The sequence below is a fragment of the Pseudomonas sp. AE27 genome (genome assembly GCF_037113495.1).
Taxonomy (GTDB): Bacteria; Pseudomonadota; Gammaproteobacteria; order Pseudomonadales; family Pseudomonadaceae; genus Aquipseudomonas; species Aquipseudomonas palmensis.
In genome coordinates this window covers 1141734-1255093 of sequence record NZ_CP146966.1, presented here as the reverse complement: position 1 = coordinate 1255093, position 113360 = coordinate 1141734, and the positions used below count along the sequence as shown (strand labels likewise).

At 64.3% G+C, this 113360-nt stretch carries 106 protein-coding genes and 1 tRNA gene (1 of these 107 only partly in view); 71 read left to right on the top strand and 36 right to left on the bottom strand.

The window, feature by feature from the left end; translation table 11 throughout:
• The 9 genes in view from V9K84_RS05925 to V9K84_RS05885 are tightly spaced (at most 38 nt apart) and all read right to left on the bottom strand, a layout consistent with a single transcriptional unit that may run on beyond the window.
• A protein-coding gene (locus V9K84_RS05925; protein WP_058541174.1) for a fumarylacetoacetate hydrolase family protein crosses the window boundary here: on the bottom strand, positions 1-755 show its 5' portion. The gene continues 28 nt to the left of window position 1, outside the view; 755 of the gene's 783 nt are visible here — the first part of the coding sequence; it begins with the start codon at positions 753-755; its stop codon lies beyond the left edge, outside the window.
• Between the two features lie 29 nt (positions 756-784).
• Complete coding sequence (locus V9K84_RS05920) at positions 785-1756, bottom strand: nitronate monooxygenase (protein WP_043861080.1); 972 nt, start codon at positions 1754-1756, stop codon at positions 785-787.
• 31 nt (positions 1757-1787) lie between these two features.
• Positions 1788-2600, bottom strand: coding sequence for a 3-(cis-5,6-dihydroxycyclohexa-1,3-dien-1-yl)propanoate dehydrogenase (gene hcaB, locus V9K84_RS05915; protein WP_088515454.1), 813 nt, complete (start codon positions 2598-2600; stop codon positions 1788-1790).
• Between the two features lie 10 nt (positions 2601-2610).
• On the bottom strand, positions 2611-3141 hold the full coding sequence (locus V9K84_RS05910) for a 3-phenylpropionate/cinnamic acid dioxygenase subunit beta (protein WP_043861078.1): 531 nt from the start codon (positions 3139-3141) through the stop codon (positions 2611-2613).
• 10 nt (positions 3142-3151) lie between these two features.
• Positions 3152-4501 carry an SRPBCC family protein gene (locus V9K84_RS05905; RefSeq protein WP_043861077.1) on the bottom strand — a complete coding sequence of 450 codons (1350 nt, stop codon included), beginning with the start codon at positions 4499-4501 and terminating at the stop codon, positions 3152-3154.
• A 38-nt stretch (positions 4502-4539) separates the two neighbouring features.
• Complete coding sequence (locus tag V9K84_RS05900) at positions 4540-4893, bottom strand: non-heme iron oxygenase ferredoxin subunit (protein WP_043861076.1); 354 nt, start codon at positions 4891-4893, stop codon at positions 4540-4542.
• On the bottom strand, positions 4890-5741 hold the full coding sequence (locus V9K84_RS05895) for a protocatechuate 3,4-dioxygenase (protein ID WP_058541176.1): 852 nt from the start codon (positions 5739-5741) through the stop codon (positions 4890-4892). Before V9K84_RS05895 ends, V9K84_RS05900 begins: the two co-directional genes overlap by 4 nt.
• Positions 5742-5745: 4 nt before the next feature.
• Positions 5746-6042 (bottom strand): extradiol ring-cleavage dioxygenase, encoded by a 297-nt coding sequence (locus V9K84_RS05890; protein ID WP_043861074.1) that lies wholly within the window; start codon positions 6040-6042, stop codon positions 5746-5748.
• Positions 6043-6048: 6 nt separating this feature from the next.
• Positions 6049-6864, bottom strand: coding sequence for an alpha/beta hydrolase (locus tag V9K84_RS05885; RefSeq protein WP_088515455.1), 816 nt, complete (start codon positions 6862-6864; stop codon positions 6049-6051).
• Between the two features lie 294 nt (positions 6865-7158).
• On the opposite strand from V9K84_RS05885, the gene V9K84_RS05880 reads away from it, so the two are divergent.
• The 7 genes from V9K84_RS05880 (at position 7159) to V9K84_RS05850 (ending at position 15526) form a co-directional block, all read left to right on the top strand.
• Positions 7159-7740, top strand: coding sequence for a TetR/AcrR family transcriptional regulator (locus V9K84_RS05880; RefSeq protein ID WP_043861072.1), 582 nt, complete (start codon positions 7159-7161; stop codon positions 7738-7740).
• A 447-nt stretch (positions 7741-8187) separates the two neighbouring features.
• Positions 8188-9225: a branched-chain amino acid ABC transporter permease gene (locus tag V9K84_RS05875; protein WP_043861071.1), complete on the top strand. Its 1038-nt coding sequence runs from the start codon at positions 8188-8190 to the stop codon at positions 9223-9225.
• Positions 9225-10991 (top strand): branched-chain amino acid ABC transporter ATP-binding protein/permease, encoded by a 1767-nt coding sequence (locus tag V9K84_RS05870; protein ID WP_052504234.1) that lies wholly within the window; start codon positions 9225-9227, stop codon positions 10989-10991. Before V9K84_RS05875 ends, V9K84_RS05870 begins: the two co-directional genes overlap by 1 nt.
• Before the next feature lie 5 nt (positions 10992-10996).
• A complete protein-coding gene (locus V9K84_RS05865; RefSeq protein ID WP_229589366.1) occupies positions 10997-11755 on the top strand; it encodes an ABC transporter ATP-binding protein in 759 nt (252 codons plus the stop codon).
• A 48-nt stretch (positions 11756-11803) separates the two neighbouring features.
• Positions 11804-12940 (top strand): ABC transporter substrate-binding protein, encoded by a 1137-nt coding sequence (locus V9K84_RS05860; protein ID WP_043861069.1) that lies wholly within the window; start codon positions 11804-11806, stop codon positions 12938-12940.
• A gap of 32 nt (positions 12941-12972) precedes the next feature.
• Entirely contained in the window at positions 12973-14253 is a 1281-nt protein-coding gene (locus V9K84_RS05855; protein WP_054916110.1) for an OprD family porin, read from the top strand.
• A 337-nt stretch (positions 14254-14590) separates the two neighbouring features.
• Positions 14591-15526 (top strand): transposase, encoded by a 936-nt coding sequence (locus V9K84_RS05850; RefSeq protein WP_088513811.1) that lies wholly within the window; start codon positions 14591-14593, stop codon positions 15524-15526.
• Positions 15527-15711: 185 nt separating this feature from the next.
• On the opposite strand, the gene V9K84_RS05845 is transcribed toward V9K84_RS05850, so the two are convergent.
• A complete protein-coding gene (locus tag V9K84_RS05845; protein ID WP_088515456.1) occupies positions 15712-17349 on the bottom strand; it encodes a methyl-accepting chemotaxis protein in 1638 nt (545 codons plus the stop codon).
• Positions 17350-17494: 145 nt separating this feature from the next.
• Positions 17495-18382, bottom strand: a complete 888-nt coding sequence (locus tag V9K84_RS05840; RefSeq protein ID WP_054916111.1) for an SDR family oxidoreductase — start codon at positions 18380-18382, stop codon at positions 17495-17497.
• A 113-nt stretch (positions 18383-18495) separates the two neighbouring features.
• On the opposite strand from V9K84_RS05840, the gene V9K84_RS05835 reads away from it, so the two are divergent.
• The 16 genes from V9K84_RS05835 to V9K84_RS05760 all read left to right on the top strand — a co-directional run bounded on the left by V9K84_RS05835 (position 18496) and on the right by V9K84_RS05760 (position 34871).
• A complete protein-coding gene (locus V9K84_RS05835) occupies positions 18496-19473 on the top strand; it encodes a LysR family transcriptional regulator (RefSeq protein WP_088515457.1) in 978 nt (325 codons plus the stop codon).
• Between the two features lie 42 nt (positions 19474-19515).
• Positions 19516-20220 carry a GntR family transcriptional regulator gene (locus V9K84_RS05830; protein ID WP_043861088.1) on the top strand — a complete coding sequence of 235 codons (705 nt, stop codon included), beginning with the start codon at positions 19516-19518 and terminating at the stop codon, positions 20218-20220.
• 152 nt (positions 20221-20372) lie between these two features.
• On the top strand, positions 20373-21305 hold the full coding sequence (locus tag V9K84_RS05825) for a 4-hydroxyproline epimerase (protein WP_054916112.1): 933 nt from the start codon (positions 20373-20375) through the stop codon (positions 21303-21305).
• Positions 21302-22417: an FAD-dependent oxidoreductase gene (locus V9K84_RS05820; protein WP_088515458.1), complete on the top strand. Its 1116-nt coding sequence runs from the start codon at positions 21302-21304 to the stop codon at positions 22415-22417. The genes V9K84_RS05825 and V9K84_RS05820 overlap by 4 nt, the downstream gene beginning before the upstream one ends.
• Positions 22410-22646 (top strand): 2Fe-2S iron-sulfur cluster-binding protein, encoded by a 237-nt coding sequence (locus V9K84_RS05815; RefSeq protein WP_088515459.1) that lies wholly within the window; start codon positions 22410-22412, stop codon positions 22644-22646. The genes V9K84_RS05820 and V9K84_RS05815 overlap by 8 nt, the downstream gene beginning before the upstream one ends.
• Complete coding sequence (locus tag V9K84_RS05810; RefSeq protein ID WP_043861062.1) at positions 22643-23899, top strand: FAD/NAD(P)-binding oxidoreductase; 1257 nt, start codon at positions 22643-22645, stop codon at positions 23897-23899. Before V9K84_RS05815 ends, V9K84_RS05810 begins: the two co-directional genes overlap by 4 nt.
• Before the next feature lie 74 nt (positions 23900-23973).
• Positions 23974-24723 carry an AraC family transcriptional regulator gene (locus V9K84_RS05805; protein ID WP_088515460.1) on the top strand — a complete coding sequence of 250 codons (750 nt, stop codon included), beginning with the start codon at positions 23974-23976 and terminating at the stop codon, positions 24721-24723.
• A gap of 248 nt (positions 24724-24971) precedes the next feature.
• The gene (locus V9K84_RS05800) at positions 24972-25790 is read left to right on the top strand and encodes a transporter substrate-binding domain-containing protein (protein ID WP_043861060.1); all 819 of its coding nucleotides are present in this window, start codon (positions 24972-24974) and stop codon (positions 25788-25790) included.
• A 10-nt stretch (positions 25791-25800) separates the two neighbouring features.
• The gene (locus tag V9K84_RS05795; RefSeq protein ID WP_088515461.1) at positions 25801-27582 is read left to right on the top strand and encodes an aconitase family protein; all 1782 of its coding nucleotides are present in this window, start codon (positions 25801-25803) and stop codon (positions 27580-27582) included.
• Positions 27575-28240 (top strand): amino acid ABC transporter permease, encoded by a 666-nt coding sequence (locus V9K84_RS05790; RefSeq protein WP_043861058.1) that lies wholly within the window; start codon positions 27575-27577, stop codon positions 28238-28240. Before V9K84_RS05795 ends, V9K84_RS05790 begins: the two co-directional genes overlap by 8 nt.
• A 10-nt stretch (positions 28241-28250) precedes the next feature.
• A complete protein-coding gene (locus V9K84_RS05785) occupies positions 28251-28901 on the top strand; it encodes an amino acid ABC transporter permease (RefSeq protein WP_043861057.1) in 651 nt (216 codons plus the stop codon).
• The gene (locus tag V9K84_RS05780) at positions 28894-29616 is read left to right on the top strand and encodes an amino acid ABC transporter ATP-binding protein (protein WP_054916116.1); all 723 of its coding nucleotides are present in this window, start codon (positions 28894-28896) and stop codon (positions 29614-29616) included. The genes V9K84_RS05785 and V9K84_RS05780 overlap by 8 nt, the downstream gene beginning before the upstream one ends.
• A 103-nt stretch (positions 29617-29719) precedes the next feature.
• Positions 29720-30748 (top strand): proline racemase family protein, encoded by a 1029-nt coding sequence (locus V9K84_RS05775; protein WP_078480792.1) that lies wholly within the window; start codon positions 29720-29722, stop codon positions 30746-30748.
• 124 nt (positions 30749-30872) lie between these two features.
• Positions 30873-31790, top strand: a complete 918-nt coding sequence (locus V9K84_RS05770; RefSeq protein ID WP_043861054.1) for a dihydrodipicolinate synthase family protein — start codon at positions 30873-30875, stop codon at positions 31788-31790.
• A gap of 81 nt (positions 31791-31871) precedes the next feature.
• On the top strand, positions 31872-33263 hold the full coding sequence (gene abaF, locus V9K84_RS05765; protein ID WP_054916119.1) for a fosfomycin efflux MFS transporter AbaF: 1392 nt from the start codon (positions 31872-31874) through the stop codon (positions 33261-33263).
• A 27-nt stretch (positions 33264-33290) separates the two neighbouring features.
• Positions 33291-34871, top strand: coding sequence for an aldehyde dehydrogenase (NADP(+)) (locus V9K84_RS05760; protein WP_088515462.1), 1581 nt, complete (start codon positions 33291-33293; stop codon positions 34869-34871).
• A gap of 185 nt (positions 34872-35056) precedes the next feature.
• Here the strand turns inward: V9K84_RS05760 and V9K84_RS05755 are convergent, their stop codons facing one another.
• From V9K84_RS05755 to V9K84_RS05735, 5 genes are all read right to left on the bottom strand, one after another.
• Positions 35057-35992 (bottom strand): transposase, encoded by a 936-nt coding sequence (locus tag V9K84_RS05755; RefSeq protein ID WP_088513811.1) that lies wholly within the window; start codon positions 35990-35992, stop codon positions 35057-35059.
• A gap of 236 nt (positions 35993-36228) precedes the next feature.
• Positions 36229-37236 carry an Ldh family oxidoreductase gene (locus V9K84_RS05750; protein ID WP_088515138.1) on the bottom strand — a complete coding sequence of 336 codons (1008 nt, stop codon included), beginning with the start codon at positions 37234-37236 and terminating at the stop codon, positions 36229-36231.
• A gap of 218 nt (positions 37237-37454) precedes the next feature.
• Positions 37455-39290 carry an NAD(P)/FAD-dependent oxidoreductase gene (locus tag V9K84_RS05745; RefSeq protein ID WP_088515139.1) on the bottom strand — a complete coding sequence of 612 codons (1836 nt, stop codon included), beginning with the start codon at positions 39288-39290 and terminating at the stop codon, positions 37455-37457.
• A gap of 149 nt (positions 39291-39439) precedes the next feature.
• Positions 39440-41512, bottom strand: a complete 2073-nt coding sequence (locus V9K84_RS05740) for a PQQ-dependent dehydrogenase, methanol/ethanol family (protein ID WP_058541185.1) — start codon at positions 41510-41512, stop codon at positions 39440-39442.
• A 34-nt stretch (positions 41513-41546) separates the two neighbouring features.
• Complete coding sequence (locus V9K84_RS05735; RefSeq protein ID WP_052504233.1) at positions 41547-42470, bottom strand: transporter; 924 nt, start codon at positions 42468-42470, stop codon at positions 41547-41549.
• Between the two features lie 358 nt (positions 42471-42828).
• On the opposite strand from V9K84_RS05735, the gene V9K84_RS05730 reads away from it, so the two are divergent.
• Positions 42829-44319, top strand: coding sequence for an aldehyde dehydrogenase family protein (locus V9K84_RS05730; protein WP_043861048.1), 1491 nt, complete (start codon positions 42829-42831; stop codon positions 44317-44319).
• A 78-nt stretch (positions 44320-44397) separates the two neighbouring features.
• Here the strand turns inward: V9K84_RS05730 and V9K84_RS05725 are convergent, their stop codons facing one another.
• Positions 44398-44703, bottom strand: coding sequence for an NIPSNAP family protein (locus tag V9K84_RS05725; RefSeq protein WP_043861047.1), 306 nt, complete (start codon positions 44701-44703; stop codon positions 44398-44400).
• A gap of 117 nt (positions 44704-44820) precedes the next feature.
• Positions 44821-45198 carry an SH3 domain-containing protein gene (locus V9K84_RS05720; RefSeq protein WP_088515140.1) on the bottom strand — a complete coding sequence of 126 codons (378 nt, stop codon included), beginning with the start codon at positions 45196-45198 and terminating at the stop codon, positions 44821-44823.
• Positions 45199-45294: 96 nt separating this feature from the next.
• On the opposite strand from V9K84_RS05720, the gene V9K84_RS05715 reads away from it, so the two are divergent.
• Complete coding sequence (locus V9K84_RS05715) at positions 45295-45609, top strand: hypothetical protein (protein ID WP_043861086.1); 315 nt, start codon at positions 45295-45297, stop codon at positions 45607-45609.
• Positions 45610-45719: 110 nt separating this feature from the next.
• Here the strand turns inward: V9K84_RS05715 and V9K84_RS05710 are convergent, their stop codons facing one another.
• On the bottom strand, positions 45720-46187 hold the full coding sequence (locus tag V9K84_RS05710; RefSeq protein ID WP_043861044.1) for a YbaK/EbsC family protein: 468 nt from the start codon (positions 46185-46187) through the stop codon (positions 45720-45722).
• Between the two features lie 76 nt (positions 46188-46263).
• Entirely contained in the window at positions 46264-48042 is a 1779-nt protein-coding gene (ggt, locus tag V9K84_RS05705; protein ID WP_088515246.1) for a gamma-glutamyltransferase, read from the bottom strand.
• A gap of 234 nt (positions 48043-48276) precedes the next feature.
• On the opposite strand from ggt, the gene V9K84_RS05700 reads away from it, so the two are divergent.
• Positions 48277-49464 (top strand): MFS transporter, encoded by a 1188-nt coding sequence (locus V9K84_RS05700; RefSeq protein ID WP_178075074.1) that lies wholly within the window; start codon positions 48277-48279, stop codon positions 49462-49464.
• 27 nt (positions 49465-49491) lie between these two features.
• Here the strand turns inward: V9K84_RS05700 and V9K84_RS05695 are convergent, their stop codons facing one another.
• Positions 49492-49779 carry a DUF3077 domain-containing protein gene (locus tag V9K84_RS05695; RefSeq protein ID WP_168186849.1) on the bottom strand — a complete coding sequence of 96 codons (288 nt, stop codon included), beginning with the start codon at positions 49777-49779 and terminating at the stop codon, positions 49492-49494.
• Positions 49780-49934: 155 nt separating this feature from the next.
• Between V9K84_RS05695 and V9K84_RS05690 the strand changes: the two genes are divergently transcribed.
• Together V9K84_RS05690 and V9K84_RS05685 are read left to right on the top strand one after the other, a co-directional pair.
• Positions 49935-50381: a helix-turn-helix transcriptional regulator gene (locus tag V9K84_RS05690; protein ID WP_168186850.1), complete on the top strand. Its 447-nt coding sequence runs from the start codon at positions 49935-49937 to the stop codon at positions 50379-50381.
• 103 nt (positions 50382-50484) lie between these two features.
• The gene (locus V9K84_RS05685) at positions 50485-50949 is read left to right on the top strand and encodes a hypothetical protein (protein WP_238596440.1); all 465 of its coding nucleotides are present in this window, start codon (positions 50485-50487) and stop codon (positions 50947-50949) included.
• 86 nt (positions 50950-51035) lie between these two features.
• On the opposite strand, the gene V9K84_RS05680 is transcribed toward V9K84_RS05685, so the two are convergent.
• A complete protein-coding gene (locus V9K84_RS05680; protein WP_088515143.1) occupies positions 51036-51218 on the bottom strand; it encodes a hypothetical protein in 183 nt (60 codons plus the stop codon).
• A gap of 335 nt (positions 51219-51553) precedes the next feature.
• Here V9K84_RS05680 and V9K84_RS05675 point away from each other — a divergent pair, with 335 nt between their 5' ends.
• The 3 genes from V9K84_RS05675 to V9K84_RS05665 all read left to right on the top strand — a co-directional run bounded on the left by V9K84_RS05675 (position 51554) and on the right by V9K84_RS05665 (position 54192).
• On the top strand, positions 51554-52537 hold the full coding sequence (locus tag V9K84_RS05675) for a DUF1852 domain-containing protein (protein WP_088515144.1): 984 nt from the start codon (positions 51554-51556) through the stop codon (positions 52535-52537).
• Positions 52538-52565: 28 nt separating this feature from the next.
• Positions 52566-53597, top strand: a complete 1032-nt coding sequence (locus V9K84_RS05670) for a methionine synthase (protein WP_088515145.1) — start codon at positions 52566-52568, stop codon at positions 53595-53597.
• An 85-nt stretch (positions 53598-53682) separates the two neighbouring features.
• The gene (locus V9K84_RS05665; RefSeq protein ID WP_088515146.1) at positions 53683-54192 is read left to right on the top strand and encodes a flavin reductase family protein; all 510 of its coding nucleotides are present in this window, start codon (positions 53683-53685) and stop codon (positions 54190-54192) included.
• A gap of 21 nt (positions 54193-54213) precedes the next feature.
• On the opposite strand, the gene V9K84_RS05660 is transcribed toward V9K84_RS05665, so the two are convergent.
• Genes V9K84_RS05660 through V9K84_RS05650 form a run of 3 tightly spaced genes read right to left on the bottom strand, consistent with a single transcriptional unit; the run spans position 54214 to position 57686 of the window.
• Positions 54214-55533 carry an aminotransferase class III-fold pyridoxal phosphate-dependent enzyme gene (locus tag V9K84_RS05660; RefSeq protein ID WP_088515147.1) on the bottom strand — a complete coding sequence of 440 codons (1320 nt, stop codon included), beginning with the start codon at positions 55531-55533 and terminating at the stop codon, positions 54214-54216.
• Complete coding sequence (locus V9K84_RS05655; RefSeq protein ID WP_088515148.1) at positions 55530-56597, bottom strand: phosphotransferase; 1068 nt, start codon at positions 56595-56597, stop codon at positions 55530-55532. Before V9K84_RS05655 ends, V9K84_RS05660 begins: the two co-directional genes overlap by 4 nt.
• A 57-nt stretch (positions 56598-56654) precedes the next feature.
• Positions 56655-57686: an ABC transporter substrate-binding protein gene (locus V9K84_RS05650; protein ID WP_043861036.1), complete on the bottom strand. Its 1032-nt coding sequence runs from the start codon at positions 57684-57686 to the stop codon at positions 56655-56657.
• A gap of 185 nt (positions 57687-57871) precedes the next feature.
• On the opposite strand from V9K84_RS05650, the gene V9K84_RS05645 reads away from it, so the two are divergent.
• From V9K84_RS05645 to V9K84_RS05630, 4 genes are all read left to right on the top strand, one after another.
• The gene (locus tag V9K84_RS05645; protein WP_043861035.1) at positions 57872-58606 is read left to right on the top strand and encodes an SDR family oxidoreductase; all 735 of its coding nucleotides are present in this window, start codon (positions 57872-57874) and stop codon (positions 58604-58606) included.
• A 67-nt stretch (positions 58607-58673) separates the two neighbouring features.
• Positions 58674-59342, top strand: a complete 669-nt coding sequence (locus V9K84_RS05640; protein ID WP_088515149.1) for a GntR family transcriptional regulator — start codon at positions 58674-58676, stop codon at positions 59340-59342.
• Between the two features lie 206 nt (positions 59343-59548).
• Positions 59549-59827, top strand: coding sequence for a hypothetical protein (locus V9K84_RS05635; protein WP_143516652.1), 279 nt, complete (start codon positions 59549-59551; stop codon positions 59825-59827).
• 299 nt (positions 59828-60126) lie between these two features.
• Positions 60127-60426, top strand: a complete 300-nt coding sequence (locus tag V9K84_RS05630) for a hypothetical protein (RefSeq protein ID WP_043861032.1) — start codon at positions 60127-60129, stop codon at positions 60424-60426.
• Positions 60427-61043: 617 nt separating this feature from the next.
• Here the strand turns inward: V9K84_RS05630 and V9K84_RS05625 are convergent.
• Positions 61044-61131: transfer RNA gene (locus V9K84_RS05625), tRNA-Ser, on the bottom strand.
• Between the two features lie 121 nt (positions 61132-61252).
• On the opposite strand from V9K84_RS05625, the gene V9K84_RS05620 reads away from it, so the two are divergent.
• From V9K84_RS05620 to V9K84_RS05585, 8 genes are all read left to right on the top strand, one after another.
• Entirely contained in the window at positions 61253-61924 is a 672-nt protein-coding gene (locus tag V9K84_RS05620; protein ID WP_043860836.1) for a Bax inhibitor-1/YccA family protein, read from the top strand.
• Between the two features lie 216 nt (positions 61925-62140).
• Positions 62141-63511 carry a uracil-xanthine permease family protein gene (locus tag V9K84_RS05615; RefSeq protein WP_043860837.1) on the top strand — a complete coding sequence of 457 codons (1371 nt, stop codon included), beginning with the start codon at positions 62141-62143 and terminating at the stop codon, positions 63509-63511.
• Between the two features lie 93 nt (positions 63512-63604).
• Entirely contained in the window at positions 63605-63997 is a 393-nt protein-coding gene (gene tusD, locus V9K84_RS05610) for a sulfurtransferase complex subunit TusD (protein WP_043860838.1), read from the top strand.
• The gene (tusC, locus tag V9K84_RS05605) at positions 63998-64357 is read left to right on the top strand and encodes a sulfurtransferase complex subunit TusC (RefSeq protein WP_043860839.1); all 360 of its coding nucleotides are present in this window, start codon (positions 63998-64000) and stop codon (positions 64355-64357) included.
• Positions 64357-64653, top strand: coding sequence for a sulfurtransferase complex subunit TusB (gene tusB, locus V9K84_RS05600; RefSeq protein ID WP_043860840.1), 297 nt, complete (start codon positions 64357-64359; stop codon positions 64651-64653). Before tusC ends, tusB begins: the two co-directional genes overlap by 1 nt.
• Complete coding sequence (locus tag V9K84_RS05595; protein ID WP_043860841.1) at positions 64650-64985, top strand: TusE/DsrC/DsvC family sulfur relay protein; 336 nt, start codon at positions 64650-64652, stop codon at positions 64983-64985. Before tusB ends, V9K84_RS05595 begins: the two co-directional genes overlap by 4 nt.
• Entirely contained in the window at positions 64982-65977 is a 996-nt protein-coding gene (locus V9K84_RS05590) for a glycosyl transferase family protein (protein WP_088515150.1), read from the top strand. Before V9K84_RS05595 ends, V9K84_RS05590 begins: the two co-directional genes overlap by 4 nt.
• A 108-nt stretch (positions 65978-66085) precedes the next feature.
• Positions 66086-67054, top strand: a complete 969-nt coding sequence (locus V9K84_RS05585) for a glutathione S-transferase family protein (RefSeq protein ID WP_088515151.1) — start codon at positions 66086-66088, stop codon at positions 67052-67054.
• A 92-nt stretch (positions 67055-67146) separates the two neighbouring features.
• Here V9K84_RS05585 and cysG read toward each other — a convergent pair whose 3' ends face one another.
• The 6 genes from cysG to ftsK form a co-directional block, all read right to left on the bottom strand.
• Positions 67147-68532 carry a siroheme synthase CysG gene (cysG, locus tag V9K84_RS05580; RefSeq protein WP_043860844.1) on the bottom strand — a complete coding sequence of 462 codons (1386 nt, stop codon included), beginning with the start codon at positions 68530-68532 and terminating at the stop codon, positions 67147-67149.
• Positions 68533-69813 (bottom strand): serine--tRNA ligase, encoded by a 1281-nt coding sequence (gene serS / locus V9K84_RS05575; protein WP_043860845.1) that lies wholly within the window; start codon positions 69811-69813, stop codon positions 68533-68535.
• Between the two features lie 17 nt (positions 69814-69830).
• Positions 69831-70205, bottom strand: a complete 375-nt coding sequence (gene crcB, locus V9K84_RS05570; RefSeq protein ID WP_043860846.1) for a fluoride efflux transporter CrcB — start codon at positions 70203-70205, stop codon at positions 69831-69833.
• Positions 70202-71527 carry a replication-associated recombination protein A gene (locus V9K84_RS05565; protein ID WP_043860847.1) on the bottom strand — a complete coding sequence of 442 codons (1326 nt, stop codon included), beginning with the start codon at positions 71525-71527 and terminating at the stop codon, positions 70202-70204. The genes crcB and V9K84_RS05565 overlap by 4 nt, the downstream gene beginning before the upstream one ends.
• Positions 71528-71546: 19 nt before the next feature.
• A complete protein-coding gene (lolA, locus tag V9K84_RS05560) occupies positions 71547-72170 on the bottom strand; it encodes an outer membrane lipoprotein chaperone LolA (RefSeq protein WP_043860848.1) in 624 nt (207 codons plus the stop codon).
• Positions 72171-72235: 65 nt separating this feature from the next.
• Positions 72236-74641 carry a DNA translocase FtsK gene (gene ftsK, locus V9K84_RS05555; protein WP_088515152.1) on the bottom strand — a complete coding sequence of 802 codons (2406 nt, stop codon included), beginning with the start codon at positions 74639-74641 and terminating at the stop codon, positions 72236-72238.
• A gap of 341 nt (positions 74642-74982) precedes the next feature.
• On the opposite strand from ftsK, the gene aat reads away from it, so the two are divergent.
• The 3 genes from aat (at position 74983) to infA (ending at position 76763) form a co-directional block, all read left to right on the top strand.
• Positions 74983-75660, top strand: a complete 678-nt coding sequence (gene aat / locus V9K84_RS05550; RefSeq protein ID WP_088515153.1) for a leucyl/phenylalanyl-tRNA--protein transferase — start codon at positions 74983-74985, stop codon at positions 75658-75660.
• A gap of 75 nt (positions 75661-75735) precedes the next feature.
• Entirely contained in the window at positions 75736-76443 is a 708-nt protein-coding gene (locus V9K84_RS05545; protein WP_043860851.1) for an arginyltransferase, read from the top strand.
• Between the two features lie 101 nt (positions 76444-76544).
• Positions 76545-76763 carry a translation initiation factor IF-1 gene (gene infA / locus V9K84_RS05540; protein WP_002553999.1) on the top strand — a complete coding sequence of 73 codons (219 nt, stop codon included), beginning with the start codon at positions 76545-76547 and terminating at the stop codon, positions 76761-76763.
• A 130-nt stretch (positions 76764-76893) separates the two neighbouring features.
• Here the strand turns inward: infA and clpA are convergent, their stop codons facing one another.
• Positions 76894-79164, bottom strand: coding sequence for an ATP-dependent Clp protease ATP-binding subunit ClpA (gene clpA / locus V9K84_RS05535; RefSeq protein ID WP_043860852.1), 2271 nt, complete (start codon positions 79162-79164; stop codon positions 76894-76896).
• 30 nt (positions 79165-79194) lie between these two features.
• A complete protein-coding gene (gene clpS, locus V9K84_RS05530; protein ID WP_043860853.1) occupies positions 79195-79557 on the bottom strand; it encodes an ATP-dependent Clp protease adapter ClpS in 363 nt (120 codons plus the stop codon).
• 228 nt (positions 79558-79785) lie between these two features.
• Here clpS and cspD point away from each other — a divergent pair, with 228 nt between their 5' ends.
• Entirely contained in the window at positions 79786-80040 is a 255-nt protein-coding gene (gene cspD, locus V9K84_RS05525; protein WP_058541364.1) for a cold shock domain-containing protein CspD, read from the top strand.
• A gap of 61 nt (positions 80041-80101) precedes the next feature.
• On the opposite strand, the gene icd is transcribed toward cspD, so the two are convergent.
• Positions 80102-81358 (bottom strand): NADP-dependent isocitrate dehydrogenase, encoded by a 1257-nt coding sequence (gene icd, locus V9K84_RS05520; RefSeq protein ID WP_043860855.1) that lies wholly within the window; start codon positions 81356-81358, stop codon positions 80102-80104.
• 418 nt (positions 81359-81776) lie between these two features.
• On the opposite strand from icd, the gene V9K84_RS05515 reads away from it, so the two are divergent.
• The 23 genes from V9K84_RS05515 (at position 81777) to V9K84_RS05405 (ending at position 110792) form a co-directional block, all read left to right on the top strand.
• Entirely contained in the window at positions 81777-84002 is a 2226-nt protein-coding gene (locus V9K84_RS05515; RefSeq protein ID WP_338794266.1) for an NADP-dependent isocitrate dehydrogenase, read from the top strand.
• Positions 84003-84164: 162 nt separating this feature from the next.
• Positions 84165-84605, top strand: coding sequence for an NUDIX hydrolase (locus tag V9K84_RS05510; protein WP_088515154.1), 441 nt, complete (start codon positions 84165-84167; stop codon positions 84603-84605).
• Positions 84606-84678: 73 nt separating this feature from the next.
• The gene (mnmA, locus tag V9K84_RS05505; protein ID WP_058541215.1) at positions 84679-85800 is read left to right on the top strand and encodes a tRNA 2-thiouridine(34) synthase MnmA; all 1122 of its coding nucleotides are present in this window, start codon (positions 84679-84681) and stop codon (positions 85798-85800) included.
• A complete protein-coding gene (hflD, locus tag V9K84_RS05500; RefSeq protein WP_043860859.1) occupies positions 85800-86420 on the top strand; it encodes a high frequency lysogenization protein HflD in 621 nt (206 codons plus the stop codon). The genes mnmA and hflD overlap by 1 nt, the downstream gene beginning before the upstream one ends.
• A gap of 135 nt (positions 86421-86555) precedes the next feature.
• Complete coding sequence (purB, locus tag V9K84_RS05495) at positions 86556-87926, top strand: adenylosuccinate lyase (protein WP_043860860.1); 1371 nt, start codon at positions 86556-86558, stop codon at positions 87924-87926.
• Between the two features lie 80 nt (positions 87927-88006).
• Positions 88007-89173 carry a cupin domain-containing protein gene (locus tag V9K84_RS05490; protein ID WP_043860861.1) on the top strand — a complete coding sequence of 389 codons (1167 nt, stop codon included), beginning with the start codon at positions 88007-88009 and terminating at the stop codon, positions 89171-89173.
• Entirely contained in the window at positions 89166-89591 is a 426-nt protein-coding gene (locus tag V9K84_RS05485; protein ID WP_043860862.1) for a GNAT family N-acetyltransferase, read from the top strand. Before V9K84_RS05490 ends, V9K84_RS05485 begins: the two co-directional genes overlap by 8 nt.
• A gap of 125 nt (positions 89592-89716) precedes the next feature.
• Entirely contained in the window at positions 89717-90451 is a 735-nt protein-coding gene (locus V9K84_RS05480) for a secretin N-terminal domain-containing protein (protein ID WP_231390883.1), read from the top strand.
• 522 nt (positions 90452-90973) lie between these two features.
• A complete protein-coding gene (aceA, locus tag V9K84_RS05475; protein ID WP_338794250.1) occupies positions 90974-92299 on the top strand; it encodes an isocitrate lyase in 1326 nt (441 codons plus the stop codon).
• 627 nt (positions 92300-92926) lie between these two features.
• On the top strand, positions 92927-93340 hold the full coding sequence (locus tag V9K84_RS05470) for an NADH-quinone oxidoreductase subunit A (protein WP_010220397.1): 414 nt from the start codon (positions 92927-92929) through the stop codon (positions 93338-93340).
• A 10-nt stretch (positions 93341-93350) separates the two neighbouring features.
• Complete coding sequence (locus V9K84_RS05465; protein WP_043860865.1) at positions 93351-94028, top strand: NADH-quinone oxidoreductase subunit B; 678 nt, start codon at positions 93351-93353, stop codon at positions 94026-94028.
• A gap of 77 nt (positions 94029-94105) precedes the next feature.
• On the top strand, positions 94106-95887 hold the full coding sequence (gene nuoC / locus V9K84_RS05460; protein WP_043860866.1) for an NADH-quinone oxidoreductase subunit C/D: 1782 nt from the start codon (positions 94106-94108) through the stop codon (positions 95885-95887).
• 2 nt (positions 95888-95889) lie between these two features.
• Positions 95890-96387 carry an NADH-quinone oxidoreductase subunit NuoE gene (gene nuoE / locus V9K84_RS05455; RefSeq protein WP_043860867.1) on the top strand — a complete coding sequence of 166 codons (498 nt, stop codon included), beginning with the start codon at positions 95890-95892 and terminating at the stop codon, positions 96385-96387.
• Positions 96384-97739, top strand: coding sequence for an NADH-quinone oxidoreductase subunit NuoF (gene nuoF / locus V9K84_RS05450; RefSeq protein WP_088515155.1), 1356 nt, complete (start codon positions 96384-96386; stop codon positions 97737-97739). Before nuoE ends, nuoF begins: the two co-directional genes overlap by 4 nt.
• A gap of 128 nt (positions 97740-97867) precedes the next feature.
• Entirely contained in the window at positions 97868-100582 is a 2715-nt protein-coding gene (gene nuoG / locus V9K84_RS05445) for an NADH-quinone oxidoreductase subunit NuoG (protein ID WP_043860869.1), read from the top strand.
• Entirely contained in the window at positions 100579-101586 is a 1008-nt protein-coding gene (gene nuoH / locus V9K84_RS05440) for an NADH-quinone oxidoreductase subunit NuoH (protein ID WP_054915105.1), read from the top strand. The genes nuoG and nuoH overlap by 4 nt, the downstream gene beginning before the upstream one ends.
• Before the next feature lie 11 nt (positions 101587-101597).
• Positions 101598-102146: an NADH-quinone oxidoreductase subunit NuoI gene (nuoI, locus tag V9K84_RS05435; protein WP_009400993.1), complete on the top strand. Its 549-nt coding sequence runs from the start codon at positions 101598-101600 to the stop codon at positions 102144-102146.
• A 9-nt stretch (positions 102147-102155) separates the two neighbouring features.
• Positions 102156-102656 carry an NADH-quinone oxidoreductase subunit J gene (gene nuoJ / locus V9K84_RS05430; RefSeq protein WP_043860871.1) on the top strand — a complete coding sequence of 167 codons (501 nt, stop codon included), beginning with the start codon at positions 102156-102158 and terminating at the stop codon, positions 102654-102656.
• A 3-nt stretch (positions 102657-102659) separates the two neighbouring features.
• Entirely contained in the window at positions 102660-102968 is a 309-nt protein-coding gene (gene nuoK, locus V9K84_RS05425) for an NADH-quinone oxidoreductase subunit NuoK (RefSeq protein ID WP_010220409.1), read from the top strand.
• On the top strand, positions 102965-104818 hold the full coding sequence (nuoL, locus tag V9K84_RS05420) for an NADH-quinone oxidoreductase subunit L (protein ID WP_088515156.1): 1854 nt from the start codon (positions 102965-102967) through the stop codon (positions 104816-104818). Before nuoK ends, nuoL begins: the two co-directional genes overlap by 4 nt.
• 39 nt (positions 104819-104857) lie before the next feature.
• Positions 104858-106390 (top strand): NADH-quinone oxidoreductase subunit M, encoded by a 1533-nt coding sequence (gene nuoM / locus V9K84_RS05415; RefSeq protein WP_088515157.1) that lies wholly within the window; start codon positions 104858-104860, stop codon positions 106388-106390.
• 7 nt (positions 106391-106397) lie between these two features.
• Positions 106398-107867 carry an NADH-quinone oxidoreductase subunit NuoN gene (nuoN, locus tag V9K84_RS05410; RefSeq protein WP_043860874.1) on the top strand — a complete coding sequence of 490 codons (1470 nt, stop codon included), beginning with the start codon at positions 106398-106400 and terminating at the stop codon, positions 107865-107867.
• Between the two features lie 831 nt (positions 107868-108698).
• Complete coding sequence (locus V9K84_RS05405; protein WP_338794232.1) at positions 108699-110792, top strand: TonB-dependent receptor; 2094 nt, start codon at positions 108699-108701, stop codon at positions 110790-110792.
• A gap of 17 nt (positions 110793-110809) precedes the next feature.
• On the opposite strand, the gene V9K84_RS05400 is transcribed toward V9K84_RS05405, so the two are convergent.
• Positions 110810-111871 (bottom strand): AI-2E family transporter, encoded by a 1062-nt coding sequence (locus V9K84_RS05400; RefSeq protein ID WP_088515159.1) that lies wholly within the window; start codon positions 111869-111871, stop codon positions 110810-110812.
• A gap of 120 nt (positions 111872-111991) precedes the next feature.
• On the opposite strand from V9K84_RS05400, the gene yegQ reads away from it, so the two are divergent.
• On the top strand, positions 111992-113311 hold the full coding sequence (gene yegQ / locus V9K84_RS05395) for a tRNA 5-hydroxyuridine modification protein YegQ (protein ID WP_043860877.1): 1320 nt from the start codon (positions 111992-111994) through the stop codon (positions 113309-113311).
• Positions 113312-113360: the final 49 nt, after the last annotated feature.

Sequence of the window (113360 nt, the reverse complement as noted above, 5' to 3'; positions counted from 1 at the left end):
AGGCGGGTCAGGCGCAGGCGCAGGCTGTCGCCCGCCACCACCGGCACCATCGGCCCCAGCGCGCCGGACAGCAGCACGTCACCGGCCTGCAGCGGGCGCCCGGCCAGGGCCATGGTGCGCGCCAGCCACAGGCAGGCATCCAGCGGGTTGCCCATGCACGCGGCGCCCACGCCGATGGCGGCCTGGGCACCGTTCTTCTCCAGCAGCATGCCTTCCAGGGCCAGGTCCAGGCCGTGCAGGCTGACCGGGGTCTTGCCCAGCACGTAGAGGCCCGAGGAGGCGTTGTCGGCCACGGTGTCGACCAGGGTGATCTTCCAGTCCTCGATGGCCGAGTCGACGATCTCCAGCGCCGGCAGCACATGGTCGACCGCGCGCAGCAGCTCGCCCAGGGTGGTGTCGGGGTCGGGCAGGTCGCGCCCCAGCACGAAGGCGATCTCGCCCTCGGCCTTGGGCTGGATCAGCCGCGTGCTGTCGATGGCCTGGCCATCGTGGCATTCCATGTCGGCGAACAGCATGCCGAAGTCGGGCTGGTCGACGCCCAGTTGCTGCTGCACCGCCAGCGAGGTGAGGCCGACCTTGCGCCCGCTCAGGCGCCGGCCGGCGGCCAGCGCGGCCTGGGTGGCGAGTTCCTGCACGGCGTAGGCGTCGTGCAGCGACTGGATGTCGAAACGCTCGGAAATGCGCCCGCACGGGGTGCGGGTCGAGCGGGCCTGGGCCAGCGCTGCGGCGGCGGCCTGAAGGTTGGGGTGGGTCATGGGGTTGCTCCTGAACGGGTCCGGTTGGCTTACAACGCGCGCGCGCGACTCTGGCGATAGCCCTGGTGCAGTTCGTCGACCAGCTCGGCCACGCTGCAGGTGCGGGTGATCTGGCCCACGCCCTGCCCCGCCGACCACACGTGTTTCCACGCCTTGTTGGCGGTGGCGATGTCGCCGGAGAAGTCGATGCTGGGGCGGGTTTCGCTGCGCGGGTCGATGCCGGCCTTGTCCAGCGACGGCTGCATCCAGTTGGCCAGCACACCGCTGACCGCCTTGGTGGTGGTCACCTGGTCCAGCGAGCACTCCACCAGCATGTCGCGGTAGGCGTCCTCGACCAGGCTTTCGTGGGTGGCGATCAGGCGCGTGCCCACCAGCGAGAAGTCGCAGCCCAGCACCTGCGCGGCATGGATGTCGCGCCCGTTGGAGATCGCCCCGGCCAGGCCCAGCGGGCCGTCCCAGAACTCGCGCACTTCGGCGACGAAGGCGAACGGGTTGTAGTTGCCTGTATGCCCGCCGGCGCCGTTGCACACCAGCACCAGGCCATCGACGCCGGCGGCCACGGCCTTGCGTGCCAGGGCCGGGCTGATCACGTCGGCGATCACCACCCCGCCATAGGCGTGCACGGTGTCGAGCACGCGCTTGGGGCTGCCCAGGGCGGTGGAAACGATCGGCGGCTGGTAACGGCGCACCAGCTCAAGCTCGGCCTCGAAGCGGTCGTAGGTGCTGTGCACGATCATGTTGAGCATCCACGGCGCCCACTGCTCGCCACGCTGCTGCGCGGCGTCACGCTCGCCGACGATCTGTTCCAGCCATTGCTGCAGTTGCTCGACGGTGCGCGCATTGGGCGCCGGCAGGCTGCCGACGATGCCGGCCTGGCAGCTGGCGGCGAGCAGGCGCGGGCCCGACACCAGGAACATCGGCGCGGCCAGCACCGGCAGGTCGAGCCCGGCGAACAGGTTCAGGAGTTGCTGTTGCGGTGCACTCAGGCTTGTTGTTGTCATCACGCATCTCTCTTGTTCTGGTTATCAAGGCTCAGGCCTTGCGCGACCGCGTGGGGCCGGCGCTGCGAATCTCCCAGCCGCCATCGCTGTGGATGATGTTGGCGGTGGTCAACCCGGCATTCTCGCGCGAGGCCAGCAGCACGTAGTGCCCGGTGTGGTCCTCGGGCTCGGCAATCCGTTGCAGGGGCACAGCCTGCGCGACACCGGCCTCGAACCCGGGGATCTGGTTGAGCGGTACGCTGCGGCTGTTCAGGCCATCCAGGCTTTTCATCGGCGTGTTGGTCGCCCCCGGCGCCACGCCGTTGACCCGGATGTCCGGCGCCAGCTCGTAGGCCAGCTGGCGGATCATGCCCACCAGCGCATGCTTGGCGGTGACGTACAGAATGCCACCACCGCCGGCATAAAAGGCACTGTTGGACAAGGTAAAGATCATGCTGCCACGGGTTTGGCGCAGCGCCTCGATCGACGCCTGCGCGCCGAGCAGGTAGCCCTGCACGTTGGTGGCGAAGAGTTTCTGGAACGCACCCTCGAAATCCGGCGGGGCGATGCGGTCCAGGCGGGTGAAATAGTCGAACACCGCGGCGTTGCCGACGAAGGTGTCGAGCCTGCCGAACGCCTCCAGGGTGGCGGCCACGGCGCGCTGGTTATCCTGATAGCGCGCCACGTCGCCCTGCACGGTGATCACCGCATCGCCCAGCTCGGCAGCCAGCGCCGCCAGTTGCGCCGCGTCGCGGCCCATTACCGCGACCCTGGCGCCTTCGGCCACGTAGCGGCGCACGATGGCGCTGCCGATGCCGCCGGTACCGCCGGTGACCAGTGCCACCTGCCCTTTCAACCAAGCCATGTGCAGGCCCTCATAGGAACGTGTTGATGTTCTTGCACAGCAACATCGCGTTGGGGATCAGAATCTTGCGCTTGAGCAGCTTGAGGCCCTCGGCCTCCAGGCGCAGCACGTCCTCGCGCCGCCCGGCCAGCTGGGCGTGTTCATCCAGGCCGCGGCTGCGCACGTTGACGAAGCACGAGTACGCCAGGTACTCGCCCGGCTCGGCGCCGGCGTACACCTCGATGTTGCTGACCAGGTGCACGTTGCGCGTGGGCGGGTTCTCGGCCCAGGCCGAGGGCTGCTTGAAGCGCGCCACGCGGCGCTTGAGCTCGCGCATGCCGTCATCGAAGAAGGCCATGTGCTCCAGGCGGTAGGGCCCGGACTTGTCTTCGCGGCGACGGTTCTCGATGCCGGGCATCCAGTAGTGGATGGCTTCGCTCAGGCTCAGCAGCCATTGGTCCCAGCACTCGTTGTCGAGCAGGCGCGCCTCGCGCAGCAGAAACTGTTCGACCCGGCGGGCCTCGTCGATGGACACCGGGGTGTCCTGCAGTTGGTGTGTCATCTCGCCCCCCTCAGCGCAGCGTGCCGTTGCGGTCTGGTACGTCGGCCCAGGTCGGTGCCTGCAGCAGGTCTTTCCAGCGCTGGTAGAACGCCCGCGCGTTGCATTCGTTGAGCTGGCCCTTGAACACGTTGCCCGGCAGCTCGCTGTCGTCCAGGCGGGTGTGCATGCCCAGGCCCACGTACAAGTCCTGGTAGCGCGTGACCACGCCCCGGCTGGTCTTGGTGCAGTACTCCCAGTTCTCGCCGTCGTCCATCTCGAACACGCCGGTGGGCGAGAAGGTCATCATCGCGCCACGGCGCCATTTGTCCTTGATGTCCTGCGGGGCGTTCTTGTTGACGATGACCCAGGTGAACAGCTCGATCTTGTGCGGGCCACGCGGCTGCCAGATGCGCACGGTGTTCTGCCCCGGCAGGAACGAGAAGTTGGGGAACACGGTGAACGAGGAGATCGCGCCGATCAGCTTCGAGCGGAACTCGCCCAGGCGCTCGGCGACCTTGGGGCGCAGCACATGCAGGTACTTGTTGATGTCCTTTTCGCCCAGGGTGGCGGCGTTGCCGACCACGTCGGTGGCGAACTCGTAGCCGTGGCCGTTCCAGTTCACCGAGTAGGATTCGGGCAGTTCGCCGACATTGGCCACCGGGCCGCCGAGCATGGCCTTGGCCGCCGAGTCGTGGGTCCAGCCGCCGTGCAGGATGTCGCCGACGAAGTTTTCGGCGGCGATCTTCCAGTTGCACTCGATGGTGGAGCGGATGCAGCCGCCCAGGAACTCGCTGCCGCCCTCGTCCATGTCGAGCATCACGTCCATGTACCAGGTCATCGGCCCGAGGTACTCCTCCAGAGTCGGCGCATCGCTGGCAAAGGTGGCGAACACCAGGCCCTTGTAGCTGGCCACGCGGGCTTCGCGCAGGCCATGCCTGGACTTGTCGAACTGGCTTTCTTCGTAGCACTTGGATTCGTGCATGCCCATCAGGCGCCCGCCATCGGCGCCGAACGACCAGCCGTGGTAGTTGCAGATGAAGCCGCGGGCGTTGCCGGCCTCGGCAAAGCACACCTTGTTGCCGCGGTGCGGGCAGGCATTGAGGAACACCTTGATCGAGGCGTCCTTCTGGCGTACCACCAGCACTTCGTCTTCACCCATCGAGGTGGTCAGGTAGTCGCCGGACCTGGGCAGCTGGGATTCGTGGGCGACGAACAGCCAGCAGCGCGCGAAGATCTTCTCCAGCTCCTGCTCGTAGATCGCCTCGTCCCAGAACACCTTGCCCGACAGGCGCCCCTCCTGCATGTCACAGAGGCGGTCGAGGTTGCCCAGGGCGGGCGTGCTTTCGAGGGTTCTGAGCGGTATGTGCTTGTTGTTATCCATGGTTCAGACTCACAGGTATGCGGTTGGACGGCGCCCGGTCAGACCGGGCTGTCGGCGTCGGCCAGCGCCTCGTCGGCTTCCAGGGCCGTGTCGGCATACACCTCGCGGTCGGTGACGATGACCTTGTAGGTGCGCAGGTGCCGTTCGCAGGGGAAGGTCACGGCCTTGCCGCTGGGGATATGGAACTGGCCCCAGTGCACCGGGCAGGTGATCAGGTCGTCTTCCATGTCGCCTTCGGCCAGCGAGGCGGTGGCGTGGGTGCACATGTCGGTGGTGGCGTAGAAGGTGCCGCCCAGGTTGTAGACGCACAGGGCATCGCCATCGCCGTTGGCGACCTTCTTCAGTTCGCCCGGCGCCAGCTCGTCACGCTGGCAAAGCAGTACGCGGCTCATGCCGGCTCCTCGTTGTTGAGTTGCACAAAGCCCAGGCCGGTGACCCAGGCGGGCACGGCTTCATAGGCGATCACTTCACCGCGCGGACGCTCCAGGGCGGCCATGGCGCAGGCGAAGTTGCGGATTTCCATCGCGCCGTTGCCGGCCCGACGCAGGATGTCTTCGTCGCGGTAGGCGCACAGTGCCTGCAGGTCGCCGTTGACCCCGTGGGCAAGGATTTCGCGGTCGAAGTCCTCGGCCACCTGGCCCATCTCGACGGTGCCTACCCAGTGGCTGATGCCGCCGCTGCCGATGATCACCACGCGCTCGTCGGCGTCGAATGCCTCGACTGCCGCGCGCAGTTGCCGGCCCAGGTCGGCCGAGCGCTCCAGCGAGATGTACGGGTCGACGCCGCACGCCAGGTACACCGGGATGCTCGGCAGCTCACGGCCCAGCAGGGCCTCGGCCGGCTTGACCACCAGCTGGTGCGGGATCGAGAACGAATGGTCGACGGTGAAGCTGCGCGCCACGGTCCAGTCCACGCCCTGCCCTTCACCGTGATGGACGATGTGCTCGGCCAGCGCCTGGTGGTTGCGCACCACGCCCCGGTCCAGGCCCGGCAGGCGGTCGATGGGGCCGTCCACGTCGCCGGTGCCGATCACGTAGCGCGGCAGGCAATGGGGGCCGAACAGGATGTAGTGATCGCAGCCGACGATGATCACCGCCGTGGGCTGCAAGGCGGCCAGGCGCTCGGCGCATTGGGCATAGGCGCCCCATACGGCATCGCGTTGTGCGGCCGGTGGCGCATCGGGCGCCACGAACATCACCGGGTCATGCGGCATCCAGAAGCCGCCCACTATCTTGCCCATCGGTTCACCCCTTGAGCGCGGCGGAAAACCCCGCGCCTTGTTCATCGGTACAGCCCAGGCGCTGCTTGTAGACGCGCATGCTGCGTTGCGGCGAAAGCTCCTGCCAGAAGCCCATGGTCAGCATCGGGTTGACCCCGGCCGCCTGCAGGCCGGCCACGTCGAAGTCGAGGATCATCTGCGCCTCGTCGGGGGCCAGGGCAAAGCGCTGCACGAAGCCTGCGGCGTCTTCACGAAAGCGCTGCTTGGCCGCGCGCTCCACGCACAGCTGCCACAGCACCCGCTCCATCACGTTTCTGCTCATGCCGGACTACTCGCCGAGAAAGTCGCGAACCAGCGCGGCAAAGCGCCGTGGCTGCTCGCTCTGGACCCAGTGACCGCAGCGCCCGAACAGGTGCAGGTCGGCGTCGGCAATGCTGTTGGCGATCAGCAGCCCGCACTCCGGCGGCACCACACAGTCTTCGCGACCGTGTACCACCAGCGTCGGCGCCACGATCTTGGCCAGCGCGGCGGCGGGGAAGCCCTTGACCATCGTCTGGCCTTCGGCGGCGGGCTGCGGGATCAGCTTGCGCAAGGCGGCCTGGGCACCGGGCCGGGCACTGGCCTCGTAGCGGGCCTGCACCATGGCGTCGGTGATCAGCGCCTTGTCGTAGGGGAACAGCTCCATCAGCTGGCGCATGTTGGCCAGCGACGGCTCGTATTCCCAGGCACCGCGCAGGCCGGGGGTCTGCACGAACTCGCCGGCCGGGGTGCCGAGCAGCACCAGCTTGTTGACGCGCTCGGGGGCGAACACCGCCAGGCCGATGGCCAGGGCGCCGCCGAACGAGTTGCCGATGAAGGAGGCCTTCTGGATATCCAGGGCATCCATGATGCCGATCAGGTGGCTGACCCACAGCTTGATGTCGTACCGGGCGTCATCCTTGAACTCGGTGAAACCGAAGCCGGCGATGTCCGGCACGATCACCCGCCAGCGGTCGGCGAACACCGGCACGCTGGCGGCCCAGTTGGCCCAACCCGAAACACCCGGGCCCGAGCCGTGCAGCAGGAACAGCGGCTCGCCCTGGCCGGCCTCGTGGTAGTGGGTGTGGTGCCCTGCTGCGAGCAGAGTCTTTGCAGTTGCGCTCATGTCGGCCTCCGGTTTTTATTCTTAACATACAGTTGTGTATCTGCATGCTATTTACCGCTTTGACCTGAGTCAATGAAAAAACATGACTATTTTCAAATAATGAGCAGCCATACCTACACCTATGTACTGTCATGTATGGCAGGATGCGGACACCCGGCACTGGCCTTGTGGCCAATGCCGGCAATAGCTTCGCCGTTGCGGCGGGCGTTAGAATGACGGTTTGCTGCCAAGGCCAAGCGTCGAACCCTGCGCTGCCCTGGCGCTTATCCAGCTTGTTGGACAAGGCCCTACACAATGTCATCACGCACCAACCTCACGCGGGAAGATTGGATTCATGCGGCACAGGAAGTGCTTGTCACCAGCGGCGTCGACGCCGTGCGCGTCGACACCCTGGCCAAGGAACTGAAGATCACCCGTGGCAGTTTCTACTACCACTTCAAAAGCCGCGGCGAACTGCTCGAAGGCATCCTGGGCAACTGGCGCGCACGCGCCACCGAGGATGTGATCCTCAACCTGCGCACGGCCCACAGCTCGCCGCTGCAGCAGTTGCAGCGCCTGCTGGAGCTGCCTTCCCACGGCCAGACCGCCAAGGACGCCGCCTCGATCGAACTGGGCATCCGCGGCTGGGCGCGGCGCGACAAGCAGGCACGCCAGGCCATCGACGAGGTGGACAGCCATCGCCTGAACTACATCGAGGGGCTGCTGATTCAGGCCGGCGTGCCCAGCGACGAAGCCCAGGACCGCGCCTACCTGATCTACGCCTACCAGATCAGCCTGTCGCTGCTGCACAGCGAAGACACCCCGCAACAACGCCTGGCGCGCAGCCAGCGCATGGCCGGCATCCTCCTCCCCGCGTGCAGCCACGCCCCGGCCTGAGCGCCTGTGCCGACCCGCTCGGCACATTGCAAATACACAAATGTATCTTTGTATATCCAATACCCGCCATCCAGCGGGTATTGGCACGCTCGTCTTGAAAAATATTTATTCAATAAATTCAAATAGATAATCGAATAAATCGGCGAATGCAGGCGCGCCGCTGCGGCGCCTGTTGACAAGCCGCCCACCTTCCCGCGTAGTCTATACATACACATGCACATGTGTATTTAAACGCCTTGCATGTTGCCCTGCCCCGGGCAGGGGCGCACCACAATAAGAATAGAAAACGAGTACTTCACTATGCACGCGCCTGCACGCTCTCGCCGGGTCCCGCCCTGCGCGCCCGACCCGTCACGCCCCCGGTACGGCACCGCCGCACCGACGCCGACCGCCCTCTGCGACCGGCATCCCACCTCCCCCTTGCCCACTGCTCGCTGAGGCCTGCCCATGGATTTCTCGATACTGGCGTTTCTTGCCCAGGACGGCCTGACCACGGGCGCGATCTACGCACTGGTGGCGCTGGCCCTGGTGCTGGTGTTCTCGGTGACGCGCACCATCCTGGTGTGCCAGGGCGACTTCGTCACCTACAGCGCCCTGACCCTGGCCACCCTGCAGCTGGGCCTGATGCCCGGCACCGTGTGGCTGCTGCTGGGCTGCTCGCTGGCCGCCTGCGCACTGGACTGCACCGACGCCGCACGGCGCCGTCAATGGCGCCGGCTGCCGGGCCTGCTGGCGCGCTACCTGAGCCTGCCGCTGCTGTTGTGGGCGGTGCTGGGCAACCTCGACCTGGCGAGCCTGCCGGCGCTGCTGCAGATTCTGCTGACCCTGGCCCTGGTCACGCCGCTGGGGCCGTTGCTGTACCGCCTGGTGTACCAGCGGGTGGCCGAGACCTCGGTGCTGTTGCTGTTGATCGTGTCGGTGGCGGTGCATATCGCGCTGGTGGGCGTGAGCCTGCTGATGTTCGGCGCCGAGGGCGTGCGCACCGAAGCCCTGGCCGAGTCGGTATTCATGCTCGGCGAGCTGCCGGTGGGCCTGCAGAGCCTGCTGGTGATCGGCAGCGCGCTGCTGCTGATCGGCCTGCTGTATGCCTTCTTCGGCCACAGCCTGTACGGCAAGGCGCTGCGTGCCACTGCGCTCAACCGTACCGGCGCGCAGCTGGTGGGCATCCCCACCCAGTTGGCCGGCAAGGCCGCGTTCGGCCTGGCCGCGCTGATCGGCGCGATCTCCGGGGTACTGATCGGCCCGCTGACCACGCTGTATTACGACTCGGGCTTTCTGATCAGCCTCAAGGGCTTTGTGGCGGCGATCTTCGGCGGCCTGGCCAGTTACCCGATAGCCGCGGCCAGTGCGTTCTTCGTCGGCGTGCTGGAGAGCTTCGCCAACTTCGGCGCCTCGGCCTACAAGGAGGTCATCGTGTTCACCGTGGTGATCCCGGTGCTGCTGTGGCTGTCGCTGAAAAACCCGCACCTGGAGGAGCAACACTGATGGCCCTGCGACTGATCCCCCTGTTGGCCCTGCTGCTGGTGGCGGGCCTGGCGCCGCTGGTGCTGCCCGCGTTTCACGTGACCCTGCTCAACTACATCGGCCTGTACAGCCTGGTGGCCCTGGGCCTGGTGCTGCTGACCGGCATCGGCGGCATGACCTCGTTCGGCCAGGCCGCATTCGTGGGCATTGGCGCCTACGCCAGCGCGGTGCTCACCACCCAGTACGGCCTGTCGCCGTGGCTGGGCCTGCTGGCGGGGCTGGCGATCACCCTGGTGGTGGCCACCAGCCTGGGCCTGCTGACCCTGCGCCTGGCCGGGCACTACCTGCCCATCGGCACCCTGGCCTGGGGCCTGGCGCTGTTCTACCTGTTCGGCAACCTGCCGGGCCTGGGCGGCTTCGGCGGCCTGCAGAACCTGCCGAACATCGAGCTGCTGGGCTGGCAAATCAGCGGCTCGGCCGATTTCGCCGTGCTGATCGGGTTGTTGCTGGCGGCCAGCCTGTGGCTGCTCGACAACCTGCTGCACAGCCGCCAGGGCCGTGCCATCCGCACCCTCAAGGAATCGGCCGGGATGGCCGAGGCGATGGGCATCGATACCGCACGCAGCCGCCTGCAGGTGTTCATCATCGCCGCCCTGCTCGCGGCCCTGTCGGGCTGGCTGTACGCGCACCTGCAGCGGGTGGTCAATCCCACGCCGTTCTCGGTGGTGATGGGCATCGAGTACCTGTTCATGATCGTGCTGGGCGGCGTCGCCAGCCTGTGGGGCGCGCTGCTGGGCGCAGCGTTGCTGACCCTGATCAAGCAGGTGCTGCAGGACGTGCTGCCGCAGCTGTTCGGGCATGCCGACAACGTCGAGATGATCTTCTTCGGCGTGCTGGTGATTCTGGTGCTGCAGTACGCCCGCGGCGGCCTGCTGCCGGTGCTGCGCAGTGTGCTGCCGGCCAGCCGCCCGCGCACCCTGGCGCTGGATGACGCGCCGGCCCTGCCCCGGCGCAGCATGCCGGCGGCCGGCAAGCCGCTGATGGTGGCCCAGGGGCTGCTCAAGCAGTTCGGCGGGCTGGTGGCCAACAAGAACATGGGCCTGTCGGTGAATGCCGCCGAGGTGACCGCGCTGATCGGCCCCAACGGCGCCGGCAAGTCGACCCTGTTCAACCTGTTGTCGGGGGTGCTGACGCCCAATGCCGGGCAGATCACCTTCAACGGCCAGCGCATCGAAGGCCTGTCGCCGCGCGCCATTGCCCACCTGGGCGTGAGCCGCACCTTCCAGCACGTGCGCCTGCTGGGCGAGATGAGCGTGCTGGAGAACGTCGCCCTCGGCGCCCATGCCCGGGGCAAGGCCGGGCTGCTGCGCTCGATGCTGCACCTGGAGCGCAAGGAAGAAGCCGCCCTGCTCGCCGAGGCCACGCGTCAGATCCAGCGGGTGGGCCTGGGCGAATACCTGCACACCCCGGCCGGCAGCCTGCCGCTGGGCCAGCAGCGCATCGTCGAGATCGCCCGCGCGCTGTGCAGCGACCCGTTGCTGTTGCTGCTCGACGAACCCGCCGCCGGCCTGCGCCATGGCGAGAAACAGGCGCTGGCGCAACTGCTCGAGCAGTTGCGTGGCGAGGGCCTGGGCGTGCTGCTGGTGGAGCACGACATGGAGTTCGTGATGGGCCTGGCCGACCACATCGTGGTGATGGAATTCGGCCAGCCCCTGGCCAGCGGCACCCCGCTGCAGATCCAGCAGAACCCTGCGGTGCTGGCCGCCTACCTCGGAGGTGTCGAATGAGTCGCCTGCTGGATGTGCGCAACCTGTCGATCAACCACGGCAAGGTCGAGGCGGTACGCAACCTCGACCTGCACCTGGAGGAAGGCCAGATCGTCAGCCTGATCGGCCCCAATGGCGCCGGCAAGACCACCCTGATGGCGGCGCTGATCGGCCTGCTGCCCTGCCAGGGCCAGGTGACCTACGCCGGCCAGGCGTTGCTGGGCCACCACGACGTGGCCCAGCGCATCGACCAGGGCATGGTGCTGGTGCCCGAGAGCCGCGAGCTGTTCGGCCTTATGAGCGTGGAGGACAACCTGCGCCTGGGCGCCTTCAGCCGCCACCGGCGCGGTTTTCGCGACCATCAGCAGACCCTCGACGAGGTGTTCGGGCTGTTCCCGCGCCTGCTCGAACGGCGCCAGCAGGCCGCCTGCACGCTCTCGGGCGGCGAGCGCCAGATGCTCGCCATCGGCCGCGCGCTGATGGCCAAACCGCGCCTGCTGATGCTCGACGAACCGAGCCTGGGCCTGGCGCCGCGGGTGATCGGCGAGATCTTCACCATCTTCGACACCCTGCGCCAGAGCGGCGTGTCGATCCTGCTGGTGGAGCAGAACGCCCGCGCTGCGCTGAAGATTTCCGACTACGGCTACGTGCTGGAGGTCGGCGAGATCGTGCTTGAAGGCGACGCCCAGGCGTTGGCCAGCAACCCCCGGGTGGTCGAAAGCTACCTGGGCCGCGCACCCGCGCCCACCGCCACCACGGAGGTGATCAGCGCTACCGGCACGTAGCGCCCCGCAGCACTTGCCACACCCATAAAAACAATATCAGGAGCTTGCATGAAACCTATTCTTCCCTTGCTGTTGCTGGCCACGCTGTCGACCGCTGCACAGGCCGACATGACCGTCGGCGTGATTCTCTCCACCACCGGCCCGGGGGCCTCGCTGGGCATCCCCGAGCGCAATACCGTGGCGCTGCTGCCCAGGGAGATTGCCGGGCAGGCCGTCAAATACGTGGTACTGGACGATGCCAGCGACAGTACCGCCGCGGCCAAGAACGCGCGCAAGCTGGTCAGCGAGCACAAGGTCGACCTGCTGATCGGCTCGACCACCGTGCCCACCTCGGCAGCAGTCGCGCAGATCGCCAAGGAGAGCCAGACCGCGCAGATCGCCCTGGCGCCGTTCAGCCCCGCCAGCGGCGAGCAGAGCTGGATCTTCACCATCGCCCAGACCAACACCCTGATGGCCCAGGCGCTGATCGAGCACATGCAGCAGAACGGTGTGAAGACCCTCGCCTACATCGGCTACAACGATGTGTGGGGCGAAGACTGGCACAAGGTGCTCAGCGAAATGGCGCCGGCGGCAGGCATCACGCTGGTGCGCGACGAGCGCTTCAACCGCACCGACTCGTCGGTCAGCGGCCAGGCGCTGAAGGTGATGAGCAGCAAGCCCGACGCGGTGCTGATCGGCGCCACCGGCACCCCGGCGGCGCTGCCGCATACCGAGCTGCGCCGGCTGGGCTACAAGGGCACCGTGTACCACACCCACGGCGCGGCCAACAGCGCGTTCCTGCGCATCGGCGACAAGGCGCTCAACGGTGCGATACTGCCGGTGGGCCCGGTGGTGGTGTGGGACAAGCTGCCCGCCAGCCACCCCTCCAAGGCCATCGCCAGCCAGTACGCGCAGGATTACCAGGCCAAGTACGGCGACAACAGCCTGTCGCCGTTCGGCGCCTACCTGTACGACGCCATGCTGCTGGTGCAGGCGGCCACCCCGGCGGCGCTCAAGGGTGCCGAGCCCGGCACCGCGCAATTTCGCCAGCAACTGCGCGACCAGCTGGAGCAGACCCGCGACGTGGTCGGCACCCATGGCGTGTACAACCTCAGCGCCACCGACCATTTCGGCCATGACCAGCGCGCGCGTGCACTGGTGAGCGTGCAGGACCAGCAATGGGTCCTGCTGCATGCCCCTGAATAAACCCCCACAACAATAATAAAAAAGGCAGATCCATGAGCACTCTGAAACGGGTCAACACCACCCTCGCCCTCGGCACCCTGTGCGGGCTCAGCCCGGCACTGCTGGCCCAGGGTTTCATCGAAGACAGCAAGGCCACCCTGACCGCGCGCAACTACTACTTCGACCGTGACTACAAGGGCGAATCGGCGCAGTCGGCGACACGCGAATGGGCCCAGGGTTTCATCCTGCGCTTCACTTCCGGCTACACCCCGGGCACCGTCGGCTTCGGCCTGGATGCCCAGGCCATGCTGGGCCTGAAACTGGACTCCAGCCCCGCGCGCACCGGCACCGGGCTGCTGCCGTTCGACCCCAGGGACCGCGACCCGCGCGACGATTATTCGGAGCTGGGCCTGACCGGCAAGGTCAAGGTCTCCAGGACCGAACTGCAGGCTGGCACCCTGGCACCGTTTTCGCCGATCCTGTTCGCCAGCCCCACGCGCCTGCTGCCGCAGACCTTTCGCGGGGTGCAGTTCAAGTCCCAGGACATCGACAACCTGACCCTCAGCGGCGGGCGCCTGGACCGCATGAACCAGCGCGATTCCACCAACTACCAGAAGATCACCGTCGCCGCGCCCAACCGGCGCTTCAATGGTGCAGCCGAGTCGGACAGCTTTACCTATGGCGGCGGCGACTATCAGTGGTCCGAGCAGCTGGTGCTCAAGTACTACCATGCGCAGCTGGAGGACATCTATCGCCAGGACTACGTCGGCTTCGTCGACAACCGTGCGGTGGCGAACGGGCGCCTGAAGACCGATGTGCGTTACCACATCAGCGGCGAGGACGGCCCGGCCAGGGCCGGCAAGGTCGACAACCGTACCTTCGGCGTGATGAGCACCTACAGCCTGGGCGCACACAGCCTGGGGCTGGGCTACATGCAATTGAGCGGCGATACGGCGATGCCGTACATCGCCGGGTCCGAGCCGATGGTGGTGAGCGAGGGCGCATTGAGCAGCGAGTTCCTCAACCCCAAGGAGCGTACCTGGCAGGTGCGCTATGACTACGACTTCGTCGCCCTGGGCGTACCGGGGCTCAAGGGCATGCTGCGTTACCTGGACGGCAGCCGCATCGAATTGCCGAATGCGCTGGGCGGCAGCGGGCGCAGCGAGAGCGAGAAGGACATCGAGTTGTCGTATGTGGTGCAGAGCGGCACGTTCAAGAACGTTGCATTGCGGTTGCGCCATGCGTGGTACCGCAATGACTTTGCCTCGACTGCGGCGTTCAGGGATGACAACGAGCTGCGGGTGAACGTGGATTACACCGTGGCGCTTTGGTAACGCGCTGGCATCGTGTGTAGATGAACAAACGCCCCGGCTTGCCGGGGCGTTTTGCATTCCAGGGTGGCCATGACAGTCCGATTGTCTTGCAGTGCCTGGTCAGGCCTCTCGCGGGTCAAGCCCGCTTGTGTCTTGAGGAGGGGTTAGAATCTGAAGTGAGAGCGGTGAATGGCAAGCTGATAGCCCGAGGTGCCCTGAGCACGCGTGGGAGCACAAGCTGCCATTCACCGTTCTACTTTGGCGAGAGCCCGAACAGTTGGATGAGGGCCAAATCTCGAATCACAAGCGTGGGCCAAGCCAAAGTACTCTCACACCTTGAGTCTAAGAGGGTTTGGCCATGTCTTCCTCTGTCGGTATCGATGTTTCCAGTGCCACGCTCGCCGTTCACATCCGCCCCGAGGATATTAGTTTCAATGTTTCCAATGACTTGAGTGGATTTAAGCAGCTCGTCGAAAAACTTGGCGAGTACCAGGTTTCAGCCATTTTGCTTGAAGCAACCGGCGGTTATGAATGCAGTGCCCTTCGGGCACTGCAAGGTGCTGGTTTCCCGGCCTTCCGAATCAACCCCAATCGCGCCCGGGATTTCGCCAAGTCCATGGGCAAGCGTGCCAAGACCGACCCTATCGATGCAGCTGTGCTTGCCCATTTCGCCGAGGTGCTGCCGCCTCAACGTTGCGTAGCGATGACCCCTGAGCGAGCTTTGCTACGTGAACTGCTGATCCAGCGGGATCGTTTCGTCCAGCAACGTGACGATGACAAGCGCCGACTGAAGCAAGCGCAAACGGCATGTGTTTTGGCGAGTCTGGAGCGCCATATCAACTATTTGAAGGCCGAGATCAAAGCGCTTGAGCAAGAAATTGCCAAGCAGGCGGAGGAACTGCATGACGACCGCGTAGCGCAGCTCATGCAGGTCAAAGGTATCGGCCTGGTCACAGCCGCCAAACTGGTGGCCTTGCTACCGGAACTGGGTCAGGTGAGTCGCCAGGAGATCGCGGCTCTAGTGGGTGTCGCGCCGTTTAACGAAGATAGTGGCAAACACTCTGGCAAACGTTCGATCTGGGGAGGGCGGACACGAATCAGGCGGGCGCTGTACATGGCGTGCTGGGTCGTCATCCGGCACAACAAGGACTTCACTGAGCGTTATACCGCTATGAGGGCCCAGGGAAAGCTAGCGAAGGTAGCGGTAGTGGCATGCATGAGAGTCCTGATCGTCCGTTTGAATGCGATGCTCAAGGCCGGTACGCCGTGGCAGGAGCAGATCGCTCAACCGTAGGAGCCAGCTTTGCTGGCGATGCCCGGCTACGCCGGGCCAGGGGCGCTAAGCACCCCATCGACGGCAGAGCCGGCTCCTACAAAAAGACAGTTGCTCCCACAGGGTCTTGCGGTGCGTCCAAAATGCTGGCGTGGCGGGTGAGATCCTGTGGGAGCGGGCTTGACCCGCGAAGGGGCCCTCACAATTTACCCCGTAACCACCTGCCCTACCTGCTCCTCCAGCTGCTGCGCCAACGCCCTCAGCTCATCACACGACTGGCGCGTATGCTCGATGGTGCGCGCGCTCACCGTCGAGGCGTCGTGGATGCGCGTGACGCTGCGGTTGATACCGTCTGCCGTGGCCGCCTGCTGCTCCGCCGCACTGGCAATCTGCAAGGTCATCTGGCTCACCGTGGACGCCGACGCATCGATCAACGCCAGCGCCTGCCCGGCCCGCGCCGAGGCGGCCACCGGCTGCTGCGCCGACTCGACGTTGGCGCCGATCTGCGCCGCCGCCTGGCTGGCACCGGCCTGCACGCGGTTGATGATCTGCTGGATCTCCAGCGTCGACTGCTGCGTACGCCGCGCCAACGTGCGCACCTCGTCCGCCACCACCGCAAAGCCACGCCCATGCTCACCCGCGCGCGCCGCCTCGATGGCAGCATTCAACGCCAGCAGGTTGGTCTGCTCGGCAATCGCGGTGATCACGTCCAGTACGCGCCCGACACTGCCCGAGTCGGTGGCCAGTTGGTCGACCACGCTGCGGCTGTGCTCCAGCGCCTCGGCCAGCGCACCAATCGCCTCACCGGCATCGCGCACCGTGGCGCTGCCGGCCGTGGCCTGTTGCTCGGCATCGCGGGTGGCGCTGGCGGCGACGCTGGCATTGTGCGCCACGTCCTGCACGGTGCTGACCATCTCGCTCATGGCCGTGACCACGCTGTCGGTCTCCAGTTGCTGGGCCTGCATGCTGCGCTGCGCCGCCTCGGTGATCTGCCCCAGGCTGTCGCTGGTGCTGGAGATGCGCTGGCTGGCCTTGGCCATGCTGCGGGTGACGCGGTGCGCAGCCTCCACCAGGCGGTTGAAGCTGTGCGCCACCTGAGTCAGCTCGTCGAAGCCGTCGGTGGGCAGGCGCAAGGTCAGGTCGGTGTGGCCATCGGTGGCGCGGGCCAGCGCCTGCACGGTGTGGTTGAGCGGCCGGGTGATGCTGCGAATCAGCAGCCAGGCGCACAGCGCCATGCCGAGCAACGCCACCAGCACCAGCAACGCCGGCATGCGCAGCACCGTGTTCACTTCGTGGCGCACGTCCTGCGGGTGGATGCCGCTGGCCAGCACCCAGCCCCAGGGCTTGAACAGCACCACCTCGGACACCTTGAATTCCGGCGCCTGCCCGGCTGCCCGCGGGAACCAGTACTCGACCGTGCCGCGCCCCTGGGCCACGGCCCGGTCGATCATTTCACGGGCGAACGGCTTGCCGTTGACGTCCTTGAAATCGGCCTGCGACTTGCCCACCAGGGCGGGTGCCTTGGGGTGCATGAGCATGCGGTGCTGCAGGTCGAGAATCAGCAGGTAGTTGTCGCCCAGGTAGCGAATGCGGCTGACCATTTCTGCCGCCTGGCGCTGCGCCTCGGCGCGGCTCAGGTGGCCTTCCTCGGCCTGCTTCTCATAATGCGCCAGCAGGGTGGATGCGGTGTCCAGCGCAGTGCCGACACCGGCCATCTTCTCCTGCAGCAGGCTGCGTTGCAGGGTCAGCCCCAGCCAGCCACTGAGCAACACGACAAACAGGGTGATACCGATCACCAGCACGGTGATGCGGGTGCTGATACGCAGATGTCTCAACCCGATCATAGGGGGCAATACCTCATTTTATTGTTATGCACGACGGCGCAAGGCGCACCGCGCACAAACATACACTATTGTATTTTAAAATGAAGATTGACCCGCCTCTAATATGGCATTTACCTCTTACAAAAAGATTCAGATATGTATTCGATCAGTAGGCGAATGCAGCCCGGTGCTTGCGCACGAAATCCACCCAGCGCACCGGCTCGCGGCCGGTGATGGCCTGGAAGTTGTCGAACACCTGGTCGACCCCGGGGATGGTGCCGGCGGCCATGCGCGTGAAGTTGTCGTGCACGCAGCTCATGTAGGCCATCTCGGCGCCGGCGGCGCGCATGTTTTCGAGAAACACGTCGGGTGATTGCGCGTCATAGCGAAACGGCTGGCCGAGTACCTCGCTCATCACCTGTGCCACCTCGTCGTAGGACTTCACGTCGTAGCCCAGGCGGTAGGTCTGCCCGGCATGGCGCTGCGGGTGCAGCAGGGCCTGCGCCGCCACCCGCGCCACGTCTTCGCCGTCGACCCAGCTGAACCGCGTGTGGCCGGTGTACTGTTCGATCACGCCGTTGCGCACGGCCTGGGTGCCGTCGTAGCTGAGCAGGTTCTGCATGAAGCACTCCGGGCGCAGGTGGGTGAAGCTGAAGCCGCACCATTGCACATAGCGCTCCACGAACTGGTGCCAGGCCCAGTGGCCGATGGTGGCGTCGTCGTCTCCACAGGCCCCCAGGTGTACCACGTGCTGCACCCCGGCGTGGCGTGCGCGGTCGAGAAAGGCCTTGCTCTGGCGCAGCATGTCGACGCTGTAGCCGGTCACCAGCAGCACCCGGTCGACGCCCTGCAGGGCCGGCGCCAGGGTGTGCTCGTGGTCGAAGTCCATGATCACCGTGCGGATGCCACGGGCCTCGAAGGGCTGCGCCTTGGCCGGCGAACGCACGGCGGCCACCAGTTCGATGGTGTCGTCGCCTTGCAGAAAGCGCAGGGTGTCGCCGCCGATCTGGCCGGTGGCGCCGGTGATGAGGACGGTGGGCTTGGTGTCGTGCATGGTCGCAACCTGTTGTGCAGTAGAGGTCGAATCAGGCTACTTGGGAACAAACGGCGTATTGGCGATATGTTTTACCGGGTAAAGTGACTGCAATTCATCAATGGGGTGGGCACATGTATTCTTCGGAACGCCTCAAGGGCATCGACGTGTTCGTCTGCGTGGCCGACCTGGGCAGCTTCAAGGCCGCGGCCGAGCGCCTTAACCTGACCGGCTCGGCGGTCAGCAAGAGCGTCGCGCGGCTCGAGGCGCGGCTGCACACGCGCCTGTTGGCACGCACAACACGGCGCGTGGCGCTGACCGAAGCCGGGGCGGCGTTCTATCGCACCTGCACCGGCGTGCTGGCCGAGCTGGAAGAGGCGGAGCTGGCGCTAAGCACCCAAGACGCCGAGCCACGCGGCCGGGTACGCATCGACCTGCCGGCGGCCTTCGGGCGCCTGCACGGGCTGCCGGCGATTCTGGCCTGCGTGCGCGAGCATGCACTGCTGATGCCGCACGTGACCTTCTCCGACCGCTTCGTGGACCCGGTCGAGGCCGGCATCGACCTGTTCGTGCGCATCGGCGGGCCGCAAAGCTGGCCGGCGGCGGTGGGGCACCATTACCTGGGCTCGCAGCGCGTGGTGTTCTGCGCCGCCCCCGCGTACCTGGAGCGCCATGGCGAGCCCGGCAACGAGCTCGAACTGGAACGCCACAGCTGCATCGTGTACGGGCTCAATGACGGCATGGTCGGCCCGTGGCACTTCCCTACCGCCCGCCCCGGGCATACCGAACGTCGGATCATGCCGGCACGCATGGCGGTGGGCGATGCCGAGGGCCAGGTGGCCGCGGTGCTGGCCGGGCATGGCATCGCACAGCTGCCGACCTGGCTGATTCGTCGTCAGCTGGAAGACGGCAGCCTGGTGCAGGTGCTGGCGCCGCTGGCCACCGACGGCCTGCCGATTCACCTGGCGTGGCTCAAGAGCCGGCAGGCGCAGCCCAAGGTCGCGACGCTGCTGACGCACCTGCGCCAGTGCCTGTCGGGGGACGGTTTCGAGCCGCCGTCGCCGTCATCGTGTGGCAACGCGTCGCGCTCCCGGGCGAACGTTTCCAGATAATTCGTATACCATATCCCTAAATCCCCTCGAATGATTGCCACCGTGAACCTACCCAAACTCAACGCGCCGGACCTGGGCAACACGCCCTCCACGTCCGAGATCATCACCCGGCACCTGCGAGATGCCATCGTGGCCGGGCACTTCGACGAAGACGAGCCGATTCGCCAGGACGACATCGCGCGTCAGTTCAACGTCAGCAAGATCCCGGTGCGCGAGGCGCTCAAGCGGCTTGAGGCCGAGGGGTTGGTGATGTTCCAGCGCAATCGTGGGGCGATGGTCACGCGCTTGTCGGACTTCGAGTTGGCGCAGATGTTCGAGGTACGCATGTTGCTGGAGGACAAGGTGTTGCGCCTGGCCATCCCGAACATGACCGAGGCCACGTTCGAACAGGCCGAGCGCATCTGCCAGGAGTTCATTGGCGAGAACGACGTGGGGCGCTGGGCGCAGTTGAACTGGGAGTTGCATGCGTGCCTGTACGAGCCGGCGCAGCGACCGTTTCTGGTGAGCATGATCCGTTCGGTGAACGACAAGCTGGAGCGGTACCTGCGCATGCAGATGAGCCTGTCGGCGGGCAAGGAGCGTGCCGACCACGAACACCGCGAGATCCTCGATGCATGCCGGGCGGGTGATGTGGAACGCGCGGTGGGCTTGCTGGATGAGCACATTGCGGGGGTGTGCGAGACCTTGCTGGAGCACTTGCCGATGGCCAAGCCCCACCCCAGTCTGGAGCCGGGCCAACAGGGCTGACCACTCAAATCCCCCAGGCCATGGCGCGTTGCAACAGTTCGGACATGTCATGGCCCTATGCCGATTTCGTCATCCACACCGCGCAATTCCATCAAGACGCCACCCCTCACCAACCGCCACCCTTGCGTCCATACCCCCAACGGACGCGCCCCATGAAACGCATCACCGTGATCGACTCCCACACCGGCGGCGAACCCACGCGCCTGGTCACCGCAGGCTTCCCCGACCTGGGCCACGGCAGCATGGCCGAACGCAGGCAACAGCTGGCCGAACACCACGATCAGTGGCGCGCCGCCTGCATGCTCGAACCCCGCGGCAATGATGTGCTGGTGGGCGCACTGCTCTGCGAACCGGTCGACCCCAGCGCCTGCGCCGGGGTGATCTTCTTCAACAACACCGGCTACCTGGGCATGTGCGGCCACGGCACCATCGGCCTGGTGATCTCGCTGGCCCACCTGGGCAGGATCGGCCCCGGCACCCACACCCTCGAAACCCCCGTGGGCAACGTGCAAGCCACCCTGCACGACGACCACTCGGTCAGCGTGCGCAATGTACCCGCCTACCGCTATCGCCACGCCGTCAGCGTGCAGGTGCCCGGCATCGGCGAAGTGACCGGCGATATCGCCTGGGGCGGCAACTGGTTCTTCCTGGTGGCCGAGCACGGCCTGCGTATCAGCGGCGACAACCTCGACGCGCTCACCGCCTACACCGTGGCCGTGCAGCAGGCCCTGGAAGATCAGGGCCTGCGCGGCGAGGACGGCGGCCTGATCGATCACGTCGAGCTGTTCGCCGACGACCCCGACGCCGACAGCCGCAACTTCGTGCTGTGCCCCGGCAAGGCCTATGACCGCTCGCCCTGCGGCACCGGCACCAGCGCCAAGCTGGCGTGCCTGGCCGCCGACGGCAAGCTGCAACCGGGCCAGATCTGGCGCCAGGCCAGCGTGATCGGCAGCCAGTTCGAAGGCTCGTTCGAAACCGCCGGCGATCGCATCGTGCCGACCATTCGCGGCCGCGCGCATATCAGCGCCGAAGCCACGCTGATCATCGAGCAGGACGACCCGTTCGCCTGGGGCATCCGCCTGTGACCCAGGGCCTGGCCGCCGATGTGATCGTGGTGGGCGCCGGCATCATCGGCGCGGCCTGCGCCCAGGCCCTGGCCCGGCGCGGCCTCGACGTGCTGGTGCTGGATGCCGGGCTGCCCGGCGCCACCGCCGCCGGCATGGGCCACCTGCTGGTGCTGGACGACAACCCCGCCGAACTGGCCCTGAGCCAATACTCGCTGCAACGCTGGCGCGACATTGCGCGCAACCTGCCCGAAGGCTGCGCCTACCGCAGCAACGGCACCCTGTGGCTGGCCGCCAACGCTGAAGAAATGGCCGTGGCCGAGCACAAGCATGCCAACCTGCGCGCCCATGGGGTGATCTGCCAGCTGGTCGGCGCACCTCGATTGCGCGAACGCGAACCGCTGCTGCGCGAAGGGCTGGAGGGCGGCCTGCTGATCGAGGACGACGGCATTCTGTATGCCCCGGCCACCGCACGCTGGATGCTCGACCAGCCGCGCATTCGCCAGCGCCAGGCACGGGTCGCCGAGGTGGATGGCGCCCGCGTGCGCCTGGACGACGGCCAGTGGCTGGCCGCCACGGCCGTGGTGCTGGCCAACGGTATCCAGGCCACCGAACTGTGCCCCGAACTGCCGATACAACCCAAGAAGGGCCACCTGCTGATCACCGACCGCTACCCCGTCCAGGTCACCCACACCCTGGTGGAACTGGGCTACGTGACCAGTGCGCACAACGCCAGCGGCCCGTCGGCCGCGTGCAATATCCAGCCGCGCCCTACCGGCCAGCTGTTCATCGGTGCCTCACGCCAGTTCGGCACCACCGACCCGCAGGTGGAAGGCTGGATGCTTGCCAGGATGCTCAAGCGCGCCACCGAATACGTGCCGGCGCTGGCCCAGCTCAATGCGATTCGCGCCTGGACCGGCTTTCGCGCCGCCAGCCCCGACGGCCTGCCGCTGGTGGGCCAGCACCCGCAACGCCCCGGCCTGTGGCTGGCGGTGGGGCATGAAGGGCTGGGCGTGACCACGGCCCCGGCCACCGCCGACCTGCTGGTGGCGCAACTGTTCGACGAACACCCGCCCCTGGCCGCACAGGCCTACCTGCCACAGCGTTTTCTCGGAGAACCGACCCATGCCTGAACTGACCCTGGACGGACGTGCCCTGCGCGTGGCCGAAGGCACCAGCGTGGCCGCTGCACTGGCCCTGGCTGGCGACGGCTGCACGCGTACCTCGGTGAGCGGCCAGCGCCGCGCACCGCTGTGCGGCATGGGCATCTGCCAGGAATGCCGGGTGAGCATCGACGGCCGGCGCCGCCTGGCCTGCCAGACCCTGTGCCGCGACGGCATGCAGGTGGAGACCCACGCATGAGCGCCCATGCCGACGTACTGATCATCGGCGCCGGCCCGGCCGGCCTCAATGCCGCACTGGCCGCTGCCCCCAGCGGTGCACGCATCGTGCTGCTGGACGACAACCCCTGGCCCGGCGGGCAGATCTGGCGCGACGGCCCGCAGGCCAGCGTGCCGACGCAGGCACAGCGCCTGCGCGAGCACGTGGGCGCCTTGAACAATGTGCAGCACCACCCGCAGACCCGCGTGATCGCCGCCACCGGCCCGCGCCAGTTGCTGGTGGAAGACGCCGAGCGCGGCTGGGTGATCGACTACGACACGCTGATACTGTGCACCGGCGCACGCGAACTGCTGCTGCCCTTCCCCGGCTGGACCCTGCCCGGCGTGACCGGTGCCGGTGGCCTGCAGGCACTGATCAAGGGCGGCCTGCCGGTACGCGACCAGCGCGTGGTGATCGCCGGCAGCGGCCCGCTGCTGCTAGCCAGCGCTGCCACGGCGCGGCACAACGGCGCGCAGGTGGTAGGCGTCGCCGAACAGGCAACCCGCGGCGCGGTGGCGGGTTTTGCCGCACAACTGCCGCGCTGGCCAAACAAGCTGCTGCAAGCGTTCGGCCTGTTCGACCGCCACTACCGCACCGACAGCCATGTGGTGGAGGCACTCGGCACCGAGCGCCTCGAAGGCGTGCGCCTGCGCCAGCACGGCAAGCTGGTCGAGCTGGCCTGCGAGCGCCTGGCCTGCGGCTTCGGCCTGATTCCCAACAGCCAGCTCGGCCAGGCCCTGGGCTGCACACTCCACGGCCAGGCGCTGGCCGTGGATGCGTGGCAGGCCACCAGTGCGCCGGGCCTGTTCGCGGCGGGGGAATGCACTGGTTTTGGGGGCAGCGAACTGGCGCTGGTGGAAGGCACCATTGCCGGGCTGGCGGCCGTGGGCGACCGCCAGGGCGCCGCCCGCCACTGGCCGCAGCGAGCGCGCTGGCAGGGCTTCGCCAAGGCGCTCAACCACGCCTTCGCCCTTGCCCCGCAGCTCAAGCAACTGGCCCGCCCCGACACCCTGGTATGCCGCTGCGAGGACGTGCCCTACAGCAAGCTCGCCGGCCAGCGTGACTGGCGCGAGGCCAAGCTGAGCAGCCGCTGCGGCATGGGCGCCTGCCAGGGCCGGGTGTGCGGCGCCGCAGCGCAGCACCTGTTCGGCTGGCAGCCCTCGGCGCCGCGCCCGCCGTTCAGCCCGGCGCGCATCGAGACCCTGCTGTGCCTGGACGACACCCCGCCCGCATGAAACGCAGCCCGGGGCTTTCGAGGCGGGCGCCGGATCTCTATGATCCCGAAGGTGCCCACCAGACCGTCAGCGCCATGTACGTATCGCTCAACAGCTTCCAGCCCTGCGACCTGCCCAGCCTGCTGAGCAGCCTGCAGCCGATCGCGCCGCTGCTCGATACGCTGAGCGACGTGGTGTTCTTCATCAAGGACACCCAGGCCCGCTACGCCTTCGTCAACCACACCCTGGCGCGGCGCTGCGGCTTCAGGCACAGCCACGAGCTGCTGGGGCTGACCGCCGACAGCGTGTTCCCCGAGCGCTTCGGCCCGCTGTACACCGCGCAGGACCGCCGCGTGCTCGACAGCGGCCGCGAGCTGGCCGACCAGCTCGAACTGCACCTGTACTTCGGCAACCAGCCGGTGTGGTGCCTGACCCACAAGCTGGCACTGTTCGACACCCAGGGCCAGATCGTCGGCCTGGCCGGCATCTCCCGCGACCTGCAGGCGCCCCAGGCCAGCCACCCCGGCTTCGATCGCCTGGCGGCGGTGGATGCGCACATTCGCGAGCACTTCGCACGGCCCGTGAGCCTGGCCGAGCTGACCGCGATTGCCGGGTTGTCTGCCGCGCAGTTGGAGCGCAACTGCAAGCGCGTGTTCCAGCTCACCCCGCGCCAGATGATCCACAAGGCGCGCCTTGAAGAAGCCTCGCGACTGCTGCACCACAGCGACCTGCCGATCACCGAGATCGCCCTGCGCTGCGGCTACACCGACCACAGCGCGTTCAGCCGCCAGTTCCGCGCCCTCACCAGCCTGTCGCCAAGCCAGTACCGCGATACCCGTCGCTAGACGCGGTGTGTTCCTTTAGGGTGCGCCGCCGCACCCACTGCTCCCATATGTAACACCGCCGGCACCGGGCAGCGTTTCCTGCGCACCGCCCGCCTGCCCTGCCGGATTCAACGCAAGTCCTCTGGCTCAAGGGCCGCACAGCAATTGCATCGCCCGGGCAAAAACAGGCACGCGCATTGCTATAAAAATATCGTATACGAAATTCACAATACGCCCGCTACCAGCACCTTCCGACAAACGAGGCTTCCATGAAAAACCCCGCTTTTGTTGTAGCTCTCAGCGCTGTGCTCAGTACCTCCTTCATCGCCACCGCCCAGGCCGACAAGCTCGATGACATCATCGGCTCCGGCAAGCTGCGCTGCGCCGTGACCCTGGACTTCCCGCCCATGGGCTTTCGCGACGACGCCAACAAGCCGGCCGGCTTCGACGTCGACTACTGCAACGACCTGGCGAAGGTCCTCGGGGTAGATGCCGAGATCGTCGAGACGCCGTTCCCGGACCGTATCCCGGCGCTGGTCTCGGGGCGGGCCGACGTGATCGTGGCGTCCACCTCCGACACCCTGGAGCGGGCCAAGACGGTCGGCCTCACGGTGCCCTACTTTGCCTTCCAGATGGTCGTGCTGACCCGCGACAACACCGGCATCAACAGCTTCGACGACATCAAGGGCAAGGCCCTGGGCAACACCAGCGGCACCTATGAAGCCATCGCACTGGAGAAGGACGTGAAGCAGTGGGGCAGCGGCAGTTTCCGCGCCTACCAGTCGCAGAACGACACCATCCTGGCCGTGGCCCAGGGGCACATCGATGCCACCGTGGTGACCAACACCGTGGCCGCCGCCACGCTCAAGTCGGGCAAGTACAAGAACCTGAAGATCGCCGGCAACGCACCCTACGTGATCGACTACGTGTCGCTGGGGGCCAAGCGCAACGAGTACGGCCTGCTCAACTACCTCAACCTGTTCGTCAACCAGCAGGTACGTAGCGGCCGCTACAACGAGCTGTTCGTCAAATGGGTAGGCACCGATATCCCGCCGACCGACCTGACCGTGCCGAAGGTCTACTACTGAGGTGCCCGGCATGCCCAGCCCTTCCACTGCCCTGAACGGGCGTAGCCTGGTCGATGGCGCGGCCAGTGGCGAGTTGCTGTTCGCCGACATCGGCCTGAGTTTCTGGGGCGGTGTCGACGCCTTCAGCGGCGAGGTCATCGACCGCCATCACCCGCTCAGCGGCGCACACCTGGCCGGCCGCGTGCTGGCCATTCCCAGCGGGCGCGGCTCGTGTACCGGCAGCAGTGTGATGATGGAGCTGATCAGCAACGGCCATGCACCGGCGGCACTGGTGCTGGCCGAGCCGGATGAGATCCTGACCCTGGGCGTGCTGGTGGCGCAGTTGCTGTTCGGGCGCTCGCTGCCGGTGCTGTGCATCGGCCAGCAGGCCTTTGCCGCCCTGCGCGGCAAGGCCTTCGCGCAGGTGCAGGGCGAGCGCCTGGTGCTGTTCGACCAGGCCCCCGCCGAGGCGCTGCCGGCAGCCCCGGCCAGCCCGCCGGCGGCGACGCGCCCGACCACCCTCACCCTTACCGACCACGACCAGGCCTTGCTCGCGGGCGACCTGGGCAAGGCCGCGCAGGTGGCGATGCAGATCGTGCTGCGCATGGCCGAGCTGCAGGGCGCACACAGCCTGGTGGACATCAGCCAGGCGCATATCGACGGCTGCATCTACACCGGCCCCGCCAGCCTGCGCTTTGCGCAGCAGCTGGTGCAGTGGGGCGCCAGGGTGCGGGTGCCGACCACCCTCAATTCGATTTCCGTGGACCAGCGCCGCTGGCGCGAACTGGGTATCGACGCGGCGCTGGGCGAACCTGCCAGTGCGCTGGGCGATGCCTACATGGCGATGGGCGCGCAGATGAGCTTTACCTGCGCCCCCTACCTGCTAGACAGCGCGCCGAAGCTCGGCGAGCAGATCGTGTGGGCCGAGTCCAACGCCGTGGTGTACGCCAACAGCGTGCTCGGCGCGCGTACCCTGAAGTACCCCGACTACCTGGATATCTGCATCGCCCTGACCGGCCGCGCGCCGCTGATCGGCTGCCACCTGGAGGCCCAGCGCAAGGCGCGGGTGCAGATCGACCTGCCGGCGCTGACCCACCTGGACGATGCGTTCTACCCGCTGCTGGGCTATCACATCGGCGCCATGGTCGGCAGCCAGATCCCGCTGGTGACAGGGCTGGAGCGTTTTGCCCCCACCCACGACGACCTCAAGGCCTTCGGCGCCGCGTTCGCCACCACCTCGGCGGCGCCGCTGTTCCATATCGCCGGGGTCACACCCGAAGCGCTGGACCCGGCCCAGGCGGTCAGCGCGGGCGAGGTGCTGCCGGTAAAACGCATTGCCCTGGCCGACCTGCTGGTGAGCTGGCGCGAGCTGAACAGTGCCCGTGACAGCCAGGTGGACCTGGTGTCGCTGGGCAACCCGCACTTCTCCCTGGGCGAGTTCGCGCACCTGGCACAGCTGTGCCGCGGGCGCACACGCAACCCGGCGGTCAGCCTGGTGATCACCTGCGGCCGTGCGGTGCTGGAGCAGGCCCGTGACGCCGGCCACCTTGCCCCGATCGAAGCCTTCGGCGCGGTGCTGGTGACCGACACCTGCTGGTGCATGCTCGGCGAGCCGGTGATCCCGCCCGCCGCCCGCACACTGATGACCAACTCGGGCAAATACGCCCACTACGCCCCCGGGCTGGCGGGCCGTGCGGTGCATTTCGCCAGCCTTGGCGAGTGCGTCGAGGCCGCCTGCACCGGCAGCGCCAGCGGTCGCCTGCCGGCCTGGCTGCAACCGGCCGCCCCACAGGAGAGCCCCGCGCATGTTTGACTACACCTTCCAATGGCGCTCGGCCCTGCGCGCCCTGCCCGACATGCTGGCCGGCGCCTGGGTCACCTTCGAGACCGCCGCGCTGTCGATGATCTTCGGCGTGCTGATCGCCCTGGCCTTGACCGTGATGCGTGAAGCGCAGCAGCCGGTGTTGCGCGGCATCGGCAATGCCTGGGTATCGATTGCGCGCAACACCCCTTCGCTGTTCCAGATCTACATCCTGTACTTCGGGCTTGGCTCGCTGGGGCTGCACGTGAGTTCGTGGTTCGCGCTGCTGGCCGGCATCACCTTCAACAACGCCGGGTACCTGGCGGAGAACTTTCGCGGCGGGCTCAAGGCAGTGCCGACCACGCAGATGCGCGCGGCACGCTCGCTGGGCATGAGCGCGTTCCAGGCCTACCGCATGATCATCGTGCCGCAGTTGCTGCGGGTGGTGTTCTACCCCTTGAGCAACCAGATGGTGTGGGCGGTGCTGATGACCTCGCTGGGGGTGATCGTGGGGCTCAACAACGACCTCACCGGCGTGACCCAGGACTACAACGTCAAGACCTTCCGCACCTTCGAGTACTTCGCCATTGCAGCGGTGCTGTATTACCTGATCGCCAAGCTGATCGTCGCGGTGGCCCGGCTGATGGCCTGGCGGCTGTTCCGTTACTGAGGAGCTGTCCATGTTTTCTACAAGCTTTACCTGGAACGACATGCTGTTCCTGCTCGACGGGGCCTGGGTCACCCTGCAGCTGACCTTCTGGTCGATCATGCTGGGCTCGGTGGCCGGGCTGGTGTTCGGCCTGCTGCGTGCGCTGCTGCCACGCGCCAGCCTGCCGCTGGCCTGGGTGCTGGATGTGTTTCGCAGCGTGCCGCTGCTGATCCAGTTCGTGCTGTTCAACTCGTTCAAGAGCATCGTGGGCCTGAACATCAGCGCCTTCAGCGTGGGCTGCATCGTGCTGGGGGTGTACGCCGCGGCGTACTTCACCGAGATCGTGCGCAGCGGTGTGCTGGCGGTGCCGCCCAGCGTGCGCCGGGCCAGCCGTTCGCTGGGCCTGAGCTACCTGCAGGACCTGCGCTGGATCGTGCTGCCGATGGCCTCGCGGGTGGCCTTTCCGGGCTGGCTGAACCTGGTGCTGAGCGTGATGAAGGACACCGCGCTGGTGATGTGGATCGGCATCGTCGAATTGCTGCGCGCCTCCCAGACCATCGTCACACGGATTCAGGAACCCCTGCTGGTGCTGTGCATCGCGGGCCTCATCTATTACGTCATGAGCCTGGTGGTCGCACGCCTGGGCGCCCGACTGGAAAGAAGGTGGCAAGAAAATGATTGAGATCGACAACGTACACAAATCCTTCGGCGACCTGGAAGTGGTCAAGGGCGTGAGCCTGACGGTGAACAAGGGCGAGGTGGTGTCGATCATCGGCGGTTCGGGCTCGGGCAAGTCGACCCTGCTGATGTGCATCAACGGCCTGGAGCCGATCCAGAAGGGCAGCATTCGCGTGGACGGCATCGAGGTGCACAACCGCGCCACCGACCTCAACCGCCTGCGCCAGAAGATCGGCATCGTGTTCCAGCAGTGGAATGCCTTCCCGCACCTGACGGTGCTGGAGAACGTGATGCTGGCGCCGCGCAAGGTACTGGGCAAGAGCCGCGAGGAAGCCGAGGCACTGGCGATCCAGCAGCTGACCCACGTGGGGCTGGGCGACAAGTTCAAGACCTTCCCCGGCAAGTTGTCCGGTGGCCAGCAGCAGCGCATGGCGATTGCCCGGGCGCTGGCGATGTCGCCGGACTACATGCTGTTCGACGAGGCCACCTCGGCGCTCGATCCGCAACTGGTGGGCGAAGTGCTGGACACCATGCGCATGCTTGCCGAAGACGGCATGACCATGGTGCTGGTGACCCACGAGATCCGCTTTGCGCGGGATGTGTCGGACCGGGTGGCGTTCTTTCGCAACGGGCTGGTGCACGAGATCGGCTCGCCGGACCAGGTGATCGGCAACCCGCAGCAGCCGGAGACGGCGGCGTTTCTCAAGTCGGTGAAATAGCTTCAGACCCCTTCGCCGGCAAGGCCGGCTCCTACAGGGTTCTGCGCAGCCTGTAGGAGCTGGCTTGCCAGCGAAGGCCACACCATCAATCAGGAGCCAGGCAATGCGTTCATCAAAGGTGATTCATGTAGTCAGCTGCCACGCCGAAGGCGAGGTCGGCGATGTGATTGTCGGTGGCGTCGCGCCGCCACCGGGCGACACCCTGTGGGAACAGTCGCGCTGGATCGCGCAGGACGACACCCTGCGCAATTTCGTGCTCAACGAGCCGCGTGGCGGCGTGTTCCGCCACGTCAACCTGCTGGTGCCGCCCAAGAACCCGGCCGCGCAGATGGGCTGGATCATCATGGAGCCGGCCGACACCCCGCCGATGTCCGGCTCCAACTCGCTGTGCGTGGCCACGGTGTTGCTCGACAGCGGCATCCTGCCGATGACCGAGCCGCAGACCCGCCTGGTGCTCGAAGCCCCCGGCGGCCTGATCGAGGCCGTGGCCGAATGCCGGGACGGCAAGGTGCAGCGCGTGGAGGTCAGGAACGTGCCCTCCTTCGCCGACCGCCTGGACGCCTGGATCGAGGTCGAGGGCGTGGGCTCGCTGCAGGTCGACACCGCCTATGGCGGCGACAGTTTCGCGATTGTCGATGCCCAGCGCCTGGGCTTTGCCATTCGCCCCGACGAGGCCGCCGACCTGGTGGAGGTGGGCCTGAAGATCACCCGCGCCGCCAACGAACAACTGGGTTTTGTGCACCCGCTCAACCCCGGCTGGTCGCATATCTCGTTCTGCCAGATCGCCGCGCCCGTCGTGATGGAGAATGGCGTGGCCACCGGTGCCAACGCGGTGGTGATCCAGCCCGGCAAGATCGACCGCTCCCCCACCGGCACCGGCTGTTCGGCGCGCATGGCCGTGTTGCAGGCCAAGGGCCTGATGCAGGTGGGCGAACGCTTCATCGGCCGCTCGATCCTGGGCTCGGAGTTCCACTGTCGCATCGATTCGCTGACCGAAGTGGCCGGCCGCGCCGCCATCTACCCGTGCATTTCGGGGCGTGCCTGGATCACCGGTACCCATCAGTTGCTGCTCGACCCCGCCGACCCGTGGCCACAAGGCTACCGACTGTCGGACACCTGGCCCGGCGCCTGATCGCTAAGCCCTTGATTCACAAACCCTAAGCAAAAAGACCAGCAAAAACCCCGAAATAACGCTGGTCTGCTCCACACACATAAAATATCGTATACGAAATACTAACAACCACCGGAGACAACCAATGAGCAAGCGCATCAACTGGAGTGGCGTGTTCCCTGCGGTCACCACCCAATTCAACGACGACTTCTCCATCAACCTGGAAAAAACCCACCAGGTGATTTCCAACGTGATCCGCGACGGCGTGTCGGGCCTGGTGGTGTGCGGCTCGGTGGGCGAGAACACCTCGCTGACGGCCGAAGAAAAGATTGCCGTGACCGAAGTGGCGGTGGATGCCTCGCGTGGGCGTGTGCCGGTGATCTGCGGCGTGGCCGAGTTCACCAGCGTGCAGGCTGCCAAGGTGGCCAACGCGGTGCGCAAGGTGGGCGTGGACGGGGTGATGCTGATGCCGGCGCTGGTGTACGGCTCCAAGCCGTTCGAGACCGCCGAGCACTACCGTTACGTGGCCAAGCATGCCGACGTGCCGCTGATGGTCTACAACAACCCGCCGATCTACAAAAACGACGTGACCCCGGACATCCTGATTTCCCTGGCCGACTGCGACAACGTGGTGTGCTTCAAGGATTCCTCCGGCGACACCCGCCGCTTCATCGACGTGCGCAACGAGGTGGGTGACCGCTTCGTGCTGTTCGCCGGCCTCGACGACGTGGTGCTCGAAAGCATCGCGGTGGGCGCCGAGGGCTGGGTGTCGGGCATGTCCAACGTGTTCCCCAAGGAGGGCGAGACGATCTTCCGCCTGGCCAAGGCCGGACGCTTTGCCGAGGCCATGCCGATCTACGAGTGGCTGATGCCGATCCTGCACCTGGATGCCCGCGCCGACCTGGTGCAGTGCATCAAGCTGTGTGAAGCCATTGCCGGTCGCGGCAGCGCGCTGACCCGTCCACCGCGCCTGGCCCTGCCAAAGGACGACCGCGAGTTCGTCGAGCAGATCATGGCCAAGGCCCTGGCCAATCGCCCTGAACTGCCGGATGTCGGCCTCTGAGTGAGTGCCGGGCGGGCCTCTCTGCGGGGCCCACCCGGCGCGCCTGTTTTTCTGTCTTGCGCCTGCACAGGAAACGCCAGCATGAGCACTGCACACCCCTCTCCCCGCGCAACCACCGCCCCGGCGGGCCTCAAGCGTGTGGTAGCGGCCGCCATGGCCGGTACCGTCGCCGAATGGTATGAATTCTTTCTCTACGGTACGGCCTCGGCACTGGTGTTCGGCCAGTTGTTCTTTCGCCAGACCGACAGCCCCATCGACGGCATCATCGCCGCCTTCGCCCTCTACGCCGTAGGTTTTCTGGCCCGCCCGCTGGGCGGCCTGGTGTTCGGCCACTATGGCGACAAGTTCGGGCGCAAGCGCCTGTTGCAACTGAGCCTGGTGGTGGTCGGCATCACCACCTTTCTGATGGGCTGCCTGCCCGGTTTCGACAGCATCGGCTACGCCGCGCCCATCCTGCTGGTGCTGCTGCGCCTGATCCAGGGGTTCGCCTTTGGCGGCGAATGGGGCGGCGCGATCCTGCTGGTGTCCGAGCACTGCCCGGACAACCGACGCGGCTTCTGGGCCAGCTGGCCGCAGGCCGGCGTACCGGCGGGCAACCTGCTGGCCACGGTGGCGCTGCTGGCGCTGTCGAGCACCCTGAGCGAGGAGCAGTTCCTGGCCTGGGGCTGGCGCGTGGCGTTCTGGCTGTCGGCACTGGTGGTGCTGATCGGCTACTGGATCCGCACCAGCGTGGATGATGCCCCGATCTTCAAGCAGGCCCAGGCCCGCCAGGCGCAGCACAAGGTGCAGCAGCTGGGTGTGGTGGAAGTGCTGCGCCATCACTGGCGTTCGGTACTGGTGGGCATCGGCGCACGGTTTGCCGAGAACATCCTGTACTACACCGTGGTGACCTTCTCGATCACCTACCTCAAGCTGGTGGTGCACAAGGACACCTCGCAGATTCTGCTGCTGATGTTCGGCGCGCACCTGCTGCACTTCTTCCTGATCCCGCTGATGGGCTACCTGTCCGACCTGGTGGGGCGCAAGCCGGTGTACCTGACCGGTGCGGTGCTGACCGCGTTCTGGGGCTTCGTCGGCTTCCCGATGATGGACACCGGCAACAACTGGCTGATCATGGCGGCGATCACCCTGGGCCTGGCCATCGAGTCGATGACCTATGCGCCCTACTCGGCGCTGATGGCCGAGATGTTCCCCACCCATGTGCGCTACACCGCCTTGTCGCTGTGCTATCAGGTGGCGCCGATTTTCGCCGGCTCCCTGGCACCGCTGATCGCCATCACCCTGCTCAACAAGTACAACAGCTCGACGCCGATTGCCTGGTACCTGGTGGGCGCCGCGGCGATTTCCATCGTCGCCGTCGGCCTGACCCGTGAAACCCGTGGCAAGTCGCTGCACCTGGTCGACGCCGAGTCGGCCGAGCGGGTTGCCGCCAGCACCGACACCGCCAGCGCTCGCGGCAACTCGCTGGCCTGAGCCCAACCCTTTCAACAGGAGGTCTGCATGACCGAGATCATCGGCCACAACTACATCGGCGGTGCGCGCAGCGCCGCCGGCAGCATCACCCTGCACAGCCATGACGCCACCACCGGCGACGCCCTGCCGTACCGGTTCACCCAGGCCACCGCCGAGGAAGTGGACGCTGCCGCCCGCGCCGCAGCGGCGGCCTACCCGACGTTTCGCAACCTGCCGGCCGGGCGCCGGGCGGAGTTTCTGGAGGCCATAGCCGAGCAGCTGGACGCGCTGGACGATGACTTCGTCGCGCTGGTAACCCGCGAAACGGCCTTGCCCACGGCACGGATCAAGGGCGAGCGCGGCCGCACCAGCGGGCAGATGCGCCTGTTTGCCCAGGTGCTGCGCCGGGGCGACTTCTACGGTGCACGCATCGACCGCGCATTGCCCGAGCGCCAGCCGCTGCCACGGGTGGACCTGCGCCAGTACCGTATCGGCGTGGGGCCGGTGGCGGTGTTCGGCGCCAGCAACTTTCCGCTGGCGTTCTCCACCGCCGGGGGCGATACCGCAGCGGCGCTGGCGGCCGGCTGCCCGGTGGTGTTCAAGGCCCACAGCGGGCACATGGCCACGGCCGAGCACGTGGCCAACGCGATCACTCGCGCCGCCGAGCGCACCGGCATGCCCGAGGGCGTGTTCAACATGATCTATGGCGCCGGGGTGGGCGAGGCGCTGGTCAAGCACCCGGCGATCCAGGCCGTGGGCTTTACCGGTTCGCTCAAGGGCGGGCGCGCGCTGTGCGACATGGCGGCGGCGCGGGCGCAGCCGATCCCGGTGTTTGCCGAAATGAGCAGCATCAACCCGGTGCTGGTGCTGCCGCAGGCGCTGCAGGTGCGCAGCGAGAAAATCGCCACGGAGCTGGCGGCGTCGGTGGTGATGGGCTGCGGGCAGTTCTGTACCAACCCCGGGCTGGTGATCGGGCTGCGCTCGCCGCAGTTTTCGGCGTTTGTTGCGCACTTGGCGGCGACGCTGGGCGAGCAGCCGGCGCAGACCATGCTCAATGCCGGCACCCTGCGCAGTTATGCCAAGGGCGTACAGGCGTTGCAGGCGCACCCTGGGGTGAGCCACCTGGCGGGCCGTGAACAACAGGGCAACCAGGCGCAGCCGCAGCTGTTCAAGGCAGATGTGAGCTTGCTGCTCGACGGTGATGCGCTGTTGCAGGAGGAGGTGTTCGGGCCGACCACGGTGGTGGTGGAAGTGGCCGATGCGGATCAGTTGCATAGCGCGCTGGCGAGCCTGCATGGGCAGTTGACCGCCACCCTGATTGCAGAAGCCGACGACCTGGCGCAGTTTGCCCAGGTGCTGCCGCTGCTGGAGCAGAAGGTTGGGCGGGTGCTGTTCAACGGCTACCCGACCGGTGTTGAAGTGTGCGATGCGATGGTGCATGGCGGGCCCTACCCGGCCACCTCGGATGCGCGGGGGACGTCGGTGGGGAGCCTGGCGATCGATCGGTTCCTGCGGCCGGTGTGTTACCAGAACTGCCCGGATGATCTGCTGCCGGCGGCGTTGCAGGATGGCAACCCGTTGGGGATTGTGCGGTTGGTGGAGGGTTGTAGTAGTCGCGAACCGCTCTGACTGATTTGGGGCTGCTTTGCAGCCCATCGCGGGTCAAGCCCGCTCCCACAGGTACACCACTATGTTCATGGTCAGTGGAGCCCCTGTGGGAGCAACTGTCTTTTTGTAGGAGCCGGCTCTGCCGTCGATGGGGTGCTTAGCGCCCCTGGCCCGGCGTAGCCGGGCATCGCCAGCAAAGCTGGCTCCTACGGTTGAGCGATCTGCTCCTGCCACGGCGTACCGGCCTTGAGCATCGCATTCAAACGGACGATCAGGACTCTCATGCATGCCACTACCGCTACCTTCGCTAGCTTTCCCTGGGCCCTCATAGCGGTATAACGCTCAGTGAAGTCCTTGTTGTGCCGGATGACGACCCAGCACGCCATGTACAGCGCCCGCCTGATTCGTGTCCGCCCTCCCCAGATCGAACGTTTGCCAGAGTGTTTGCCACTATCTTCGTTAAACGGCGCGACACCCACTAGAGCCGCGATCTCCTGGCGACTCACCTGACCCAGTTCCGGTAGCAAGGCCACCAGTTTGGCGGCTGTGACCAGGCCGATACCTTTGACCTGCATGAGCTGCGCTACGCGGTCGTCATGCAGTTCCTCCGCCTGCTTGGCAATTTCTTGCTCAAGCGCTTTGATCTCGGCCTTCAAATAGTTGATATGGCGCTCCAGACTCGCCAAAACACATGCCGTTTGCGCTTGCTTCAGTCGGCGCTTGTCATCGTCACGTTGCTGGACGAAACGATCCCGCTGGATCAGCAGTTCACGTAGCAAAGCTCGCTCAGGGGTCATCGCTACGCAACGTTGAGGCGGCAGCACCTCGGCGAAATGGGCAAGCACAGCTGCATCGATAGGGTCGGTCTTGGCACGCTTGCCCATGGACTTGGCGAAATCCCGGGCGCGATTGGGGTTGATTCGGAAGGCCGGGAAACCAGCACCTTGCAGTGCCCGAAGGGCACTGCATTCATAACCGCCGGTTGCTTCAAGCAAAATGGCTGAAACCTGGTACTCGCCAAGTTTTTCGACGAGCTGCTTAAATCCACTCAAGTCATTGGAAACATTGAAACTAATATCCTCGGGGCGGATGTGAACGGCGAGCGTGGCACTGGAAACATCGATACCGACAGAGGAAGACATGGCCAAACCCTCTTAGACTCAAGGTGTGAGAGTACTTTGGCTTGGCCCACGCTTGTGATTCGAGATTTGGCCCTCATCCAACTGTTCGGGCTCTCGCCAAAGTAGAACGGTGAATGGCAGCTTGTGCTCCCACGCGTGCTCAGGGCACCTCGGGCTATCAGCTTGCCATTCACCGCTCTCACTTCAGATTCTAACCCCTCCTCAAGACACAAGCGGGCTTGGCCCGCGATGGGGTTTCAGTTCAGCAATGCCTTGAGGTCGTTGTACAGCGCCTCGGGGATCTGCACGCCCTCCTCCAGGCTGCGCTTGCGCGCCTCGAAGCGGCGCTGTGACGGCAGCCGCGCACCCTGCCCCTCGATGCCCGCAAACACCGCCTCCGCCCGCGTCAGGTGCGCCTCGGCGCCCGCCCCCAGAAACCGCTGCGGGTCCAGCGCGAGAATCAGCTCGCCATGGTACGGCGAGGACTTGCTGCCCGCGTCATAGGCCAGCGACTCGGCACTGGTCAGGTCGCCGATCAGCGGCCCGGCAATCAGCTCGACCATCGCCGCCAGCGCCGAACCCTTGTGCCCGCCAAAGGTCAGCATCGCGCCACTGTCGAGCACCACGTTCGGGTCGGTGCTCGGCTGCCCCTGGGCATCCACGCCCCAGCCTTCGGGGATGGCCTTGCCGGCGCGCCGATGCAGCTCGATGTCGCCGCGCGCAATCGCGCTGGTGGCAAAGTCGAACACGAACGGGTTGGCGCCCGCACGCGGCCAGCCGAACGCGATGGGGTTGGTGCCGAACACCGGCTGGCTGCCCCCGGCCGGCGCCACCCAGGCATGGCTGGGGTTGCACGCCAGCGCCACCAGGCCGGCCTCGGTCAGTTGTTCGATCTCGACCCACAACGCCGAAAAGTGCACGCAGTGGTTGATGGCCAGGGCCGCGATGCCGTTGCTGCGGGCCTTGGCCTGCAGCATCGGCAAGCCGGCCTGGAACGCCAGCTGCGAGAAGCCGCCAGCAGCATCCACACGCACGATCGAGGGCGCCTGGTCGATCACCTGCGGCTCGGCCGCCGCCGACACCTTGCCGGCCTTGAGCGAGTTCACACAGCCGATCACCCGGTACAGCCCATGGGAGGCGCAGCCATCGCGCTCCCCGGCGACCACCGTGGCCGTCACGGCTGCGGCGTGCGCCGCGTTGAAACCGTTGTGCAGCAGGATCGACTCTGCCAGTTCATGGGCTTGGGTAAGGGTCAGTCGAATCATGGTCAGCTCCTTGGACAGACCGCCCATCGTGCCCCATCGACCGGGGCCGGGCTTGATCGATTCGGACCACGGGCATGACGAACTTGGCACAGTGGCCAACAGCCCCCCACGCACACCCAGGGAAGCTGTTCAGTTTGTAATCAAACTGACGCAGCCCTTGTGGTACGTAGCGTGTAGCGCTTTATCCACAGAGCTACCCACTTTTTTTGTGGATAGCTTCAGCGCAGTTCGACCGGTTGCAGGTCGGCCCAGGATTCCACCGGGCCGGGGTTGCTCGGGTCGCTCGCGCCGCCCAGGCACACGGCAATCTTGTTCACGGCATTGAGTGCGCTGGTGACCGCGCCCTCGGCCCACCCACCGGTCCAGGACACGTCGTCGCCGGCCAGCACGAAGCCGTAGGGCGTGGCGCTGCCCACCCCGGTCATGAACTGCGCGAAGAGCCTGCGCTGGTAGGCGTACTGCCCGGGCAGGTTCATCTTGAAGGCGCCCAGGTAGTGCGGCTGGTCCTCCCAGTTGAACTCGACGAAGGTGTTGCTGGCACTGTAGTGCGCGGCGAGGTCCACGTTGGGGTAGATGGCCTGCAGCAATGTGGTGCACAGCTGGGCATGCTGCGGCGCCGGCCTGGCGCGGTCGCCCAGGAACTTCAGCGCATCGTCGTTCCAGGTGTACGACAGGAAGATGCCGCTGCCGCGGTAGCCGCTTGGCGCCTGCGCGTAATCGACCAGGTAGGTGCCACGGGTGAGGCCATCGGAAAGCGTCACGCTCAGCGTGCGTTCCTGCATCGGCCCCGGTCGTTCGTGCCAGAAGGGCCGCCGGGTGGCCGCGAAGATCTTTGCCGACTGCATGTAGTGAGTGTATTTGACGGCCTCCCAGGTCGCGCTGGGCAGCAGCGCGTCCATGGCCTTCAGTTGCTGCACGTTGCCGCTGGCGCGCAGCTTGTCGAGCACCCGCAGGTGCGGGGTGTAGACCACGTGGCCGATGGTCAGCCAGGCACTGGTATCGCGCTTGAGGTCGTGGACCAGTACCGAGAACTCACCGTTCGCCAGCGGGCTGATATGCCGGACTTCCTGGTTGAACGGCTCGGCGAATACCTGGCGGGTCATCGACTCGACGCTGCTGTCGCCCTGGCCGTTGTCGCAGGGGTCGCCCAACGCAGTGGGCGATTGCGTCCACAGCGCCCTGGGCAGTGCCTCGGCGCCCTGGTACATGAGCCGGTGGCTGGCATCCAGCCCGGTGTACAGCACCCGCAGCACTTCGAGGATGCTGTTGGGGTAGTCGGTGTTCCAGCCACCGGTGCCGAAGCCGATCTGGCCGAACAGGTTGATCTGCTCGCGGCTCCACCCCGACTCCTGCAGCAGGGCCTGGTAGAAGCTGACGTCGTCCCAGCTGCGGCCGGCGCCGCAGTGGACGATGGCATTCCACAGGCGCTTGATGGCTTTCTGGTCGATGCTGCCTTCGGTCATGGCGGTTTCCAGTTCATGGAAGTGGAACGGCGCGCCCGCCAGAAAGGTGTCGAAGAACTGCTCTTCGAGCTGCAGGTACTCCGGTGGCACGGGAAACACCGGGCTGTCGTGCTCGTAGTACTTCACGCGGCCCTGGTAGTCGACCACGGTGCTGACTGCGGCCGCTGTGCCGGGGTTGGGAAAGTCCGCCGACTGCGCGGTCATGCCCACCTTGTCGAAGTAGTGGAACAGCGCCTTGCCGGATACCGGAAAGCGCATGGCGCCCAGCTCGCAGATCACCTCGGCGCCGGGGTCGCCCATGACCCTGGAATACAGCCGCCCGCCGATGCGCTCGCCGGCCTCCAGCACCACCGGGTGCAGGCCCATCTTCAGCAGTTCGTAGGCCGCCACCAGGCCGGCGATACCGGCGCCGACCACCAGCACCTTGCGGCCCCAGCACTCGGGCGGCACTCGGCACAGCGGCTGGCCGGCAGCACGGGCGGCGGCGAGGTAGTCGGCGTAGTGGAACGGGAAGTCCGGGACCAGCGCGGTCACGTCCTTGTTGCGGGCAAGTGGCGTCCTGCGGGGGCTGCGCGAAGGGATGGCGGACATGGCAGTGGCTCCAGGGGCAATCGGGCTCTTGCGTTGAAGTCACAAAGACTGCCAGCGATGTGACTACTTTCAGAAAAGACCAGATCGACCCGGAGCACCAACACGCACCCGACCGGCGGCCTGTGACGTACACAGGCCGCCGGCGCGATTCAGGGTGCGGCTTTGTGCCGCGCCATGTAGTCCTCGTACTCGCGCGACATCACGTAGAGCTTGATCTGCTCGACCTCCTCGGGCTTGAGCGAGTCGTCGAACGACGGCATGCCCAGTGGCTTGAGCGCGCCCTGCAGGACGATCTGCTGGAAGTGCTCGCGGGTGGCGTCGCTGGACTGGCGCAGGTCGGGAATCAAACCGCCGCTGATGGTGCCCATGCCGTGGCACACGCTGCAGAACTGGCCATACAGCTGCTTGCCGGCCTGCACCTGCTCGGGTGCTGCGGTGACGGGCTGGGGCACGCGCTCGACCTTGGCGGGCGCCGGGGCCGGTGGCGGCAACTGCGCCTTGCCATCGAGGGCGAACACCAGCAGGCGGCTGCGGTTCTTCATGCCCGGCAGGTTCATCGACTCGCCGCCGGTCAGGGTGGCCACGCCGCCCCAGCCGGCCATGATCGCCACGTACTGACGCCCGGCCAGTTCGAAGGTCATGGGCGCGGCAACGATGCCGCTTTGCGCCTCGAACTGCCACAGCGCCTCGCCCTTGTCGGCGGAATAGGCATGCATCTGCCCCGCCGCAGTGCCCTGGAACACCAGGTTGCCGGCGGTGCTCAGGGTGCCGCCGTTCCAGTGCGTGGGGTACGGCACCTTCCAGGCGGCCTTCTGCTTGACCGGGTCCCAGGCCAGCAAGGCGCCGCTGACCACGGCGGCCGGCACGTCGGTGGCGTCGGCAAAGCCGGCGGCGGTGTTGAATGCCTTGCGGGTAACGAAGTCCTTGCCTTCGTTGCGGTACACACCGGGCACTTCCTGGTAGGGGATGTACACCAGGCCGGTGCCGGGGTTGAACGACATCGAATGCCAGTTGTGCGCGCCGAAGGGGCTGGGCCACATCACGATGGGCTCTTTTTCGTAGCGCACCCCAGGGGCCTCGACCGGCCGGCCGGTGGCGAGGTCGACCTTCTCGGCCCAGGTGACCTTGCCGAACTTCTCGGCCGAGATCAGCTTGCCGTTGGTGCGGTCGAGCACGTAGAAGAAGCCGTTTTTAGGCGCCTGCATCAGGACCTTGCGCGGTTTGCCGTCGATGTTCAGCTCGGCCAGGGTGATCTGCTGGGTGGCGGTGAAGTCCCAGCTGTCGCCCGGGGTGACCTGGTAGTGCCAGGCCAGCTTGCCGGTGTCGGGGCGGATGGCGAGGATCGACGACAGGTACAGGTTGTCGCCACCGCCCGGGCTGCGCACCTCGCGGTTCCACGGCGAGCCGTTGCCGGTGCCGACGTAGAGCAGGTCCAGCTCGGGGTCGTAGGCCATGCTGTCCCACACCGTGCCGCCACCGCCGAGCTTCCAGTACTGGTCGCCCTGCCAGGTCTTGGCCGCTTCGCGCAGTTCGGGGTGCTCGTAGGGCAGCGCCGGGTCGCCCGGTACGGTGTAGAAGCGCCAGGCCAGTTTGCCGGTGTCGGCGTCATAGGCCGAGACGAAGCCGCGCACGCCGTATTCGGCGCCGCCGTTGCCGATGATGACCTTGCCTTTGACCACCCGTGGCGCGCCGGTGATGCTGTAGGGCTTGGCCGGGTCGGTGGTCTGCTGGCTCCAGATGGCCTTGCCGGTCTTGGCGTCGAGGGCGATCAGACGCCCGTCCAGGGTGCCGACGTAGACCTTGTCGCCCCAGAGTGCCACGCCGCGGTTGACCGCGTCGCAGCACGAGGTACGGGCCTTGACCTTGGCCACCTCGGGGTCGTAGCGCCACAGCTCCTTGCCGCTGGCGGCGTCGACCGCGATCACCCGGCTCCAGGACATCGAGGTGTAGATCACCCCGTCGTGGAACAGCGGTGTCGCCTCCAGGCCGCGGGTGTTGTCCAGGTCCATGTACCAGGCCAGGCCCAGTGACCTGACGTTGCTGGCGTCGATCTGTTTGAGCGGGCTGAAGCGTTGTTCGGCATAGGTGCGGCCGTGGCTGAGCCACTCGCCGCCGGCCTGTTCGGTGGCGCGGATGGCGGCCTCGTCCACCCCGGCGGCAAGGGCTGCCAGCGGGGTGGCCAGGCACAGCATCAGCAATGAAGTACGCAAAGGTTTTTTCATGTTCGGTGTCCTCGGTGATGGCTGCAGGTGCGGGTCAGAACACCTGCATCAGGCGTACGTTGAAGCGGTCGCCTTCCTTGAAACCGTTTTCCACCGACTGGTCACGGCCATAGTTGAACAGCAGCTGGGTCTTGGGCGTGACGAACCAGCCTGCGCCCACCAGAAACTTGGCGGTGTCGGGTTTGTCGTGCTGGTCGACGCCGTCCAGGCGGGTTTCGCCGCCCCACAACCTGGAGTAGCCCACGCGCAGGTCCAGGCTCGGGGTGAGCTGGTAGCGCAGGAACGCCTGGCCCTGGTACAGCGCGGACTGGCGCAGGGTCAGGCCGGCGGAGGTGGCGTCGTCGTTCTTGCCGAACCAGGTGACGTCGCCGATCAGGTCCAGCCACCACTTGTCGCCCAGGCCCTGGATATAGCCGGCCTGCAGCGCGAACTTCCAGCGGTTCTCGCCGATGTTGAGCGCGTCGTCGCGGTCGTAGCGGCCGGTGGGCACGTAGAGGAACGGGGTGATGCCGAAATAGGTCTTTTCTTCCGGGCGCTCCACCAGCCACACGGTGGAGGCCAGGATCAGGTCGCCGATGCCGCCATCGCTCTTGCCCAGGCCCGAGGTGTCGCGCTTGCCTTCGAGCTGGCCGAAGGGCAGCAGGAACTGCGGGTCGATGGTGAACCCGCCCAGCTTCATGAAGTGCACGCCCCTGAGAATGCCGATGTCGGAGTTCAGCCCGGCACGCACCGGCTGCTTGTGGCCACCGGAGTACAGCGAGCGACGTTCGGCATGCTGGTAGTAGACCATGCCCAGGTTGGTGCCTTCGGGCAAGGCGGTGTAGTCCCCGGCGTCCACATCCACGGCGTGCGCCTGGCTGCCCAGGCAGCCGGCGAGGCCCAGCGTCCAGGCCTGTGCCCAGCCCAATGCAGTACGACGGCGGTGTGCCGGCACGCTTGACAGTACGGTCTTGCTCATCGAGTCACCTGTTTATTGTTTTTGTCGGATGAGCCACCCAATGGGCGGCACACAGGCCGTAGCAGGCTTCGTGCCAACGAAATTAATCCATTGATATCAATTGGTTGCGCTTTGAGGGCGTCAACCTGCGGTGAAGTGCCCGGCTGCCACCTGCCCCGTTGCAGGCCCGGTTTGCAAGGCTTTGCGGGGTTTCTCAGGGGCGTCTCATGTGTCTCACCGTTTGTCTCGACCTAATACGCACAGAACCGGCTCAAGCCCTCCAAACCCCTGAAAAACAAGTACTTTGGTAGTAGAAAAAAGCTGGCACAAGGGTTGCTGAATGCCTCGGGTTCCTTTCAATAACAAGAGAGCCACACCCATGACCCATGCCTTCCCGGTTCACAGTGATACCCAGGCGTTCGTGCAGCGTCAGCACCGCATGCTGATCGGTGCCGACTGGCGCGGCGCCAGCGATGGCGCCACGCTGCAACTGCTCAACCCGGCCAACGGCCAGGCGCTGGCCCAGGTGCCTGCCGCCACGGTCGAGGATGTCGACCAGGCGGTACGTGCCGCGCGCCAGGCGTTCGATGACTCGCCCTGGAGCCGCATGCGCCCACGCGAGCGCCAGAACCTGCTGTGGAAGCTGGCCGACCTGATCGAGCGCGATGCCCAGGTGTTCGCCGAGCTCGAATGCCTGAACAACGGCAAGAGCGCGCAGGTGGCGCGGGTGATGGACGTGCAGATGGCCATCGACTCGCTGCGCTACATGGCCGGCTGGGCAACCAAGATCGAAGGCACCACGGTCGACCCGTCGCTGCCGCTGTTCGACGGCGAGTTCCATGCCTATGTGCGCCGCGAGGCGGTAGGTGTGGTGGGTGCCATCGTGGCGTGGAACTTCCCCCTGCTGCTGGCCTGCTGGAAGCTTGGGCCGGCGTTGGCCACCGGGTGCAGCGTAGTGCTCAAGCCGGCGGACGAGACCCCGCTGAGCGCGCTCAAGCTGGCCGAACTGGTACTGGAGGCCGGCTACCCGGCGGGCGTGTTCAACGTGGTCACCGGCGTGGGCGCGGTGGCCGGCGCGGCGCTGTCGGCGCACCCGCTGCTGGACAAGGTGACTTTCACCGGCTCGACCGAGGTGGGCAAGCTGATCGGCAAGGCGGCGATGGATTCGATGACGCGGGTGACGCTGGAGCTGGGCGGCAAATCGCCGACCATCATCCTGGCCGACGCCGACCTTGAGGTGGCCGCTGCCGGTGCCGCCAGCGCGATCTTCTTCAACCAGGGGCAGGTGTGCTGCGCGGGGTCGCGCCTGTATGTGCACCGCAAGCATTTCGACCGCGTGGTGGCCGATATTGCCGGCATCGCCAACGGCATGAAGCTGGGCAATGGCCTGGACCCGAGCATCGACATGGGCCCGTTGATCTCGGCCAAGCAGCAGGCACGGGTGGGCCGCTACATCGACATGGGCCGCGAGCTGGGCGCCAAGGTGGCGTGTGGCGGCGAGTATTACGGGCCGGGGTATTTCGTGCAGCCGACGGTGATTGCCGACGTCGACCAGCAGTGCCCGCTGGTGCAGGAGGAGATTTTCGGGCCGGTGCTGGTGGCGATTCCGTTCGACGACATGGACGAGGCGATTCGCCTGGCCAACGACAGTGCCTATGGCCTGGGCGCGAGCATCTGGTCCAACGACCTGGCGCAGGTGCACCGCATGGTGCCGCGCATCAAGTCGGGCTCGGTGTGGGTCAACTGTCACAGTGCGCTGGACCCGGCGCTGCCGTTTGGCGGCTACAAGCTGTCGGGCGTGGGGCGCGAGATGGGCGCGGCGGCCATCGAGCATTACACCGAGCTGAAGTCGGTGGTGATGAAGCTGTAGGCGGCAGTTGGGGCCGCTCTGCGGCACGATCGCGGGTCAAGCCCGCTCCCACTGGAGGGGGCTTGCGCCGTGATGGGGTCAGCCCAGTACAGGGCGGAAGAAACTGCGCTCGTAGCTGATGATGCACCGGGTGTCTTCGGCGTACTTGAACGCGGCGATGCACTCGGCGTCGGTTTTCGACTGTTCGCGGTAACGTTCGTACGCTGCCAGGCTCGGGAACGAGAACATCGCCAGGGCGACGTTGTTGGCGCCTTCGCTGGGCAGGAAGTAGCCATGGTGCTGGCCGCCGAATTTCTCTACCAGCGGTATCCACATGCGCCCGTAGGCTTCGAACTCTTGCAGCTTGTAGGCATCGACGATGTAGCGCAGGTAGCAGGTAACCATTGCAGCACTCCATGAAAGGGACCGGCAGCGAGCCTAGTGGGCGTCACGGGCGGGCGTCAATACGCGACGGGTGCAGCGAGCATCAGCGCTCGCACCGTTGAACCCGCGTGCAGCCTTTCAGCGGGTCGGTGCCGCCGGCGCCTGTTCGATGTGGCGCAGATGGCTTGAAGGCACCCAGCCGGCCTGCGCGTCGCGCGACCTTGTGCACCAGGACCAGCCGTTGAGCGACCTCACGCAGAGCAACTCATCGCCAATGTCCACGTCCAGCTCCCTGGCGGTGTAGTCCTCGCGCGCGCGGCCTGCCTGCTCGCCCAGCCTTTCGATCACCTGCGTCGGCACCCAGCCACCCTGCTGGCCGGGCGTGGTGCAGAAGTACCAGTTGTCCCATCCTTCATCGCCCTGGTACACCTCCCCCACCTCCAGCACGGCCCCCTTGGCAAAGGTGATGGGCTGAGGGAATTCGCTGCGGTGCGCTGTAATCACGCGGTATTGCATGTGTCTTCTCCTTGGTGAACTGAAGCCGGCGCCCACCCAGCGGCGCGGCTGTGCGAAAATAGCGCCTTTGTTATCAATAGGTTGGAGATGTACGGTTTGGTTACACACTATTCGGCGAACGGCGCCAATGCCGCCTGCGGGCGTACCAGTCAGACCCTCAACAGCACTCAGGCAGCGGATCAGGTGTCGTGCAAGTCCTGCCTGCGCTCGCTGGCAGCCCCCGACTCCGCAGCCGTGGCCGCCAAGGCCAAGACCCCTTCGCTGGCCGAACTGCGCAAGCAGCGCCAGCAACAGGCCGCGCCGGCGCCGGTGCCCGCGTTCAGCGTCAAGGCCAGCTGGCAGGCCCGCCTGAGCAGCCAGGCCGACCGTTGCCGCCTGCCACGCGGTGCGCGCAAGCAGATCTGCGTGTGACCCCCGGGCAGGCCGGCTTGCCGTGGCAAGTCGGCCTGTCGTTGCCCTGCAACGGATAATCGAGCGGTTTTCATAACCCCGCGCCACCACCGCTTGCGCGCCTGACGACTTCAGGCCAGTGGCTGGATCACGTCGACCCACTGCGCGTTGACCAGGGTGGCCAGGCGCTCGGGCTCGATGCGCACCGCCGCATTGACCGCGCCGCCGGCGGGGAAGACCACCTCGAAGTCCTTCAGCGACTCGTCGCAGTACACCCGCAGCGGCTGGCTCAGGCCGAAGGGACACACGCCGCCGATGGGGTGGCCGGTGTGCTGCTCGACCTGCTCGGCCTCGAGCATGCGTGCCTTGACGCCGAACTGCTGCTTGTACTTGCGGTTGCACAGGCGCGCATCGCCGCGTACCACCAGCACGATCACCTCCTCGCCCACGCGCAGCGAGAGCGACTTGGCGATCTGCCCCGGCTCGACCGCCAGCGCCTCGGCGGCCAGGGCGACGGTGGCGGTGCTGGACGCCAGTTCCAGCACCTGCAGGTCGGGTGAATGGTGGGAGAAAAACGCTTTGACTGACTGCAGACTCATCTTCGCTTGATCCTCTGAAAAAACAGCCCTGGCGGGATACCGTTGCGTACCCTACCAGCTTGGGCAGGCAAAAAACTCAGTCGCCCAACGCGACGCCCTCGCGACGTGGGTCGGCACCGGCCGACCAGCCCTGCCCATCACGCACGATGACCTGCGTGCCGCTGGTCATCTCGATGGGCGATACCGCATGCCCGCGGGCCTTGAGCTGCTCGATCAGGGCGGGGCCGACCAGCCCGGCCTCCACTTCGGTGCCGACGTTGCGGCTGCCGAAGTTGGGCAGGTCGACGGCCTGCTGCGGGTCGAGCTTCCAGTCCAGCAAGCCGATCAGCGCCTTGTTCACGTACTCGATGATCTGCGAGCCGCCGGGCGAGCCGAGGGCGGCCACCAGCTGGCCGCTGGCCTGGTCGAACACCAGGGTCGGCGCCATCGAGGAGCGCGGCCGCTTGCCCGGTGCGACGCGGTTGGCCACCGGCTTGCCGTTCTCCTCGGGGATGAACGAAAAGTCGGTCATCTGGTTGTTGAGCAGAAAGCCCTTGACCAGCACATGAGAGCCGAACGCCGCCTCGACCGAGGTGGTCATCGACAGCGCGCCGCCCTGATCGTCCACCGCGACGATCTGCGAGGTGGAAATGCGCAACGGCGAGCGGTCAGGTGCCCATGCCAGGGGCATGCCGGGCGGCACACCGGCAGTGGCGACGCCCATGCTCCGGTCACCGATCAGCGTGGCGCGTTGGGCCAGGTACGCCTTGCTGGTGAGCCCTGGCACATTGACCGGCACCTGGTCGCTGTCGGCCAGGTACAGGGCGCGGTCGGCATAGGCCAGGCGCTCGGCTTCGGCAATCAGGTGCACGGCCTGGGCGGAGGGTTGCATGACGCCCCCGGGGCGAGCTTTTTCGGGCGCCATCGCGGCCAGGTCCAGTGCCGGTTTCTGGCGCTGCAGCGCCTCCAGGATGCCCAGCGTCTGCAGTACCGCGACGCCACCGGACGACGGTGGCGGCATGCCGCAGACCGTCCACTGCTTGTACGGCCCGCATACCGGCTCGCGCACCTTGGCCCGATAGCCTGCAATGTCGCCCAGCGACAACGTGCCGGGGTTACTGTGGGTATTGACCTGCTGCACCATCGCCTCGGCGATGGGCCCGTGGTAGAAGGCGTCCGGGCCCTGGTTGGCGATGGCCTCCAGGGTTTGCGCCAGTTCGGGGTTCTTCAGCAGCGTGCCCACGGGCAAGGGCTGGCCCTGGGGCGTGAGCAGGTAACGGGCCAGTGCAGGCGACTGCGGTATCGAGGTGGAGGCGGCAATCAGGGCATGCAGCCGCGCAGACACGGGGAAGCCGTCGCGGGCCAGGTCGATGGCCGGCTGGAACAGCGCGCGCCAGGGCAGCTTGCCGTGTTGCTGGTGCGCCATCTCCAGGGCCCTGAGCACACCGGGCACGCCCACCGAGCGACCGCCGATCTGGGCGTCCTTGAATCCCATCGGCGTGCCGTCCGGCTTCAGGAACAGGCGGCTGTCGGCCCCTTGGGGCGCCGTCTCCCGCCCATCGAACGCCTGCACCTGCTTGCCATCCCAGTACAGGATGAAGGCGCCGCCGCCGATGCCGCTGGACTGCGGCTCCACCAGGGTCAACACCGCCTGCATGGCAATGGCGGCATCGATCGCAGACCCGCCCTTGCGCAGCATCGCCTGGCCGGCGGCGCTTGCCAGGGGGTTGGCTGCCGCGGCCATGTGGTGCTGTGCCTGTACCGGGGCCATGCCTGTGCGGTAGCCCGAGGCGATTTCCGGGGCGGCGGGCAAGGCGGTGCTGGATGGCGCAGGCGGGGTTGCGCTGGTGCAGGCGCCGAGCAGCAACGCTGCCATCGAGAAGCCGAGGGCGTGGATCAGGTGTTTGCGGGTGGTTGGGTAACCGGTCAAGACCAACTCCATTGGGCGTTTGGGGAACGCGGGCAATGGTAGCGTGATTGACGCGAGCAGGCCCGGTACTCACCGCGCCTTGTGCGGCGAATCCAATGCGCGTGCCCTGATTCTCGACGCGTAGGGGGCAGATTGATTAAGCTTCCCGCTTTAACGTTTCAGTTTGTTTCAAGGATTCAGATGACCATTCAGCAAGCGCCGCCACTCGCCTATTCCAGAGCCACCGTCGGCAAGATGGAAGCCGCCATGGCCCTGGGAAGTTTTGCCATCGGTACCGGCGAGTTCGCGATCATGGGGCTGATGCCCGACATCGCCAGCAACCTGCACCTGAGCGAGCCCCAGGTGGGCCATGCCATCAGCGCCTATGCCCTGGGCGTGATGGTGGGTGCGCCGGCCCTGGCGATTCTGGGCGCCAAGCTGCTGCGCAAGCACATGCTGCTGTTGCTGATGGCGCTGTATGCGCTCGGCAACCTGGCCACGGCCTTCGCGCCCTCCTTCGCCGGGCTGGTGGCGTTTCGCTTTATCAGCGGCCTGCCCCACGGCGCCTACTTCGGCATCGCGGCGGTGGTGGCCTCGAGCATGGTGGCCACCGACCAGCGCGCGGGCGCGGTGGCACGGGTGATGATGGGGCTTACCCTGGCGATGCTGCTGGGCAACCCGGTGGCGACCTTCCTGGGGCAGTTCTTCGGCTGGCGCGCGGCGTTCGTGCTGGTGGGCGCGATTGCGCTGTGCACCATCGGGCTGGTGTGGCGCTACGTGCCGCAGCGTCACGATGAAGTACGCAGCGACCCGCGCAAGGAGCTCCAGGCGTTTCGCCTGCCTCAGGTGTGGATGGCGCTGGCCATCGCCTCGATCGGTTTTGCCGGCATGTTCTGCGTGTTCAGTTACCTGGCGCCGACCATGCTGCAGGTGACCAAGGTGTCGCCACAGTGGATTCCATTCGGGCTGGCGGCGTTCGGGGTGGGCGGCATCATCGGCAACATCGCGGGCGGCAAGCTGTTCGACCGCCTGCAGTTTCGCGCGGTGGGGTTGGTGCTGGTATGGTCGATTCTCGTGCTGAGCCTGTTCCCCTTCGCGGCCAGTTCGCCGTGGGGCGTGCTGCTGGGCTGCGGGCTGGTCGGCACCATGATCGCACTGGCCGCCCCCTTGCAGATTCGCCTGATGGACATTGCACATGAAGCGCCGAGCCTGGCGGCGGCATCGAACCATGCGGCGTTCAACCTGGCCAATGCGCTGGGGCCATGGTTTGGCGGCATGGCGATTACCGCGGGGTTCGGCTGGACCAGTACCGGCTACATTGGCGCGGCGACTGCGCTGGTGGGGTTGGGGATCTACCTGGTGGCGCGGCGGATGAAGGGCGGGCACTGAGGGGGTTAGCAGGGAGGTTTCGGTACATCATGGCGCCTCGCAAAACATGGCATGGGCAAGATCTTCAACCAGGGCTTTGGACATGCCGCTGAGATAATGAGCTGCCCAGATCATTGAGCCATCCTGCTGGATGCCTGCTTGCAAGGTGAGTTTGTATACGCAGCTCAAGAGCATGGCAGCTTGCTCCAGAGCGAAGTCGGCCGTGTGGCCGGGTTGTACGCGAAACAAACGATCTGCGCCTGGACCGCCCTCGCCTTCGCCGAAGGTCCCGGCGCCTACAGTTTTCAAGAGCGGTTGGGTTGAGCGAATAGTCATTGGTGATTTCCTGGCAACTGAATTCATGGCCCAGAAGCTGGTAGGTACACTCCGCACATGCAAGCCGACGTACCCTGACCGCCCCATTCGGATGACTATAGACCGTAGTTTGGGGCGGCGCAACATGGCTTTATGCTCCCATTTCGGAGAGCGGTATGTCATCGCGTAACGGACTTGCCGTGGTACTGCGGACATTGCGCGCCATCAAGGGTGTCGCTCAATCCGACCTGCCTGTTGATCGAAAACACCTGTACAAGCTCGAATCGGGTCTGACCGATGTCAGCATCAAAACCCTCAGCGCCCTCGCTAATTCGCTCGGCATGATGCCTGCCACATTGCTGATGCTGGCGGCTGTGGTCGAGCAAGGTGTCTCGGTTCAGGATGCACTTGATCGTGTTGGTGCAGAACTGGATGAGTTCAAGCAATTGGGAGGCGATGCCGAGATGGCACGTCAACGCAATGGTGGGGCGGTCAGCGCACGTGAAGCGGCAAGAGCTGATCGGGCGGCGAAGATCCAGGCGTGCAAGGCCAAGGGACTGTCGCAGAGGGAGACCGCAGTGGCGTTGGGATTGGCTAAATCGACTGTGGCCAGGGCTTGGTAATGCCAGTTGGCTCTACTTGCGTAGAGCCTGTTTGGCGATAACGCTGACCCAGCTTTAGCCCCTCCTGTGCGCCTGACAACGTAGTACCCCGGCACAAACCAACGTGAACCAGCTTTCAATCGCCAGCTTCAAATCGAAGTACAGCCAGGGCTTCTACTCGACATTCGCCATCGATGGCGTGCCGCTGGAAGTCTGGCTGCCAATACGAGACCCCGCTGCGCAGCTTCATCTGGTGGCAGCGCATGCCGGCCTCTACGGCGAAGACGATAATGAACTGGTGTGGGACCGCAGCTACTCCACTGCCCCTGGGTGGACCACCCTGGTGCCGCTGCTGGTGTGCTCCGATGACCTGGACCTGAGCTGCACGGTCATCGTCGTGGAGCAACACGCCCATGAGGATCACATCCACTGGCGGCGCTTCGGCCTGCTGCACGAGGTGATCACCCTGGAGCAGCCCCGCGTCAGCTGGTTCGAGGCCGCTTGCACCGCCACCTTCGAACGCGCCGAATTCCACCGCACACTGGATGAATTTCGCCGGCTGGAAGGCGTGGTGATGGCCTGGGACTAGGGTCTGCATGAAAAGTCTTGAGACGAAGGTCAGGCTGTTTTCCAGCATCACCGAGTATCAAGGCTTTTCGTACAGAGCCTAGGCCGTTATCGAAGCCTGGACTGTTCGCATGCAGCCTTGAGGCGCTGCATGGCATCGGGCGCCATGGGCGCAGTCATCATGGCCTGATAGTTCATGCATTCCCGGGTTTGCTGCTCAGCCGTGGGAGCGCCGCTGGAGGTACAGCCGGCGAGGATGAACAGCGCAAGGGCCGTGATCAGTGGTTTCATTTATATATCCGCAACAAGTGACGCCATGGCCTCCAGCGCCTTGAGGCCTCAATGGTCACCATGGCCTGCGCGCATCTTGAAAAAGCGAACCTGCCGCTTATTGGCCAAGGCGGAAAATAATAATCAAAAGCCCTGCAGATGAGCATCATGAGGGTGGCTAACGTTCCCATGAAATCAATTCAATTTAACTCGTTCGATGCCCGGACATAAAATACGCCCCAATTAAGGAACACTTCAAGACGCCCGAGCAAAAAAACCTACAACGAATCAAACTTGCCGAAGAGGGCAAATGTAGATTCGGTTTTTATCTCGGACCATCAGGGCACCCGATTAAAATGAGCACAGCATTTACATTCTCGATCAAGCGTATTTGTTTCGACGAACATTATCGCCCCGCTGAAAACACCCGCACGACTACCAACTTCGCAAACCTGGCGAGGGGGCAGCGTCGCCAGGAGAACCTGCGCAACACCCTGACGATGATCGACAATCGTTTCAACGCCCTGGCGCACTGGGACAACCCGAAAGGCGACCGCTACAACGTCGAACTTGAAATCATTTCCGTGGAAATGAACATGGATGCCGAGCACAGGGACACCGCCCTGCCGCTGATTGAAATATTGCAGACCACCATTGTGGATCGCAAAACAAGCGAACGCATCGAGGGCATCGTGGGCAACAACTTCTCCTCGTACGTGCGCGATTATGATTTCAGCGTGCTGTTGCTGGGGCACAACAAGAACCGGCAGGGGTTCAGTACGCCGGATGATTTCGGCGAGCTGCACGGCAAGCTGTTCAAGCATTTCGTGAACTCGAGCACTTATAAAGAACACTTCAAAAAACCACCGGTCATCTGCCTGAGTGTTTCAAGCAGCAAGACTTATCAGCGCACCGAGAACCAGCACCCGGTATTGGGCACCGAATACCAGCAGGACGAATATTCCCTGACCGATGAGTACTTCCGGAAGATGGGCCTGAAGGTTCGCTACTTCATGCCTGCCAACAGCGTGGCACCGCTGGCGTTCTACTTTGCGGGGGACTTGCTTGGGGATTACACCAACCTTGAACTGATCAGCACCATCAGCACGATGGATACCTTCCAGAAGATCTATCGCCCTGAAATCTACAACGCGAATTCAGCAGCAGGTCGATCCTATCAGCCGAGCTTGAATCACCAGGATTACTCGTTGACCCGCATTGTCTACGATCGAGAAGAGCGCAGTCAGTTGGCCATCGAACAGGGCAGGTTTGTCGAAGAGCACTTCATCAAGCCCTACCAGACCGTGCTTGAGCAGTGGTCCGCCCAATACGCGCTTTGATCATTCAGAACATACAAGGTCATCTATCGTGAAAAAACTGCTACCCACCTCCACTGCTGGCAGCCTGCCCAAACCGTCCTGGCTTGCACAACCCGAGACGCTCTGGTCGCCCTGGAAGCTGCACGGCGAGGAACTGCTCGAAGGCAAGCAGGATGCCTTGCGCCTGGCCCTGCAGGAACAGCAACACGCAGGCATTGATATCGTCAGCGACGGCGAACAGACCCGCCAGCATTTCGTTACCACCTTTATCGAGCACCTGAGCGGAGTGGATTTCGAGAAGCGCGAAACCGTCAGAATTCGTGACCGCTATGATGCAAGCGTGCCGACCGTTGTGGGCGCTGTTGCCAGGCAGAAACCGGTGTTTGTCGAAGATGCCAGGTTTCTGCGCCAGCAGACCAGCCAGCCTATCAAATGGGCCCTGCCCGGCCCCATGACCATGATCGACACGCTGTATGACAGCCACTACAAAAGCCGGGAAAAGCTGGCTTGGGAATTTGCCAAGATCCTCAATCAGGAAGCCCGAGAGCTGGAGGCGGCGGGCGTGGACATCATCCAGTTCGACGAGCCTGCCTTCAACGTGTTCTTCGACGAGGTGAATGACTGGGGCGTGGCCACCCTGGAACGGGCGATCGAAGGGCTCAAATGTGAAACGGCCGTGCATATTTGCTACGGCTACGGCATCAAGGCCAATACCGACTGGAAAAAGACGCTGGGCTCGGAGTGGCGCCAATATGAGGAAGCCTTCCCCAAGCTGCAGAAATCCGGCATCGATATCATCTCGCTGGAGTGCCACAACTCCCATGTCCCGATGGACCTGATCGAGCTGATTCGCGGCAAGAAAGTGATGGTGGGGGCCATCGATGTGGCGAACCACGCCATCGAAACCCCCGAGGAAGTGGCCAGCACCCTGCGCAAAGCGCTGCAGTTCGTGGACGCCGACAAGCTCTACCCGTGCACCAACTGCGGTATGGCCCCTCTGCCCCGCGAGGTGGCACGCGGCAAGCTGAACGCCTTGAGCGCCGGCGCGGACATCGTGCGCAGAGAGCTCTTGAACCGATAAGGGTGCAGGAGGGGTTGCAGCGCTGATCGAGCGGCTTGCCCCCTCCCCGCCGCCTTTGGACCCGCCCCTTCAGCCAGGACCTACCATGTCACGTTCCAGTACTGCCATCGAGCCATTGCGCTTTCGCGAAGCGCTCGGGCACTACGCATCCGGTATCACGGTGATCACGTCGCAGATCGAGGAGGAGCCGGTCGGCTTTACCTGCCAGTCGTTCTATAGCGTGTCGATGAGCCCGCCGCTGGTGTCGTTCAGCGTGATGGCCGGTTCGGCCAGCTACCCCAGGATCCGCCAGGCAGGCCGCTTCGCGGTCAATATCCTGTCCGGTGAACAGGCCGGGATCTCCAACCAGTTCGCCCGACGAGGTACCGACAAGTGGCAGGGCGTGCAATGGCAGGCATCGCCACTGGGTAACCCGATCATTGCCGGCAGCCTGCACTGGCTCGATTGCGAGATCCACGCCGAACACGTCGCCGGTGATCACCTGATCGTGATTGGCGAAGTGAAGGCGCTGAACCTGCAGCAAACTGCTGCCACGCAGCCCTTGCTGTACTTCAAGGGGCAATACTGCAACCTCGCCGCCCACGGCGCAAGCTGAGAAACCAGGGGCCTGGCCTTCTCAACAAGCCCCTTGCATCGCGGTATCGACCGCTTCCACAAGCATCTGCGCATGCTCTTCGGTAAACGCCAGCAGCGGACGGATTTTGAGCACGTTCTGGTGCGGACCAGCGGCGCTGATCAGCACGCCCTGCTCGCGCATCGCGTTGACCACCTGGCGGGCCTGCCTGGCTGCGGGTGCCTTGGTGGCGCGGTCGGTGACCAGCTCAACCCCAAGGAACATGCCGGCCCCCCTGACGTCGCCGATCATTTGATGGCGCTGGGCAAGCCGTGTCAGGCCGTCCAGCAGGTAGCTGCCAATGTGATGGGCCCTCTGCTGCAGGTGTTCTTCGCGGATGACGTCCAGCACCGCCTGACCTGCCGCGCACGAGACCGGGTTGCCGCCAAAGGTATTGAAGTAGCGCATGCTCCTGCCGAAGTGATCGACCACCTGGGAGCGCCCGACGATGCCGGCAATGGGCTGGCCATTGCCCATGGGCTTGCCGAGGGTGACGAGGTCCGGGCGCACGTTGTGCCTGGTAAACCCCCACATGTTAAGGCCGGTACGCGCAAAACCCGGCTGTACCTCATCGGCGATGTACAGCAGGCCTTCGGCCTGGGCCAGCGCCACACCCTCGGCGATACAGCCCGCCGGCCCTGGCAGCACGCCGTCGCTGGAGAAGATGCCATCCAGCAGGATTGCCGCCGGGCGGATGCCGTGCGCCTTGAGGTCATCGATTGCGGTGCGCACGTCTGCGGCGAACATCGACGCCACGTTTTCGGCCCCCAGACGGTAAGCGTCAGGTGCGCGAACGGTGCGCACATGCGCCGGGAGCACCATGGCGCTGCCAAGCGATGGTGAAAGCTCGGCGATGTCTGCGGTGACGCCGTGGTAGGCGAACCGGGTGATGATGACGCCGGTGCCACCGGTGCAGTGCCTGGCGATACGCAGCGCCAGATCATTCGCCTCGCTCCCGGAGCAGGTGAACATGACGCGATCCAGGTCATCGGTGAAGGTACCGAGCAACTGCTCGGCATAGTCGAGAATGCCCTCCTGCAGGTAACGGGTGTGCGTGTTCAGCACCTGCGACTGCCGATGCATCGCCTCGACCACCCGGGGATGGCAGTGACCGATGGAGGCAACGTTGTTGTAGGCGTCCAGGTAGCGACGGCCCTGCTCGTCGAAGAGCCATACGCCCTCCCCTCGAACGGTGTGCAGCGGTCGCTCGTAGAACAGACGGTATGCCGGGCCCAGTAGCCGCTCGCGGCGCTCGATCAGGCGTCGCTGCGATGCCGAAAGCCGGGTGGCGTCGGCTGACGTGAAGCCGTTGATCATGCTCATGCTCGATTTGCTCGCAGGCAGGCCGAAGCAATTCGGTCTTCTGTTTCAGCACGAGACAGCGCCGACAGTGCCTTCAGGTTTGCCCAGGCACGCTGGGTGTTTCGAAGGATGTACTGGCGATTGTCCGGATGCAGTTCGGCGCGCCAGGAGTTGATGCACAGGGCCAACGCCAGGCGCGTGGCCAGCAGCTCGGGCAGCAGCGCCAGCTCCTGCTGGTTCAGGGGGTTGCACTGGTGGTAGCCGACAATCACATCCAGGGCCGGCTCCAGTACATCGCCTACCTGCCCAAGGTGGTAGGAAGCGGCAACCGCGACCTCGTTGACCAGCGGCGCATGCACCATGTCACCGAAATCGAGGATGCTGCGCAGCACATCGGGGTTGTGGGCATCCACGATGATGTTGTGCGGGTTGGTGTCATTGTGAATGACCTGCTTGCGCAACCCGGGGAGGCTTGGCACCACCGCCGACGCGTACTGCTCGAGGCTGCGCTGCACCAGGCTTCGTCCGGGGCCGGGTTCGATGTGCACCAGCAGCGGTCGAAGGTGCGCGGCGTGCTGCATGTCCCACAGCAGCGCATGCCCGGCGGCGGGGTGGGCAAACCCTTGCAGCGCCACGTCAAGCCGGGCGATGGACTGCCCGATGACCCGGCGAAACGTCGGTGTGGGGTGACTCACGCAGTGAAGGGGCATGCCATCTTCGAAGGACAGCAGCCGCGCCAGCATGCGCTGCCCGTCGATCTCGACGAAGGTGGCGTACTGGCCCTCAAGCGAGGGGTGCACGCGCTGAACCGCAAGCCCGGGATCGCGAAGCTCGATTCTTCGCATCGCCTGGTTGTGGAAGTCGACCACATCGGGGTTTTCAAGCGGGTGGGAGAGCTTGAACAACCGGGATGAGCCGTCTTCGAGCATCACGCGGAAATTGAGGTCGCGCTCGCCGCCCAGTTTTTCGAGCGTGCCGGTCAAACCGAATTGCTGGCGCAGCACTGCACACGCCTGCGCATCGGTGACCCGTGCCGGAGCAGCTTCGAGCAGGCTGTCATCGACAGCCAGATTTTCAAGGGGCATGACTCGCATCCTTATACGGCCTTTGAATGGCGCCCCCGGTTTCAGGGGCGCCATGCATCACTTGTTGACCCAGGCGTTGAAGCGTTCCTCCAGATCCTCACCGTGGTCGATCCAGAACTCGGCGTCGGTGGCACGGGCGTTTTTCAGGTTTTGCGGGGCGGTGGGCAGTTTTTCGCCCACGCGCTTGTCCAGCAGGTCCATCGCGCCGGTGTTGCTGGGCCCGTAGGGGATGGCCTCGACGAAGTTCTTCTGTTGCATGGGCTCGCTGGCGAACGCGATGAAGCGCTCGGCCAGTTCCTTTTTCGGCGCCCCTTTCACGATGGCCCAGTGATCGAGATCGTAGAGGCTGCCATTCCATTGCATCGCAAACGACTGGCCTTCCTCCTGGGCAGAGGTGACACGGCCGTTGTAGGCGGAGGTCATGACCACGTCACCGGCGATCAGCCATTGCAGCGGCTGCGCGCCGGAGTCCCACCACTGGATGCTGGACTTGATTTCATCGAGCTTCTTGAACGCACGTTTGACACCCTCTTCAGTACCCAGCAGCGTGTAGAGGTCCTTGTTGTCTACCCCATCGGCGAGCAGCGCGAACTCCAGCGTGAACTTCGCGCCGCGGCGCAGGCCGCGCTTGCCGGGGTACTTCTTCAGGTCCCAGAAGTCGGCCCAGCCTTGCGGGCTGGAGGCGAGTTTGTTGGGGTCGTAGGTCAGCACGGTGGACCAGATGAAGATGCCGACACCACAGTCGCTGACGGCCGCAGGAATGAAGTCTTCCTTGTTGCCTATCCGGCTCCAGTCCAGCGGTTCGAACACCCCTTCGCTGCAACCACGGATGAGCTCGGGCGATTCGACCTCCACCACATCCCAGCTGGTTTTGCCGGTGTCGGCCATCACCTTGATCTTGGCCATTTCGCCGTTGTAGTCGTCGGCGGTGATGGCCACGCCGGTCTGGGCGGTGAAGGGTTTGTAGAACGCCTTCTCCTGCGCCTGGCGGTTGTTGCCGCCGAAGGACACCACGGTCAGCTTTTCAGCGGCATACAGCGGGCTTGCGATGGTTGCGAGCAAAAGTACAGCTGCGATTTTCTTATTCATGCGTCTCTCCAGGTCAGCTACGGGTCGTGGGCAGCTTTAAAGGGATGGCAGTTTTCTTGTAGTGGCAGCAATCGATCGAACGTGACGCTTCCCCGGTGGGGACGGGACGCATTAAAACACATAATAAATATGATGCATCATATTTTACGCTACACTTGCCCTCACCAATGAACAGGGAACCCGCCATGACCGATCAACGTACGCTGCTTCTCACCGGTGCCAGCCGGGGCATCGGCCACGCCACCGTGAAACATTTCAGTGCTGCGGGTTGGCGCGTGTTTACCGCCTCGAGGCAGGACCTGGGCGAAGGCTGCCCCTGGGCCGAAGGCATCGCCAACCACATTCACCTCGACCTGGGGAGCGTGGAGGACATACAGCGCAGGCTTCCGGAAATCCGGGAAAAACTCGGGGGGCGGCTGGATGCGTTGGTCAACAACGCCGGCGTTTCACCCAAAGGCCCGGATGGGGAGCGACTGGGGGTGCTGGAGTCCGACTACTCGACCTGGCTGAACGTGTTCAACGTGAACATCTTCTCGACGGCCCTGCTGGCGCGGGGGTTGTTCGAGGAGCTCAAGGCGGCGAAAGGCTCGGTGATCAACGTCACCTCCATTGCCGGTTCGCGGGTGCACCCGTTCGCAGGGGTGGCGTATGCCTGCTCCAAAGCGGCGCTGTCGGCGCTGACTCGCGAGATGGCGCACGACTTCGGGCCCTATGGGGTTCGGGTGAACGCGATCGCCCCGGGGGAGATCGACACCTCCATCCTGTCCGCTGGCACCGAGCTGATCGTGGAGCGATCGATCCCGATGAAACGCATGGGCAAACCCGAGGAGGTCGCGGCGTTGGTGCATTTTCTCTGCACGCAGGGCGCTTCGTACGTCAATGGCGCAGAAATCCATGTAAACGGTGGGCAACATGTTTGAGTTACTCGATAATCGCTGCCGGTAGCCTCCCCTCTCCCGCCGGGCCTGCGCCGCACACGAGTACGCGATGAATTATCCGATTGAGCACCTGAAACACTCCTACCTTGGCAGCGGTATCTATGGCCTGCTGCGCGAAGCCCTGATTACAGGGCGCTTCCAGCCTAACGACCGGCTGCGCATACGCGACCTTGCCGAACAGCTGGGTACGAGTGTCACACCAGTGCGGGACGCGATTCTTCAACTGGCAAAGGAGCAGGCGCTGGTTCTGAAGACACCGCGGGACATTCGTGTGCCGGTACTGACTTCCAAGCAGTACCTGGAGATCAGGAGCATCCGGCTCTCGCTCGAGGGGTTGGCGGCCGAAACAGCTGCATCGCTGGCGACCGAGGAGCAAGTGGCGCGGCTGCAAACCTGCATTCAGAACAACCTGGTGGCGATCAAGGACAATGACTTGAGGTCCGCGCTGACCTTCAACCACGAGTTTCACTTCAGTTTGGCGGAAATCGCCGATATGCCGGTGCTGGTCAGCCTGCTGGATGGGTTGTGGATGCGTACCGGGCCGCTGATTGCCCGGGCCTACGGCGGGTTCAACGAGCGCATGGCGATTGATCATCACTGGGATGTGCTGGAGGCGTTGAAGCAGCGCGATGGTGCGGCGGCTCGCCTGGCGATCTGCAGTGACATTCTGGATGGGAGCCAGAAGATGCTGGAGTATGTTCAGATGGAGCATGACTGAAGGGGCGTGGTGCTGGCGATAACTCGGCATGCGACAGGCCGCATGCTGCAAGTGGCGCCGCTGGCGTTCTGAAACCGATTCTCACCCCTGTTCCGGCGTCCTGCCGGCCGAAAAATCCCCCTCCCCGTGCAATTCGTCGCCTCGGCTCGCCGTGCTCGCCCGACTGGATTACTGTATATGCAAACAGTACCCATATGGTGGCGGAAATGACCCAAGACATTGAAGACCTTGACGGCTTCGGAGCGCCCACTGAGCTGGAGATGTGGAAGCACCAGGTGGTGCTCATTACGAATGAGGCCGAATACCTGACCCGAGAGCTGGGCAAGGCGCGCAGGAACATTGCCAAGCTTGTGGCGATGAACCAGGGGCTGACGAAGGACCTGCACGACCTGCAGCTGAAATCGACAGGGCGAGTGCTCCCCACGAGCTGCGCACTCAGTGGCAGCCCGGCACAGGAAATCGCGGAACTTCATAAAAACTCATAAGGCGTGTCGTCACCGTAAAACTTAGCGGGAAAGGCAGGAAACTTACACGGTGCACGACCCCATTAAAGTGAGAGCGAAACTTTTTTGAACAAGAAATAAATTGTAACAATGACCTATTGAAATATTTTAAATACCAGGAACCCAAACTTTATTGACCAAAAAATGTGAAGCCGTGCGTTTTTATAGCTGGATGGAAACCCAGTTCAATAAAACCTCACCCGATGGTAACGTATGCTTTCGCATTGCTCAGAATAATAAAAAACATGAGCAAACTTGTTGGTTGAATAAAGGATTAACGAATGACTATCGAGCGAGAGATTTTCTCGGCCCTTATCGCGCAGAACGCATTTCAAGGTGAAAAGCCGAGCGTACAAAGCTACGCCCAGCTAGCCGTAGACAAGGGTTTCAGAGCGCTTACGTCAAGGCAGCAGGCGGTGGTGAGCCCCTTCCTGAAGAAACAATGCGAGGGGATGAGAAAACCAAACGAAAAACACAACAACTGCCAAAACACGATAGCCGGTCGTGATTTGGTTGCAGCGCTTGAAAAAGCCGAAAGTTACAAGGGATGGCGCTGCGAAAGCTGCCGGAGTGCATCTTAAAAGCCAGAAAGCACCGCAAAAAGAGTAGCCCTCCAGAAAAGCTGTAAAGTAAAAAACACTATTGCACTCGCTACTCCTGACTGTTATTGCAGCAGGCCGCCATGGCCTGCTCGCAAGTTTTTCTTTTTAGGCCCAGATCAGCCCACCCGCCAATCTTCGTTCACTCGTCACGCACCTGAGCGCCTTGAAAAAATAGTGCACGAAACAGCCCGATTCTTTTGCGCGGCTAATTTTTTCAGAGAGAAAAATAGTGTCTATCTATCAGGCAGCACTGCTGATTGTTTGGCTTCGCCACACTTTGGTTGGGCTACGGCTGCTGGTTCGACGATGAGGTCTCTGCGTAGATCGAAAACAGCTTGCCTGCTTCTCGACGAGTCCGACGGTTCCTGCATCGCCCAGGCTGGTGATGCTGGGGGTACCGGGCACGTCGTCGCCATCGGCGGGGCCACGGTGAAATACGAGCGCGTGCTGCGAAGAATTGGGGCGTTGGCGAAACCCGCCAAATGAGGAAGTATCAGAAGCGCTTTGGGTTCAAACCATTCCCAAGGATGGTTCCAGAGGTCGTTTTCGCATGCCCCAAAAACGCAAAAAGCCCTGACTAATCAGGGCTTTGAATATGGCGGAAGCGTAGAGATTCGAACTCTAGGATAGTTGCCCATCGACGGTTTTCAAGACCGTTGCCTTAAACCACTCGGCCACGCTTCCTCGTATTGCGGGCGCCATAATACCGAAATGAAACAAGCTGTCAAACTCTCTAGGTGGCTGGTCTGCGCGCCTCTGTTATGATCTTTGCATCTGAACGTTTCAAACCCACAGGAGTGTCGCCATGCGCGAACAGGATTACGCCGTCAACCACGGCCTGCAGGTCGAACAGCAAGAGGTCAGCCGCGTCCTGCGCAACACCTATGGCCTGCTGGCCATCACCCTCGCTTTCAGTGGTGTCATGGCCTATGTGGCCCAACAGATGCGCGTCGGCTACCCGAACATTTTCGTGGTGCTGATCGGCTTCTACGGCCTGTTCTTCCTCACCAACAAACTGCGTGACTCGGTATGGGGCCTGGTGTCCACCTTCGCGCTGACCGGTTTCATGGGCTTCCTGCTCGGCCCTATCCTCAACCGCTACCTGGGCATGGCCGGCGGCGCTGAAGTGGTCAGCTCGGCATTCGCCATGACCGCACTGGTGTTCGGTGGTCTGTCGGCCTACGTGCTGATCACCCGCAAGGACATGAGCTTCCTGGGCGGCTTCATCACCGCAGGCTTCTTCGTGCTGCTGGGCGCTGTGCTGGCAAGCTTCTTCTTCCAGATCAGCGGCCTGCAACTGGCGATCAGCGCAGGTTTCGTGCTGTTCTCGTCGGTGTGCATCCTGTTCCAGACCAGCGCGATCATCCACGGTGGTGAGCGTAACTACATCATGGCGACCATCAGCCTGTATGTATCGATCTACAACCTGTTCGTCAGCCTGCTGCAACTGTTCGGGCTGATGGGTCGGGATGACTGATCCGAGCTTGGTTGGTTGAGTGTTGAAAAAGCCCGCTTCGGCGGGCTTTTTTGTGGGTGGCGTTTGAGGGGCGCTGGCTTCGCGCTCGTTCGCTGGCAAGGCCGACCCCTACGCCCCGCGGGCTGTAGCGTCAGATAATGCTGGCAAACTGGGCTACCCCAATCCCCGCGCGCGCCGTAGAATGCGCTCCTTTTTCTGCCCGGGGCAGCAACACCCATGAGCTCACTCGAACAAGCGCCCGAACAGGCCAATGAACTGGTTCTAGGCCTGGAAGACCGGCCCCGGCCGCTGATCGCCCTGCTCGCTGCCCTGCAGCACCTGCTGGCGATCATCGTGCCTATCGTTACCCCCGGCCTGCTGATCTGCCAGGCACTCGGCGTATCGGCCCGCGATACCAACCTGATCGTGTCGATGTCGCTGGTGATCTCCGGGATCGCCACCTTCGTGCAATGCCGACGCTTCGGGCCCTTCGGCGCCGGGCTGTTGATCGTGCAAGGCACCAGCTTCAACTTCGTTGGCCCGCTGATCGCCGGCGGCGCGCTGATGGTCAAGCAAGGTACGCCCGTAGAAGGCGTAATGGCGGCGATCTTTGGTGTGGTGATTGCCGGCTCGTTCGTTGAGATGGGCATTTCGCGCATTCTGCCGTTCGTGAAACGCCTGATCACCCCCCTGGTCACCGGCATAGTAGTGCTGATGATCGGCCTCACGCTGATCAAGGTGGGCCTGATCAGCATGGGCGGCGGTTTCGGCGCCATGGCTAACGGTACCTTCGCCAACGGCGAAAACCTGCTGCTGTCCGGCGTGGTGCTGGCCATCATCGTGGTACTCAACCGCATCCCGGTGGTGTGGATGCGCAGTTGCGCGATCGTGATCGCGCTGGCCGTCGGCTACGCACTGGCCGGCTACCTGGGCCGCCTGGACTTTACCGGCATGCATGAAGCCGCCGTGTTCCAGGTGCCGGTGCCATTGCACTTCGGCCTGAGTTTCTCCTGGGCGCTGTTCATTCCGATGCTGGTGATCTACCTGGTGACTTCGCTGGAAGCCATCGGCGACGTTACCGCCACCAGCAAGGTATCGCGCCAGCCGGTCGAAGGCCCGCTGTGGATGCAACGCATCAAGGGCGGCGTGCTGGTCAACGGCGCCAACTCGCTGCTGGCCGGTGTGTTCAACACCTTCCCCAGCTCGGTGTTCGCGCAGAACAACGGCGTGATCCAGCTGACCGGTATTGCCAGCCGCCATATCGGTATCTGGATTGCCGCAATGCTGGTGATTCTGGGGCTGTTCCCAAGCGTGGCCGGGGTGATCCAGGCGGTGCCGGAGCCGGTGCTGGGTGGCGCTGCGATGGTGATGTTCGGTGCCGTAGCGGCCTCGGGTATCAATATTCTGGCCAGCATCAGCCTGGACCGTCGCGCCCTGCTGATCATCGCGGTGTCCCTGGCGTTGGGCCTGGGCGTGGCGCAGGTGCCGGAATTCCTGGCGCACATGCCATCGGCACTGCGCAATGTGCTGGAGTCTGGCGTGGCAACCGGCGGTATCTGTGCGCTGGTGCTGAACTGGTTCCTGCCCGAGTCCAAAGCTCAGAACTGAGGCCGCTTGCCAAGCTGCCCCAACCAGGCCCGCGCCCACAAGGCGCGGGCTTTTTGCTTTATCATGGGCGCAGTTTTGCTGACAGAGCCTGCCATGAAGTTCGCCCTCGCGGTATTTTCCCCCGGCCATGCGCCCTCCTCGCGCCGTGCACTGCTGTTCGCCCAGGCTGCCCTGGCCAGCGGGCACGAGATCGTGCGGCTGTTTTTCTATCAGGATGGCGTGCACAGCGCCTCGGCCAACGTGGTCGCGCCGCAGGATGAGCTGGACGTGCCGGCGCAATGGCGTGCCTTCGTCACCGAGCACCAGCTCGATGCGGTGGTGTGCATCGCCGCCGCCCTGCGCCGTGGCGTGTTGAACGCCGAAGAGGCCCAGCGTTATCAGCGCCCCGCCGTGAACCTGCCCGCGCCGTGGGAGCTGTCGGGCCTGGGCCAGTTGCACGAAGCTGCACAAACCGCCGACCGCCTGGTCTGCTTTGGAGGCGATTGAATGGCCAAGTCATTGCTGATCATCAGCCGCCAGGCCCCCTGGGCCGGCCCGTCGGCCCGCGAGGCACTGGATATCGCCCTGGCCGGCGGCGCCTTCGACTTGCCGCTGGGCATGCTGTTTCTGGATGACGGCGTGTTTCAGCTGGCACCTGCACAGCAACCGGCACAGCTGCAACAGAAGAACCTGGCGGCCAACCTCCAGGCGCTGCCGATGTTCGGCGTGGAGGCCCTGTTCGCCGACGCCCGCAGCCTGCTCGAGCGCGGCCTGGACGCTGAACACCTGACACTGGACGTCGAGGTACTCGACGACGCTGCACTGGCAGCCCTGATCGACCGTTTTGACCAGGTGGTAACCCTCTGATGAGCACCCTGCACGTCATTTCCCACTCGCCGTTCGGCGATAACCGCCTGAGCAGTTGCCTGCGCCTGCTGGGCAGCAACGACGGCCTGCTGCTGTGCGGCGACGCGGTGTACGCGCTGCAGCCCGGCAGCGAGCCGCTGAAGGCGCTGCAACAAGCCAACCTGGGCGCAAGGCTGTTTGCGCTGGAAGAAGACCTGCAAGCTCGCGGTATCTCCAGCGACGCGGCCCGGGCCATCGACTACCCGGCATTCGTGCAGCTGTCGCTGGACCACGACAAGGTCAACAGCTGGCTATGAGCACCCTGAGCCTCGACAACCGCGACATTGCCCTGGACAAGGACGGCTTCCTGGTCGACCTGAAGGACTGGTCAAAGCCCGTGGCACAAGCCCTGGCCGAGCGCGAAGGCCTGGAACTGACCCCCGAACACTGGGAGGTACTGGAGCTGCTGCGCCAGTTCTACCAGGAGTTCGAGCTGTCGCCGGCCACGCGCCCGCTGATCAAGTACACCGCCTTGAAGCTGGGCCCGGACAAAGGCAACAGCCTGCACCTGAACCGCCTGTTCAACGGCACCCCCGCCAAACTTGCCGCGAAGCTCGCGGGCCTGCCAAAGCCGACCAACTGCATATGACTGCCCCTACCCCGCTCACCCTCGAAACGCCCGCCGAACACCCCTTCGCCCAGTTCGTGCGCATTTTGGGCAAAGGCAAACGCGGCGCCCGCGGCCTGACCCGGGAAGAAGCCCGCGAGGCCATGGGCATGCTGCTGGACGGCAAGGTCGAGCAGACGCAGCTGGGCGCCTTCCTGATGCTGCTGCGTCACAAGGAGGAGAGCCCCGAGGAGCTGGCCGGCTTCACCGAAGCCGTGCGCCAGCGTGTACAGGCACCGCCCATCGCGGTCGACCTGGACTGGCCGAGCTATGCGGGCAAGAAGCGCCACCTGCCGTGGTTTCTGCTGGCGGCCAAGTGCCTTGCGAAAAACGGTGTGCGCATCCTGCTGCACGGCGGCGGCGCTCACACCGCCGGGCGCCTGTATACCGAACAGGTGCTGGAACAGGTGCAAGTCCCGCTGTGCCGCGACTGGGCCAGCGTCGCCAGTGCCCTGGACGAGCACTGCATCGCGTTCATCCCCCTGCAGGACTGGGCGCCGCGCCTGCAGCACATGATCGACCTGCGCAACACCCTGGGGCTGCGCTCGCCCATTCACTCCCTGGCACGGGTGCTCAACCCGCTGCGGGCGCGGTGCGGCCTGCAGAGTATCTTCCACCCCGGCTACCAGGCCGTACACCGCGAAGCCAGTCGGCTGCTGGGCGATACGGCGATTGTGGTCAAGGGTGACGGCGGTGAGATCGAGATCAATCCGGATGCCACCAGCCACCTGTACGGCACTGCCCATGGCCAAGACTGGGATGAAGAATGGCCGCAGCTGTCGGCCCAGCGCCATGTGAAGCCGGCCAGCCTCGACCTGCAGCACCTGCTGGCGGTATGGCGCGGCGAGGCCCGCGACAGCTACGGTGAACTGGCTCTTGTATCGAGCATGGCGCTGGCGCTACGCGGCTTGGGGCAAACCCGAGAGGACGCCTTCACGCAGGCGCAGCACTGGTGGGATCAACGCCTGAGCTAGGCGATTGATCGAGGTTTTCGATCAAACAGGCCGATGCTTTGCGCCATTGGTTCGAACTTGAGCCCGTACACTGGGCTCCAAGTTGAACGAATCGCCAAGGAGACCACCATGGGCCTGTTGATCGATGGCCGCTGGCATGACCAGTGGTATGAAAGCAGCAAAGACGGCACCTTCCAGCGCGAGAACGCGCAGCGGCGCAATCAGCTGCCCGCAGCCGACGCCGGGCGCTATCACCTGTATGTGTCGCTGGCCTGCCCCTGGGCGCACCGCACGCTGATCTTTCGCACGCTCAAGGGCCTGGACAAGCTGATCGACGTGTCGGTGGTCAGCTGGCTGATGGGCGAGAACGGCTGGACCTTCGACACAGCCCTGGGTTCGACGGGCGACAAGCTCGACCAGCTTGAATTCCTGCATCAGCGCTACACCCGCGACGACCCGCATTACACCGGCCGGGTCACGGTGCCGGTGCTGTGGGACAAGCAGGAACAACGCATCGTCAACAACGAGTCGGCCGAGATCATCCGTATCTTCAACACCGCCTTCGACGGGCTGACCAGCAATCGCCTGGACCTTTACCCCGAGCCGCTGCGCGCGAGCATCGATGCACTGAACGAGCGGATCTACCCTGCCGTGAACAACGGCGTGTACCGCGCAGGCTTTGCGACTACGCAAAAAGCCTACGAGCAGGCGTTTGACGAGCTGTTTGCCGAGCTGGATGCACTGGAAAAGCTACTGAACGACCAGCGCTACCTGGCCGGCGAATACCTGACCGAAGCTGACTGGCGGCTGTTCACCACGCTGGTTCGGTTCGACGCGGTGTATCACGGGCACTTCAAGTGCAACCTGCGGCGCATCGCCGATTATCCGAACCTGTCGAACTGGCTGAGGGAGCTGTACCAGTGGCCGGGAGTGGCCGAGACGGTGAACATGGAGCATATCCAGCATCACTATTACATGAGCCACAAAACCATCAACCCGAACGGGATCGTGCCCAAGGGGCCATTGCAGGACTTTGCGGCGCGACATGATCGGGAGCGGCTGGTGGGCCGGGGGATTTGGGACAAGACCAGTTTTTGATCAGGGGTTGAAGGGCCCCTTCGCCAGCAAGGCTGGCTCCTGCAGTGGGTCGCGTGTACCTGCAGGAGCCAGCCTTGCTGGCGAAGCTGTTGTTACTGAGCCCCTTCGAACCACGCCAGCTTCTCGCGAAGCTGCACCACCTCGCCCACGATCACCAGCGTCGGCGCATGCACTTCATGCTCCGCCACCAGTTGCGGCAGGTCGGCCAGGGTGCCGGTAAACACCCGCTGGTTGGTGGTAGTGCCCTGCTGCACCAGCGCCGCCGGCGTACTAGCCGCACGACCGTGACGAATCAGCTCGGCACAGATGGTCGGCAAGCCCACCAACCCCATGTAGAACACCAGGGTCTGCGCAGGCGCCACCAGGTCATTCCACGGCAGGTTGCTGGTACCGTCCTTGAGGTGGCCGGTCACGAAGCGCACCGACTGGGCATAATCGCGGTGGGTCAGCGGGATGCCGGCATACGCCGAACAGCCGCTGGCCGCGGTGATGCCCGGCACCACCTGGAAGGGTATACCATGCTCGGCCAGCTCTTCGATCTCCTCGCCACCCCGGCCGAAGATGAACGGATCGCCGCCCTTGAGGCGCAGCACGCGCTTGCCTTGCTTGGCCAGGGTCACCAGCAGCTGGTTGATCTGGTCCTGCGGCACACTGTGATCGGCACGGCGCTTGCCCACGTAAATGCGCTCGGCGTCGCGCCGGCACAACTCGATGATGGCGGGCGCCACCAGGCGGTCGTACAACACCACATCGGCCTGCTGCATCAGGCGCAGCGCACGGAAGGTCAGCAAGTCCGGATCACCCGGCCCCGCCCCCACCAGGTACACCTCGCCCGAGGTCTGCGGCAGCGCGCCGTCCACCTTGGCCTGCAGCAGGCGTTCGGCTTCGGCGCCCTGCCCGGCCAGCTGGCGCTCGGCAATCGGGCCCTGGAACACGTCTTCCCAGAACCCACGACGCTGGTTCACGTCGGGGTACAGCTCCTTGACCCGATGGCGAAAGCGCGCGGCCAGGCCGGCCAGTTCGCCATAGGCGGCAGGAATCCAGGTTTCCAGCTTGGCGCGGATCAGGCGTGCCAGCACCGGCGCATCGCCGCCGCTGGACACCGCCACCACCAGTGGCGAACGGTCGACGATCGCCGGGAAGATCACCGTGCACAAGGCCGGCGCATCCACCACGTTGACCGGCACACAGCGCTGGCGCGCATCGGCCGATACCTGGGCGTTGAGCGCCTGGTCGTCGGTGGCGGCGATGATCAGCTGGCAACCGTCGAGGTCGCTTTCGTGATAGCCGCGGGCCAGGGTCTGGCCGCCACTGGAGCGTGCCAGTTCGGCCAGTTGCCCCTCGATTTCAGGGGCAACCACCCGCAGCACGGCACCTGCATCGGCCAGCAGGCGAGACTTGCGCAGGGCAATCTCGCCTCCACCCACGACCAGCACCTGGCTGCCCCGCAGGTTGTGGAACAGCGGCAGGAACTCCATTTAACCGATGATCTCCAGGCCACCCATGTAAGGCTTGAGCACGTCCGGTACACGGATGCTGCCATCAGCCTGCTGGTAGTTCTCCAGCACTGCCACCAGTGTACGGCCTACAGCCAGGCCCGAGCCGTTGAGGGTATGCACCAGCTCCGGCTTGCCGGTTTCCGGGTTGCGCCAGCGGGCCTGCATGCGGCGCGCCTGGAAGTCGCCGCAGTTGGAGCACGAGGAAATTTCGCGGTACTTGTCCTGGCTCGGCACCCACACTTCCAGGTCGTAGGTCTTCACGGCACTGAAGCCCATGTCGCCGGTGCACAGCGACAGTACGCGGTAAGGCAGCTCCAGCAGTTGCAGCACGCGCTCGGCGTTGGCAGTCAGGCCTTCGAGGGCTTCCATCGACTTGCCCGGCTCGACCACCTGGACCATCTCGACCTTGTCGAACTGGTGCTGGCGGATCATGCCGCGGGTATCGCGACCCGACGCACCGGCTTCGCTACGAAAGCACGGGGTGTGGGCGACGAACTTGATCGGCAGTTGCTTGGCATCGACGATTTCGCCGGCCACGATGTTGGTCAGCGACACTTCGGCCGTCGGGATCAGGTAGAAGTCGGCCTCGCCTTCGCGGCTGATCTTGAACAGGTCTTCCTCGAACTTGGGCAGCTGGCCGGTGCCTTGCAGCGCCGGGGCCTGTACCAGGTACGGGGTGTAGGCTTCCTCGTAGCCATGCTCGGCGGTGTGCAGGTTGATCATGAACTGCGCCAGGGCACGGTGCAGACGGGCGATCGGGCCGCGCAGCAGGGCAAACCGCGCGCCCGACAGCTTGGCTGCGGTCTCGAAGTCGAGGTAGCCGTTGCGCTCGCCCAGGGCGACGTGGTCCTGGATCGCAAAATCGAAGCTGCGCGGGGTGCCCCAGCGGCGCACTTCGACGTTGTCGTCTTCATCGGCGCCCACCGGTACGCTGGCGTCCGGCAGGTTGGGGATGGTCAGCAGGATAGCGTCCAGCTCTTCGCGGATACCTTCCAGCTCCACCTTGCCGGCAGCCAGTTCGTTGGCCATGCGCTCGACGTCGGCCATCAGCGGGGCAATGTCCTCACCCTTGGCCTTGGCCTGGCCAATGGATTTGGAACGGGCGTTACGCTCGGCCTGCAGCTGTTCGGTGCGGGTCTGCACAGACTTGCGGCGCTCTTCAAGTGCTTCGATGCGCGCGACATCCAGGCTGAAGCCACGGGAAGCCAGGCGATCCGCCACTTCCTGAAGTTGGCCGCGTAACAGTTGGGAATCGAGCATATCGTTTTCTCGCTGGTTCAGAATTTGGTCAAGGACAATCCGGCCCAGGTGGCGAGCAGGCCACCCACTACACTGAGGCTGGCATAGCCGAACGCCAGGGGCGCTTGCCCGCTTTCGAGCAGGCGTACGGTGTCCATGGAAAAGGATGAAAAGGTCGTCAGGCCGCCAAGGAAGCCGACGATCAGGCCTGCGCGCAGCTCGACCGGCACCAGCGGGCGATGCAGAAACAGCCCGTAGAGCAAGCCGATCAGCAGGCAGCCAATCAGGTTGACCGCCAGCGTACCGAGATAGAAGTGGCGTGGCCAGTGGGCATTGACCCAATTTCCCGCGGCAAAGCGCAGCAGCGTGCCGGCAATGCCCCCGGCGCTGACTGCGGCCACCAGGGCAATCATGGCTTCCTCCGCTGGCGCGGGCTCAGGCGATCGAGTTCGGCCAGGTGGCGCAGCTTCTCGCCGATCTTCAGTTCCAGGCCGCGAGGCACCGGCTGGTAGTACTGGCGCGGCGCGAGGTCATCGGGAAAGTAGTCTTCGCCGGCCGCATAGGCATCGGGCTCGTCGTGGGCATAACGGTACTCGTCGCCGTAGCCCAGTTGCTTCATCAGCTTGGTGGGTGCGTTGCGCAGGTGCAGCGGCACTTCCAGCGAACCATGCTCGGCGGCTTCGCGCAGGGCGGTCTTGAAGCCCATGTACACCGCGTTGCTCTTGGGCGCACAGGCCAGGTACGTAATGGCCTGGGCCACCGCCAGCTCGCCCTCGGGGCTGCCCAGGCGCTCCTGCACGTCCCACGCGGCCAGACACAGGCTCAGCGCACGCGGGTCGGCGTTGCCGATGTCTTCGCTGGCCATGCGCACCACGCGCCGCGCCAGGTACAACGGGTCGCAGCCGCCATCGAGCATGCGTGCGAACCAGTACAGCGCCCCATCGGGGTTGGAGCCACGCACCGACTTGTGCAATGCGGAAATCTGGTCGTAGAAGGCCTCGCCGCCCTTGTCGAAACGTCGACGGGTATCACCGAGCAGGCTTTGCAGCAGTTCCACCCCGATCTCGCTGCCGTCTTCGGCCAGGTCCGAGGCATTCTCCAGCAGGTTGAGCAGGCGCCGGCCATCGCCATCGGCGGCAGCCAGCAGCATCTTGAAGGCTTCGTCGCCCAGGCTCAGGTTGCGCTTGCCCAGGCCGCGCTCCTCGGTCAGTGCGCGCTCCACCAGGCGGTGCAACGCGGCTTCGTCCAGGCTCTTGAGCACATACACGCGCGCCCGCGACAGCAGGGCGTTGTTGAGTTCAAACGAGGGGTTTTCGGTGGTGGCGCCGATGAAGATCAGCGTGCCGTCTTCCACATACGGCAGAAAGGCGTCCTGCTGCGACTTGTTGAAGCGGTGCACTTCGTCGACGAACAGGATGGTGCGCCGCCCGTACTGGGCGGCCTGCTGCTTGGCGATCTCCACCGCCTGGCGGATCTCCTTGACCCCGGCCAGTACGGCCGAGACGGTCTCGAAGTGCGCCTCGCAGAACTGTGCCAGCAAACGCGCCAGGGTGGTCTTGCCCACCCCGGGCGGGCCCCAGAAGATCATCGAGTGCAGCGCGCCCTGCTCCAGTGCCTCGCGCAGCGGCTTGCCGCGCGCCAGCAGGTGCTGCTGGCCGACGTATTCGTCCAGGTTGGCCGGGCGCAGGCGCGCGGCCAAGGGCTGGGCAACAGGGTCACTTCGAAACAGGTCCATGGACGCGGGCTTGACCTCTTTACTCTTGAATCACGTCGGCGCCTTCAGGCACGACGAACTTGAATTTGCTCGCCGGGATCGGCTCATTGGCCTTGACCCCGCTGAACAGGATATTGGTGCGCTGGCCGACGCTGTCGATCAGTTGCATATCGTTCACCAGCCCCTTGCGGAACGACAGGCGCAGCGAGTCGAACAGGGTGTCCTTGGTTTTGGGCTTGAGCGTGAAATCGATCACGTCACCCTGTTGCTTGGAGGTGATATCGAAGCTCTGGCTGATTTTCGAGATATCACCCGACAACAGCAAGGCCGGCGTTTCGGTCAGACGCTCGTCGAGCTTCTTGATGGTCGCCTGCTCCAGGTCCGGGTCCCACAGGGTCACCTTCTTGCCGTCCGACACCACCACCTGCTCGGCAGGCGCATCGGTGTGCCAGTAGAACAGGCCAGGGCGCTGCACCGCCATCTGACCGGTGGTTTCCTGCAACTGGGTGCCGCTGCCATCGAGGGTCAGTTGCGAGAAACCGGCAGAAATGGTCTTGGACGTCTCCAGCAATTGGGTCAGGCTTTTGACGTCCGCCTCTGCGGCGAAAACCGAAGCGCTGGACAGGGCCATGGCGGAAACCAACAGCATGCGAATCAGGCGCATGGAAATCCTCGTTGCAGTAGGGGTGGGCCGGCGGCCGTCAATGGCCGCCGGCAGATAAGGAATCATCAGTCGCGCATCGGTCCGGGCGCAATCACTTCACGCGAACCGTTGGTGTTCATGGCAGTGACCACACCGGCCATTTCCATCGCCTCGATCATGCGGGCGGCGCGGTTGTAGCCGATCTTGAGCTTGCGCTGTACCGCGGAAATGGAGGCACGACGGCTTTCGAGCACGAACTGCACTGCCTCGTCGTACAGCGCGTCGGTTTCGGCGTCATCGTCACCGCCACCACCACCGCCCCCATCGAAGCCGCTGCCGGCCTCTTCGACACCGCTGAGGATGTCGTCGTTGTAGTCCGGGGCGCCGCGCAGCTTCCAGGCCTCGACCACGCGGTGAACCTCTTCGTCGGACACGAAGGCGCCGTGCACGCGAATCGGCAGGCTTGTGCCCGGCGGCATGTACAGCATGTCACCATGGCCCAGCAGTTGTTCGGCGCCGCCCTGGTCGATGATGGTGCGCGAGTCGATCTTGCTCGATACCTGGAACGCCATGCGGGTCGGGATGTTGGCCTTGATCAGGCCGGTGATCACGTCCACCGACGGACGCTGGGTGGCCAGGATCAGGTGGATACCGGCAGCCCGCGCCTTCTGCGCGATACGGGCGATCAGTTCTTCGACCTTCTTGCCGACGATCATCATCATGTCGGCGAATTCGTCCACCACCACCACGATGGTCGGCAGGGTCTTGAGCAGCGGCGGCACGTCATCCATGCTTTCGCGCTTGAACATCGGGTCGTAGATCGGCTCGCCCGCTTCTTCGGCGTCCTTGATCTTGCGGTTGAAGCCGGCCAGGTTGCGCACGCCCATGGCCGCCATCAGCTTGTAGCGGCGCTCCATCTCGGCCACGCTCCAGCGCAGGGCATTGGCGGCGTCCTTCATGTCGGTGACCACCGGGCACAGCAGGTGCGGGATGCCTTCGTAGATCGACAGCTCGAGCATCTTCGGGTCGATCATGATCAATTTGGCGTCTTCGGGGCCGGACTTGAACAGGATCGACAGGATCATCGCGTTCACGCCCACCGATTTACCGGAACCTGTGGTACCGGCCACCAGCAGGTGCGGCATCTTGGCCAGGTCGGTGATCACCGGCTTGCCGCCGATATCGTGCCCCAGGGCCATGGTCACAGGCGACTTGGCCTCGTCATACTGCGGCGACGACAGCACCTCGGAGAAGCGCACGATCTGGCGGTCTTCGTTGGGGATCTCGATACCCACCGTGGTCTTGCCCGGGATCACTTCGACCACGCGCACGCTGGTTACCGCCAGCGAGCGCGCCAGGTCCTTGGCCAGGTTGGCGATGCGGCTGACCTTGACCCCGGCGGCCGGCTGGATTTCGTAGCGGGTGATCACAGGGCCGGGGTGGATCGAGTCCACCGACACTTCAACCCCGAACTCCTTGAGCTTGATTTCCAGTAGATGGCCCACGCCCGCCAGGGACTCTGGCGAGTAGTTGACCTTCTTCTTCTCGGCCGGGTCGAGAATCGAAATCGGTGGCAGCGTGCCTTCGATGGCGCTGTCCACGAACAACGGCGCCTGCTTTTCCTTCTGCACGCGCTTGCTCGGCTCTGGGGCCTTGGCCGGCGCCGGCATGATCACCGGTGGCACATGCTGCTCGCGCTCGGCCACATGCTTGCTCAACGCGGTATCGCGCTCGATGATGCGTTCCTTGGCCTTGAGCTGCTCGCGGCGGTCGGGCACCACAGGCGCCACCACGTCGTGCACCTGCTCGTCGACTTCACGCAGTTGGGCAACCAGGCGCTTGCGCTCGTTGCGCCCGGCCCACCAGCGGTTGGCCGCCCCCTGGAACAGTTCGAACAGGTCGAGGGTGATCTTGCCGGTGATGTCCATCACCTTGAACCACGACAGGTCGGTGAACACGGTCAGGCCGAACAGGAACAGCGCGATGAACATCAGGGTGCTGCCCTGCACGTTCAGCGCGTTCTTGGCCAGGTCACCCAGGCTTTCGCCCAGCGCGCCGCCCGCCGAGGCCGGCAGGTTCGGGGCCGAATGGAAATGGATATGCGCCAGCGCGGCGCCCGACAGCACCAGGAACACCAGGCCGATCAAACGCCAGGAGAACAGCCAGCCGCTCCACTGCCAGGGCTGATGACGTTCGCGGAAGATCTGCCAGGTCTTGATCGCCAGCAGCAACGGGAAGATATAGGCGAAATAGCCCAGCACCATGAACAACACGTCGGCAAAGAACGCCCCGGCGCGACCGGCGGCGTTCTGCACCTGCTCGACATTGCTGGTATGGCTGAAGCCCGGGTCGGCCTGGTCGTAGGTGAGCAGGGCCATCCACAGGTACAGGCACAGCGCGCCCATGGCGATCAGCGCACCTTCCTTGAGCCGGTAGTGCAGCTGCTGGCGCCAGATCGGCTCGGGGTTGGGTGTTGCGGTGGATTTCTTCAAAACGCGTCTATTCCTGCGCTCAATGCGCGTCCAACAGGGGTCGACCGGGCGACCGGGTCAACAAACCACTACTTTTAACATTACTGCCCGCCTGCCGCCATGACGGCACGCCGGAACGAGGCGTAAACGGGGGCCAATTTCCTATACGGCAATTTGAGCACGCATTCTCTTTTGTGACAAAGGCTTATGCGGGGTTTTTGCGTAGTTGGGACAGCATAGTGCAGGTTAAGTTGCGCCGCCCGCCAACGCCGGCGGCGCAACGGCAGGCGCCGGCCTTGCCGACGAAGCCTTTTGCGGCGATCCTTCCCCTCCCCTCCTCCACCGCACGGCGACCCACCTCCATGCTGACCTGGCTGAGCCGCAACAACCTGGACTTCCCGCCACTGGAAAAGGCCCTGCACGAACCCAACGGCCTGCTCGCCGCCGGCGGCGACCTGAGTGCCGAGCGCCTGGTGCAGGCCTATCGCCATGGCTGCTTCCCCTGGTACCAGGACGGCCAGCCGATCCTGTGGTGGTCGCCCGACCCGCGCACCGTGTTGTTCCCGGACGAGCTGCACGTGTCGCGCTCGCTGCGCAAGGTCATTCGCCAGGGCCGCTATCAGGTCAGCTTCGACCAGGACTTTGCCAGCGTGATCAGTGCCTGTGCGGCGCCTCGCGACTATGCCGACGGCACCTGGATCACCGACCCCATGCAGGCTGCCTACCTCACGCTGCACCAGCAGGGCTTCGCCCACTCGGTGGAAGTGCGCGAAAACGGCGAGCTGGTGGGCGGGCTCTACGGCCTGGCCATGGGCCGCCTGTTCTTTGGCGAATCGATGTTCAGCCGCGCCGACAACGCCTCCAAGGTGGGCTTCGTGCACCTGGTGGAACACCTCAAGGCGGCCGGCTTCGTGCTCATCGACTGCCAGATGCCCACCAACCACCTGCACAGCCTCGGCGCCCGCTCCATCGCTCGCAGCGCCTTTGCCGAGTACCTGCGCAACTACCTCGACCAGCCGGCCAACGTCAGCTGGGCCTGACGTCCTGGCGTTTGCTAGGCGAGTTTTCACAGCTGGCTTACACTTAATCCAAACGCACCTCCCGAGGGGTTGATCATGACAGAGCTGGCGCGGTTGAAGTTTTATGCCACTCAACCCCATGCCTGCAGCTACCTGCCAGACGAGCAAGCCACCACGCTGTTTCTCGACCCGAGCCAGCCAATGGACGCCAACGTCTACGCAGACCTGTCGGAAATGGGCTTTCGTCGCAGCGGCGACCACCTGTATCGCCCGCATTGCCAGAACTGCAATGCGTGCGTACCTGCGCGCATCCCGGCGGCTCGCTTTACGCCCAATCGCCAGCAGAAGCGCATCATCAAGCGCAACGCCGACCTGGTGGTGACCCCCGCACGCCCTCGGTTCAACGAAGAATACTTCGAGCTGTACCGCCGCTACATCGAGCAGCGCCATGCCGACGGCGACATGTACCCGCCCAGCCGCGACCAGTTCTCCACCTTCCTGGTCCGCGACCTGCCGTTTTCACGCTTCTACGAGTTTCGCCTGGACGGCAAGCTGCTGGCGGTGGCGGTCACCGACCTGCTGCCCAACGGCGTATCGGCGGTGTACACCTTCTACGAACCCCAGGAAGAACGGCGCAGCCTGGGACGTTTCGCGATCCTCTGGCAGATCAGCGAAACCCTGCGCCTGGGGCTTGAAGCGGTCTATCTCGGGTACTGGATCAAGAACTGCAAAAAGATGAATTACAAGACCCAGTACCGCCCCATCGAGCTGCTGATCAATCAACGATGGGTCACGCTTAACTGAAACCCTTGGCTTGAACCCCATTTTTCGGGCACAATGCACGCCACTTTTTAGCCTGGCGCAGTTGCACCGGGCCGGCAACTGGACACCGAGGGCTTTACTGCATGTCGAAAGAAGACAGCTTCGAAATGGAAGGCACTGTCGTCGACACCCTGCCCAACACCATGTTCCGCGTGGAGTTGGAAAATGGGCACGTCGTTACCGCGCATATCTCCGGCAAGATGCGCAAGAACTACATCCGTATTCTCACCGGCGACAAGGTCCGCGTCGAACTGACGCCTTATGACCTGAGCAAAGGGCGCATCACCTACCGCGCCCGCTAAACGCTACACACAAGAACGCCCGGCCAGTGCCGGGCGTTTTTGCGTGCCTGCCTGAAAAGCCTGGCCGGCAAGGCCGACCCCTACCAGGGCTGCATCACCCCGCAGGAGCCGGCCGTGCCGGCGAACGCGATCAGGCCATCTCGGCCGTGGTCTCGAAGTCGAACACCAGCTCGCCATCGCGCAGGTCGATGTGCACCACGCCGCCATGCTCGGCCAGCTCGCCAAACAGGATCTCTTCGGCCAGCGGCCGCTTGATCTTGTCCTGGATAAGCCGCGCCATGGGCCGCGCACCCATCTGCGCATCGTAGCCACCGGCTGCCAGGTAGCTGCGAGCAGCATCCGACACCTCCAGCAGTACGCGCTTGTCTTCCAGCTGGGCCTGCAGTTCGGTGAGGAACTTGTCGACCACGCTCTTGATCACTTCGTGGCTCAGGCGACCAAACTGGATGATGGTGTCCAGGCGGTTGCGGAACTCCGGCGTGAAGCTCTTCTTGATCACTTCCATCGCGTCGGACGAGTGGTCCTGATGGGTAAACCCGATCGAGGCCCGTGCCGCAGTCTCGGCGCCGGCGTTGGTGGTCATGATCACGATGACGTTGCGAAAGTCCGCCTTGCGCCCGTTGTTGTCGGTCAGGGTACCGTGGTCCATCACCTGCAGCAGCAGGTTGAAGACTTCCGGGTGAGCCTTCTCGATTTCATCGAGCAGCAGCACGCAATGTGGCTGCTTGGTGATGGCCTCGGTCAACAGGCCGCCCTGGTCGAAACCGACATAGCCCGGAGGCGCACCGATCAGGCGCGACACGGTGTGACGCTCCATGTACTCGGACATGTCGAAACGCACCAGCTCGACCCCCAGCGCCTTGGCCAGCTGACGCGCCGCCTCGGTCTTGCCGACCCCGGTAGGGCCTGCAAACAGGAACGAGCCCACCGGCTTGTCCGGCGCCTTCAGGCCCGCACGCGACAGCTTGATGGCGGTGGCCAGCGAATCGATCGCGGCATCCTGGCCAAACACGGTCAGCTTCAGGTCGCGCTCCAGGTTGCGCAGCAGCTCCTTATCGGAACTGGTGACGTGCTTTGGCGGAATGCGCGCAATCTTGGCGACGATGTCTTCCACCTGCTGCACATCGATGCGCTTGACGCGCTTCTCGACCGGCTGCAGGCGCTGGTACGCCCCCGCTTCGTCGATTACGTCGATGGCCTTGTCCGGCATGTGACGGTCATTGATGTAGCGCGCTGCAAGCTCCGCTGCGGCACGCAGCGACTCATCGCTGTACTCGATGCTGTGATGGGACTCGAAACGCCCCTTGAGGCCGCGCAGGATGCCGATGGTGTCTTCCACCGACGGCTCGCTGACATCCACCTTCTGGAAGCGCCGCGCCAGGGCCCGGTCCTTCTCGAAGATGCCGCGGAACTCCTGGAACGTAGTCGAGCCGATGCAACGGATATCACCCGAAGACAGCAGCGGCTTGAGCAGGTTGGACGCATCCATCACCCCGCCCGATGCCGCACCGGCGCCGATGATGGTGTGGATTTCGTCGATGAACAGGATCGCCTGCGGACGCTTGCGCAGTTCGCCGAGCAGCGCCTTGAAGCGCTTCTCGAAGTCTCCACGGTACTTGGTACCGGCCAGCAAGGCTCCCAGGTCCAGCGAATAGACCACGCTCTGGGCCAGCAGGTCAGGCACCTGCCCGTCGACGATACGCTTGGCCAGGCCTTCGGCGATGGCGGTCTTGCCCACCCCGGCCTCGCCCACCAGCAGCGGGTTGTTCTTGCGCCGACGCGCAAGGATCTGCGCCACGCGCTCGACCTCGGTCTCGCGCCCCACCAGCGGGTCGATACGCCCCTGGCGTGCCAGTTCGTTGAGGTTGCTGGCATAGGCGTCCAGCGGATTGCTCGAGGACGAGGCTTCGCCGCCGTCTTCGTCCTGCATGTCCTGCTCGCCGTCCTGGTGTTCGCCATGGCCCGGCACCTTGGAGATACCGTGGGCGATGTAGTTGACCACGTCGATTCGCGCGACACTTTGCTGTTTGAGCAGGAACACCGCCTGGCTTTCCTGCTCGCTGAAGATCGCCACCAGCACATTGGCGCCGGTGACTTCACGTTTACCCGAGCTCTGTACATGGAACACGGCACGCTGAAGCACCCGCTGGAAGCCCAGGGTTGGCTGGGTCTCGCGGTCTTCATCATGCACGGGGATCAGTGGCGTGGTGGAGTCGATGAACTCCTGCAGGTCGTGCTTGAGCTTGTCGAGGTTGGCTCCACAGGCACGCAAAACGGTTGCGGCGGCCTCATTATCCAAAAGCGCCAGCAGAAGGTGTTCGACGGTCATGAACTCATGACGCTTCGAACGGGCCTCCTTGAAGGCCAGATTGAGGGTGACTTCGAGCTCGCGGTTTAACATAGCTTCACCTCATACCCAAGTGGTCGGCGATTAACCGTCCTTCTCGATTTCACAGAGTAGCGGATGCTGGCTTTCCCGGGCGTATTGGTTGACCTGCATGGCCTTGGTCTCGGCGATGTCGCGGGTAAACAATCCGCACACTGCCCGCCCTTCTGTATGGACGGCCAGCATGACCTTGGTCGCCAGCTCGCGATTCAGGTTAAAAAACACCTCGAGCACTTCGACGACGAAATCCATCGGTGTGTAGTCATCGTTGAACAAAACCACCTTGTACATCGGTGGTGCCTGCAGCGCGGGCTTGGCTTCCTGTACCGCCAGACCAGAGCCATCGTCCTCATCCTGCTGCGGGCGATCCTGATTGAATGTTAGTCGAATCTGGCTATGTGCATGCATGGAAAGAAATTCATCATTTCGACAGGTTAAGGTTGAATGTGGACCGCCTGGCCACACGCCGGAACGGCCGTCGCCTGACCTTGACTATCGGCAAATCGGTGTTACAACCAATAAGAGCCCACCGTGGTCGATAAAGATCCGCGCAGTCAACCAGAATTTTCGCAGGTTCATAGGCGGATGGAGTGGATGATACTCCAGTGATGGAGTCCTTTGCAGAGGGATATGAGGATGGCAACCGGCAAAGTCAAGTGGTTCAACAATGCCAAGGGATTCGGATTCATCAACGAGGATGGCAAGGATGAGGACCTGTTTGCCCACTTCTCTGCCATTAACATGGAAGGTTACAAGACCCTGAAGGCCGGACAAGTCGTCACATTCGATATCATTCAGGCACCCAAGGGGTTTCATGCGCAGAACATAAGACCCGTCGTCACCAGCGCCCAGAGCGAGCCCGCCGGCAGCGCGACCACGATCGACGCCTGAACACCCCAGGAACACCAGGGCCGGCCTGCCCTCTCGGACAGGCCGGCCTTTTGCTGCCCGCTTACATGTGCTTGATCAGCGCCTCACCGAAGCCCGAGCTCGACACCAGCGTCGCGCCTTCCATCAGGCGTTCGAAGTCGTAGGTCACGGTCTTGGCCTTGATAGCCCCGTTGGTGCCCTTGATGATCAGGTCCGCCGCCTCGGTCCAGCCCAGGTGACGCAGCATCATCTCGGCCGACAGGATCACCGAACCAGGGTTGACCTGATCCTTGCCGGCGTACTTGGGCGCCGTGCCGTGGGTGGCCTCGAACATGGCCACGGTGTCCGACAGGTTGGCACCCGGCGCGATGCCGATACCGCCCACCTCCGCCGCCAGGGCGTCGGACAGGTAGTCACCGTTCAGGTTGAGGGTGGCGATCACGTCGTACTCGGCCGGACGCAGCAGGATCTGCTGGAGCATGGCGTCGGCAATGGCGTCCTTGACGATCACTTCACGCCCGGTCTTGGGGTTCTTGAATTTCATCCACGGGCCGCCATCGAGCAGCTCGGCGCCGAATTCGTTCTTGGCCACCTCGTAGCCCCAGTCCTTGAAGGCCCCCTCGGTGAACTTCATGATGTTGCCCTTGTGCACGATGGTCAGCGACTCGCGGTCGTTATCCACCACATACTGCAGGGCCTTGCGCACCAGGCGCTGGGTGCCTTCCTTGGAAACCGGCTTGATGCCGATGCCGCAATCCTGGTCGAAGCGGATCTTGGTGACACCCATTTCCTCCTTGAGGAACTTGATGACCTTGTTCGCCTCGGGCGAGCCGGCCTTCCACTCGATGCCGGCATAGATGTCCTCGGAGTTCTCGCGAAAGATCACCATGTCGACGTCGCCAGGTTTTTTCACCGGGCTGGGCACACCCTCGAACCACACCACCGGACGCAGGCACACGTACAGGTCCAGTTGCTGGCGCAGGGCGACGTTCAGCGAACGGATGCCGCCGCCGACCGGGGTGGTCAGCGGGCCCTTGATCGATACCACGTAGTCTTTCACCGCATCCAGGGTTTCCTGGGGCAGCCAGGTGTCCTGGTCGTAGACCTGGGTGGCCTTCTCGCCGGCGTACACCTCCATCCAGGAGATCTTGCGCTTGCCGCCATAGGCCTTTTCGACTGCAGCATCGACCACCTTGATCATCACCGGGCTGACATCGACGCCAATACCGTCACCTTCAATGAAGGGGATGATCGGATTGTCGGGAACATTGAGAGAATGGTCTGCGTTGACGGTGATTTTGTCACCGACTGCCGGAACCTTGATTTTCTGGTATCCCATGCTGCACTCCGCTTTTTTCTGGTTGATAGGACTTCATGCAATCCCCAGAGCCTAACCCAGTTGAACGCAGACGCAAACCTCGCCGAAAAAACCGTCATACCAGCGTAAAACGCTCTACGTCTTTGGTCTAAAAGTGGCCATCCGACATGTTGACCTTGATGATTACGACCAAGGGTTTGATATACTCCGCCGGTGACCAAAGGGTCACTGGGGGCGACCGGTCCGAATAGAGACGTCCGGCCCCGACAAGACTGGGCTGTTACCGCAGTTCAGCCGTTTGACACTCGACTGATGCAACCCACCATCACAGCCCGGAATCCTCGACCTTCTGCTCATGGATCCGCTTGAGCGAAGCGCCTATCCTGCGCACCCCTCGAGATTCCGCGCACGCTCAGCAAAACAGAGAGTTAACCCGAATATGCCCACCCGATCCAAGATCATCTACACCTTCACCGACGAAGCCCCCGCCCTCGCCACCTACTCACTGCTGCCCATCGTCGAAGCGTTCACCGCCACTGCCGACATCGCCGTCGAAACCCGTGACATCTCGCTCGCTGGCCGTATCCTCTCTGCCTTCCCTGAACAGCTCGGCGCCGACAAGCAAGTGGCCGACCACCTGGCAGAACTGGGCCAACTGGCAACCACGCCTGAAGCCAACATCATCAAGCTGCCGAACATCAGCGCCTCGGTACCGCAGCTGAAGGCCGCGATCAAGGAGCTGCAAGCCAAGGGCTTCAACATCCCGGACTACCCGGACACCGTCAGCACCGACGCGGAAAAAGAAGCCCGCGCCCGCTACGACCGCATCAAGGGCAGCGCCGTGAACCCGGTACTGCGCGAAGGCAACTCCGACCGCCGCGCACCGCTGTCGGTCAAGAACTACGCCCGCAAGCACCCGCACAAGATGGGCGCCTGGGCAGCCGACTCCAAGTCGCACGTCGCGCACATGGACAACGGCGACTTCTACGGCAGCGAAAAAGCCGCGCTGATCGAAGCCGATGACAGCCTGCGCATCGAACTGCTGGCCAAGGACGGTTCGACCACCGTCCTGAAAGAGAAAACCGCGGTCAAGGCCGGCGAAATCGTCGACTGCGCCGTGCTCAGCACCAAGGCCCTGCGCAGCTTCATCGCTGCCCAGATCGAAGAAGCCAAGGCCCAGGGCGTACTGCTGTCGGTTCACCTGAAAGCCACCATGATGAAGGTCTCCGACCCGATCATGTTCGGCCAGATCGTCGCCGAGTACTACAAGGACGCGCTGACCAAGCACGCCGCCGTACTGGAGCAGGTCGGCTTCAACCTGAACAACGGCATCGGCGACCTGTACGCCCGCATCAAGGACCTGCCAGCCGAGCAGCAGGCCCAGATCGAAGCCGACGTGCAGGCCGTGTATGCCGTGCGCCCGGCGCTGGCCATGGTCAACTCCGACAAGGGCATCACCAACCTGCACGTGCCGAGCGACGTCATCGTCGACGCCTCGATGCCGGCGATGATCCGCGACTCGGGCAAGATGTGGAACACCGAAGGCCAGCTGCAGGACACCAAGGCAGTGATCCCGGATCGCTGCTACGCCACCATCTACCAGGCGGTGATCGAAGACTGCAAGCAACATGGCGCCTTCGACCCTACCACCATGGGCAGCGTGCCGAACGTCGGCCTGATGGCACAGAAGGCCGAAGAGTACGGCTCCCACGACAAGACCTTCCAGGCCAAGGCTGATGGCGTGATCCGCGTCGTCGACGGCAAGGGCAACCTGCTGCTGTCCCAGGATGTCGAGACCGGCGACATCTTCCGCATGTGCCAGACCAAGGACGCGCCGATCCAGGACTGGGTCAAGCTGGCCGTCAACCGTGCCCGCGCCAGCGCCACCCCGGCGATCTTCTGGCTCGACCCGCAACGCGCCCACGACGGCGTGCTGATCGAGAAGGTCCAGAAGTACCTGAAAGACCACGACACCACCGGCCTGGACATCCGTGTCCTGTCGCCTGTCGAGGCCATGAAGGTTTCGCTGCAGCGCATCCGTGCCGGCGAAGACACCATCTCGGTCACCGGCAACGTGCTGCGTGACTACCTGACCGACCTGTTCCCGATCATGGAGCTGGGCACCAGCGCCAAGATGCTGTCGATCGTGCCGCTGATGAACAACGGCGGCCTGTTCGAAACCGGCGCCGGCGGTTCGGCACCCAAGCACGTGCAACAGCTGGTGGAAGAAAACTTCCTGCGCTGGGATTCGCTGGGCGAGTTCCTGGCCCTGGCAGCTTCGCTCGAGCACCTGAGCACCGCCTACGCCAACCCCAAGGCCAAGGTACTGGCTGCGACCCTGGATCAGGCCACCGGCCAGTTCCTGGACAACAACAAGTCCCCTGCGCGCAAGGTTGGCAGCATCGACAACCGTGGCAGCCACTTCTACCTGACCCTGTACTGGGCCCAGGCACTGGCTGCACAGACCGATGACGCGGCGCTGCAAGCACGCTTCGCACCGCTGGCCAAGGCACTGACCGAGAACGAAGCGACCATCGTCGCCGAGCTCAACGCAGTCCAGGGCAAGCCGGTTGAAATCGGTGGTTACTACTACCCCGATGCCGAGCTGACCGCCAAGGCAATGCGCCCGAGCCAGACCTTCAACAACGCGGTTGCCGCGCTGTAAGGTTGGCTTGAGCTGACACACAGACCCCGGCCACGCACCGGGGTTTGTGCTTTCTGGACATCGGCGGCGCCCTCTTCGCCGGCAAGGCCGGCTCCTACAGCCCTTTGTAGGAGCCGGCCTTGCCGGCGAAGAGGCACGCCAACCCACTACGAAGGCACCCGCATGACCTGGCAACCCCACATCACCGTCGCCACCATCGTCGAAGACAACGGCCGCTTCCTGCTGGTCGAGGAATTCAAGGCCGGCCGGCACGTCTTCAACCAGCCCGCCGGCCACCTCGAGGCCAACGAAACCCTGCTCGAAGCCGCCCTGCGCGAGACCCTCGAAGAAACCGCCTGGGACGTCGAGCTTACCGGCATCGTCGGCATCTACCTCTATACCGCCCCCAGCAACGGCGTGACCTACCAGCGCATCTGCTTCGCTGCCCGCCCGCTTCGCCACCACCCCGAGCGCGCCCTGGACAGCGACATCGTGCGCGCCACCTGGCTCACCCGCGACGAACTGCTGGCCGACCCCGAGCGCTGGCGCAGCGAGCTGGTGCCGCAATGCATCGACGACTACCTGGCCGGCCCGCTGCACAGCCTGAGCCTGATCCGCAATTGAAGCCGCGGCTTTCGCCTTGCGCGGCGCAGCCTGATAGAATCGACGTCTTTTTCCAGATACACAGCCGGTACCTATGACCAGTCCAGCACTCTACGAACCCGAAAAGACACGCGTCATCGTCGGCATGTCCGGCGGCGTGGACTCTTCCGTCTCCGCCCTCCTGCTGATCGAGCAGGGCTACCAGGTGGAAGGCCTGTTCATGAAGAACTGGGAAGAGGACGACGGCACCGAATACTGCACCGCCCGCGAAGACCTGGCCGATGCCCAGGCCGTGTGCGACCGCATCGGCATCAAGCTGCACACTGCCAACTTTGCCGCCGAGTACTGGGACCACGTGTTCGAGCACTTCCTGGAAGAGTACAAGGCCGGGCGCACGCCAAACCCGGACATCCTGTGCAACCGCGAAATCAAGTTCAAGGCGTTCCTCGACTACGCCCTGATGCTCGGTGCCGACCTGATCGCCACCGGCCACTATGTGCGCCGCCGCGACATCGACGGGCGTACCGAGCTGCTCAAGGGCCTGGACCCGAACAAGGACCAGAGCTACTTCCTGCACGCCGTCGGCGGCGAGCAGATCGCCCGCACGCTGTTCCCGGTGGGCGAACTGGAAAAGCCCGAGGTGCGCGCCATCGCCGAAAAACACGGCCTGGCCACGGCCAAGAAGAAGGACTCCACCGGTATCTGCTTTATCGGCGAGCGCCGCTTCAGCGATTTTCTCAAGCAATACCTGCCGGCGCAGCCCGGTGAAATCCAGACCACCGAGGGTGAAGTCATCGGCCAGCACCACGGCCTGATGTACCACACCATCGGCCAGCGTCAGGGCCTGGGCATCGGCGGCCTCAAGGATGCCAGCGACGAGCCGTGGTACGTGCTGGAGAAAGACCTCAGCCGCAACGTGCTGGTGGTCGGCCAGGGCAACGAGCACCCGTGGCTGTTCTCCCGCGCCCTGCTCGCCTCGGAGATCTTCTGGGTCAACCCCGTCGACCTCTCCAGCCCGCGCCAGCTGACGGCCAAGGTGCGCTACCGCCAGAGCGACCAGGCGTGCACCCTGGAACGCACCGCAAGCGGTTACCGCGCCGTTTTCGACGAGCCGCAGCGCGCCGTGACGCCGGGCCAGTCGGTGGTGTTCTATGACGGTGAGGTATGCCTGGGGGGCGGTGTGATCGAAGTGGCCGAGCCCTGGAGCAGCCGCTGATGAACCAGATGCAAGAGCAACTGGTGGCCCTGGGCGGGGTATTCCAGGCCGCCGTGCTGGTCGACCGAATCGCCCGCACGGGCCAGGCCAGCGAGGCCGACCTGGGCTGCATGCTCGGCAGCCTGCTGGTACGCGACCCCAAGGACACCCTGGAGGTGTTCGGCGGTGACGACCTGAACCTCAAGGATGGCTACCGCGCCCTGGCCAGCGCGCTGGAGCGCGACCCTGCCAGCCTGCAGCGCGAGCCGCTGCGCTACGCCTTGTCGATGCTGGGCCTGGAGCGCCAGCTGGCCAAGCGTGGCGACATGCTCGACACCATCGGCAAGCGCCTGCCGCAGATCCAGTCCCAGGCCGATCATTTCGGCCTGGTGCATGAAAACGTGATCGCTTCGTGCGGCGCCCTCTACCAGGACACCCTGAGCACCCTGCGCCAGCGTATCCAGGTGCATGGCGACATGCGCAACCTGCAGCAGCCCAACAATGCCTCGAAGATCCGCGCCCTGCTGCTGGCCGGCATCCGTGCTGCGCGCCTGTGGCGCCAGCTGGGCGGACACCGCTGGCAGCTGGTGATCAGCCGGCGCAAGCTGCTCAAGGAGCTGTACCCGATGCTGCGCGGCTGACCCTGACCGCGTCGCGGCCTTCGCTGGCTTGCCAGCGAAAAGGCCCGAAAGACCTTTTGTCACCCTCAAAACCCGGGCGCGTTTTTCATGTATGATATGCGCCCTTTTCGTTGCCCGACTGTCCGAGAACACCCCATGCAGCTTTCCTCGCTCACTGCGGTTTCCCCTGTTGACGGCCGCTACGCCGGCAAAACCCAGGCCCTGCGCCCCATCTTCAGCGAATACGGCCTGATCCGTTTCCGCGCCCTGGTCGAGGTCCGCTGGCTCCAGCGCCTGGCCGCCCACCCGCAAATCGCTGAAGTACCAGCGTTTTCCGCCGAAGCCAACGCCGTGCTCAACGCCCTGGCCGACGACTTCGCCCTCGAGCACGCCGAGCGCGTCAAAGAGATCGAGCGCACCACCAACCACGACGTCAAGGCCATCGAGTACCTGCTCAAGGAGCAGGCCGCCCAGCTGCCGGAACTGGCCAAGGTCAGCGAGTTCATCCACTTCGCCTGCACCAGCGAGGACATCAACAACCTGTCCCACGGCCTGATGCTGCGCGAAGGCCGCGACAGCGTGCTGCTGCCGCTGATGCGCCAGATCGCCGAGTCGATCCGCGAACTGGCCCACCGCTTCGCCGACGTACCGATGCTGTCGCGCACCCACGGCCAACCGGCTTCGCCGACTACCCTGGGCAAAGAGCTGGCCAACGTGGTGTACCGCCTGGAGCGCCAGATCGCCCAGGTTGCCGCCGTGCCGCTGCTGGGCAAGATCAACGGCGCCGTGGGCAACTACAACGCCCACCTGTCGGCCTACCCGCAGATCGACTGGGAAGCCAACGCCCGCGCCTTCATCGAAGACGAGCTGGGCCTGGTGTTCAACCCCTACACCACCCAGATCGAACCGCACGACTACATTGCCGAGCTGTTCGACGCAATCGCCCGCTTCAACACCATCCTGATCGACTTCGATCGCGATATCTGGGGCTACATCTCGCTGGGCTACTTCAAGCAGCGCACCATTGCAGGCGAAATCGGTTCCTCGACCATGCCGCACAAGGTCAACCCGATCGACTTCGAGAACTCCGAAGGCAACCTGGGCATCGCCAACGCGCTGTTCCAGCACCTGGCCAGCAAGCTGCCGATCTCGCGCTGGCAGCGCGACCTGACCGACTCCACCGTGCTGCGCAACCTGGGCGTCGGTTTCGCCCACAGCGTGATCGCCTACGAGGCCAGCCTCAAGGGCATCAGCAAGCTGGAAATCAACGAAGCCCGCATCGCCGAAGACCTGGACGCCTGCTGGGAAGTCCTGGCCGAGCCGATCCAGACCGTGATGCGCCGCTACGACATCGAAAACCCGTACGAGAAGCTCAAAGAGCTGACCCGCGGCAAAGGTATCAGCCCTGAAGCGCTGTTAACCTTCATCGATGGCCTGGACATGCCGGCCGAAGCCCGCGCCGAGCTGAAGAAGCTGACCCCGGCCAACTACATCGGTAATGCCGCGGCACAAGCCAAACGCATCTGATTGCCCCCGCGTTTTGACGCCCGGCTTGGCCGGGCGTTTTTATTGCTGAAAGAAAATTACTTTTTTTCAATAGGTTACACATGAATCCTGATACCCCACTTCAGCTGCTGGGCGGCCTGACTGCCCGCGAATTCCTGCGCGACTACTGGCAGAAGAAGCCCCTGCTGGTTCGCCAGGCCTTCCCTGATTTCGAAAGCCCGATCGATGCCGATGAACTGGCCGGCCTGGCACTGGAAGAGGAAGTCGAATCGCGCCTGGTCATCGAACATGGCGAGCGCCCGTGGGAACTGCGCCGCGGCCCGTTCGACGACGACACCTTCAGCACCCTGCCTGAGCGCGACTGGACCCTGCTGGTACAAGCCGTCGACCAGTTCGTGCCGGAAGTGGGCGAGTTGCTGGAGAGCTTTCGCTTTCTGCCAAGCTGGCGCATCGACGACGTGATGATCAGCTTCGCCGCCCCGGGTGGCAGCGTGGGCCCGCACTTCGACAACTACGACGTCTTCCTGCTGCAAGGCCAGGGCAAGCGCAACTGGAAGATCGGCCAGATGTGCGACAGCGACAGCCCGCTGATCGAGCACGCCGACCTGCGTATCCTGGCCGACTTCGAGCAGACCGACGAGTGGACCCTGGAACCGGGCGACATGCTCTATCTGCCACCGCGCCTGGCCCACTACGGTGTGGCCGAAGACGACTGCCTGACCTATTCGGTCGGCTTCCGCGCGCCGAGCGCCGCCGAAGTGCTGACCCACTTCACCGACTTCCTCAGCCAGTTCCTGCCTGACGAAGAGCGCTACACCGACGCCGACGCCCAGCCGGTGAGCGACCCGCACCAGATCCAGCGCGACGCCCTGGACCGCCTCAAGGGCCTGCTGGCCGAGCACATGAGCGACGAGCGCCTGCTGCTGACCTGGTTCGGCCAGTTCATGACCGAACCACGCTACCCGGAACTGGTGGCTGGCGAGGCACTGAGCGAAGAAGACCTGATCGACAGCCTGGAACAGGGTGCGATCCTGATCCGCAACCCGAGCGCGCGCCTGGCCTGGTCGGAAGTCGACGACAACGTGCTGCTGTTCGCCAGCGGCCAGAGCCGCCTGCTGCCGGGCGAACTGCGCGACCTGCTCAAGCTGATCTGCGCCGCCGACGCCCTGCACGTGGAAAACCTCGCGCCATGGCTTGGCGACGAAAATGGCCTTACCCTGATCTGCGAACTGGTCAAGCAAGGAAGCCTGGGATTTGCCAATGAATAAGATCGAAGTACGCCTGGCCGATTGGCAGAAAGACAACGCCGACATCCGCCGTATCCGCGAATCGGTGTTCATTGCCGAGCAGAACGTGCCGCCAGAGCTGGAGTGGGATGCCGACGACAACATCGCCGTGCACTTCCTGGCCTTTGAGGGTGACTACGCCATCGGCACCGCCCGCCTGTTGCAGGATGGCCAGATCGGGCGCGTGTCGGTGCTCAAGGACTGGCGCGGGCTCAAGGTGGGTGACGCACTGATGCAGGCCGCCATCGCCGAGGCGCAGAACCGCGATCTGCGCCAGCAGAAGCTCACCGCACAAGTGCATGCCACCGCATTCTACGAGCGCCTGGGCTTCAAGGTCGTCAGCGAGGAGTTCCTCGAGGCCGGCCTGCCGCACGTGGACATGGTGCGCGACTCGCAGTAAGCGCCAACCCTGTCGCCGGCAAGACCAGCTCCCATACCCGCGGGAGCCGGCCTTGCCGGCGAACAGGCCAGCACAACCGCTACAAATTTGCCATCATGTCCACTCCACCCGCGGAGACCATGGACATGCCGCTACGCCCCCTGCTCGCCACCCTGCTTCTGTCGTTCAGCCTCAGTGCGCTGGCCGCCACCGAAGTCCTGCCGCTGAACCACCGCACCAGCGCCGAACTGCTCCCCGCCGCGCAAGCCTTCATCGGCAAGGACGGCAGTGTCAGCACCTTCGAAAACAAGCTGATCGTCAATGCCGAGCCCGGCAAGATCGACGAACTTCGCACCCTGCTGCAACAACTGGACACCGCCCCCAAGCGCCTGCTGATCAGCGTCGACAACACCGACAGCAACGTCCAGGACAACCGCGGCAACGCCCGCGTGATCCGCTACGGCACCGCCAACCGTGAGGGTGGGCTGCAACAGGTGCAGGCCAGCGAGGGCACTCCGGCGCTGATCCAGGTTGGCCAGAGCATTCCCATCACCAGCACCCAGACCGACAGCTACGGACGCGTGCAGAGCAACACCGAGTACCGCAACGTCACCCAGGGTTTCTACGTCACCGCCAGCGTCACCGGCGAAACCGTGCACCTTGCCATCAGCACCAACAATGACCGGATGAGCCAGGAACGTCCCGATGTAGTGAAGGTGCAAAGCACCGACACGAAGGTCACCGGCAAGCTTGGCGAGTGGATCAGCCTGGCAGGTGTCAACGCTCAAAGTCAGGCGGATCGCAGCGCTTCGACCCTCAGTTACTCCACCCAGCGCGGTGAGAACATGACTTTGCGGGTAAAAGTCGAGGCACTGGACTGACCCCGCGCCGTTCAAGGCCTCGACCAAAGGCCTCGAAACTGACTGACGAGTCGTATTAGACCAAAGATGTAGTGGGTGAAAAAAAGCACTACAAAACATTTGACGCCCCCGAATCGCAGAGGCATGATGGCCCCGCTCCCGCTAATCAGAGGCCCTGGCAAGGGCCTTCGAGTTGCGCTCTGACCTACCCGACCTGAGCCGATTCGTGTCTGTACAGCCCACAAGGCGGTTTGACGAGATTGCGACTGGAACGAAGTTGTCCCGAGGGACGGAAGCGCATCAAACGGTAGACGGCACACCCTGATCGACGCAGCACGGCAACCACGAGCCAACCTGCCCGGCAGCCACGCCAAGGACCTGCTCACTTCCCCCTTCGAGCCCCATCGTTCAACGTCGCCATTTCGCCCACACCACTGGCTGCCAGTGCTTCTGACCAGCGAGCAATCGGAGCTGCCCCTGTACGCACAGCGCAGCCGACAGAGCGAACATTTTTTACCGACCTATGCGACGAGGTTTACTTTCATGGCACTGACACGCGAACAGCAAATTGCAGCCCTCGAAAAAGATTGGGCCGAGAACCCACGCTGGAAAGGCGTGACCCGTACCTACTCTGCCGCTGATGTCGTTCGTCTGCGTGGCTCGGTTCAACCTGAGCACACCCTGGCCCGCATGGGTGCCGAGAAGCTGTGGAACCTGGTAACCAAAGGCGCCCACCCTTCGTTCCGCCCTGAAAAAGATTTCGTCAACTGCATGGGCGCCCTGACCGGCGGCCAGGCTGTTCAACAGGTCAAGGCCGGTATCCAGGCTATCTACCTGTCCGGCTGGCAAGTGGCTGCCGACAACAACTCGGCCGAGTCCATGTACCCCGACCAGTCGCTGTACCCGGTGGACTCCGTGCCAACCGTGGTCAAGCGCATCAACAACTCGTTCCGTCGCGCCGACCAGATCCAGTGGAAAGCCGGCAAGAACCCGGGCGACGACGGCTACATCGACTACTTCGCACCGATCGTGGCTGACGCTGAAGCCGGTTTCGGCGGTGTACTCAACGCCTACGAGCTGATGAAGAACATGATCGAGGCAGGCGCCGCCGGCGTTCACTTCGAAGACCAGTTGGCCTCGGTTAAAAAATGCGGCCACATGGGCGGCAAGGTACTGGTTCCGACCCAGGAAGCCGTACAGAAGCTCAGCGCTGCCCGCCTGGCGGCCGACGTTGCCGGTGTACCGACCATCATCCTGGCCCGTACCGACGCCAACGCCGCCGACCTGCTGACCAGCGACTGCGACCCGTACGACCAGCCATTCGTGGTGGGTGAGCGCACCCAGGAAGGTTTCTACAAGGTACGTGCCGGTCTGGACCAGGCGATTGCCCGCGGCCTGGCCTACGCACCGTATGCCGACCTGATCTGGTGCGAAACCGCCAAGCCGGACCTGGACGAAGCACGCCGCTTTGCCGAAGCCATCAAGAAGGAATTCCCGGACCAGATCCTGTCCTACAACTGCTCGCCTTCCTTCAACTGGAAGAAGAACCTGGACGACGCGACCATCGCCAAGTTCCAGCGCGAGCTGTCGGCCATGGGCTACAAGCACCAGTTCATCACCCTGGCTGGCATCCACAACATGTGGCACGGCATGTTCAACCTGGCGCACGACTACGCCCGCAACGACATGACTGCCTACGTGAAGCTGCAGGAGCAGGAGTTCGCCGACGCGTCCAAAGGCTACACCTTCGTGGCGCACCAGCAGGAAGTGGGCACTGGCTACTTCGACGACATGACCACCGTGATCCAGGGTGGCAAGTCTTCGGTTACCGCCCTGACCGGCTCGACCGAAGAAGAGCAGTTCCACTGATCGGCTGATCGATTGGTGACATTCGGGTAACACGCAAGACCCGGGGCCTGTGATGGGGCTCCGGGTCTTGTGCCATTCATACCCCGCGCAGGCGCCAGCCTTGCCGGCGAAAAGGCCAGCCGCCCGGCACAAGGCTTCCTTATTACCCCCGATTGGCTATGCTAGTGCACACCGGCGTCAGCGGACGGCCGTGGCAGCGCAGATACCGACGCGCCACCCCCGCGCACAACCCTGAGCCAGAGCCCAGCGCCAGCACGCAGACACTGCCCGAAACAGGGCCGCACAAACTTGCCGGCCACACCCTTGAACAACAACTTTTAGTTGACGCAGGAGGTAGGAATAACAGGAGCTCTTCAAATGATATTAATTATCATTTCGAAACTTGCATTTCGTTACGCCATACAAGAAACATAATTAACAAAAGCACGCGCAATCCACGGAATACGTGGCCTGCAGCGAGTTACGAAAGATTTTTGTTCTTAATGCTACGAATAAATTTGCTGCAGAAATTTTACTTGCTACGGGTTTACCCATAAAATCAGCGCGATAGATTTCGCTGCGACATATCGTCACTGCTCTACTTCTTTTCAAGCTCAGAGACCAAGCGCTCTGTTAAGGATTTTCAGCATGCCCGATTCGACAGGACTCATCGCCCACAACTGGGGCTTTGCCATCTTCCTTTTGGGTGTCGTCGGCCTGTGTGCCTTCATGCTCGGCCTGTCCGCCCTGCTGGGCAGCAAGGCCTGGGGCCGCAGCAAGAACGAACCGTTCGAGTCCGGCATGCTGCCAACAGGCGGTGCCCGCCTGCGTCTTTCCGCCAAATTCTATCTGGTCGCGATGCTGTTCGTGATCTTCGATATCGAAGCCCTCTTTCTCTTTGCATGGTCTGTGTCCGTCCGCGAAAGCGGCTGGACCGGATTCGTCGAAGCACTCGTTTTCATAGCAATTCTGTTGGCAGGTCTTGTCTACCTATGGCGCGTCGGGGCCCTCGATTGGGCTCCCGAAGGTCGTCGCAAGCGGCAAGCGAAGCTGAAACAATGAGGCTTTGGCAATGCAATACAATCTCACCAGGATCGACCCCGATGCGCCCAACGAGCAGTATCCAATCGGTGAACGGGAAACCGTCTCCGATTCGCTGCTAGAGGACCAGGTCCACAAGAACATCTTCATGGGCAAGCTCGAAGATGTACTCAGTGGAGCCGTCAACTGGGGGCGCAAGAATTCCCTGTGGCCGTACAACTTCGGCCTCTCCTGCTGCTACGTGGAAATGACCACGGCCTTCACGGCGCCCCACGACATCGCCCGCTTCGGCGCCGAGGTCATCCGGGCATCGCCGCGTCAGGCCGACTTCATGGTCATCGCCGGCACCTGCTTCATCAAGATGGCGCCGATCATCCAGCGCCTGTACGAGCAGATGCTCGAACCCAAGTGGGTCATCTCCATGGGTTCGTGCGCCAACTCCGGTGGCATGTACGACATCTACTCGGTCGTTCAGGGGGTCGACAAGTTCCTCCCCGTGGATGTCTACGTGCCTGGCTGCCCGCCTCGCCCCGAAGCGTTCCTGCAAGGCCTGATGCTGCTGCAGGAATCGATCGGCAAGGAGCGGCGCCCTCTTTCGTGGGTCGTCGGCGATCAAGGCGTGTACCGCGCCGAGATGCCGTCGCAGAAAGAGCAGCGTCGTGAACAGCGTATCCAGGTTACCCACCTGCGCAGCCCCGACGAAGTCTGATCCAGCGACCTGCCGCCTGTTCATTCGAGCAGGCGGCCTGGCTTCATTCTCTACGTTGACCGAAAGCGATCGAGACCATGACAGCGGACACCGCTATTTACATCCCGCCTTACAAGGCTGACGACCAGGATGTGGTCGTCGAATTGAACAATCGTTTTGGCCCCGAGGCGTTCACCGCCCAGGACACCCGCACCGGCATGCCGGTGCTTTGGGTTGCCCGCGCCAAGCTGATCGAAGTGCTGACCTTCCTGCGCAACGTGGCCAAGCCGTACAGCATGCTGTACGACCTGCACGGCGTGGACGAGCGCCTGCGCACCCAGCGTCGCGGCCTGCCGGGCGCCGACTTCACCGTGTTCTACCACCTGCTGTCCGTCGAGCGTAACAGCGACGTGATGATCAAGGTGGCACTGAACGAAGGTGACCTGAACCTGCCCACCGTCACCGGTATCTGGCCCAACGCCAACTGGTACGAGCGCGAAGTCTGGGACATGTTCGGCATCGACTTTGCCGGCCACCCGCACCTGACCCGCATCATGATGCCGCCCACCTGGGAAGGCCATCCGCTGCGCAAGGACTTCCCGGCGCGCGCCACCGAGTTCGACCCCTACAGCCTGAACCTGGCCAAGCAGCAGCTCGAGGAAGAAGCCGCACGCTTCAACCCCGAAGCCTGGGGCATGAAGCGTTCCGGTGCCAACGAGGACTACATGTTCCTCAACCTTGGCCCCAACCACCCTTCGGCTCACGGTGCGTTCCGTATCGTGCTGCAGCTGGACGGTGAAGAGATCGTCGACTGCGTCCCGGACATCGGCTACCACCACCGTGGTGCCGAGAAGATGGCCGAGCGCCAGTCCTGGCACAGCTTCATCCCCTACACCGACCGCATCGACTACCTGGGCGGGGTGATGAACAACCTGCCCTACGTGCTCGCGGTCGAGAAGCTGGCCGGCATCAAGGTGCCGCAGAAGGTCGACACCATCCGCATCATGATGGCCGAGTTCTTCCGCATCACCAGCCACCTGCTGTTCCTGGGTACCTACATCCAGGACGTCGGCGCCATGACCCCGGTGTTCTTCACCTTCACCGACCGTCAGCGCGCCTACACCGTGATCGAAGCCATCACCGGTTTCCGTCTGCACCCGGCCTGGTACCGTATCGGTGGCGTGGCCCACGACCTGCCGCGCGGCTGGGAAAAACTGGTCAAGGACTTCGTCGACTGGCTGCCCAAGCGCCTCGACGAGTACACCAAGGCCGCCCTGCAGAACAGCATCCTCAAGGGCCGTACCATCGGCGTGGCTGCCTACAACACCAAGGAAGCCCTGGAATGGGGCGTCACCGGTGCCGGCCTGCGTTCGACCGGTTGCGACTTCGACCTGCGCAAGGCACGCCCGTACTCGGGCTACGAGAACTTCGAGTTCGAAGTGCCGCTGGCCAGCAATGGCGATGCCTATGACCGCTGCATGGTGCGCGTGGAAGAAATGCGCCAGAGCATCAAGATCATCGACCAGTGCATGCGCAACATGCCGGAAGGCCCGTACAAGGCGGATCACCCGCTGACCACGCCGCCGCCAAAAGAGCGCACCCTGCAGCACATCGAGACCCTGATCACGCACTTCCTGCAGGTTTCGTGGGGCCCGGTCATGCCGGCCAACGAGTCCTTCCAGATGATCGAAGCGACCAAGGGCATCAACAGTTACTACCTGACGAGCGACGGCGGCACCATGAGCTACCGCACCCGGATCCGCACTCCGAGCTACCCGCACCTGCAGCAGATCCCTTCGGTGATCCGCGGCAGCATGGTCGCGGACCTGATTGCGTACCTGGGCAGTATCGACTTCGTTATGGCTGACGTGGACCGCTAAGCATGAATAACACGCTTATCCAAACCGACCGTTTCGCCCTGAGCGAAACCGAGCGCTCGGCCATCGAGCACGAGATGCACCACTACGAGGACCCGCGCGCGGCGTCCATCGAAGCCCTGAAGATCGTTCAGAAGGAACGCGGCTGGGTGCCGGACGGCGCCGTGTACGCCATCGGCGAAGTGCTGGGCATCCCTGCCAGCGACGTCGAAGGCGTGGCCACCTTCTACAGCCAGATCTTCCGCCAGCCGGTCGGCCGCCACATCATCCGTGTGTGCGACAGCATGGTCTGCTACATCGGCGGCCACGAGTCGGTGGTCAGCCAGATCCAGAGCGAGCTGGGCATCGGCCTGGGCCAGACCACCGCCGACGGGCGCTTCACCCTGCTGCCGGTGTGCTGCCTGGGCAACTGCGACAAGGCCCCGGCCCTGATGATCGACGACGACACCTTTGGCGACGTGCAACCTGCCGGCGTTTCCAAACTGCTGGAGGGTTACGTATGACCATCACTTCCTTCGGCCCGGCCAACCGCATCGCGCGCGCCGCCGAAACCCATCCGCTGACCTGGCGCCTGCGCGACGACGGCGAGCCACTGTGGCTCGACGAGTACCAGGCCAAGGACGGCTACACCGCTGCCCGCAAGGCACTGGCGCAGATGTCGCAGGACGACATCGTGCAGACCGTCAAGGACTCCGGCCTCAAGGGCCGTGGCGGTGCGGGCTTCCCGACGGGCGTCAAATGGGGCCTGATGCCCAAAGACGAATCCATGAACATCCGCTACCTGCTGTGCAATGCGGACGAAATGGAGCCCAACACCTGGAAGGACCGCATGCTGATGGAGCAACAGCCCCATCTGCTGATCGAAGGCATGCTGATCAGTGCCCGCGCGCTCAAGGCCTACCGCGGCTACATCTTCCTGCGTGGCGAATACACCACCGCCGCGCGCAACCTCACCCGTGCGGTCGAGGAAGCCAAGGCTGCCGGCCTGCTGGGCAAGAACATCCTGGGCAGCGGTTTCGATTTCGAGCTGTTCGTGCACACCGGCGCCGGGCGTTACATCTGCGGTGAAGAAACCGCACTGATCAACTCCCTCGAAGGCCGCCGCGCCAACCCGCGTTCCAAGCCGCCCTTCCCTGCCGCCGTGGGCGTGTGGGGCAAGCCGACCTGCGTGAACAACGTCGAGACCCTGTGCAACGTGCCGGCCATCGTCGGCAACGGCATCGACTGGTACAAGTCGCTGGCCCGCGAAGGCAGCGAAGACCACGGCACCAAGCTGATGGGCTTCTCCGGCAAGGTGAAGAACCCTGGCCTGTGGGAACTGCCCTTCGGTGTCACCGCCCGCGAGCTGTTCGAAGACTACGCCGGCGGCATGCGCGACGGCTTCAAGCTCAAGTGCTGGCAGCCAGGCGGCGCCGGTACCGGCTTTTTGCTGCCCGAGCACCTCGACGCCCAGATGTACGCCGGCGGCATCGCCAAGGTCGGTACCCGGATGGGTACGGGCCTGGCCATGGCCGTTGACGACAGCGTCAACATGGTCTCGCTGCTGCGCAACATGGAAGAGTTCTTTGCCCGCGAATCGTGCGGCTTCTGCACCCCGTGCCGCGACGGCCTGCCGTGGAGCGTCAAGCTGCTGCGCGCCATCGAGAAAGGCCAGGGTCAGCCAGGCGACATCGAGACGCTGCTGGGGCTGGTCGGTTTCCTCGGCCCAGGCAAGACCTTCTGCGCTCACGCACCCGGTGCGGTCGAGCCGCTGGGCAGTGCCATCAAATACTTCCGCCCCGAGTTCGAAGCCGGCATCGCAGCCACTGCTGCACCGCACCCGGACTTGGCCAAACCCGTTGTGGTTGGCGCATAACGAACAAGAAGACGGGCGGTCCGTGCCGCCCGTTGCCCGCGATGCTCGCCCGGATGACGGCGAACCGCAGGCATACAGCTTTCCATTAGCCACGCCCGCAGACGCGGGCCAACGAAGAACTTTGAACCATGGCCACTATCCACGTAGACGGCAAAGAGCTCGAAGTCAACGGTGCAGACAACCTGTTACAGGCGTGTCTGTCGCTAGGCCTCGACATCCCCTATTTCTGCTGGCACCCGGCGCTCGGTAGCGTCGGTGCCTGCCGCCAGTGTGCGGTCAAGCAGTACACCGACGAGAACGACACCCGTGGTCGCATCGTCATGTCCTGCATGACCCCTGCCACCGATGGCAGCTGGATTTCCATCGAAGACGAAGAAGCCCGCGTGTTCCGCGCCAGCGTCGTCGAATGGCTGATGACCAACCACCCGCACGACTGCCCGGTGTGCGAGGAAGGCGGTCACTGCCACCTGCAAGACATGACGGTGATGACCGGCCACAACGAGCGCCGCTACCGTTTCACCAAGCGTACCCACCAGAACCAGGAGCTCGGCCCGTTCATCTCCCACGAGATGAACCGCTGCATCGCCTGCTACCGCTGCGTGCGCTACTACAAGGACTACGCCGGCGGTACCGACCTGGGCGTGTTCGGTGCGCACGACAACGTGTATTTCGGCCGCGTCGAGGACGGTGCCCTGGAGAGCGAGTTCTCCGGCAACCTGACCGAGGTCTGCCCGACCGGTGTGTTCACCGACAAGACCCACTCCGAGCGCTACAACCGCAAATGGGACATGCAGTTCGCCCCGAGCATCTGCCATGGCTGCTCCAGCGGCTGCAACATCAGCCCGGGCGAGCGCTACGGTGAACTGCGCCGCATCGAGAACCGTTTCAACGGCTCGGTGAACCAGTACTTCCTGTGCGACCGTGGCCGCTTCGGCTACGGCTACGTCAACCGTACCGACCGCCCACGCCAGCCACTGCTCCAGGACGGCCAGAAACTGGGCCTGGACGCCGCGCTGGACAAGGCCGCCGACATGCTGCGCGGGCGCAACATCGTGGGTATCGGTTCGCCCCGTGCAAGCCTGGAGAGCAACTACGGCCTGCGCGAGCTGGTGGGTGCCGAACACTTCTATGCAGGCATGGAAGCCGGTGAGCTAGAGCGCGTGCGCCTGGCTTTGCAGGTGCTCAACGACAGCCCGCTGCCGGTGCCGACCTTGCGCGACATGGAAGACCATGACGCGGTATTCGTGCTTGGCGAAGACCTGACCCAGACCGCTGCCCGCGTGGCCCTGGCCCTGCGCCAGTCGGTCAAGGGCAAGGCCGAGGCGATGGCCGATGCCATGCGCGTTCAGCCGTGGCTCGATGCCGCGGTAAAGAACATCGGCCAGCACGCCATGTACCCGCTGTTCATTGCCAGCCTGAGCGAGACCAAGCTCGACGACGTGGCGCAGGAGTGCGTGCACGCCGCGCCGGACGACCTGGCCCGCATCGGTTTCGCCGTGGCCCACGCCATCGACCCGAGCGCCCCAGCCGTCGAAGGCCTGGACGCAGAAGCCCTGGACCTGGCCAAGCGCATCGCCGACGCCCTGGTCGCGGCCAACCGCCCACTGGTGGTTGCCGGTACTTCGCTGGCCTCCAGGGCTCTGATCGAAGCTGCCGCCAACATCGCCAAGGCACTCAAGCTGCGCGAGAAGAACGGCTCGCTGAGCCTGGTGGTGCCCGAGGCCAACAGCCTGGGCCTGGCCATGCTCGGTGGCGAGTCGATCGATGCGGCGCTGGACGCCGTGATCGCCGGCAAGGCCGACGCCATCGTGGTGCTGGAAAACGACCTGTACAGCCGCGTACCGGCTGCCAAGGTCGACGCTGCCCTGGCCGCGGCCAAGGTGGTGATCGTTGCCGACCACCAGAAAACCCCGACCACCGACCGCGCGCACCTGGTGCTGCCGGCCGCCACCTTCGCCGAGGGCGACGGTACCCTGGTCAGCCAGGAAGGCCGCGCCCAGCGCTTCTTCCAGGTGTTCGACCCGCAGTACCTGGACAGCAGCATCCTGGTGCACGAAGGCTGGCGCTGGATGCACGCACTGCGTGCCACCCTGCTCAACAAGCCGGTCGACTGGACCCAGCTGGACCACGTGACCCACGCCGTGGCTGGCGTGGTGCCGCAACTGGCCGGCATCGTCAACGCCGCGCCATCGGCCGCGTTCCGCATCAAGGGCATGAAACTGGCCCGCGAGCCGCTGCGCTACTCGGGCCGTACCGCCATGCGCGCCAACATCAGCGTGCACGAGCCACGTACCCCGCAAGACCCGGACACCGCGTTCGCCTTCTCCATGGAAGGCTACTCGGGCTCCGCCGAACCGCGCCAGCAGGTGCCGTTCGCCTGGTCGCCGGGCTGGAACTCGCCGCAGGCCTGGAACAAGTTCCAGGACGAGGTCGGTGGTCACCTGCGTGCAGGCGACCCGGGCACCCGCCTGATCGAGACCCAGGGCGACAGGCTGAACTGGTTCGCCAGCGTTCCGGCGGCGTTCTCGCCGGCCCGTGGCACCTGGCAGGCCGTGCCGTTCTACCACCTGTTCGGCAGTGAAGAGAACTCTTCGCGCGCCGCCCCGGTGCAGGAGCGCATCCCGCAGGCCTACGTGGCACTGGCCAAGTCCGAAGCCGACCGCCTGGGCGTCAACGACGGCGCACTGCTGAGCCTGAACGTGGCCGGCCAGACCCTGCGTCTGCCGCTGCGCATCAATGAGGAACTGGGCGCAGGCCTGGTTGCATTGCCCAAAGGCCTGGCCGGCATCCCGCCTGCCATCTTCGGTGCATCCGTCGAAGGCTTGCAGGAGGCAGCACAATGACCTGGTTCACCCCTGAAGTGATCGATGTGATCCTCACTGTCATCAAGGCCATCGTGGTGTTGCTGGCGGTGGTGGTCTGCGGTGCGCTGCTCAGCTTCGTCGAGCGTCGCCTGCTGGGCTGGTGGCAGGACCGTTACGGTCCTAACCGCGTCGGCCCGTTCGGCATGTTCCAGATTGCCGCCGACATGCTGAAGATGTTCTTCAAGGAAGACTGGAACCCGCCCTTCGTCGACAAGGTGATCTTCACCCTGGCGCCGGTGGTGGCCATGAGCGCCTTGCTGATCGCCTTCGCGATCATCCCGATCACCCCGACCTGGGGTGTCGCGGACCTGAACATCGGCCTGCTGTTCTTCTTCGCCATGGCCGGCCTGTCGGTGTACGCCGTCCTGTTCGCCGGCTGGTCGTCGAACAACAAGTACGCCCTGCTCGGCAGCCTGCGGGCCTCGGCCCAGACCGTGTCGTACGAAGTGTTCATGGGCCTGGCGCTGATGGGCATCGTGGCCCAGGTCGGCTCGTTCAACATGCGCGACATCGTCGAATACCAGGCGCAGAACCTGTGGTTCATCATTCCGCAGTTCTTCGGCTTCTGTACCTTCTTCATCGCTGGCGTGGCCGTGACTCACCGTCACCCCTTCGACCAGCCGGAAGCGGAACAGGAACTGGCCGACGGCTACCACATCGAATATGCCGGCATGAAGTGGGGCATGTTCTTCGTGGGCGAGTACATCGGCATCATCCTGATCTCGGCGCTGCTGGTAACCCTGTTCTTCGGTGGCTGGCACGGGCCGTTCGGCATCCTGCCGCAACTGTCGTTCGTGTGGTTCGCCCTGAAGACCGCGTTCTTCATCATGCTGTTCATCCTGCTGCGCGCCTCGATCCCGCGCCCGCGCTATGACCAGGTGATGGACTTCAGCTGGAAGTTCTGCCTGCCGCTGACCCTGATCAATTTGCTGGTGACCGCTGCGCTCGTGTTGCTCAACACGCCAGCTGTTGCGGCCCAGTGAGGATTTGACCCATGTTCAAGTATATTGGCGACATCGTTAAGGGCACTGGCACCCAGCTGCGCAGCCTGGTGATGGTGTTCTCCCACGGGTTCCGCAAACGCGACACCCTGCAATACCCCGAAGAGCCGGTCTACCTGCCGCCGCGCTACCGCGGCCGCATCGTGCTGACCCGCGACCCCGACGGCGAGGAGCGCTGCGTGGCCTGCAACCTGTGTGCCGTGGCCTGCCCGGTGGGTTGCATCTCGCTGCAGAAGGCCGAGACCGAAGACGGTCGCTGGTACCCCGAGTTCTTCCGCATCAACTTCTCGCGCTGCATTTTCTGCGGCCTCTGCGAGGAAGCCTGCCCGACCACCGCGATCCAGCTCACCCCGGATTTCGAAATGGCCGAGTTCAAACGTCAGGACCTGGTGTACGAGAAAGAAGATCTGCTGATCTCCGGCCCCGGCAAGAACCCTGATTACAACTTCTACCGTGTTGCAGGTATGGCCGTTGCCGGCAAGCCGAAGGGCGCCGCGCAGAACGAAGCCGAGCCGATCAACGTGAAGAGCTTGCTCCCTTAAGGAAGAAAGATGGAATTCGCTTTCTATTTCGCATCCGGTGTCGCCGTGGTGTCCACCCTGCGGGTGATCACCAACACCAACCCGGTGCATGCCCTGCTCTACCTGATCATTTCGCTGATCTCCGTGGCGATGACCTTCTTCGCCCTCGGCGCGCCGTTTGCCGGCGTGCTCGAAGTGATCGCCTACGCTGGCGCCATCATGGTGCTGTTCGTGTTCGTGGTGATGATGCTCAACCTGGGGCCGGCGTCGGTCGCCCAGGAGCGCGGCTGGCTCAAGCCCGGCATCTGGGGCGGGCCGGTGTTCCTCGCCGTCCTGCTGCTGGCCGAACTGCTGTACGTGCTGTTCGTGCAGCCGAGCGGCGCCGCCATCGGTCATACCACCGTTGACGCCAAGGCCGTGGGCATCAGCCTGTTCGGCCCTTACCTGCTGGTGGTGGAACTGGCCTCGATGCTGCTGCTGGCTGCAGCAGTGACGGCGTTCCACCTCGGCCGCAACGAGGCGAAGGAGTAAATCATGTCAGCAATTCCTCTCGAACACGGCCTGGCCGTCGCCGGCATCCTGTTCTGCCTCGGCCTGGTCGGGCTGATGGTGCGCCGCAACATTCTGTTCGTACTGATGAGCCTGGAAATCATGATGAACGCCTCGGCACTGGCATTCATCGTGGCGGGCAGCCGCTGGGCGCAACCGGACGGGCAGATCATGTTCATCCTGGTGATCAGCCTGGCCGCCGCCGAGGCCAGTATCGGCCTGGCGATCCTGCTGCAGCTGTATCGCCGCTTCCACACTCTCGATATCGATGCTGCCAGTGAGATGCGCGGATGAACCTACTCTTTCTGACCTTCGTCTTCCCCCTGATCGGCTTTGTGCTGCTGTCGTTCTCGCGCGGGCGGTTCTCGGAGAACCTGTCGGCGCTGATCGGTGTCGGTTCGATCGGCCTCTCGACCATCGTGGCCGCCTACGTGATCTGGCAGTTCAACGTCGCCCCGCCTGAAGGCGGCGCGTACAGCCAGCTGCTGTGGCAGTGGATGCAGGTGGGCGACTTCAAGCCCAACTTCACCCTGTACCTGGACGGCCTGTCGGTGACCATGCTCGGCGTGGTGGTCGGCGTGGGCTTCCTGATCCACCTGTTCGCCTCGTGGTACATGCGTGGTGAAGCCGGCTACTCGCGCTTCTTCGCCTACACCAACCTGTTCATTGCCAGCATGCTGTTCCTGATCCTGGGCGACGACCTGCTGTTCATCTACTTCGGTTGGGAAGGCGTGGGCCTGTGCTCGTACCTGTTGATCGGTTTCTACTACAGCAACCGCAACAACGGCAACGCAGCGCTCAAGGCCTTCATCGTCACCCGTATCGGCGACGTGTTCATGGCCATCGGCCTGTTCATCCTGTTCCAGCAACTGGGCACCCTGAACATCCAGCAACTGCTGGTGCTGGCGCCGCAGAAGTTCCAGGCCGGTGATTTCTGGATCGTGCTGGCAACCCTGATGCTGCTGGGCGGCGCCGTGGGCAAATCGGCCCAGCTGCCGCTGCAGACCTGGCTTGCAGACGCGATGGCCGGCCCTACCCCGGTATCGGCACTGATCCACGCCGCCACCATGGTGACCGCCGGTGTCTACCTGATCGCGCGTACCCACGGCCTGTTCGCCCTGGCGCCCGACGTGCTGCACCTGGTGGGTGTGGTCGGCGGCGTGACCCTGGTGCTGGCCGGCTTTGCCGCGCTGGTACAGACCGACATCAAGCGTATCCTGGCCTACTCGACCATGAGCCAGATCGGCTACATGTTCCTGGCCCTGGGCGTGGGCGCCTTCGACGGCGCGATCTTCCACCTGATGACCCACGCCTTCTTCAAGGCCCTGCTGTTCCTTGCCTCCGGTGCGGTGATCGTTGCCTGCCACCACGAGCAGAACATCTTCAAGATGGGCGGCCTGTGGAAGAAACTGCCACTGGCCTACGCCAGCTTCATCGTCGGTGGTGCCGCCCTGGCTGCCCTGCCGCTGCTGACCGCCGGCTTCTACTCCAAGGACGAGATCCTCTGGGAAGCCTTCGCCAGCGGCAACAGCGGCTTGCTGTACGCCGGCCTGGTGGGTGCGTTCATGACCTCGCTGTACACCTTCCGCCTGATCTTCATCGCCTTCCACGGCGAAGCCAAGACCGAAGCCCACGCTGGCCACGGCATCTCGCACTGGCTGCCGCTGGGCGTGCTGATCGTGCTGTCGACCTTCGTCGGCGCCTGGATCCACCCACCGCTGGCCGGCGTGCTGCCGCAGAGCGTCGGGCATGCCGGTGGCGAAGCCAAGCACAGCCTGGAAATCGCCTCGGGTGCCATCGCCATCGCCGGTATCCTGCTGGCCGCCATGCTGTTCCTGGGCAAGCGTCGCCTGGTTACCGCGATCGCCAACAGCGGTATCGGTCGTGTGCTGTCGGCCTGGTGGTTCGCCGCCTGGGGCTTCGACTGGATCTACGACAAGCTGTTCGTCAAACCTTACCTGCTGATCAGCCACATCCTGCGCAAGGATCCGGTTGACCGCAGCATCGGCCTGATTCCGCGTTTGGCCAAGGGCGGTCATGCCGCCATGAGCAAAACCGAAACCGGTCAGCTGCGCTGGTACACCGCCTCGATCGCCATTGGTGCCGTGCTTGTGCTCGGTGCCGTTGTTGTGGCTGCGGTCTGATATGAACCTTGCGACTTTGCGAAAGGAATTGAGCCCGTCATGATTTTGCCTTGGCTGATCCTGATCCCCTTTATCGGCGGCCTGCTGTGCTGGCTGGGTGAGCGCTTCGGCGCCACCCTGCCGCGCTACATCGCGCTGCTGACCATGTCCCTGCTGCTTGGTATCGGCCTCTGGCTGTGGGCCAACGGCGACTACACCCTGGCGCCTGCGCCGGGTGCCGCGCCACAGTGGGCCTACGAGTTCAAAGTGCTGTGGATCGAGCGCTTCGGCATCAGCCTGCACCTGGCCCTGGACGGCCTGTCGCTGCTGATGATCCTGCTCACCGGCCTGCTCGGTGTGCTCTCGGTACTGTGTTCCTGGAAAGAGATCCAGCGCCACGTCGGCTTCTTCCACCTCAACCTGATGTGGATCCTGGGCGGCGTGGTCGGTGTGTTCCTGGCCATGGACCTGTTCCTGTTCTTCTTCTTCTGGGAAATGATGCTGGTGCCGATGTATTTCCTCATCGCGCTCTGGGGTCACAGCTCCTCGGACGGCAAGAAGACCCGGATCTACGCAGCCACCAAGTTCTTCATCTTCACCCAGGCCAGCGGCCTGATCATGCTGGTGGCGATCCTGGGCCTGGTGCTGGTCAACTACGGCAACACCGGTGTGATCACCTTCGACTACACCCAGTTGCTCAAGGCCGACCTGCCGGCGGGTACCGAATACCTGCTGATGCTGGGCTTCTTCATCGCCTTCGCGGTCAAGCTGCCGGTGGTACCGTTCCACTCCTGGCTGCCTGATGCCCACGCCCAGGCGCCGACTGCCGGTTCCGTCGACCTGGCCGGTATCCTGCTGAAGACCGCGGCCTACGGCCTGCTGCGTTTTGCCCTGCCGCTGTTCCCGAATGCCTCGGCCGAGTTCGCGCCGATCGCCATGACCCTGGGTCTGATCGGCATCTTCTACGGTGCATTCCTGGCCTTCGCGCAAACCGACATCAAGCGCCTGATCGCGTTCTCCAGCGTCTCGCACATGGGCTTCGTGCTGATCGGCATCTACTCCGGCAGCCAGCAGGCCCTGCAGGGCGCGGTGATCCAGATGCTGGCCCACGGCCTGTCGGCGGCGGCGCTGTTCATCCTCAGCGGCCAGTTGTACGAGCGTCTGCACACCCGTGACATGCGTCAGATGGGTGGCCTGTGGTCGCGCATCGCCTACCTGCCGGCCATCAGCCTGTTCTTCGCCGCGGCCTCGCTGGGCTTGCCGGGTACCGGCAACTTCGTCGGCGAGTTCCTGATCCTGATCGGCAGCTTCGTCAGTGCCCCATGGGTCACCGCGATTGCCACCTCCGGCCTGGTGTTCGGCTCGGTGTACTCGCTGATCATGATCCACCGCGCCTACTTCGGCCCGGCCAAGTCCGACGAAGTACTGGCCGGCATGGACAACCGCGAACTGATCATGGTGCTGGGCCTGGCGGTACTGCTGATTGTGCTGGGCGTTTACCCGCAGCCGTTCCTGGATACCTCCGCCGCCACCATGAGTGGTGTGCAGCAGTGGCTCGGCTCCGCTTTCACTCAACTCGCTTCGGCCCGGTAAGAGCGCTATGGACCTGACGATTCAACACTTTATTGCGCTTGCGCCACTGCTGATCACCAGTATCACCATCGTCGTGGTGATGCTGGCCATCGCCTGGCGCCGCAATCACTCGCAAACCTTCCTGCTGTCGACCGTGGGGCTGAACCTGGCCCTGCTGTCGATCATCCCGACCCTCAAGGTGGCCCCGCTGGCGGTCACCCCATTGCTGACCGTCGACAGCTTCGCGTGCCTGTACATGGCGTTGATCCTGGTCGCCACCCTGGCCTGCGTGACCCTGGCGCATGCCTACCTGGGTGACGGCGGCAAGGGTTACCCGGGCAACCGCGAAGAGCTCTACCTGCTGATCCTGATGGCGGCCCTGGGCGGCCTGGTGCTGGTCTGCGCGCAACACCTGGCCGGCCTGTTCATCGGCCTGGAGCTGCTCTCGGTACCGGTGTATGGCCTGGTGGCGTATGCGTTCTTCAACAAGCGTTCGCTGGAAGCCGGCATCAAGTACATGGTGTTGTCGGCAGCCGGTTCCGCGTTCCTGCTGTTCGGCATGGCGCTGCTGTATGCCGACGCTGGCAGCCTGAGCTTCGACGGCATCGGCAAGGCCCTGGCCACCACCAGCCTGCCAAGCCTGATTGCCCAGCTGGGCCTGGGCATGATGCTGGTCGGCCTGGCGTTCAAGCTGTCGCTGGTACCGTTCCACCTGTGGACCCCGGACGTATACGAAGGTGCTCCGGCGCCGGTCGCCGCGTTCCTGGCCACCGCGAGCAAGGTGGCTGTATTCGCCGTTGTGGTACGCCTGTTCATGCTCTCCCCTGCTGCCAGCAGCGGCGTGCTGACCACCGTGCTGTCGGTGATTGCAGTGGCCTCGATTCTGGTCGGCAACCTGCTGGCGCTGACCCAGAGCAACCTCAAGCGTCTGTTGGGTTACTCCTCGATCGCCCACTTCGGTTACCTGCTGATTGCGCTGGTGGCGAGCAAGGGCATGGCGGTGGAAGCCATTGGCGTGTACCTGGTGACCTACGTGATCACCAGCCTGGGCGCGTTTGGCGTCATCACCCTGATGTCCTCGCCTTACAAGGGCCGTGATGCCGATGCCCTGTACGAGTACCGCGGCCTGTTCTGGCGTCGTCCGTACCTGACGGCGGTACTGACCGTGATGATGCTGTCGCTGGCGGGTATTCCGCTGACCGCGGGCTTCATCGGCAAGTTCTACATCATTGCTACCGGCGTCGAGTCGCAGCTGTGGTGGCTGGTGGGTGCGTTGGTGATTGGTAGTGCGATCGGGGTGTTCTACTACCTGCGCGTGATGGTCACCCTGTACCTGATCGAGCCGAACCTGCGTCGTCACGATGCGCCGTTGAACTGGGAGCAGCGTACCGGTGGTGTGATGCTGCTGGCGATTGCGATTCTGGCGTTCGTGCTGGGTGTTTATCCGCAGCCGTTGCTGGACCTGGTGCAGCATGCAGGTTTGCAGTTGCTTGGTTGAGTGCTGATGCATTGACAGGACACCCCGCTTCGGCGGGGTGTTTTGTTTTTGGCGATTGAACAACCAATACCCCAAACCGCCGTTGCTCTTGCTCTTGATCTTGATCTTGATTGTCCGGCCTGTCAGGAGGCCGAGTGGAGGTGTCGTGCAGGGGGCGGGGCGTAGCCCCTTCGGCGTTAGCCGAAGCGAGCGACTGTTAGAGTTGCGCAGCAACTCGGGTCGCGTGCCCCCTGGACGGCGCCGGAGGGAGGGAACCCGGAGCGAAGCGTAGGGCCGTATGTTTGGCCGGGGACCTTTTGGTTACTTTTGCGTCCTTGCAAAAGTGACCCGCTGTAAGAGCGGAAGGCTTCATTCGCAGCGCTATCCATGCCGGATAAACACACCGCTCGATAAAATCGACGACCGTGAACATATCCAGCATGTTTATCGACAATCAGGGCCCCTTCCGCTCTTACAGCGGCTTACTTTTTTCTTGGAAAAAGTAAGCAAAACCGCTCCGTCCATCATCAGGCCCTACGCTTCGCTCCGGGTCCCCTCCCTCCGGCGCCGCTCCGGGGGCACGCGACCCGAGTTGCAAGCAACTCTAACAGTCGCTCGCTTCGGCTAACGCCGAAGGGGCTTCGCCCCGCCCCCTGCACGACACCTCCACTCGGCCTTCTGGGGGACGGAAGATCAAGATCAAAAGCAGATCAAAATCAAAAGCAAATCAACAGCAGATCCAGGGCGGATCCAGAACAGATCAAAAGCATGACTGCACTACAGATCACCCACTGTGCTTCGTCTGATACTTGCAACGTCAGATACCCGCCCAACCGTCCCGGAACCCCTTCGATGCACCCCACCCTGCCCCGCTCGTCCCTCGCCGTATTGATCGCCTGCACCGCCACCGCCCAAGCCAACCCAGGCATCGAACTCGGCCAGGTACTGATCCAGGACCAGGAACACAACGAACTTCAGGACGCCCGCGAGCGCCTGCAGCAAATCCCCGGGGCCACCAACCTGATCGACATGCAACAGGTCGAACAAGGCCGCGTCGCCAGCAACCAGGACGTGCTCGCCTACCAGCCCGGCGTGTTCGCCCAATCCGCCGGCAACGACGGCATCAAACTGTCGATTCGCGGCTCGGGCCTCAACCGTGCCCCCGGCGCCCACGGCTCCGGCGTATACACCCTGTTCGACGGCCTGCCCCTGACCGGCCCCGGCGGCACGCCCTATGAACTGTTCGAGCCCCTGTGGCTAAGCCGCGCCGAGGTACTGCGCGGCGCCAACGGCTTCGACCGCGGCGCCCTGGCCCTGGGCGGCGCCATCAATTACGTGACCCACACCGGCTACGACGCCGCGCCCCTGCAGGTACGGGTCGAGGCCGGCAGCCGTGGCTACGGCAAACGCCAGGTCAGCTCCGGCCAGGTACTGGGTGACCTGGACTACTACGTCGCCCTCACCGACTCGGAATACGACGGCTACCAGGACCACAGCAGCGGCAGCAGCAAGGGCATCGCCGCCAACGTCGGCTACCGCTTCAACCCCAACCTGGAAACCCGCTTCTACCTGCGTTACCGCGAAACCGAAAACGAACTGGCCGGGCGCCTGACCAAGGACCAGATCAAGCACCACCCGCGCGCTGCCAACCCGCTGTACCTGAGCCGCGACGCCAGCCGCCCGCAACCGGGCAGCACCTGGCTGGGCAACAAGACCACCTTCTACCTCGATGACGACTCGCAACTGGAAGCCGGCCTGGTCTACCACGACTACCCGATGGACCTGCGTGAAGGCACCAAGCGCCTCAAGGTGGCGTACACCGACGTCAGCGGCACGCTCAACTACCTGCGCCGCGACACCCTGTTCGGCCGCGAGAGCAAGACCACCCTCGGCTGGCGCACCACCAAGCACCTGCCCAACACGGGGGCCTCGGAGTTCGTGCGGGTCGAGACCGCCCCCTCTCAGCCCATAGGCACCAAGACCCGCGACTTCACCTACCAGGGCTCGGACAGCGTCCTCCACTTCAGCAACGAACTGGAACTGGTGCCAGACCTGTGGCTGACCAGCGGCCTGGCGATGATCTATACCCGCCGCGAAAGCGCCGTCACCTATCCGGCCAGCGGCGGCAAGGTCAGCCAGCATGACTGGGACTACGCCCCGCGCCTGGGGCTGCGCTACGACTTCAGCCCCGCGCTGCAGCTGTACGGCAACCTGAGCCGCTCGGTGGAGCCTGCGCACCCCTGGGCGCTGATCTGGAGCTCGCCAGCGATCAACGGCCTGCAGACCCAACCCATCGAGCTGCGCAACCAGACCGCCACCACTCTGGAGCTCGGCGCCCGCGGCGACTCGCGGCTGGGACGCTGGGACCTGGCCTGGTACTACTCGGCCGTGCGCCACGAACTGCTGACAGTGGAAACCGTGGCCGCCAGCAGCACCACCAACGCCATCGTCGGCGAGGTGAATGCCAGCCCTACCGTGCACCAGGGGGTGGAAGCCAGCCTCGACAGCCTGCTGTGGGAACACAGCGGAGTTGGCCGGGTGTCGCTGCGCCAGGCCTACACCTTCAGCGACTTCCACTACCGCGATGACGCGGCGTTCGGCGACAACCGCCTGCCCGGCATGCCGATGCACTACTACCAGGCGCAGGTGCGCCTGGACCATCCCAGCGGCTTCTATGCCGGGCTCAACACGCAGATGGCCTCAAAGGTGCAGGTCAACTACGCCAACTCCTACCAGGCCGATGCGTATGCCCTGCTGGGCGCGACCTTCGGCTACGCCTCCCCCCGACAGGACTGGGCCACCTGGCTCGACCTGCGCAACCTCACCAACCAGCGCTATGCCGCAACCGTGACGCCCGGCTACGACGACAAGGGCCTCGATGCCGCACGCTCCACCCCCGGCGAAGGCTTCGCAGCCTACGTGGGCATGTCCTATAGCTGGAAGTGACGCTCGCCAGCGGCGCCTCAGGGCAGTTGCACCTGAGGCTTGGTCGCCACGAAAATCCCCCAGCTGGACATGAACAGCGCGGCGATCAACGGCCCGATGACGAAGCCGTTGAGGCCGAACACCGCCAGCCCGCCCAGGGTCGAGATCAGGATCAGGTAGTCGGGCATGCGGGTGTCCTTGCCCACCAGGATCGGGCGAAGCACGTTGTCCACCAGGCCGATCACGAACACCCCGAAGGCGGCAAGCACCACACCCTGCCAGATCGAACCACTGAGCAGGAAGTACGCGGCCACCGGGCCCCACACGATGCCGGCACCCACCGCCGGCAGCAGCGACAGAAACGCCATCAGCACCGCCCACACCAGCGCACTGGGGATATCCAGCACCCAGAAGATGAACCCGCCGAGCGCGCCCTGGGTCACCGCCACCAGCAGGTTGCCCTTGACCGTGGCACGCACCACGCGATTGAACTTCAGTTGCAGGCGACGCTTCTGGTGTTCGGCCAGGGGCACCGCCGTGCGGATCTTGCGCACCAATTCGGCGCCATCGCGCAGGAAGAAGTACAGCAGGTACAGCATGATGCCGAAGCTCACCAGGAACTCGAACGTGCCCTGCCCGAAGCTGAACGCCTGGGTGGCGAAGAACTGGCTGCCCTGCATCGCGCCCTTGGCGATCTTGTCGCGCAAGCCCTCCAGATCCCCCATGCCCAGGCGTTCCAGGCCATGCTGGGCCACAGCGGGCAGCATGTCCTTGAAGCGCTCGATGTAGCCGGCGATGTCCAGTTGGCCGCTCTCGATGCTCTTGTACAGCGTGGCGCCTTCCTGAACCAGCAACGTGCTGATGACGATCACCGGCAGAATCGCGATCAGCAGGCACACCAGCAGCGTGATGCCCGCTGCCAGGTTGCGCCGCCAGCCCAGGCGCAACAGCAACCGGCGCTGCAACGGCGCAAACACGATGCCCAGGATCACCGCCCAGAACACCGCGCCGTAGTAGGGCAATAGAATCCAGATGAAGGCCAGGGTCACCAGGACCAGCAACCACATCAGGGCTTTTTGCTGCAATACCGTTTCGTTCATGTCCGCTCCTTTGCGCTCTGATGTTTAGTGCGCGGCGCACTGCAGAAAGTGCCGTTGCCGTGGATCAATAAAATCGGTGGTGCAGGCGCGTAGCATCCGCGCTTTTGTCGCGACCTTGCCATGACCCACCTCGCCCGACCCGAACTGCTCGCCCCTGCTGGCACCCTGAAGAACATGCGCTATGCCTTCGCCTATGGCGCCGATGCGGTGTACGCCGGCCAGCCGCGCTACAGCCTGCGTGTGCGCAACAACGAATTCGACCACGCCAACCTGGCGCTGGGCATCCAGGAAGCCCAGGCCCAGGGCAAGCGGTTCTACGTGGTGGTCAACATCGCCCCGCACAATGCCAAGCTCAAGACCTTCCTCAAAGACCTGGAACCTGTGATCGCCATGGGCCCGGACGCGCTGATCATGTCCGACCCTGGGCTGATCATGCTGGTGCGCCAGCACTTCCCGGCCATGCCGATCCACCTGTCAGTACAGGCCAATACGGTGAACTGGGCCAGTGTCGCGTTCTGGCAATCCCAGGGCCTGAGCCGGGTGATCCTGTCCCGGGAGCTGTCGCTGGAGGAAATCGAAGAGATCCGCCAGCAGGTGCCGGCGATGGAGCTGGAAGTGTTCGTGCACGGCGCCCTGTGCATGGCGTATTCGGGGCGCTGCCTGCTGTCGGGCTACCTGAACCGGCGCGATGCCAACCAGGGCAGTTGCACCAACGCCTGCCGCTGGCAGTACAGCGCCACCCCGGCCCAGGAAAACGAGGTGGGTGACATCGTGCGCGAAGTCCAGCCGACCCTGGGCGTCGGCGCCCCCACCAACCAGGTGTTCGTGCTGCAGGAAGCCAACCGGCCCGGCGAAGACATGCCGGCATTCGAGGACGAGCACGGCACCTACATCATGAACGCCAAGGACCTGCGTGCCGTGCAGCACGTCGGGCGCCTGACCCGCATGGGGGTGCACTCGCTGAAGATCGAGGGGCGTACCAAGTCGCACTTCTACTGTGCCCGCACCACCCAGGCGTACCGGCAGGCCATCGACGATGCGCTGGCGGGGCGTGAATTCGACCGTTCGCTGATGCTCGACCTGGAGTCATTGGCGCAACGCGGCTACACCGAAGGCTTCTTGCGCCGCCACGTGCACGACGAGTACCAGAACTACGAGCGGGGCAACTCGGTGTCCGAGCGCCAGCAATTCGTGGGCGAGCTGACCGGGGAGCGGGTCGACGGGCTGGCCGAGGTCAAGGTCAAGAACCGTTTCGGGCTGGGCGATCACCTGGAGCTGATGACGCCGCGGGGCAACTACCATTTCGACCTGCACCAGCTGCGGGATCGCGCGGGCAACCCGCTGGAGGTGGCGCCGGGGGATGGGCACACGGTGTACCTGCCGATTCCCGAACAGGTGGAGCTGGGCTTCGGGCTGTTGTTGCGGGATCTGAATACGTAGCACGCTATCGCGGGTCAAGCCCGCCCCCACAGGTAGTGCGCAACCCTGG

Bases quoted from the DNA above. Each gene is read 5' to 3' on its own strand.
- V9K84_RS05920 (WP_043861080.1), bottom strand. From the start codon at position 1,756: ATGACAACAACAAGCCTGAGTGCACCGCAACAGCAACTCCTGAACCTG.
- hcaB (WP_088515454.1), bottom strand. From the start codon at position 2,600: ATGGCTTGGTTGAAAGGGCAGGTGGCACTGGTCACCGGCGGTACCGGC.
- V9K84_RS05910 (WP_043861078.1), bottom strand. From the start codon at position 3,141: ATGACACACCAACTGCAGGACACCCCGGTGTCCATCGACGAGGCCCGC.
- V9K84_RS05905 (WP_043861077.1), bottom strand. From the start codon at position 4,501: ATGGATAACAACAAGCACATACCGCTCAGAACCCTCGAAAGCACGCCC.
- V9K84_RS05900 (WP_043861076.1), bottom strand. From the start codon at position 4,893: ATGAGCCGCGTACTGCTTTGCCAGCGTGACGAGCTGGCGCCGGGCGAA.
- V9K84_RS05895 (WP_058541176.1), bottom strand. From the start codon at position 5,741: ATGGGCAAGATAGTGGGCGGCTTCTGGATGCCGCATGACCCGGTGATG.
- V9K84_RS05890 (WP_043861074.1), bottom strand. From the start codon at position 6,042: ATGAGCAGAAACGTGATGGAGCGGGTGCTGTGGCAGCTGTGCGTGGAG.
- V9K84_RS05885 (WP_088515455.1), bottom strand. From the start codon at position 6,864: ATGAGCGCAACTGCAAAGACTCTGCTCGCAGCAGGGCACCACACCCAC.
- V9K84_RS05880 (WP_043861072.1), top strand. From the start codon at position 7,159: ATGTCATCACGCACCAACCTCACGCGGGAAGATTGGATTCATGCGGCA.
- V9K84_RS05875 (WP_043861071.1), top strand. From the start codon at position 8,188: ATGGATTTCTCGATACTGGCGTTTCTTGCCCAGGACGGCCTGACCACG.
- V9K84_RS05870 (WP_052504234.1), top strand. From the start codon at position 9,225: ATGGCCCTGCGACTGATCCCCCTGTTGGCCCTGCTGCTGGTGGCGGGC.
- V9K84_RS05860 (WP_043861069.1), top strand. From the start codon at position 11,804: ATGAAACCTATTCTTCCCTTGCTGTTGCTGGCCACGCTGTCGACCGCT.
- V9K84_RS05855 (WP_054916110.1), top strand. From the start codon at position 12,973: ATGAGCACTCTGAAACGGGTCAACACCACCCTCGCCCTCGGCACCCTG.
- V9K84_RS05850 (WP_088513811.1), top strand. From the start codon at position 14,591: ATGTCTTCCTCTGTCGGTATCGATGTTTCCAGTGCCACGCTCGCCGTT.
- V9K84_RS05845 (WP_088515456.1), bottom strand. From the start codon at position 17,349: ATGATCGGGTTGAGACATCTGCGTATCAGCACCCGCATCACCGTGCTG.
- V9K84_RS05840 (WP_054916111.1), bottom strand. From the start codon at position 18,382: ATGCACGACACCAAGCCCACCGTCCTCATCACCGGCGCCACCGGCCAG.
- V9K84_RS05835 (WP_088515457.1), top strand. From the start codon at position 18,496: ATGTATTCTTCGGAACGCCTCAAGGGCATCGACGTGTTCGTCTGCGTG.
- V9K84_RS05825 (WP_054916112.1), top strand. From the start codon at position 20,373: ATGAAACGCATCACCGTGATCGACTCCCACACCGGCGGCGAACCCACG.
- V9K84_RS05815 (WP_088515459.1), top strand. From the start codon at position 22,410: ATGCCTGAACTGACCCTGGACGGACGTGCCCTGCGCGTGGCCGAAGGC.
- V9K84_RS05810 (WP_043861062.1), top strand. From the start codon at position 22,643: ATGAGCGCCCATGCCGACGTACTGATCATCGGCGCCGGCCCGGCCGGC.
- V9K84_RS05805 (WP_088515460.1), top strand. From the start codon at position 23,974: ATGTACGTATCGCTCAACAGCTTCCAGCCCTGCGACCTGCCCAGCCTG.
- V9K84_RS05800 (WP_043861060.1), top strand. From the start codon at position 24,972: ATGAAAAACCCCGCTTTTGTTGTAGCTCTCAGCGCTGTGCTCAGTACC.
- V9K84_RS05795 (WP_088515461.1), top strand. From the start codon at position 25,801: ATGCCCAGCCCTTCCACTGCCCTGAACGGGCGTAGCCTGGTCGATGGC.
- V9K84_RS05790 (WP_043861058.1), top strand. From the start codon at position 27,575: ATGTTTGACTACACCTTCCAATGGCGCTCGGCCCTGCGCGCCCTGCCC.
- V9K84_RS05785 (WP_043861057.1), top strand. From the start codon at position 28,251: ATGTTTTCTACAAGCTTTACCTGGAACGACATGCTGTTCCTGCTCGAC.
- V9K84_RS05780 (WP_054916116.1), top strand. From the start codon at position 28,894: ATGATTGAGATCGACAACGTACACAAATCCTTCGGCGACCTGGAAGTG.
- V9K84_RS05775 (WP_078480792.1), top strand. From the start codon at position 29,720: ATGCGTTCATCAAAGGTGATTCATGTAGTCAGCTGCCACGCCGAAGGC.
- V9K84_RS05770 (WP_043861054.1), top strand. From the start codon at position 30,873: ATGAGCAAGCGCATCAACTGGAGTGGCGTGTTCCCTGCGGTCACCACC.
- abaF (WP_054916119.1), top strand. From the start codon at position 31,872: ATGAGCACTGCACACCCCTCTCCCCGCGCAACCACCGCCCCGGCGGGC.
- V9K84_RS05760 (WP_088515462.1), top strand. From the start codon at position 33,291: ATGACCGAGATCATCGGCCACAACTACATCGGCGGTGCGCGCAGCGCC.
- V9K84_RS05755 (WP_088513811.1), bottom strand. From the start codon at position 35,992: ATGTCTTCCTCTGTCGGTATCGATGTTTCCAGTGCCACGCTCGCCGTT.
- V9K84_RS05750 (WP_088515138.1), bottom strand. From the start codon at position 37,236: ATGATTCGACTGACCCTTACCCAAGCCCATGAACTGGCAGAGTCGATC.
- V9K84_RS05745 (WP_088515139.1), bottom strand. From the start codon at position 39,290: ATGTCCGCCATCCCTTCGCGCAGCCCCCGCAGGACGCCACTTGCCCGC.
- V9K84_RS05740 (WP_058541185.1), bottom strand. From the start codon at position 41,512: ATGAAAAAACCTTTGCGTACTTCATTGCTGATGCTGTGCCTGGCCACC.
- V9K84_RS05735 (WP_052504233.1), bottom strand. From the start codon at position 42,470: ATGAGCAAGACCGTACTGTCAAGCGTGCCGGCACACCGCCGTCGTACT.
- V9K84_RS05730 (WP_043861048.1), top strand. From the start codon at position 42,829: ATGACCCATGCCTTCCCGGTTCACAGTGATACCCAGGCGTTCGTGCAG.
- V9K84_RS05725 (WP_043861047.1), bottom strand. From the start codon at position 44,703: ATGGTTACCTGCTACCTGCGCTACATCGTCGATGCCTACAAGCTGCAA.
- V9K84_RS05720 (WP_088515140.1), bottom strand. From the start codon at position 45,198: ATGCAATACCGCGTGATTACAGCGCACCGCAGCGAATTCCCTCAGCCC.
- V9K84_RS05710 (WP_043861044.1), bottom strand. From the start codon at position 46,187: ATGAGTCTGCAGTCAGTCAAAGCGTTTTTCTCCCACCATTCACCCGAC.
- ggt (WP_088515246.1), bottom strand. From the start codon at position 48,042: ATGGCAGCGTTGCTGCTCGGCGCCTGCACCAGCGCAACCCCGCCTGCG.
- V9K84_RS05700 (WP_178075074.1), top strand. From the start codon at position 48,277: ATGACCATTCAGCAAGCGCCGCCACTCGCCTATTCCAGAGCCACCGTC.
- V9K84_RS05695 (WP_168186849.1), bottom strand. From the start codon at position 49,779: ATGACTATTCGCTCAACCCAACCGCTCTTGAAAACTGTAGGCGCCGGG.
- V9K84_RS05690 (WP_168186850.1), top strand. From the start codon at position 49,935: ATGTCATCGCGTAACGGACTTGCCGTGGTACTGCGGACATTGCGCGCC.
- V9K84_RS05680 (WP_088515143.1), bottom strand. From the start codon at position 51,218: ATGAAACCACTGATCACGGCCCTTGCGCTGTTCATCCTCGCCGGCTGT.
- V9K84_RS05675 (WP_088515144.1), top strand. From the start codon at position 51,554: ATGAGCACAGCATTTACATTCTCGATCAAGCGTATTTGTTTCGACGAA.
- V9K84_RS05665 (WP_088515146.1), top strand. From the start codon at position 53,683: ATGTCACGTTCCAGTACTGCCATCGAGCCATTGCGCTTTCGCGAAGCG.
- V9K84_RS05660 (WP_088515147.1), bottom strand. From the start codon at position 55,533: ATGAGCATGATCAACGGCTTCACGTCAGCCGACGCCACCCGGCTTTCG.
- V9K84_RS05655 (WP_088515148.1), bottom strand. From the start codon at position 56,597: ATGCCCCTTGAAAATCTGGCTGTCGATGACAGCCTGCTCGAAGCTGCT.
- V9K84_RS05650 (WP_043861036.1), bottom strand. From the start codon at position 57,686: ATGAATAAGAAAATCGCAGCTGTACTTTTGCTCGCAACCATCGCAAGC.
- V9K84_RS05645 (WP_043861035.1), top strand. From the start codon at position 57,872: ATGACCGATCAACGTACGCTGCTTCTCACCGGTGCCAGCCGGGGCATC.
- V9K84_RS05640 (WP_088515149.1), top strand. From the start codon at position 58,674: ATGAATTATCCGATTGAGCACCTGAAACACTCCTACCTTGGCAGCGGT.
- V9K84_RS05635 (WP_143516652.1), top strand. From the start codon at position 59,549: ATGACCCAAGACATTGAAGACCTTGACGGCTTCGGAGCGCCCACTGAG.
- V9K84_RS05630 (WP_043861032.1), top strand. From the start codon at position 60,127: ATGACTATCGAGCGAGAGATTTTCTCGGCCCTTATCGCGCAGAACGCA.
- V9K84_RS05620 (WP_043860836.1), top strand. From the start codon at position 61,253: ATGCGCGAACAGGATTACGCCGTCAACCACGGCCTGCAGGTCGAACAG.
- V9K84_RS05615 (WP_043860837.1), top strand. From the start codon at position 62,141: ATGAGCTCACTCGAACAAGCGCCCGAACAGGCCAATGAACTGGTTCTA.
- tusD (WP_043860838.1), top strand. From the start codon at position 63,605: ATGAAGTTCGCCCTCGCGGTATTTTCCCCCGGCCATGCGCCCTCCTCG.
- tusC (WP_043860839.1), top strand. From the start codon at position 63,998: ATGGCCAAGTCATTGCTGATCATCAGCCGCCAGGCCCCCTGGGCCGGC.
- tusB (WP_043860840.1), top strand. From the start codon at position 64,357: ATGAGCACCCTGCACGTCATTTCCCACTCGCCGTTCGGCGATAACCGC.
- V9K84_RS05595 (WP_043860841.1), top strand. From the start codon at position 64,650: ATGAGCACCCTGAGCCTCGACAACCGCGACATTGCCCTGGACAAGGAC.
- V9K84_RS05590 (WP_088515150.1), top strand. From the start codon at position 64,982: ATGACTGCCCCTACCCCGCTCACCCTCGAAACGCCCGCCGAACACCCC.
- V9K84_RS05585 (WP_088515151.1), top strand. From the start codon at position 66,086: ATGGGCCTGTTGATCGATGGCCGCTGGCATGACCAGTGGTATGAAAGC.
- cysG (WP_043860844.1), bottom strand. From the start codon at position 68,532: ATGGAGTTCCTGCCGCTGTTCCACAACCTGCGGGGCAGCCAGGTGCTG.
- serS (WP_043860845.1), bottom strand. From the start codon at position 69,813: ATGCTCGATTCCCAACTGTTACGCGGCCAACTTCAGGAAGTGGCGGAT.
- crcB (WP_043860846.1), bottom strand. From the start codon at position 70,205: ATGATTGCCCTGGTGGCCGCAGTCAGCGCCGGGGGCATTGCCGGCACG.
- V9K84_RS05565 (WP_043860847.1), bottom strand. From the start codon at position 71,527: ATGGACCTGTTTCGAAGTGACCCTGTTGCCCAGCCCTTGGCCGCGCGC.
- lolA (WP_043860848.1), bottom strand. From the start codon at position 72,170: ATGCGCCTGATTCGCATGCTGTTGGTTTCCGCCATGGCCCTGTCCAGC.
- aat (WP_088515153.1), top strand. From the start codon at position 74,983: ATGCTGACCTGGCTGAGCCGCAACAACCTGGACTTCCCGCCACTGGAA.
- V9K84_RS05545 (WP_043860851.1), top strand. From the start codon at position 75,736: ATGACAGAGCTGGCGCGGTTGAAGTTTTATGCCACTCAACCCCATGCC.
- infA (WP_002553999.1), top strand. From the start codon at position 76,545: ATGTCGAAAGAAGACAGCTTCGAAATGGAAGGCACTGTCGTCGACACC.
- clpA (WP_043860852.1), bottom strand. From the start codon at position 79,164: ATGTTAAACCGCGAGCTCGAAGTCACCCTCAATCTGGCCTTCAAGGAG.
- clpS (WP_043860853.1), bottom strand. From the start codon at position 79,557: ATGCATGCACATAGCCAGATTCGACTAACATTCAATCAGGATCGCCCG.
- cspD (WP_058541364.1), top strand. From the start codon at position 79,786: ATGGCAACCGGCAAAGTCAAGTGGTTCAACAATGCCAAGGGATTCGGA.
- icd (WP_043860855.1), bottom strand. From the start codon at position 81,358: ATGGGATACCAGAAAATCAAGGTTCCGGCAGTCGGTGACAAAATCACC.
- V9K84_RS05515 (WP_338794266.1), top strand. From the start codon at position 81,777: ATGCCCACCCGATCCAAGATCATCTACACCTTCACCGACGAAGCCCCC.
- V9K84_RS05510 (WP_088515154.1), top strand. From the start codon at position 84,165: ATGACCTGGCAACCCCACATCACCGTCGCCACCATCGTCGAAGACAAC.
- mnmA (WP_058541215.1), top strand. From the start codon at position 84,679: ATGACCAGTCCAGCACTCTACGAACCCGAAAAGACACGCGTCATCGTC.
- hflD (WP_043860859.1), top strand. From the start codon at position 85,800: ATGAACCAGATGCAAGAGCAACTGGTGGCCCTGGGCGGGGTATTCCAG.
- purB (WP_043860860.1), top strand. From the start codon at position 86,556: ATGCAGCTTTCCTCGCTCACTGCGGTTTCCCCTGTTGACGGCCGCTAC.
- V9K84_RS05490 (WP_043860861.1), top strand. From the start codon at position 88,007: ATGAATCCTGATACCCCACTTCAGCTGCTGGGCGGCCTGACTGCCCGC.
- V9K84_RS05485 (WP_043860862.1), top strand. From the start codon at position 89,166: ATGAATAAGATCGAAGTACGCCTGGCCGATTGGCAGAAAGACAACGCC.
- V9K84_RS05480 (WP_231390883.1), top strand. From the start codon at position 89,717: ATGCCGCTACGCCCCCTGCTCGCCACCCTGCTTCTGTCGTTCAGCCTC.
- aceA (WP_338794250.1), top strand. From the start codon at position 90,974: ATGGCACTGACACGCGAACAGCAAATTGCAGCCCTCGAAAAAGATTGG.
- V9K84_RS05470 (WP_010220397.1), top strand. From the start codon at position 92,927: ATGCCCGATTCGACAGGACTCATCGCCCACAACTGGGGCTTTGCCATC.
- V9K84_RS05465 (WP_043860865.1), top strand. From the start codon at position 93,351: ATGCAATACAATCTCACCAGGATCGACCCCGATGCGCCCAACGAGCAG.
- nuoC (WP_043860866.1), top strand. From the start codon at position 94,106: ATGACAGCGGACACCGCTATTTACATCCCGCCTTACAAGGCTGACGAC.
- nuoE (WP_043860867.1), top strand. From the start codon at position 95,890: ATGAATAACACGCTTATCCAAACCGACCGTTTCGCCCTGAGCGAAACC.
- nuoF (WP_088515155.1), top strand. From the start codon at position 96,384: ATGACCATCACTTCCTTCGGCCCGGCCAACCGCATCGCGCGCGCCGCC.
- nuoG (WP_043860869.1), top strand. From the start codon at position 97,868: ATGGCCACTATCCACGTAGACGGCAAAGAGCTCGAAGTCAACGGTGCA.
- nuoH (WP_054915105.1), top strand. From the start codon at position 100,579: ATGACCTGGTTCACCCCTGAAGTGATCGATGTGATCCTCACTGTCATC.
- nuoI (WP_009400993.1), top strand. From the start codon at position 101,598: ATGTTCAAGTATATTGGCGACATCGTTAAGGGCACTGGCACCCAGCTG.
- nuoJ (WP_043860871.1), top strand. From the start codon at position 102,156: ATGGAATTCGCTTTCTATTTCGCATCCGGTGTCGCCGTGGTGTCCACC.
- nuoK (WP_010220409.1), top strand. From the start codon at position 102,660: ATGTCAGCAATTCCTCTCGAACACGGCCTGGCCGTCGCCGGCATCCTG.
- nuoL (WP_088515156.1), top strand. From the start codon at position 102,965: ATGAACCTACTCTTTCTGACCTTCGTCTTCCCCCTGATCGGCTTTGTG.
- nuoM (WP_088515157.1), top strand. From the start codon at position 104,858: ATGATTTTGCCTTGGCTGATCCTGATCCCCTTTATCGGCGGCCTGCTG.
- nuoN (WP_043860874.1), top strand. From the start codon at position 106,398: ATGGACCTGACGATTCAACACTTTATTGCGCTTGCGCCACTGCTGATC.
- V9K84_RS05405 (WP_338794232.1), top strand. From the start codon at position 108,699: ATGCACCCCACCCTGCCCCGCTCGTCCCTCGCCGTATTGATCGCCTGC.
- V9K84_RS05400 (WP_088515159.1), bottom strand. From the start codon at position 111,871: ATGAACGAAACGGTATTGCAGCAAAAAGCCCTGATGTGGTTGCTGGTC.
- yegQ (WP_043860877.1), top strand. From the start codon at position 111,992: ATGACCCACCTCGCCCGACCCGAACTGCTCGCCCCTGCTGGCACCCTG.